This window comes from Variovorax sp. 05T418, assembly GCF_056396385.1.
Map to the genome: position 1 here is coordinate 444874 of NZ_JBFTLJ010000004.1, position 110133 is coordinate 555006.

Sequence of the window (110133 nt, forward strand, 5' to 3'; positions counted from 1 at the left end):
GGTCAAAAGCCCCACCGGCCGGTTCTGCCCGGTGGACGCGAGCACCGGCGCCGCAAAGCCCTCGAGCACCGCGACGATGGCCAGCAGCGGCGCGTTCTGCAGCACCGCGAGCACCGCGCTCAGCACGGCCACGCCAAACAGGAAGGCGAAGCCGGCGGTCGGCGGCAGCAGCTCGTGCAGCTTCATCGCTGCCAGCGTCGTCAGGTAGAACACGCCGATGCCGGCGCCCTGCAGGATCAGCGCGTAGCCGGTGCGCTTGCGGCGCAGCAGCCAGCCCAGCGCCAGCAGGCCCGCGCCCACCAGTGCCACCGCCGCATAGCGCAGCTCGACAGGCACCGTGACGCGCTCGGCCGTGTAGCGCAGCAGGAAGGCCAGCCCGAGGAACAGGATCAGCACGCCGAGCTTCACCAGCATGTTGCCGCCGAAGACCAGGTTGGCGATGGGCGCGGGCAGGCGGTCGCGCAGCGGGACCGGCGGTGGTGGGCGCCGCGGTGGTGCCGGCATGGCCGCGGGCGGCCTGGCAGGCGCGGGCGCAGCGGCTTCGGGCGGCGGCTGGATTGCTGCGGGCCGGATCTCCGGCAGCGGAACATGCGCCGCGGCAACACCTGCATCGGCCACTGCCGCGGGCCGCACGGCAAGCGGCACGGGGGGCGCGGCCTGGACCGCCGGATCGATGGGCGGCGCGAGCACCGCGCCGCCCGCACCCTGTGCCAGCCGCTGTTCGAGCAGGCTCACGCGCTGTTCGAGTTCGGTCACGCGCTGCTGCAGTGTCGACATGCTGCCTGCGGGTGGCGCGGCCGCGCCGCTGGAAGGCTGTGCGCTCTCAGCCTCGCTGCGCGCGGGTCCGGCGGCGGTTTTCTTGCCGATGATCTTCGGCAGCGCGAACGCGCCGACCACCGCCAGGATCAGCGCGGCCGGAACCGATTCGGCCAGGGCCCCGATGAAAAGACCGGCGATCATGCCAAGGAACCACATCCTCAACTCCCCCGTTTTTGGCGAGCATGGAGTGTACGGCGGTTGCCCGACTAAAAATCGCTCAAAAAGCCCGTGGTTACTGCAGCCTCAGCTATTTGTTTAATAGCAGCACGCGCTCACACCGGCGTGAGCTTGGCCACCGACAGCGCAAGCCACTTCACGCCGTGGCGCGCGAACTTGACCTGCGCGCGCGCGTCGTCGACGCTGCCTTCGAGCGACAGCACCGTGCCTTCGCCGAACTTGTTGTGGAACACCTGCATGCCCGAGCGCAGGCCGTGCGAGGGCGCGGCCTTCTGGGGCGGCACCGGCGGGCTCGCGAAGCTGTCCTTGTTGCCGCCGTAGCCGCCACCGCCGCTGTAACTGCCTCCACCGCCGCGCGTGCTCGCATAGCCGCCGCCATAGCCGAAGGCCGAGGGCGTGAAGGCCTGGTTCTTCGGCGTGAGCCACTTGAGCGCGCCTTCGGGCAGCTCCTCGAAGAAGCGGCTCTTCACGTTGTAGCGTGTCTGGCCGTGCAGCATGCGCGTCTGCGAATGGCTCAGGTACAGGCGCTTGCGTGCGCGCGTGATCGCCACGTACATCAGGCGGCGCTCTTCCTCGAGGCTCTCGAAGTCACTCATGGAGTTCTCGTGCGGGAACAGGCCCTCTTCCATGCCGGTGATGAACACGCAGTCGAACTCCAGCCCCTTGGCGGCGTGAACGGTCATGAGCTGCACCGCGTCCTGCCCGGCCTGCGCCTGGTTGTCGCCCGACTCGAGCGCCGCATGCGTGAGGAACGCAGCCAGCGGGCTCAGCGTTTCGCCGGTCTCGGCATCGGGCGCGAGCGGTTCGTCGATGACGGGCCGATTCGGGTCCAGGCCCTGGCTCGCGGGCGACTGGCGCAGCTCGTCGATGGGCAGCGCCACGGCATCGCGGCCGAAGCCTTCCTGCGTGACGAAGCTCTCGGCCGCGTTCACCAGTTCTTCCAGGTTCTCGATGCGGTCGGCGCCTTCGCGGTCGGCCTTGTAGTGTTCGACGAGGCCGCTGTGGTCGAGCACCAGCTCGATGATCTCGCGCAGGCTCGCGCCCTGCGTCTGCTCGCGCAGCACGTCGATCTTGGCCACGAAGGCCGTGAGGTTCGAGCCCGCCTTGCCGCCGACGGCATGCACCGCGTCGTGCAGCGAACGGCCCGCCGTGCGCGCCGCGTCCTGCAGTTGCTCGAGCGTGCGCGCGCCGATGCCGCGCGGCGGAAAGTTGACCACGCGCAGGAAGCTGGTGTCGTCGTCCTTGTTCTCGAGCAGGCGCAGGTAGGCCAGCGCGTGCTTGATTTCGGCGCGCTCGAAGAAGCGCAGGCCGCCGTACACGCGGTACGGCACCGAGGCGTTGAAGAGCGCCGTTTCGATCACCCGGCTCTGCGCATTGCTGCGGTAGAGCACGGCCATTTCCTTGCGGTCGAAGCCGTCGCGCACGAGCTGGCGCATTTCCTCGACCATCCACTGCGCCTCGGCCAGGTCGGTGGGCGATTCGTACACGCGCACCGGCTCGCCCGGGCCCTGGTCGGTGCGCAGGTTCTTGCCCAAGCGCTTCTTGTTGTGGCTGATGAGTTCGTTGGCCGAGTCGAGGATGTTGCTGTAGCTGCGGTAGTTCTGCTCCAGCTTGATCTGGTGGCGCACATCGAACTCGCGCACGAAGTCGGCCATGTTGCCCACGCGCGCGCCGCGAAAGGCGTAGATGCTCTGGTCGTCGTCGCCCACGGCAATCACGCTGTTGTTCTCGCCCGGCACGAACTGGCCTCCGGCCGCGGTGCTGCCCGACAGCATCTTGATCCATGCGTACTGCAGGCGGTTGGTGTCCTGGAACTCGTCGATCAGGATGTGGCGGAAACGCCGCTGGTAGTGCTCGCGCACCGGGTCGTTGTCGCGCAGCAGTTCGTAGCTGCGCAGCATGAGTTCGCCGAAGTCGACCACGCCTTCGCGCTGGCACTGCTCTTCGTAGAGCTGGTAGAGCTCTACTTTCTTGCGGTCGTCCTCGGTGCGGATCTCCACGTCCTTCGGGCGCAGGCCGTCTTCCTTGGCGCCGGCAATGAACCACTGGGTCTGCTTGGCCGGAAAGCGCTCGTCGTCGACGTTGAACTGCTTCATGAGCCGCTTGATGGCCGAGAGCTGGTCCTGCGTGTCGAGGATCTGGAAGGTGGACGGCAGGTTGGCCAGCTTCCAGTGCGCGCGCAAAAAGCGGTTGCACAGGCCGTGGAAGGTGCCGATCCACATGCCGCGCACGTTGACGGGCAGCATTGCCGTGAGCCGCGTCATCATTTCCTTGGCGGCCTTGTTGGTGAAGGTCACGGCCAGGATGCCGCCGGGGGAGACCTGGCCGGTCTGCAGCAGCCAGGCGATGCGGGTGGTCAGCACCCGCGTCTTGCCCGAACCGGCGCCGGCAAGGATCAGCGCATTGCCCGCAGGCAAGGTGACCGCGGCACGCTGCTCGGGGTTGAGGTTGGCGAGCAGGGGCGAATCGGCCGCTGGGGATGGGGGTGCGCCGGCAGTGGCGTCGTACGAGCCGAAAAGAGACATCCCGGCATTGTAGGAAGCCGGGGCGTCCCGACGCGGCGGCGGGGTTGCCCGCGCCCTTCTTTTACTTCACGAGTTTCAGCGTGCCCTTCATGATCGACGAATGGCCCGGGAAGGAGCAGAAGAAGGTGTAGCTGTCGGCCGCGCTCAGCTTGGCGACCGGAAAGCTCACGCTGTCGCTTTCGCCGCCGCCGACGACCTTGGTGTGCGCCACGACGCGCGCGTCGCCGGCCTTCACATAATCTTGCGGCAGGCCGGCAGCAACGCCATCGGCGGCGACCGCCTGCACGTCGGCCGTCTTGGCAAGCACCCAGTTGTGGCCCATGGCCTGCTTCGGCAGCTTGCCGGCGTGCTTGAGCTTGACGGTGAATTCCTTGCAGCTCTTGCTCACCTCGATGGCAGGCTTGTTGAACTGCATGGCGTCGTTGCCTTCGATCTCCACGCTGCAGTCGGCAGCGAAGGCGGAGGAAGCGGCGAGAGAAGCGAGCGCCAGAACGGCGGTGGCGGCGAGGCGGCGGCGAAGCATGGGAACGGTCTCCAGAAGAAGAAATGAACGGGGCGCAAGAGGTGCTGCGCCAGCGGCATTGTCGAGCGCGCCCGCCGCGCGGCACTGATCTGCGTCAAATGGTACTGCTGCGGGGCGCGCTTCGCCAATACGGCCCGGCCGGGCAGACCGGCTGGCGAATAAGGTCTATACGAAAGCGCGCAGGAAGGCGCGGCGCCACCTCCCTATAATCAATCACCGGGCCCAAGTTTCTTGTCGCCCGGTTTTTTTGTGCCTGCATGGCGCCAATGACCGGGCCGGGACCAAGCGCCCACGCCGCTCCGAAATCGTTCGGCGGCGCACCTTTCACAGGAAGCTTGGTTTCTCATGCAGATCTTCGATTACGACAACATCCTTTTGCTTCCGCGCAAGTGCCGCGTGGAAAGCCGCTCGGAGTGCGACGCCAGCGTGACGCTCGGCGCGCGCAGCTTCCGCCTGCCGGTGGTGCCGGCCAACATGAAGACGGTGGTGGACGAGCCGATCTGCCTGTGGCTCGCGCAGAACGGCTACTTCTACGTGATGCACCGCTTCGACCTGGACAACGTGAAGTTCGTCAAGCAGATGCACGCCAAGGGCGTGTTCGCCTCGATCTCGCTGGGCGTGAAGAAGCCCGACTACGACACCGTCGACCAGCTGGTGGCCGAGGGCCTCGTGCCCGAATACATCACGATCGACATCGCGCACGGCCATGCCGACAGCGTGAAGAACATGATCGGCTACCTCAAGCAGAAGCTGCCGGGCTCGTTCGTGATTGCCGGCAACATCGGCACGCCCGAAGCGGTGATCGACCTGGAAAACTGGGGCGCCGACGCCACCAAGGTCGGCATCGGCCCGGGCAAGGTCTGCATCACCAAGCTCAAGACCGGCTTCGGCACCGGCGGCTGGCAGCTCAGCGCGCTCAAGTGGTGTGCGCGCGTGGCAACCAAGCCGATCATCGCGGACGGCGGCATCCGCGACCACGGCGACATTGCCAAGAGCGTGCGCTTCGGCGCCTCGATGGTGATGATCGGCTCGCTCTTTGCGGGGCACGAGGAATCGCCGGGCCGCACCGTCGAGGTCGACGGCGCGCTCTTCAAGGAGTACTACGGCTCCGCCAGCGACTTCAACAAGGGCGAATACAAGCACGTCGAGGGCAAGCGCATCCTCGAGCCCATCAAGGGCAAGCTGGCCGACACGCTGATCGAGATGGAGCAGGACGTGCAAAGCTCCATCAGCTACGCGGGCGGCCGCGCGCTGATGGACATCCGCAAGGTCAACTACGTCACGCTCGGCGGCGACAACGCGGGCGAGCACCTGCTGATGTAGGCCCGGCCGGGTCAGGCCTCCAGCAGCTGCACCGCATCGCGATGCAGCCTGTGGGCCGGATCCGCCAGCGCGTCGACGATGCTGAAGTGGTTCAGCCCGGCAAGCGATTCGCACACGGGCACGGCGTTGCGGCCCCACGCCTGGCGTATCAACGCATTCTGGCGAATGAACTCTTCGCTCTCCTCGGCCCCCACCAGCGCATGGAGCTGGCCGCGCGCGGGGGCCGGCCAGAGCGCGGGGCTGGCGCGCCGCGCATCCGCATCGCCGAGCTTCAGGACGTTTTCGAGGAACGGCGTGCGCTGCAGCGGCCGAAGGTCGTGCAGGCCCGAGATCGACAGCGCATTGCGCACCAGCTGCGCCGGCAGGTCGGGCGCGACCGCCTTCCAGTCGCAGGCCAGCAGCGCCGCCGCCATATGGCCGCCGGCCGAGTGCCCGGCCACGGTGATGCGCGAGGGGTCGGCACCAAAGCTCGCGGCATGGCGCCAGGTCCACTCGAGCGCGCGCACCATCTGCATGAGGATGCCCGGCACGGTGACGGGTTCCTCCGCCGTTCCGGGGCACAGCGCGTAGTTGGGCATCACCACGCACACGCCGCGGTCGTTGAATGCGGGCGCAATGAACGAATGGTCGCGCTTGTCCATTCCGCGCCAGTAGCCGCCGTGAATGAACACCAGCACCGGCGCGCCGGGCACGGGTGCGGGAAAGATGTCGAGCGTCTCGTTCACGCCCGGGCCATAGGGCACGTCGATGCGGCCGGCCAGGGCTTCGCGCACGGCTTGCGAGTCGCGCCCCCAGCGGGCGAAGTACGCCGGGTGATCCTTCACGCGCGCAAGATTGTTGTACATGCCTTCCAGCCAGGCGGGTTCGTACGAGGCCATGCAGGTGGTGCTTTCCTTCTTTTTTCGAAGGGCGCATCTTGGCATGCGGGCCATGCGCTCCCGGGCCTGTTCTGGTTAAAATCCGGTTTGCGTTGGGGGGGTAGCTCAGCTGGGAGAGCGCCGCGTTCGCAATGCGGAGGTCGTGAGTTCGATCCTCATCCTCTCCACCATCCCATCAAAAGGGCTCGGATTTTTCCGAGCCTTTTTCTTTGCCCGGCCACCGGGCACTCCTCCGAGCGCCGATACATCTGCTGGCTGGCAGCCGCAATTTGCATCATTCGGTAACAAAAGTACACATTGCGGTCGGGGTTAAACAAAAAGTATTGCTTTCGACTACAAAAGTAGTAATGTGAAATCCTCGCAGTTATTAATTTTGGCGCAAAAGTGAACCAAGGTGTTACCTCGCAGAGCTTCCGTCCCAGAGGCATCGGTGCCCTGTCGTGGATGGCTGGCGAGGCATGAGCCGTTCTATGCACTCGAAACCGCGCCATGCAAGCCCACTCCATCGACCCGGATTCCGGGACCGACTCCAGCCTCAGTGCCGATGCGCTCATGGTGGCGCGGATGCGGCTGGTGCTGTCGGTGTCGGCGCTGCTGGCGGTTGCGGTTGATCTTCACGATGCGCCGCAGCGGGTCGTAGGCAACGCGGTCTGGCTCACCTTCTCCTGCTACGCGATCTACAGCCTTGGCGTGTACATCTGCACGCGCAAGGGCCAGCCCTACTTCCAGGGCAAGGCCATCCACTGGTTCGATGTGCTGTGGTTCACGCAGATCGTCTTCGCGAGCGGCGGCACGGGCAGCCTTTATTTTCTCTTCTACTTCTTTGCCATCCTCACGTCGTCCTTCCGGTGGGGATACGAGGAAGGCGCCCGGGTCACCATGGCCTCGGTCGCCTCGTTTGCCGTCTGCGGCCTGGGAGCGAGCCTCGCGGGCGACACGCCGCAGCTGCTGATGCGCACCACCTTCCTGCTGGCACTGGGCCACATGATCGGGCACTGGGGCGGATCGAAGGTCGAGCTGCGGCGGCGCCTTTCCCTGCTGAGCCAGGTGAGCCGGCTGTCGAACCCCCGGTTCGGCGTGGCCCGCACGATCGCCAGCACCATGGAGAAGACGCTGGCCTTCTACAAGGCAAGCCACTGCGTGCTCCTGACGCGCGACACGGCCACCGGCAGCTGGGTCATGCGCACGCTCAGGCAAAGCCACGCGGGCGAGGCGGTCGACGTCGAGACTATCGACCAAGCTTTCGAATTGCCGCTGATGACGCTGAACCCCGGCCACATCGTGCTGCGCAACCGCCTGCCCTGGCCGCTGAGCCGGCTGTGCGTGCAGGGGCATGCCTTCGACCTGCGTCTGCGCCGCTGGTACCCGCAGGACGAGCCGGGCCTGCGGCGCAGCGCCGCGGTTGCCGCCATGCTGGAGGCGCGCTCCTTCATCAGCGCACCGCTGCCGACGCGCCAGGGAGAAGGACGCATCTACGTCTCGTCCGGCGAGGGGCATTTCCGCAAATCGGATGCGCTGTTCCTCTCGCACATGATGAACCAGGTCTTTCCCGTGATCGAGACCATCGGGGTGCTCGACCGGATGGCCTCGGAGGCGGCCTCGAAGGAGCGCCTGAAGATCTCGCTGGACCTGCACGACACCGCGATCCAGCCCTACATCGGCCTGAAGCTGGGGCTGAGTGCGCTGCGCAAGAAGGCGGGCGCCGACAACCCGCTGGTCGAAGACCTGGACAAGCTCGCCAGCATGGCCGATGGCGTGGTGGCCGACCTGCGCCACTATGCAGGCATCGTCAAGCATGGCGGCGAAAGCCACTGCGAGTTCATTCTTCCGCACCTGCACCGCCAGGCCGCGCGCATCAAGACGCTCTACGGCATCGACATGGAGATCCTGGTCGATGGCGATGTCCACCTGGACGACCGGATGACGGCCGAAGTGCTGCAGCTGGTGCGCGAAGGACTGAACAACATCTGCAAGCACACCCATGCGCACCGCGGCTGCATCCGCATCGGCTGCGGGGACGGCAAGCTGCAGATCGGGATCGAAAACGAGTCCTGCGGCATGGACTTCTCGAACTTCCGCCCACGTTCCATCAGCGAACGCGCAGCCGCCCTCGGGGGGCATGCGCAGGTCGGCCAGGGCGCGGGCGGCGCCACGGCCGTACTGATCGAAATACCCATCTAGGAAGGCGAAGGTGTCAAGATGCAAGCCACAACAACACCCCCCATCGGCGTCATGCTCGTGGACGACCACCAGACCATGCTCTGGGGCCTGTCGAAGCTGATCGACGGCGAGCAGCCGCGCATGAAGGTCGTTGCCACGGCCAACTGCTTCGAGCAGGCGCTGGAGCGGACCGAGCACCTGGTGCCCGACGTGATCCTGCTCGACCTGGACCTGGGGGGCCGATGCTCCCTCGACATCCTTCCCAAGCTGCTGTCGAACGACGTCTCGCGCGCGCTCATCCTCACGGCCGAGCGCAAGCAGCAGACGCTGGACCTTGCCGTGCTGCGCGGCGCCAGGGGCGTGCTGTGCAAGGACGCTTCGGCCGAAGAGGTGATCGATGCGATCGCGCGCGTGCACAACGGCGAGCTGTGCATCGACGCGCAGGCCATGGGCCGCGTATTCTCCGAGCTGACCGCGCCGAAGAAGCCCGTGAAGGCGGACCCCGAAGCGGCCCGGATCGCGAGCCTCACGCAGAAGGAGCGGCAGATCATCCGCGCCGTGGTGGAAGGCAGCGGCGCCGCGAACAAGACGCTCGCCTCGCGGCTGTTCGTGACCGAGCACACCTTCCGCAATCACCTCACGTCGATCTACCAGAAGCTCGACGTAGCCAACCGGCTCGAGCTCTACATCTACGCCATCAAGCATCAGCTCGACGCCGCGCCCCATTGAGCGGGCGCGGGCGCCGGGCTCACAGCCCGCCGCTGAGCATCGGCCCGATGATGCGCACGATGCGGATGGCCGCCGGCGTGAGGATGACCGCCGAGATGCATGGAAAGATGCAAACCACCAGTGGCAGCAGCATCTTGGTCGGCACCTTGGCGGCCAGCTCTTCCGCGCGAACCTGGCGCTTGTGGCGCAGGTCTTCCGAGAACACGCGCAGCGATTCGCCGATGCTGGTGCCGAACCGATCGGCCTGGGTCAGCATGGTCGCAAAGGTTCCGATTTCCTCCACGCCGGTGCGCAGCGCAAGGTTGCGCAGCGACTTCTCGCGCGTGCTGCCCGCACGCATCTCGAGGTTGGTCCAGTGCAGCTCCTGCGCCAGGGCTTCGCTCTTGACGCGGATCTCCTCGGTGACCTTGACCAGCGCGGCATCGAGCCCAAGGCCCGCCTCGACGCAGACCAGCATCAGGTCGGCCGCATCGGGAAAGTTCTCGAAGATCTCGCGCTGGCGGCTCTTGATCATCATGCGCAGCACGATGTTGGGCAGGTAGCAGCCGAGCAGTGCCACTACCGCCAGCCACAGCAGGGTCGTGACGCCGTCGTCTGCGCCCGCTGCACGTACGGTCACGAATGCCAGGGCCGCAAAACCGAGCGGCAGCAGCGTCTTCAGGCCGAAGTAGAAAAGGCTCGCGTCCGGGTGGCGGACGCCCGCGTTGAGGAACTTCAAGCGCAGCGGCGAGGTCTCGCCTTCGCCGGTAGGCGAAGACAGCTGGGCGAAGGGCCCGACGATCTTGACGGCGGTCTCGATCCAGGCGGACTTGCCCGCAGGTGCCACCGCCCGCAGCCGCTGCTCGGTACGCGTGGGCAGCATCCAGACCGCGAATCCGCCGACGGCGAGCGAAACGGCCACGAACACGAGAATGGGGAACAGCATGGCATTTCTCCTTCAGACACGGATCTTCACGATCTTGCGCAGGATCACCGCGCCGATGACCATCAGGCCCAGCATGTACTTGACGGCCGTGATACCGATCGGATCGGTCCACAGCGGCGACATGAATTCCGGGTTGAAGGCATTCAGGAGCGCCACCAGCGCAAAGGGCATCAGGCCGAGGATCCAGGCCGACAGCCGCCCTTCCGCCGACAGCACCCGCACCCGCGCCAGCAGCTTGAGGCGGTCGCGGATGAGCCGGCTCAGGTTGCCCAGCACCTCGGTCAGATTACCGCCGGAGTCGCGCTGAATCAGCACCGACACCACGAAGTAGCGCAGGTCGGTGAGCGGCACGCGCTCGCTCATGTTCGTGAGCGCCTGCTGCAGCGAAACACCGAAGCCGACCTCATCGGCCACCATGCGGAACTCGCCCGCGATGGGCTCAGACATTTCGTCACCGATCATCTGCACGCTGCTCGCGAACGAATGGCCCGCGCGCAGCGCGCGCGTCACCAGGTCCAGCGCGTCCGGCAGCTGCCTTTCGAGGTGCGCGAGGCGGCGGCTACGCCGATGGTTCAGATAGAGCAGCGGCACCGCGGCGCCGGCTGCGCTCACCAGCAGAGCAATCCATGCGGGCTGGTTCGCGAGCGACGTCATCGCAAAGAAAAAAAGCATGCCGGACAACGCGCAAGCCAGCAGCACATGGGACACGGTCCATTCCAGACCGGCCTGAAGAATGAAGCGGTCCAGGCGGTGGGCCCGCGGAAGCTTCAAGAGAACGCGCTGCATCCACGGCGCCTCGCTGAGCACGCGGTCCTTCACGAGCCGCGCCTGCGCGATGCGGTCGGTGGCCGCCGACAGCGCCTGCAGCCGCTTGCCGATCTTCTGCACCCCGGGGCCCCTGTAGGAGCGCCACAGCATGTACAGGCCCTCGATCACCATCAGCACCGTCACGAAGACCAGCACCGACAGCGTAATGAGCGTGTCTCCAACCAGGTTCTGGAACATGGGGGCCTCCTATTCGTAGTGCTTGTCGGGATCGAACATGGTGTCGGGCAGCACCACCCCGAAGGAGTGCAGGCGCTCGACGAACTTCGGCCGCACGCCGGTGGCATGGAAGTAGCCGCGCACCCGGCCGTCGGGGCCCATGCCGGTCTGGCGGAACGCGAAGATCTCCTGCATCGTGACCACCTCGCCTTCCATGCCGGTGATCTCCTGGATGCTGGTGACCTTGCGCCGCCCGTCGACCATGCGCAGAACCTGGATCACCACCGTGATGGCCGACGCGATCTGCTGGCGCACCGAGTGGTGCGGCAGGTTCAGGTTGGCCATGCTGATCATGTTCTCCAGCCGCGCCAGCGCGTCGCGCGGGCTGTTGGCGTGGATGGTGGTCAGCGAGCCTTCATGGCCGGTGTTCATGGCCTGCAGCATGTCGACCGCCTCGGCACCGCGCACCTCGCCAATCACGATGCGGTCGGGCCGCATGCGCAACGCATTGCGCACCAGCGCGCGCTGCGTGATCTCGCCCTTGCCTTCGATGTTCATCGGCCGGGTTTCCATGCGGGCCACGTGCGGCTGCTGCAGTTGGAGCTCGGCCGCGTCCTCGATGGTGATGATGCGTTCGGTGGCGGGAATGAAGCCCGAGAGAATGTTCAGCAGCGTCGTCTTGCCGGCGCCGGTGCCGCCGGAGATCAGCATGTTGATCTTCGCGCTGGCCAGCCCTTCGAGCATCAGCCCCATCTGAGGCGTCAGCGTCTTCAGGTCGTTCACCAGGTTCTCCATCTTCAGCGGGATCTTCGCGAAGCGGCGAATCGACATCATCGGGCCGTCCAGCGCCACCGGCGCGACCACCGCGTTGACGCGCGATCCGTCCGGCAGCCGGGCATCGACCATGGGACTCGATTCGTCGATGCGCCGCCCCACCAGCGAGACGATCTTGTCGATGATGCGCAGCAGGTGCTTCTCGTCGGTGAAGCTCACGTCCGTCAGCTCCAGCCGGCCCCTGCGCTCCACGTAGACCTGGTCGTGCGAGTTGACCAGGATGTCCGACACCGTCGGGTCGGCCATCAGCAGCTCGATCGGGCCGAAGCCGAGCATCTCGTGCTGGATGTCGCGGATCAGCATGCGCCGCTCGATGTCGTTCAGCGCCTCGGGCTCTTCTTGCAGCAGCCGCGCGACCATGGTGGAAATCTCCTGGCGCAGCACCTCGGGCTTCAGCGTTTCGAGCACCGCCAAGTCGAACCGGTCCAGCAGCTTCAGGTGCATTCGCTCCTTCAGGAGCTTATAAGAGTCCGAAGCAAAGGATGAAAGTGCCCCGTCGGTCACAGGTGGCGCCGGCGCGCGCGCGACCGGCGCGGCTTCGATCGCATTGAGCTGTTCTCTGAATGACATGTGGACCTGCCTTGCTGTTGGAGGAAGAAGATGCGCGGGGGTGCAATGGAGCTGTCAGGCCCGGCGGAAGAGCCGGCCGATCAAGCCTGGCGCTTCCTTCTGGCGCGGACTGAGCGTGTGCGCGATTTCCACGAGCCGTTTGCAGAGCGCGCTGCCGCGCGACATCTCGGCCAGCGGCACGCCGCGGTTGATCGAGGCGTCCACGTCCTTGCCACCGTCGGGCACGCTGACCAGCGTGGCCCCGCCCAGCGACCGGCGCATGTCGGACAAGCCGATCTCCGTGCCGCCGGCGCTGCGGTTGACCAGCAGCTCGACCTTGCCGGACGGATAGCCGAGCGACTTGAACACCTGCATGAGGCGCGTCACATTGCGGATGTGCGGCAGGCTGGGCTGGAGCACCGGAAAGATCCGGTCCGCACGGTCCAGCACGCGGATGGCGAGCGGATCGATGCGCAGGCCCAGGTCGAACAGCACGAAGTCATACTGCGCCGCGGCCACCTGCAGGATGGCGTCGATGTGCTCGGCCTTGACCTCCAATGCGCGCGAGAGATCTTCGGGGGCTGCAAGGATGCTGAAGCCCGGCGCCACTTTTACCGTGCTTGCGGCCAGCAGCGAGGCATCGAGCCGGCCGATGTCGCGCGCCACGTCGGCCAGCGTGGAGGTGGGCCGCAGGTCGCTCACGTAAGACAGCGCATCGCCGAACTGCAGGTTCAGGTCGATCAGCAGCACCGATCGGCGCATCGAGAGCTGATGCCCGATGTTGGTTGCCAGAAAGGTGGCGCCGCTGCCGCCCTTGGACGGCATGAACGCGACCACCTGGCCCGCCTCGCGCGCCTGGGTGCCGGCCATCTTGAGCGCAATGCGCTCCACGGCCGCTTCCAGCGCTGCCGGCTCGGGCGGCGAAGGCAGCACCTCGCGCACGCCCGAACGCATGGCAAGAATCAGAAACTCGGGCGTCTGCATCGCGCACAGCAGCACCACCGCAAGCGCGGGATGGCGCATCGTGAGCTGCTCCACCATGGCCACCTCGTGGGGGTCGCAGCACATGCCGTCCACCAGCAGCAGCTCGGGCGACGATTGCTCGACCACCCACTGCATGCGGCTCTTGCCTCCTTCGAACACCGAGACCGCGTGGGAGCGAGCCTCCAGCACCTTGCGCATGTCCTGCAGATGAGCGGAATTGGGGGAAATGATGGAGATTTTCATGGTGATGTGACTCAGGTTGATTGGGTGCGGATCAGGAGCAGACGGCGCTGCTGTTCGGATCCTGTCCCATGATTTCGCGCGGCAGATAGGTGGAAAAACTCGGCATCGGGATCGCGGCATGCGTTCCGAATCCGATGGGCGAGATCCACTGGTAGTCGAGATTGAGGATGCGGACATTCACGCCGCTGCAATTGGCGGCGGTACAGGCCGTGCTGACGCTGCCTGCCGCGTCGTACCAATCGACGCTGACGTTGGCTGCCGTCAATTGAGGCAGGAACTTCTGCATCTTGGAAAGCACGACGGTGGCATCTCGGTCGCACACGACGGCCGCGCGAGCGCCCCAGCGCGTCGCTTCTGCAGCTGCATTCCACGTCCACAACATGCGCGCGAAATCCATGATGCCCAGCAGGAAGGTCAGGAAGAGCATCAGGACCAGCGCGAACTCCACCGTGGTCGCGCCGACCTGCTTTGTTCGATTCATGATTGACCTCGCATGGTGGCGCTGATATCCCCGAACGGGATGTCTCCGTTCACATCGCCGAAGGTGAGCCCGAACACCCCGGTGATGAGCGGGCGGAACTTGTATCCCGTGACCTTGATGGTCACGGTATTGATGGCCGGGGCGCTGCCCTTGAACTGCCAGGTTGGGGTGGGAACCTGAGAAGTGCTGAGGCCCAGGACCAATGGCGAGCCGGCGCCGGCCGGGTTGCCGAAGACCACCAGGTTTTTGGCGGTCGTGATCTTGGCAGGATCCGTGCTTGCGATCGATGGGTCCTGGGTGGACAGGTAGCGGGAGGCGTCGCGCAGCGATTTCGCGATGGTGTTGTACTGATACAGCGCCCGCCCGAATTCTGTCGTGATGAACGTCAGGATGAGCAGCAATGGAAGGATCAGGGCAAACTCGATCAACGCCACCCCGTTCTGCTTCTTCTTCATGACATCTCTCCTACTGTACGAGCGTAGGGACCTTGGGGCCGCTCGTACCGCCGGCCAGGCCCGCGGTGGCACAGGGACTGCCAGCTGACTCCGCATCGCCGATGAACTCGAGCCACATCTTCGAGTTCTTTCCGCTCGCGTTCTTCTCCAGCGGATGCAGCATCAGCATGCAGGCAAAGCCCTTGAGCGTGATCGATGGGCAATCGACCACGGCGGTCGTGACCACGCGTCGATTGGCGCCCTTGGTGTAGTCGGTGGAACTGAAATTTCCCTGGGTCTTGAGGTTCTTGGTATCGGGATTCTTGTTGTCCCCTTCGTATGGCGCGAATGCGTTGCGCTTGGCAGCAAATCCGTTCGGTCCGGAGTCGTCATACCTGCCTGGGTTGGTGGCGGCAACGCTGTCGGCATACCATGCATACCCGGTCTGATCGGGAATGGCAGTCGCTGCGCTGAGGCTGCCCTGATAGATGCCGAAGCGGGTATTCCAGGCCGCGACCGCGCCATTGGTCTTGCCCGCCTTGCCGACGTTCGTCGCCATGCCCGGAAGGCCGCATTGCCCGCTGCTCGTCAGGAGATCCTTGATCTCGCGTGCCCCGCCGCCGCTGCCGGAAAAATCCACCCAGCGAAACTGACCAGATTCCACATCGTCGTTGCTATTGGTCACGCCTTCGATCCATTCACCCCGCGCGAACCCCCAGCCGGGCGTGGCGGTTCTTTGGCAGACGCCAACGGGAACAAGGCAATTGGTCTGTGACGGCGCCCTCGTGGCAACCGCGACAGCGGCCACGCTCTTGGATGCCCCGTACGTGCTGTTTCCACTGAACGCGCTCAGGGCATGGAGGATCCAAGGCGCGATGCCCGACTTCGTGTGTAGGCACTTGGCGTACCTGGCATTCGCGATGGGCGTAAAAGTATGGCTGTAGGTGCCGATCAAAGAGTCGCTGAACACGACCTCGGTTTGGGCCAGCCCAGTCGCCTCGCCTTGAAAATTTATCTTGTTGAGATCGGCCGCGGTCTTGCCTGCGCTGGTGGCCCGCGTCAATGCATCGCCGGCGCCGTCGAGTTCCTGCGCGGCCGACAGGGCACAACTGTCCAGGGCGGTCTGCAACTCGGTTTTCACGATGAAGAGGCGGCCAAAGTCCAGCGCAATGCCCATGAATCCGAGGAGGAACAGCAGGACCAGCGCGACGGTGATGATCACCGCGCCGCTTTGGCGGTGGCCAGAAGGATGGACTTTCATGATCGACTTCCTGTGCAATGGTGTCGGCTCGGAAAACCCGGCGCTTCAGCCACAGTCCACGCCGCCGAGGCAGGCGCGGACGACATCAACGAGATCAGCGAGGCCGGCGTCCGTTACCAGCGGCCGCAGCGAGGTGATCAGCAGGATCGAGATCACCGCAATGACCAGCGCGTACTCCACCATTTGGGCGCCGCTTTCGTCCGCCAGAAATGACTTGAACATGATGAGTACCTCGCTTTTCGTTTTGATTGGCCTTTAGACGCGGAGGGCGGGGATTGGACGAGCCGTCCTCGCCCCGTCTTCGAACTGCTCACGGGCAGGTGGTTGTCGTGAGGCAATTGGTCACGTGGGTGAGGAAGGTCGTGAAGCTGCCGTTGTCGGTGAGCCCTCTCAGCGCGACAACCAGTGCGATCGAAACGACAGCGATGATCAGCGCGTACTCGATGACTTGAGCGCCGCTCTCGTCCTTCAGGAATAACTCGAACATGGTGGCTACCTCGTTTTCTGTGTTGAAAAGAACAGTGGGAGCAGAGGGAGCGGACAATGGCTTGTCCGCCCCACCCTCGAGCTGTTTACGGGCAGGTGGTTGTGGTGAGGCAATTGGTCACGTGGGTGATGAAGGTCGTGAAACCGCCGTTGTTGGCAGTAAGCCCCTTCAGTGCGACAACCAGCGCGATCGAGATGACCGCAATGATCAATGCGTACTCGATGACTTGGGCACCATCGTCGTCGCGCAGGAAGCTACGGGTGTATTGGCCAATGGCCTGAAGAACGTTGTTCATGAGTCTTTCCTTTCAAGGTTCAAATAAACGAATGGATTTCGTTGATCAATCAAACAGGTTGGGAAAATTGAGTAGTTGCAGTTCGTGGCGCTCTCCTTTCCGGACAGGGGTTGGTAATGCAAGCCGCGGTCACCTGGCGCCACCGCCAATCGCTCCGCCAATGTTGATGACATTCACCGCCGGCGGCGGCGCCTTGTAGGACTCGTGGTACTGCACCATCGACTCGCGCGACGCGCGGCCGTCCATGCCCACGACCGGGTTCCCGTCCTTGCCAGCATCGGGATTGATCGTCATCTTCCTTTTCGCGTCGCGCACCGCATCGCCAAAGCGCGCGTCGTAGTTGGGCGTGACGTGGGAGCAGCCGGTGGCCAGCAGCAGCGTCAGCGCGAGAGTGGTCGACTTGATGAACATGGTGGTGCTCCTCGCGGGTGTCATTGGGGTTGGCCGGCCGGTGCAACCGGTGCCGGGGTGGCGCTTTCGAGGCTGCCGTTCAGGTAGACCTCGGCGCGGCTGGGGACGACGTGGTTGTCGGTCGGCACGCGCGGCGCCTCGGCCAGCGGACGAACCAGGCGCGGCGTGATCACGAACATCAGCTCGGTCTGGTCGTTCTGGAACTCGGTGCTGCGGAACAGCGCCCCCATCACCGGCACTTCGCCCAGTCCGGGGTAGCGCTTGATGGATTCGGTGACGTTGCTCTTGATGAGCCCCGCGATGACGAAGCTCTGGCCGTCGTTGAGCTGCACGGTGGTGTCGGCGCGGCGCACCGTCAGCGAAGGCAGCACGGCGGTCACGCCGGTCACGGTGGTGAAGGGCGAGCCGGTCTGCGACAGGTCCGACACCTCCGAGATCATCTTGAGGTTGACGCGCCCGCCGTTGAGCACGGTCGGGGTGAACTTGACCCCGATGCCGAACTCCTTCTCTTCCAGCGTGATGTTGGTTCCCCCGCCGCCGGCGGCGCTCTGCGCGACCGGGATGAAGATCTTCCCGCCCGACAGGAAGCTTGCCTGCTGGCCGCTGATGGCCATGATGTTGGGCTCCGCCAGGATGCGCACCAGGCCGTCGTCCTTCTGGCCGTCGATGCCGACCGAGGTGCGGCCGATCCTGATCGCCTCGAGCAGGCCGCCGCCTCCGCTCAGGAAGCTGGAGATCAGCGAGTAGCTGTCGCGGCCGCCACCACCCGTGCGGCTCAGGCCCACGCGCGCGCCGAGCCGGTCCAGCAGCGTCTTGCTGACCTCTGCGATCTTCACTTCGAGCATCACCTGCTGCGGCGCCGTCACGCGCAGCAGGTTCACCACCTTCTTGCCGTCGGCGCCGTAGGCCATGGCCAGGCTCATCACGTCGTCGAGCTTGAGCGCATCGCTGATCTCGCCGGTGAGCACGATCGATTTCTCGGCGCTGCGCACGCGGATGTGGTTTTCTTCCGGCATCAGCTCGGCGAGCTTCGACTGCAACGCGCCCGGATCGATGGTGACGATCACGTCCTTGATGTAGCAGGTGCCATCGACGCTTTGCAGCACGACGTTCATCGAGCCCGCCTGGCGGCCGCGGAAGAACAGGTCGGTCGGGCTCAGCAGCGTGACGTCGACATCGGCGATGCCGTCGCCCGCGTTCGCCGCCGTGGCGGGGGCCGGTGCCGGCTGCCCTGCGGCTGCGGGTGCGGCGGCCGGCGCGCGGCTGGGCGGCTGGCCGCTGACCACGATGCGCGCAACGCGTGCCTTCAGCGGGATGACCACCGACTTGCCGAGCACGGCGTAGGTCGGCTGGTCGTCCGGGATGATCGCGGTGCAGCGCCGGGTGGCGGGCCCGGCCGGCGCTGCGGCCGGGGTTGCGGCAACGGCAGCAGCCGCCGCCGGGACCGCGTCCGCGGCCATCGCGGGTGCCGCCAGCGCCATGAGTGCCGCCAGCAGCCAGGCGGGTGAATAAGAAGAAGAAGAGAGATGTTGCACTTGGGTTCCTCCTGCGGGGTGATCAGAAGCAGTTGAGCGTGCGGGCTGCGTGCTGGATCACTTCCACGCACTCGGATTGCCGCTGCGCCATGGGGGCGGTGCGCGGCATGCGCGCGGGGGCCGGCCGCGCTGCCACGGTGGTGGAGATCGGCAGGATGTCCTTCTCGCCGAACAGCTGGCCCTTGGTGATGCCTGCGGTGGCAACCGTGGTCTTGTCCATCTGGTTGCGCAGCACCAGCGAGAGGGTTCCCACGCTGCGTGCCAGGTCGAGCTTTTCGGAGTCTTCGAGCGAAAGCTCCAGCGTCACGGCGCTGACCACCTTCGGCTTGGTGTCGTCGCGGTTGGCTTCCTGCGCCACTGCCAGCACCAGCACCTTCTCGAGCACGGTCTTGCTGATCTGGCGGCCCTCTTCGCCGCGGTTCTTGTCCTGCTGCGCGTTGACCATCACATCGACGTAGTTGCCCGGCAGCGCGAAGCCCGCCACGCCCACCACGTCGTTGACCCGCACGGTCATGGCACGCTTGCCGCTCGCAATGACCGCCGAGAGCCCGCCCTGGGTGCCGACCGGCGCGAGCTTGCCTTCCAGGATGGCCTCGCCGCGCAGCACGCCGACCTTGACCACGCGGTCCTCCAGCGACTTGGCGTCCTTGAACGAGCCGGCCGGCAGCGAGCCGCTCGGCCAGTCGACCAGCGACAGCATCTGCGGATTGACCCGGCTGCCCAGTTCGATGTCGACCGCGGCCACCACCACCTTGTTGGATGCGATTCCGCCCTGCCGGGAGACCCAGCCCGCTGCGTAGACCGCGGCCGCCAGGCCGGTCAGGAGGGCCAGCAGAAGCAGCCCGAGCGCCTTGATGTTTTTCATGCGAATCTCCGCCGTGGATGGATGGATGGAGGAAGGGACGGGCTAGACGAAGCCCAACTGATGCGCCAGGACCTGTACAACCGTCCCCACGCAAATACAGATGCCGTAAGGCAGCTTTCCGATGGATTGCCGCGTGTCGATCGTTCCGTTCGGCCGCACGCCCGCAATGCCCGAGACGACGATGCCCTGCGCCGCATCCTTGACGTTGGCCAGCATGTGGCCGAGCCGGCGCCGGTGGATGGCCACCGCCACGGCCGCGAAGCCGCCCGCGATGCAGGTGAAGAGAATGGCCTCCAGCGTCTGGTAGGGACCTATGAAGGCACCGACCATCGCCATCAGCTTGACGTCGCCCGCGCCCATGATCCCCAGCACATAGAACGGCAGCATGATCGCGAACCCGGTGCCCAGGCCGCCCAGGGCGTGCTGCAGGCCGGTCATCGGCGTGCGCGCCGCGAAGGCGCCGTAGATGATCGCGAAGGCCATGCCGCCGAAGGTCAGCCAGTTGGGAATGCGGTAGAAGCGCGCATCGCTGACTGCGGCCATCACCAGCAGCACGAAGAGCCCGCCCATGCGGAAGTCCGAGGCCAGCATGGCCAGCAGATCGAGGACGGCGTTGAATTCCTGCATGGTGCGAACCTCAGGCGCTGCGCCGCACGGCCAGCAGCAGGAGAAGGCACACAACCACCACCAGGGAGCCGATGAGCGCGAACTCCATGAACGACATGCCCGCGTCCTCGCGCAGCAGGGTCATGAAGCTTCGTGGCAGCAGGTTGAGCGTTTCCATGCGTGTTCCCCAGTGATGGTGTTGTCGACTGGCACCGCTTCGTTTTCCTTGCCGGGCCGAAGCGTCTTGCCGTGGAGTCACTGTAGAAATCGCGCCGCCTGCGCACATGAGCAGTGCGCCCCTTTTCCAGGGAGACAAGCGCCCCGCCCCCCGGGCCCGCACCCATGACAAACCGCCTGCCTGGGGGCGGCGGGCGGCGGAACGAAAAAAGGGCCCTGGCGTTGCCGCCAGGGCCCTTTTTGTTCGTCTTGTTTCAGCTCAGGTGTCGAGCGTCAGGTGCTGGCCGTGCAGCGCCGCGGCCGCGGGCGACGCAAGAAAGCCGATGGTCTGGGCCGCGACGGCGGTCGACACCCAGTCGGCGGGATTGGCGTCCGGCATGGCCTGCCGATTGGCCGGCGTGTCGAGCACGCTGGGCGCCACGCTGTTGATGGCCACGCCATGCGGGGCGGCCTCGGCGGCCGCGGCCTCGACCAGGCGCTGCAGCGCGCTTTTCGACGCGATATACGCCGCCATGGCCGGCAGGCCGCGCGCCGCCACCTTGGCCGTCACCGCCACGATGCGGCCGGCGCCGTGCTCGATCATCGAGGGCAGCACCGCCTGCGTCACCGCCACGAAGGACCAGGCATTGAGGTTCATCATGCGGTCCCAGCTTGCCCGCGAGAGCGCATGCGTGGCCTCGCCCATCTCGAAACCGCCGGCAATGTGGACCAGCGCGTCGATGCGGCCGAAGGCCTTGAGCGCCTGGCTCGCGAGCTCGGTCATGTCGGCCGCCGAGGTCACGTCGCCCGCCAGCAGCAGGTGCTGCGAATTGTCCAGGCCCGGAAAGACCTCGGCCAGGCGGTCCGCCCGGTGGTCGACCAGCGCCAGGCGCGCGCCCTGCTCGAGAAAATGCTGGACCACCGCACGGCCCAGCGCGCCCGCGGCTCCGGTGATCACAACATGGGACATGGTGGTGGTATCTGTCATGGAAGATCTCCTGATGGAAGGACCGCAGCCCCGTCGATGATGACGAATCCTAACGCCGCCGAACACAAAATCGTTGAGCCCCGGAATTTTTACGCTATACTTGCGGTCTTGCCAAAAAACGCAAAACGTTTTGTGCAAGGGCTCTTAGCTCAGTTGGTAGAGCAGCGGACTCTTAATCCGTAGGTCGAGTGTTCGAGTCACTCAGGGCCCACCAACCAACATCGCGGAAACGCTGAAAAGCCCGCTACCTCACCGGTAGCGGGCTTTTTTCATTGGCCTCCGCCTAGAGCACTACAGCGCGCCGTCCAGCCAGCCCTCGACAAGCCGCACCAGCACGTCCCGCCTTTCCCGCACCTCCGCCAGCAGGTACTGCCGCGCATGTTCCTGGGCCAGTTCGTTCGACAGAAACCAGGCCTCGCGCGCCGGGTTTCCGTGCGGGGGCGGCGCGCCCCATGCTGCGGCGCCGTTGCCTAGAAAGGCTTCCGTCACGGGCAGGCGCCCATCGGTGCGGCCCAGTTCCGACAGCGGGTTGCGCGGGCCGCCAAGTTCGATGCGGACGTGCACGATATCTTCTTCCACCGCGATGGACGCACCCATGCCGCCTTGCTGCTGCACCTGCCAGAGCTGGGCGGCGCTGGCATGGCGCACCCAGCTTTCCAATGCCCGCGCGAGGCTTTCGATGATGGCTTGCTTGTTGTCCATGCGGCACTCACTCCTTCGTGTTCGTATCGATGCCTTGCAGCACTGCTACCACTCGCCGACCTCGCGCACGCGCTGGTCGAGGTCGGGATATTCAAGGCTCCGGTCCGTTGGCGCAAGCGGAAGCGCCGGTGCACCCTGCCAGCCCCTCCCCATCGGCGACAACCCGGCGCGGCAGATCGAACAGCACTGCGAGGCGGAGCCGGGCTGGCTCGACAAGGAAGACCGTCCCTCCGAAGTGCCCGATGCGGCCGAAGAGCGCTTCATCGCGGCCGCGCGCGAGGCCTGGCGGCAGGCCAACGCCAAAGGAAAGAGGGAGCTCAGCGGCTGGCTCAAGCAGCGTGCGGCACGCGCGCCCGGCGAAGAGCCGCCGCCCTGACGCGCCTCAGGCGAGCGAGGGCGCGCCGCGCAGGATGGCCGTGCGCAGGTCCTGCGGAATTTCGACGGCGCGATGGCTCTCGAGCGAGGTGGTCACGAGCACCTGCTTCATCTGCATGCGCAGTTCGCCGCTGGCGGGGTCGAAGCAGCGCAGCACGAGCGTCATGGAGCGCGAGCCCAGCCGCTCCACCGCAAGGCCCAGCACGACTTGATCGCCCATGCGGCTCACGGCGCGGAAGTCGGCCTCGAGCCGCACCGTGGGCAGGCCGATGCGCCGCTCGGCGATGAGCGCGTGGTAGCCGATGCCGAGCCTTTCGCTCACCCAGTCTTCCACCAGGCCGTTGAGCATGACGAAGTACTGCGGATAGAAGACGATGCCCGCGGGGTCGCAATCGGAAAAGCGGATCATCCGCGCGCGCTGGAACTCGGCCTGCAGCGCTCCGGTTTCGCTTGTGCTCGTCGCCATCAGCCCTCCTCGCCCGCCGGCTCGCTGCGCATCACGTGCACGCGCAGCTGGCCGAGCTGGGCATGCATCTGCCTGACGGTCTTCATGTCGAGGCCCGAGAACATCTCGAGGATCCATTGCTCGTGTTCCTTGGCCATGGTCTCGAAGCTCGCGCGGCCCTTGGGCGTGAGGCTCACGATCCACGAGCGGCGGTCGTCGGGGCTGTGGGCGCGCGCCACCAGGCCGTCGCGCTCGAGTTCGTCGGTCAGGCCCGTGACGTTGCCGCCCGTCACCATCAGGTAGCGCGACAGCACGCGCATCTTCAGGCCCTCTTCATAGCGGTAGAGCTGGGCCATGTAGTCGAAGCGCGCCAGTGAGATGCCGAAGCGCTCGCGCAGCCGGCGCCGGATCTCGGCCTCGATCTGCGTGGTGCTGGCGAGCATGCGCAGCCACAGCCTGAGCATGGCGTGGTCTTCGCGGCCGGCGCGGGCCTCGTGGCCGAGCTCCTCGGCGTCGCTGAGCGCGGCATGCGAGGCGTCGTTGCGCATCACATCACCTCCCCGCCCGACACCGAGACCGACTGCCCGGTGACGGACGCGGCGCCCTCCCCGCAGAGCCAGCGCACCGCGTCGGCCACTTCGGCGGGCTGCACGATGCGCCGCTGCGGATTGGCGCTGGAGAACTCGGCCAGCGCATCGGCTTCGCTGCGGCCGGTCTTGCCCACCACGTTGGCAACGCTCGCGCGCAGGATGTCGGTGTCGGTGTAGCCGGGGCACACCGCGTTCACCGTGACGCCCTTGCGTGCCACCTCGAGCGCGAGCGAGCGCGTGAGCCCGACCACGCCATGCTTGGCCGCCGCATAGGCCGCGACGTAGGCATAGCCCTTCTGGCCCGCGGTGCTGGCGATGTTGACGATGCGGCCCCAGCCGGCTTCGAGCATGTCGGGCAGCGCGGCCTGCGTGCACAGGAACGTGCCGGTGAGGTTCACCGACAGCATGCGCTGCCAGAGCTCGGCCGAGGTCTTGAGAAAAGGCGCGCTCTCGGCCGCGCCTGCGTTGTTGACGAGGATGGCGAGCGGCCCGCGCTCGGCACGCGCCAGCGCGAAGGCCGACTGCACGGCCTGGGCGTCGGCCACGTCGGCCGCGGCAACGCCGTGGCCCTGGCCCGCGAGCGTCGCGGCCACGCGCCGGAGTGAATCGAGGTCGCGTCCCAGCAGCGTGAGCGTTGCGCCCTCGGCAGCCAGGGTGCGGGCGATCTCGGCGCCGATGCCGCGCGCGGCGCCGGTGACGAGGGCATGGCGGCCGGTCAGTGAATTTGCGTGCATACCTGAATTGTTTAGTCCTGAACTATTTTAGCGTGTGCGGCGCATCGCCTGTTCAGCGCATGAAACGGCCGCCGTTGAGGTCCAGCGTGGCGCCCGTCATGAAGGCCGCCGCGGGCGAAGCGAGGTAGACGACGGCAGCGGCCACCTCTTCGGCCTCGCCGAAACGGCCGAGCGGAATTTGCGCCTTCAGCGCCTGCTGCCGCGCCGGGTCCAGTGCATCGAGCGCGGGGCTGCGAACCGCTGCTGGTGCCAGTGCATTCACCGTGACGCCATGCGGTGCGAGTTCCTGCGCGAAGCTGCGCGTCAGTGCCAGCAGCGCGGCCTTGCTCGCCGCATAGTGCACGCCGGTCGCGGCACTGGGCTGCTGGCCCGCCAACGACGCCAGGTTGACGATGCGCCCGGACCCGCGCTCGCGCATGTGCCGCCCGGCAATGCGGCAGCCGAAGAAGCTGCCACGCAGGTTGACAGCCAGCACGTCGTCCCACTCGTCGGGCGTGATGTCCCAGGGCGAGGTGAACGGCGTGCGCGCGGCGTTGTTGACCAGCAGGTCGATGGCGCCGAAGCGGGCCACGGCCGCCTCGAAGCAGCGTACGAATGCCGGCTCGCTGCGCACGTCGAGTTCCATGGCGACGCAATCGGCGCCCGCGGCGCGCAGGCCCGCGGCCACGGATTCGGCGCTGCCTGCGTCGACATCGGCAAGCACCACGCGCGCACCCGATTCGGCCAACCCGCGCGCAATGGCGGCGCCCAGGCCCTGCCCCGCGCCGGTCACGAATGCGGCCTGGCCGGCAAGCGGTGGCGGCGTGGAACTCATGCCGCCCTGGCCGGGGGACGAGCGGCAGCGGGCCGCCCGTCCCAGGTCTGTTCGCTGACGCCGCGCTCGCGCAGCTTGAACTTCTGCACCTTGCCGTTCTCGGTGCGCGGCAGGTCGGCCAGCACGTCGATGTAGCGCGGCACCGCGAAGTACGGCAGCCGGCTCTCGCAGAAGCGCGCCAGTTCGGCCGGGTCGATGCGCTGGCCCTCGCGCGGCACCAGCGCGGCCATCACCTCGTCCTCGGCCAGTTCGGACTGCACCGGGTACACGGCGCAGGAGGCCACGCCGGGGTGGCTCAGCAGCACCTGCTCGACTTCGAAGGACGAGATGTTCTCGCCGCGCCTGCGTATCGCGTCCTTGATGCGGTCGACAAAGCGAAAGGCGCCATCAGCATCGCGCACCACGCGGTCGCCGGTATGGAACCAGAGGTTGCGCCAGGCCTCGACCGTCTTCTCGGGCATGTTGAAGTAGCCGCTCGCAAAGGCGTGGGGTTCGTCCGCGCGCAGCAGCAGTTCGCCGGGTTCGCCTGCGGGCAGCTCCACATCGCCCTCGTCGGCCACGCGCGCCTGAAAGCCGGGGCGCAGCCAGCCCATGACGCCGCCGCGCGGCGAATCCGGGGCGGTGGCAATCGCGAAGTTGGTCTCGGTCGAGCCATAGCCTTCGAGCAGCGCCACGCCGGTGCGCGCCCTGAAGGCCTGCCCGGCCGCCGAGGGCACGCCCGGCCCGAGCCCGATGCGCACGCGGTGTTCGCGCTCGGCTTCGCCTTCGGGCTGGGCCAGCAGGATCGGCACCATCGCGCCCAGCAGGTAGACCACGGTCGCCCCATTGGCGCGCATCGACGGCCAGAAGCCCGAGGCCGAGAAGCGCGATTCGAACACCACTTCGGCGCCGGTCAGCGCGGCCTGCGCGAAGGTGTTGAGCGCGTTGATGTGGAACATCGGCAGCGTGGTGCACAGCACGTCGTCGCGGCCGACGCCGAGCACTTCGGCGCTGTTCACGCCCCACCAGAAATACTGCGCATGCGGACAGACCACGCCCTTGGCCGGGCCGGTGGTGCCGGAGGTGTAGAGGATGGCGAGCGGATCGCCAGGCTGCACCGCGGCCGGTGCGATGGCCTGTGCGCCTTGCGGGTAGCTGGAGGCGCGAACGCCCGCAGGCGGCGTCCATGAAGCAGGCGCCTCGCCGACGATCCAGAGCTCACGCAGCGCCGTGCGCCCCAGGTCGGCCGTCGCCAGCCGCTCGAGAAAGCCCGCCTCGACCACCAGCAGCTTCGCCTCGCTGTTGGCAAGGAAGTATTCGATCTGCGGACCCATCGACGCAGTGTTGACCGGCACCACCGAGGCGCCGAGCCAGCCGGCACCCAGAAAGGTCTCGAGAAACTCGATGCGGTTGCCGCACATCACCGCAATGCGGTCGCCGCGCGCCACGCCGGCCGCGGCCAGCGCGCCGGCACGCACCGCAGCCGCCTCGGCCGCGTCGCCATGCGTCCACTGCCGGCCCGCGATCCGCAGCAACGGGCGCCCGGCGAAGCGTTCCGACTGCCGCTGCAGCATCGCGGGCAGCGTGCGCTGGTCCGGCGGCAGCGCGCGCACTTCACTCGTCATCGTGCGTGCCTCCGCCGAGGTAGGTGGCCTGCACACGCGGATCGCTCGCGAGTTCGCCCGATGCGCCCGACAGCGCGATCTCGCCGGTTTCCAGCACGTAGCCGTGGTCCGAGGTCTCGAGCGCGGCGCGCGCGTTCTGCTCCACCAGCAGGATCGAGACGCCGTCCTCGCGCAGCTTGCGAACGATCGAGAGAATGTCGCGCACGATCAGCGGCGCGAGCCCGAGGCTGGGCTCGTCGAGCATCAGCAGGCGCGGCGCGGACATCAGGGCGCGGCCCACCGCGAGCATCTGCCGCTCGCCGCCCGAGAGCGTGTCGGCGCGCTGCGCGCGGCGCTCGGCCAGGCGCGGAAAGCGGTCGTACACCGACTGCAGCCGCTTCTTCATGGCGTCGCCGCGCAGCCTCTTGGCATAGGCGCCGAGCTGCAGGTTGTCGAGCACGGTGAGTTCGCCAAACAGCTCGCGCTTCTCGGGCACCAGGCACAGGCCGCGCTCCACGCGCGCCTCCACGTCGAGGCCCCGCAGGTCTTCGCCCTCGAAGCGAAGCGTGCCCTTGCAGGGCAGCAGCCCCATGGCGGCCGCGAGCAGCGTGGTCTTGCCCGCGCCGTTGGGCCCGATCACCGAGATGATCTGGCCCGGCTGCAGGTCGAGCGACACGCCGCGCACTGCCTCCACCTGCCCGTACGACACATGCAGGTCGCCGATCTCCAGCATCGCGGTCATTTCGTCACCCCCAGGCTTGTCACTTCGTGTACTTCGCGCACCCCCTGAAGGGGGCCCGCGCCTTCGGGCGGCCGTGCGGCGCTCATACCACGCTCCCCAGGTAAGCCGCCTGCACGCGCTCGTCGGCGCGCACCGCCGACGGCACGCCCTCCACGAGCTTGGAGCCGAAGTTCATCACCACCAGACGGTCCACCAGTTTCATCACGAAGTCCATGTCGTGCTCGACGATCAAGATGGTCACGCCCTCCTCGCGCAGCTTGCGCAGCAGGTCGCCGAGCGCCATCTTTTCCTTGCGGCGCAGGCCCGCCGCGGGCTCGTCGAGCACCAGCAGCACCGGGTCGGCGGCCAGCGCGCGCGCAATCTCCAGGATGCGCTGCGTGCCCAGCGGCAGGCTGCCCGCGAGCTCGTGCGCGCGGTCGCCCAGGCCGATGCGGTCGAGCTGGCGCTGCGCCTCCTGCAGGATCTGCATCTCTTCCTTGCGGTCCAGCCGCAGGCCCGCCTTCAGGATGCCCGAGCGCGTGCGCGAATGCGCGCCCAGCGCCACGTTGTCCAAGAGGCTCATGTGCGGCCTGAGCTTCACGTGCTGGAAGGTGCGCGCCAGCCCCAGCCGCGCCACCTGCCGCTGCGGCATGCCGGCGATGTCGTGGTCGAGAAAGCGCACCTGGCCCGCGCTCATCGGCAGCGTGCAGGTCAGCAGGTTGAACATGGTCGACTTGCCCGCGCCGTTGGGCCCGATCAGGCCGACGATCTCTCCCGCGTTCACTTCGAAGCTCACGTCGTTGACCGCCACCAGCCCGCCGAAGCGCTTGACCGCGCCGTTCACCGACAGCACCTGCGTGCCGCGCGCGGGCAGCTGCCGGTGCGGCAGCGGATCGACCGCAGGCGCTTCGTGGCGCGAGGCAGCCTGCGTGCCGGCACGGCGGCGCGTCCAGCGCCGCAGCAGGCCCATGAGCCCACCGCGCGCAAAGTGCAGCAGCAGGATGAAGAGCGTCGCGAAGGCCACAGCCTCCAGCTGGCCCGCGCGCTGCGTGAGCATCGGCAGCACGTCCTGCAGGCCGTTCTTCAGCACCAGCACGAGCGCGGCGCCCACCAGCGCGCCCGCCAGCTGCCCGAGCCCGCCGGCCACCGCCATCAGCAGGTATTCGATGCTGGCGCGCACGTCGAAGGGCGACGGGCTCACGAAGCGGTTCATGTGCGCATAGAGCCAGCCCGCCAGCCCCGCGAACAGCGCGGCCGTGACAAACAGCGTGAGCCGCACGCGGTAGGCGTCGGCGCCCACGCTCGCGAGCAGCGTGGCACCGCCGCGCAGGCCCCGAATCGCGCGCCCCGGCCGCGACTGCAGCAGGTTGTGGCTGAACAGGCAAGCCAGCCCGACCACCACCCAGATCAGGTAGTACATCGAACGCGGATCGGCCAGCGACCAGCCCGCGATCTGCAGCGCCGGAATGTTCGACAGGCCCGTGTGGCGCCCGAGCGCATCGACGTTGCCGAACAGCATCGCGATCGACAGGCCCCAGGCGATGGTGCTGAGCGGCAGGAAGTGCCCGCCCAGCCGCAGCGTGAGCATGCCGATGGCCAGCGCCGAGAGGCCCGTGAGCAGCAGCGCGAACAAGAGGCCGATCCATGGCGACAGGCCCTGCGCGGTGGTGAGCCAGGCCGTGGCGTAGGCCGCGATGCCCACGAAGGCCGCCTGCCCGAACGAGGTCGCACCGCCCACGCCGGTGAGCAGCACCAGCCCGAGCGCCACCAGCGCACCGATGCCGATGTCGTTGAGCAGCGAGACCGTGAAGCTGCCCGCCACCGTCGGCACCAGCGCCAGCACGGCGACCACCGCCGCGATCCATGCCATGCGTTTGGAATTCGCGTTCATTGGTCCACCTCGTCTTCTTCCTCTTCGGCATGGGCCGCCATGAACGACCTGAGCATCAATACCGGGATCAGCAGGCTGAACACGATCACGTCCTTCAGCGCCCCGCTCCAGAACGAGGCAAAGCTTTCCACCACGCCCACGGCGAGCGCGCCCACGGCCGTCATCGGGTAGCTCACGAGCCCGCCGATGATCGCGGCCACGAAGGCCTTCAGGCCAATGATGAAGCCCGAGTCGTAGTACATGGTGGTCACCGGCGCGATCAACACGCCGATGAGCCCGGCCAGCAGGGAGGCGCAGCCATAGGCCAGCAGCGCCGTGCGCACCGGCCGGATGCCGACCAGCCGCGCGCCCACGCGGTTGACGGCCGTGGCGCGCAGCGCCTTGCCGGCCACCGTGCGCTCGAACACCAGGAAGAAGAGGCCGCTCAGCACGATGGCCGCCCCCACCATCAGCACCACCTGGCCGCTGACCGTGAAGCCGTTGCCGAGCGTGAACACCGCGCTGGTGAGCGGCGTGGTGCGCGAGCCTTCAGGGCCGAAGAACAGGAGCCCCAGGCCCGACAGCAGGAAGTGCAGCGCCAGCGAGACGATCAGCAGCACCAGCACCGAGGCATCCGCGATCGGCTGGAACACCACCCGCGCGAGCAGCGGCGCAATGGGCACCACCAGCAGCACCGCCACCGCAATGTGCACCGCCACCGGCACGCCGGGCCGCGCCGCCAGCCAGGCCAGCACACACGGAATCGCGGGCAGCACGCCCCACATCAGCACCGCCTTGGGAATGCGCGCGGCCTCGCCGCGCCGCAGCAGGCTGCCGATTTCCGTTGCCAGCGCAAGCGCCGCAAGCACGGCGACCATGCCGATGGTCGGCGGCACGCGGCCGGTTTCGAAGGCCGCGAGCGACAGCGCCGCGAAGGCCGCGATGTCGCCGAACGGCACGAACACCACCCGCGTGACGGAAAAGATCAGCACCAGCCCCAGCCCGGCCAGCAGATAGACGGCACCGTTGGCCAGGCCATCGGTGACGAGAATCAGCGCCACGTCCCATGTCATGGAAAAGCCCCTCGCAATATCGTTGTTGTTGTTGGAATGAAATGGTTCAAGGTGCGAGCTTCCATTGGCCGTTGTCGAGCTTGACGATCACACGCGCGCGTTCGTCCACGCCGTAGAGGCTGCCGGGCTTGAAGCTGTAGACGCCGTGCGTGCCCACCACTTCCCTGGTGCTGAAGATGGCGTCGCGCAGCGCGACGCGGAACTCTGCCGTGCCCGGCTCCGCCTTCTTCATGGCGCGCGAAGCGGCATCGGCAAACACCAGCCAGCCGTCGAAGGAATAGGCCGAGAAGGCATCGCTGGTGGGCGCGTTGTTGACCTTCTGGAACACGGCGCGGAAATCGGTTGCGATCTTCTTGGTCGGGTGGCTGTCGGGCAACTGCTCGGCCACGATCACCGGGCCGGTGGGCATCAGTGCGTTCTGCCCCGCGGCACCGACCACGCGCACGAAGTCGGGGTTGATCAGCCCGTGCTGTCCGTACACGCCACCCTTGTAGCCGCGCTCCTGCAGCGCAAGAAAGGGCAGCGCGCCCGGCGTGCCGGCGCCGCCGGTCATCACCGCGTCGGGCCTGAGCGCCACGATCTTCAGCACCTGTCCGGTCACCGAGGCATCGGCGCGCGCATAGCGCTCGTTGCTCACCACCTTGATTCCGGCCTCGGGTGCGGCCTTCATCAGCGCGTTGTAGACCAGGTCGCCCCAGGCATCGGTGAAGCCGATGTAGCCCACGGTCTTGACGTTGTTGCGCTTCATGCGCTCGACCACCGCGTCGATCATCAGCTGCGTGGGCTGCGCCACCGTCATGACCCAGGGGTTCTCGGCCGCATCGAGCAGGATGGGCGTGAGGCCGATCATCGGCACCTTGGCCTCCTTGCCGACCTGCGCCATGGCAATGGCGGCCGGCACGCCCGAGGTGCCCATCAGCACGTCGACCTTGTCCTCCTCGATCAGCTTGCGGGCATTGCGCCCGGCCGTGGTGGGGTCGGAGCCGTCGTCCAGCACGATGAGCTGCACCTTGCGGCCGTTGACTTCCGGCTTGTAGGCCAGCGCGGCCTGCATGCCCTTGGCATAGGGCACGCCCAGCGAGGAGTTGGGCCCCGACAGCGACACGCTCAGGCCGACCTTGAGGTCGGCCGCCAGCACGCTCGCAACACCACAGGCGGTCAGCGCCGCGGCGAGGGCACCGCGCGTCAAGGTCAACATCAGGCTCTTCATGTCGTAGCTCCGGTGAGATGGATGGAGGAAAGGAACGGAAAACTCAGATGAACAGCTGGATCGCCGGCAAGGCGCGCGCGGCGTTGAGCAGGTCGATGCGCTTCTCGCGGATGGCCCAGCCGGTGGGCGTGCGCACGAGGTGGTGGCGGGCGGTGCCGGTCAGCAGGATCTGCGATTCGCCGCGCGCTTCGACGTAGAGGAAAGGCGTGCGCAGGCGGACCGCGCCGCTCGCTTCTTCCTCGATGCGCGAAGGCTGCAGCACATGCTGGCTGTGGCTCGCGGGATGCTGCGAATGGGCACGCGGGTTCTTCAGGCGATCGACGCGCAGCTGCAGCAGCAGCCGGTCTTCGTAGGCAAGGGAGTTGTGCGAGAACGGATCGGCCTGCGCGGCACCCAGCAGCGGTATCCAGTAGTGGCCGTCCTCGGTGAAGAGCGCCAGCCAGTCGTCGAAGCGCCGCTCGTCGAGCAAGGCGGCCTCATGGGCCACGAAATCGCGCGGATCGTCGTTCATGCCGCGGCCTCCATGCCCGCCACCATCGACTTCGCCCAGGCGCGGAACTGGTTGCGCATGAGCAGCTCGTTCGTGCCGTTGGTGGTGAGGGTCGATTGCGCGAGTTCAGCCGCGTCGTAGTTGCGGTGCAGGCTCACCCATTCGTTGCCGCCCGCGCGCAGGCCCTGCTGGATGCTCTCGAACAGGTGCACGTCGTCATGCGCGACCACCGACATCGGCGAGAACACGAGCCGGTTGTAGCTCATCGCGCGTTCGAACAGCAGTTCGGGCGCGCCTGCCGCGCGGAAACTCCAGGCTTCAATGAGCGTGCGGTCCGCGGCCAGCGGGCGGATCACGCGGATGGCCTGCGGCGAGCCCTTGACCGACAGGCTCGGATAGAAGACCGAGTTCTGCGGCGAGCGCTGCAGGATCTCGGCCGCGCGCTCCTCGCCATGCGCGGCGCGCATCGCAGCCTCGTACTCCGGCAGCTGCGCGTAGTTGGAGTGGATGCTGAAGTTCACGCCGAGCACGCTGTGGCCATTGGCGAACACCCGCCCGCCCATCTTGTCGAAGAATTCGTAACCCGATCCGAAAGGCAGGATCTGTTCCATTGCCATCGGCTTGGGATCGGTGGGCGCATGGCCTTCCCACAGCGCCTCGGCCGCCTTGGTGGCCGACTCGTGCGTCGACATCGGGTGCACCGTGTCGTTGATGTTCTCGAGGTACATCTTCCAGTTGCAGTGGACGATGTTGCGCAGCACGCCGCCGCCCACCGTGAGCCGGCCCTCGGGCGAGCGGTCGACCATGTTGTCGATGGCGCCGAGCACCTCGCCGAAGTAGTCTTCGAACGAGGGGCCGCTTTCCGCGAGCCGCACGAAGACGAAGTCGCGGTAGACCTTCACGTGCTTCACCACCGAGAGCCCCCGGCCCGACTCGCAGGCCTTGAGCTGCGTGCCCTCGTAGCCGTTCTTCAGCGGCACACCGAGTGGTGCGCCGTCGAGCTTGTAGGTCCAGGCGTGGTAGGGGCAGCGAAAGAAGCGGCCGGTGTTGCCGCATTCGTCGGTCACGAGCTGCGTGCCCTTGTGGGCGCAGCGGTTGTACATGACGTGCACCGCGCCGTCGGGCTGGCGCACCATGAGCAGCGGCCGGCCCGCAATGTCCTGCGCCACGAAGTCGCCCGGCTCCGGCACCTGGCTCGCGTGACCGAGATAGACCCAGGTGTTCGCGAACAGGTGCTCCTGTTCGAGCGCGAAGATCTCCTCGCTCAGGTACAGGTCGCGGTGCACGCGGTCGTTCTGCACGAGCGCGGCGATGTGGTCCGGATGATGGCGGTAGCTGGTCATCGGCGGGCGCTCAGGCTTCTTTCAGGGGACCAGCTTCCACTGGCCCTTGTTCATCTGCACGATCACCACGCCGCGCTGGTCGGAGCCATAGCGGTCGTCGGGCTTGAAGGTGTAGATGCCGTGCGTGCCCACCAGCTCGCGGGTGGCCACGATGGCGTCGCGCAGTGCGCTGCGGTACTGCGGCGTGCCCGGTTCGCCCTTGGTGCGCGAGGCGGCATCGGCCAGCAGCAGGTAGGCGTCGTACGTGTACGACGAGAAGGCGTCGGTCGGCACCGCGCCGTTGACCTTCTGGTAGGCGCTGCGAAAATCCATCGACACCTTCTTGATCGGGTTGCTGTCGGGCAACTGGTCGGCCACCAGCACGGGGCCGCTGGGCACCTGCAGGCCTTCGATGGAAGCGCCGCCCACGCGCACGAAGTCGGCGTTGATGAGGCCGTGCGTGCCGTAGATCTTTCCCTTGTAGCCGCGCTCGGCGAGCGCGAGGTAGGGCAGCGCCCCGGGCGTGCCCGAGTTGCCGGCAAACACCGCATCGGGCCGCTGCGCGACGATCTTGAGCACCTGCCCGGCCACCGACGAATCGCTGCGCGCATAGCGCTCGTTCGCCACCACCTTGATGCCGGCCTTCTCGGCGCTCCTCACGAGCGAGTCGTAGGCCAGGTCGCCCAGTGCGTCGGAAAAACCGATGAAGGCCACTGTCTTCACGCCAGACTTCTGCATGCGCTCGACCACGCCCGCGACCATGAGCTGGAACGGCTGCGACACGGTCACGGTCCATGCGCCTTCGGGGCCGGGGATGGTGACGGGCGTGGGCGAGATCAGCGGCGTGTTGAGCTCGCGCGCCACCGACGCAATGGCCATCGCGCCCGGCACGCCCGAGGTGCCGATCAGCACGTCGACCTTGTCTTCCACCACGAGCTTGCGCGCATTGCGCCCGGCGGTGGTGGGGTCGGAGGCATCATCGAGCACGATCAGCTGGACCTTGCGGCCGCCGATTTCGGGATGCTCGGCAATGGCGGCCCGAATGCCCTTCTCGTACGGTACGCCCAGTGCAGCGACCGGGCCCGAGAGCGAGCTGATGAAACCGATCTTCAGGTCGGCCGCCATGGCTTGCGCGGCCGCGAGTGCTGCTGCGGTGAGTGCCAGGATTCGGGTCAGGTTCTGTTTCATTGTTGGTGCTCCAAGATTGTTTTGCGCTTCTGTTCAGGGCGTGTGCCCAGGCCACCGGGTACTCCCCTCCGCGAATGTCCCCCGCCTTCGGCTCCTCCTTTATTTCGCTGCGGGGAGCACCCGATGCCCTGCGCACGAGGACACGCTCTGGGTGCACAGCTGATCAACGACCGCTCCGCATAACGCTCCCGTCGATGGGGTGCCTTGCGCAGCGAAATCAAGGAGGAGGCCGAAGGCCGGGGGACATTCGCGGAGCAAGGTACCCCGTCGGCGGGAGCGCGCCCTGAACAGCAGCGCACTTCAAACACACCGCGACGAACAAAAAAGCAAGCCGTCATATCAAGGAACCAGCTTCCACTGCCCCTTCTCCAGCTTCACGACAACACGCGACCGTTCATCAGAGCCATAGCGGTCCGTCGGCTTGAAGTTGTAGACCGAGTGTGTCCCCACCAGCTCCTTGGTGCTCACGATGGCGTCCCGCAGCGCCAGGCGGAACTGCGGCGTGCCGGGCTCGGCCTTGGTGGCGAGCGCGCGCTGGGCCGCATCGAGGTACAGCAGCCAGGCATCGAAGGTGTAGGCCGAGAAGGCATCGGTCGGCGGTGCGCCGTTGGCCTTCTGGTAGGCCGCGCGGAAATCCATCGACACCTTGCGGATCGGGTTTTCGCTCGGCAGCTGCTCGGCCACGATCACCGGGCCGGTGGGCGCCAGCAGGCCTTCGACCGAAGCACCGCCCACGCGCACGAAGTCCGGGTTGATGAGCGCGTGCATGCCGTAGATCTGGCCCTTGTAGCCGCGCTCCGCGAGCGCCAGGTAGGGCAGCGCGCCGGGCGTGCCCGAGGTGCCGGTGATCACCGCGTCGGGCCGCAATGCGACGATCTTGAGCACCTGGCCGGTCACCGACGAATCGGCGCGCGCATAGCGCTCGTTCGAGACGATCTTGATGCCCGCGGGTTCCGCGCTCTTTTGCAGCGCGTCGTACACCAGGTCGCCCCAGGCGTCGGAAAAGCCGATGTAGCCGACCGTCTTCACGCCCGACTTCTTCATGCGCTCGACCACCGCGCTCACCATCAGCGGCGCGGGCTGCGGCAGCGTGACCATCCATGCGCCCTCCTCGCCCGGCAGGTTGGCGTTGGCGATCGAGATCAGCGGCGTCTTCGTCTCGCGAGCCACGCCGGCAATGGCCAGCGCGCCGGGCGAACCGGCCGTGCCGATGATCACGTCGACCTTGTCCTCGTCGATCATCTTGCGGGCATTGCGTGCGGCCGTGGACGGGTCGGACGCATCGTCGAGCTGAACCAGTTGGATCTTGCGGCCGCCGACGTCGGCCTTGTAGGCGATGGCGGCCTTCATGCCCTTCTCGTAGGGGATGCCGAGCGACGACACCGGCCCCGACAGCGACGTGATGAAGCCGACCTTGAGATCGGCCGCCCACGCGCCCGCGGTGCTCAACGCGCCAAAGGCCGCGGCAATGCCCGCGACGGCACGGAATCGGTTCAGGACTTTCATGGCGATGCTCCAGAGGTGATGTTTTTGAACGGAACGGATGAACGCGGTAATGACTAGAGAGCAAGGCTGCCGACGCTGGTGCCGCCGCAGACGTAGAGCACCTGGCCCGTGATGAAGCTGCTGTCGGGGTCGGCAAAGAACCGCACGGCGCGTGCCACGTCGGCCGATTCGCCAAGGCGCTTGACGGGCACGGAGGCGGCGAGTGCGCGCTCCTTCTCGCTGCCGGCCTCGACCACGTCGTAGAACATGTCGGTGCGGATCGGGCCCGGCGCCACCACGTTCACGGTGATGCCGTCCGCGGCAAGTTCGAGCGCCCAGGTGCGCGCCATGCCCAGCATGCCGGCCTTGGTCGCGGAGTAGCTGGTGCGCGTGGCCAGGCCGAGCGCGGCGCGCGACGACAGCAGCACCACGCGGCCGAAGCGCTGCGCGCGCATCGCGGGCAATGCGCCCTGCACCAGCTGGATCGCGGAGGCCAGGTGCAGGTCGACCAGCGCATCGAGATCGCCGAGCTTCACGTCGGGCAGCAAGGCTGCGCGGATCACGCCGGCGTTGTGGACGATGGTGGTGGGAGCGAAACGCTCGACCAGTTCGCGCACGGCTTCGCCGGTGGCGGCGCGGTCGGCCAGGTCGACTTCGAGGCTGTGCAGCTTCGGGTGATCGATCTCGGCCTTGCGGCGTGCGAGCGAGATCACTTCGTAGCCCTGCGCGAGCAGGTCTTCGCAGATGGCCTTGCCAATGCCGGCGCTGCCGCCGGTGACTGCAGCTACCTTATTCATGCGCGCTCTCCCCGTGTTGCTCCCTCTCCCGCTTGCGGGAGAGGGTTGGGGTGAGGGTGACTTTCCCCCACGCGGGAGAAGGAGCCAAAGCCGGAACCGTGGCTCATGATGGCGCCCCCACCAGCGCCAGCACCCGCAGCGGGCTGCCACTGCCCTTCTCGATCTTGAGCGGCGGGCAGATCAGCACCGCACCCGAGGGCGGCAGCAGGTCGAGGTTGCTCAGGCACTGCAGCCCGTAGCGGCCTGCCCCGTGCATGTAGTAGTGGCACGGATACGGCGGGCGCAGGTGGTAGCCCTGCCCGGCATCGGTGCCGATGGCTTCCGAGCCGAAGCCCAGCACGTCGCGCTGCTCGACCAAAAAGCGCACGGCCTCGGTGCTCGGGCCGGGCGTGTGCTGGCCGGTCTCGTCGAAGTTCTGATACGCCTCGGGGTCGCTGCGCTTGGACCAGTCGGTGCGCATCAGCACCCACGCACCCTTCGGGATGCGGCCGTGCGCCGCTTCGTAGCGCTCGATGTCGGCCACGCTCAGCAGGTAGTCGTCGTTGCTCTGCACGTCGGCCGAGCAATCGATCACGCAGGCCGGCGCCACGAAGTTCTGCACCGGAATCGTGTCGACCGAGTTGTTCGGCAGGTCGCGGCCCGAGATCCAGTGGATCGGCGCATCGAAGTGCGTGCCCGTGTGCTCGCCGCAAGAGAAGTTGTTCCAGTACCAGCCCGGGCCGCGCTCGTCGTACTTCGACACTTCCTCGATGCGGAAGGGCCAGCACTGGCCCATCTCGGGCGGCAAGGCGATCTGCGGAAACTCGGGCGTGAGCGTCTGCGTGAGGTCGATCACGCGGATGCGGCCGCTCGCCATCGCGGTCACGAGGCCGCCGAGGATTTCGGCGGCGGACATCAGTTCGGTTGTCGTGGTCATTCGTGTGGCTCCTGTTCTCAGCCGCCTGCGGCCAGTTCCCGCTCGAGCACCTTGGGGTTGTCGCGCCAGCGCTCCAGCCACTCCTGCGCCACGTCGCCCGGATAGACGTCCTCGACGCCATCGCGCAGCGCCTTGACGATGGCATTGGCCAGCGCGGTGGGCGCGAGCTTCGGCGGCGGCGTGTGCTGGTTCCACTCGTCGTCGATGGGGCCGGGAAACACATTGATCACGCGGATGCCGGCGGGCCGCATCTCGGCGCGCAGGCACTGCGTAAGCGAATGCGCGGCCGCCTTCGATGCGCTGAAGGTGCCGTGCGGCGGGAAGTTGCTGAGCGCGTAGATCGACAGCAGGTTGACCCAGGCCGTGGCGCCCGTCGCGCCGTCGGCCGAGCGGCCCTTGAGCGCGGGGCCGAACTCCTGCGCGAGGCGCAGCAGGCCGAAGTAGTTGATGTCCATCTCGGCCTTGGCCACGTCGGTGCCGCGGCGCGCGCCGATGCCGAAGGTGCGGTGCACCTCGGCGTTGTTGATCACGATGTCGACCTTGCCGCCGATGGAGCCCGCAAGCTCGGTCACCTGCCGGCCGTTGGTCAGGTCCAGCGGCACCAGCGTGACCTGAGGCAGCGCCGAGATGTCGTCCAGCCCCTCGCCCATCTTCTTCCACGGCTCGGCATGGCCGACCCAGACGATGTCGGCGCCGGCCTTCACCAGCGCGCGCACGATGGCCTGGCCCACCTCGGTCTTGCCGTCGGTCACCAGCACCTTGCGGAACTTGGGGTCGCTGGTCATTTCACGCAGCATCTTGTCGTCGGCCATGTGGGGACTCCCTTCAAACGGAAAACCAATGAGAACGGCCTGGCCGGCGCGGTCGAGACGGGCGCCCACGCGCACTCTTTGCGGCGCATCGCCGACCTCGCCATGCAGGTGGACCATGAGCGTCGGGCCGGCATCCAGGTGCACCAGGCCCAGCCGCCAGGGCAGCCGCTCGCGGAAGAACAGGTCGTTGCTGTGGTGCAGCGTGGTGCTGCCGAGCAGTTCGCCCTCGCCGCTCTGTGCGCGCCAGCGCAGAGCAGCCGAGAGGCACTTGTGGCAGACCTCGCGCGGCGGGTACTGCACCGTGCCGCATCGGTCGCAGGTCTGCAGCTCGAAGCGGCCTTCGGCAGCGGCCGCCGTGAGGCCGAGCGCCACGCGGCCGCGCGCGCCGGGCGGCAGGTTCATCTGCCGGGTGCGCAGCACCGGGTTCTTGCGCGGAGGGCGCATCAGGGGCATGGTCATGCGGGTCTCCCGAGAATGACGGCGCCCGTACACAGGCAGCGGTCGTAGGTCACCATGCCGAAGCCGGCGACGAGGCCCAGCTGCGCGTCGGGCACCGCCCGAGGGCCAGCCTGGCCGGTCAACTGGCGGATCGCCTCGACCATGCCAAGAAAGCCGCCCGCCGCACCGGCCTGCCCGCCCGAGAGCTGCCCGCCGCTCGTGTTGTTCGGAAAGCTGCCGTCGAAGGTCATCGTGTTGGCCTGCACGAAGGCCGCGCCCTCGCCCTTCTCGCAGAAGCCCAGGTCCTCGAACTGCATCATCACGATCACGGGGTAGTCGTCGTAGGTCTGCACGAAGTCGAGCGCCGCGGGCTGCACGCCAGCCTGCGCGTAGAGGTCATCGCGGTCCATGCGCCAGCCGCCCTGCACCATCACCGGATCGTCGGCATAGGCGTTGTGGCGCTCGATGGCGCCGCGGATCACCACATGCGCCAGGCCCAGGTCGCGTGCACGCTCCTCGCTCATCACGAGGAAGGCGTCGGCGCCCGCGCAGGGCATCACGCAGTCGAACAGGTGGATCGGGTCGGAGATGGGCCGCGCGGCCATGTATTCGTCGAGCGTGAGCGGCTTCTTGAACATCGCGTTCGGATTGCCGAGCGCATTGGTGCGCTGGTCCACGCAGATGCGGCCGAAGTCTTCGCGCCGAGCGCCGTAGGTTCGCATGTAGTTGGCCGTGATGAACGCGAAGATCGAGTTGGGCCCGCCCGAACCGTAGGGATAGCTCGCATCGCGCGCAAAGTTGCTGAAGCTGCCCAGCGTCTGGCGGAAGGAGTCGACATGGTTGGTGTCGGCCCCCACGCAGGCCACGATGTCGGCATCGCCCGCCTGCACGGCGCGCGCCGCGCGGCGCAGGCACATCACGCCCGAGGCACCGCCCGTGGGCACATGGTCGAGCCAGCGCGGCGAAAGGCCCAGGTGCTGCGTGACGCCCACGGCCGTGTCGGGCGCGAGCGAGAAGCTGCTGAGGCACAGGCCGTCGATCTGTTCCTTGGCCACGCCGCTGGCTTCGACCAGCGCCTCGATGGCCTGCCCGATGAACCAGTGCGCCGTGCGCGTGGAGTAGCGCACATAGGGCACGGTGATGGGCACGGCCACCGCGACGCCTTCGTAGGAGAGCCGTCGTTTCGTCATGCCTGCCTCTTCTTCATGGAGCGCGTGTCGATGCAATGGCCCTGGCCCGGCAGCGACTGCGCCATCTCGCGCAGCTGGCCGCGCTGGATCTTCTGCGACGGCGTGAGCGGCAATGCGTCGACGAAGGCGACATAGCCCGGCGCCTTGTAGTAGGCCAGCTGCGCGAGCGCATGCTGCACGATGCTCGCGGCAAGTTGCTCACGTTGCGCGGCATCGGCGTCTTCGCGCATCACGATGCAGGCCAGCACCTCGTCGCCGCGCACCGCATCGGGCGTGGCCGCCACGGCCGAGGCCTTCACGGCAGGATGCTGGTTGAGCACGCTCTCCACTTCGACGGCGGAGATGTTCTCGCCGCTGCGGCGGATCACGTTCTTCTTGCGGTCGACGAAGAAGAAATTGCCTTCGGCATCGCGACGCACGAGGTCGCCGGTGTGGAACCAGCCATCGGCCCAGGCTTCGCGCGTGGCTTCGTCGTCCTTCAGGTAGCCGGAGAAAAAGTAGCGCTTCGGGTCATCGCCGGCCGAGCGCACCAGCAACTCGCCTGGTGCATCGACGCCGGCTTCATTGCCGTCTTCGCCCACCAGGCGGATCTCGACGAAGTCTTCCTGCCGCCCGAAGCAGCTCGTGCCCACCAGGCGCGGCTCGCGGTTGGCCATGATGCAGGCGGCCGCGCCGGTCTCGGTCATGGCCCAGGCCTCGACCAGCGGAAAGCCAAAGCGCTCTTCGAAAGGCGCATGGTTCTTGCGGTCGACGCCGGCACCGAAGCCCCAGCGGATCGCATGGTCGCGGTCGGCCGCCGATGCGGGCGCGGAGAGCAGCATCGCGGGCATCACGCCCAGGTAGTGAACGATGGTCGCGCCGCTTTCGCGCGCGCTCGCGAGCCAGGTCTTCGGATGGAAGCGGTCGAGCTGCACCAGGCAGCCGCCCGCGACCAGCACCACCATGGTGGAGAAGGCCATCGCATTCATGTGATTGAGCGGCAGCGGCGTGATGACGCGCTCGGTGTCGCGCCGGATGCTGCAGACGCCGTCGAGCGACGCATACCACTCGCCGGCGCGCAGGAAGTAGGCGTTGCTCAGGATGCAGCCCTTGGGACGGCCGGTGGTGCCGGAGGTGTAGAGCAGGCCGCATTCGGTATCGATGCCGACCGGCTCATGCGCCCGCGGTGCGGCCGTCTTCGCGCTCGGCACCGCGTCGTCGGGGCCCATGGTCTCGAAGGCCACGCCGGCCTGTGCAGCCGCTGCGCGCAGGTCGTTCGCGCGCCCCGGCAGCGTCACGGCCAGGCTGATCTCGCTGTGGCCGATCAGGTAGACCAGTTCGGCCGAACGCATCTCCGCGTTGATCGGCACCACGCTCGCGCCCAAGGCATTGAGCGCGAACCAATGGAAGAGGAATGCGGGCCGGTTCTCCAGCAACAGCCCGACGCGATGGCCGTGCCCGTAGCCGGCCTTTGCGTAGGCCGCGCGCAGTCGCTCGACCTCGGCCACGGCCTCGCCCCAGCGAATGGCGCCGGCCGTGATGCCGTAGGCCGCAGCGGTCACCGATTCGGTGAACAAAAACTCAGCCTCCGGCGTGCGCTCGGCAGTCGCCGCGAAAACTTGATGGACGGTGACGTGTTGCATCGCGTCCCTAGATGAAAAGCTGCACGGCCGGCAGCGCCGCGTCGCAGTTGAGCAGGTTCACGCGCTTGAGCGTCATGCGCAGCGCGCCGTCCTGCACGGTGAGGTGGTGGAAGAAGGTGCCGACATAGAACTGCAACTCGTCGCCCTGCGATTCGGTGTAGTGGAATCCGGTGCGCACCACGAAGCGGTTGCCCTCGGCGTCGAGCTGCTCGACCACGGGCACCTGCAGCAGGTGGTGGCAGCGGCTCGGCGGCTGCTGCGAAAACGCGCGCGGGCTCTTGAGCCGCTCGATGCGCAGTTCGCGCAGCAGCTTGTCCTCGTAGAGGTGCGAGGTGTGGTTGAGGCCGTCTTCCTGGTCGGGCACCAGCGGCACCCAATAGAAGGCATCGTCGGTGAAGAGCGCATTCCACTCCTCGTAGCGGCGGGTGTCGAGCAGGTGCGCTTCGTTCACGACGAAGTCGATCAGGTCCTGGCGGGTGACTTCGGTGCCGGCCATCACATCGTCTCCGTCATGCGCTGCACCCATGCGCGGTACTGGTTGCGCATCGGCAGCTCGTTGGTGCCGCCGGTGGTGATCTCCCCGCCCTTCAGCTCGGCCGGGTCGTAGTTGCGATGCAGGCTCACCCACTCGTTGCCGCTTGCGTGCAGGCCGGCCTGCATGCCGCGGTAGGCCTGCAGGTCGTCGTGCCCCACCACCGAGAACGGCGAGTTGATGAGCCGGTTGTACATGGTGGTGCGCTGCAGCAGCTCGGGCGGCGCGCCCTTGAGGCGGAAGGTCCAGCTCTCGATCAGCGTCCTGTCGGCCGAGATCGGCTTGACCACGCGGATCGCCTGGATCGCGCCCTTGATCGTGAGATTCGGGTAGTACACCGTGTTGTGCCGCGCCATGCCTAGGATCTGGGCGGTCTTTTCCTCGCCGTAGCGCGCCTTCATGGCGTCGTCGTAGGCCGGGATCGCCTTGTACTTGCTGTGGATGCTGAAGTGCACGCCCGTGAAGCTGTGGCCGTTGTCGTAGGTGCGGATGCCCATGTCCTCAAAGAACTTGTAGTCGGACATGAAGGGCGCGAACTGCTCCACCGCCATGGGCTTGGGTTCGTCTTCGGGCTTGTCGGCCCACATGCGCTTGGCGGTGCCGGCCGACGACTCGTGCGCCACCATCGGGTGCATGGTGTCGTTGAGGTTCTCGACGAACATCTTCCAGTTGCACTGGTGCATGAAGCGCAGGCAGCCGCCCGCAATCTCCAGTTCACCCTCGGGCGAGCGGTCGGCCATGTTGTCGATGGAACTCAGCGACTCGCCGAAGTAGTCGTCGAAGCCAGGCCCCGCATCGCTGATCTTCACGAAGATGAAGCCACGGTGGCTGCGCACATGCTTCAGCGTCGTCAGGCCCTTGGCCGATTCGCACGCGTGCAGCGCGGTGTTCTCGTAGCCGGTCTTGAGTGGAATGGCCAGCAGCGAACCGTCGGTCTTGAAGGTCCAGGCGTGGTACGGGCAGCGGAAGAACTTGCCGGTGTTGCCGCAAGGCCCGTTCACCAGCCGCGAGCCCTTGTGGGCGCAGCGGTTCATCATCGCGCGCACGCTGCCATCAGAGTGGCGCACGACGATCAGCGGGCGGCCGGCGATCTCGTTGCTGATCCAGTCGCCGGGCTTCGGCAGCTGGCTCTCGTGGCCGACGTAGTTCCAGGTGTTGGCGAAGAAGTGTTCCTGCTCCAGCTCGAACAGCTCCTGGCTGGTGTACAGGTCGCGGTGCACGCGGTCGTTCTGGACCAGCGCGCGGATCGCATCGGGGTTGTCTCGGTACGAGGTCATGGTTCTCGTGGCTCCTTCAGATATCGAGCACCAGGCGCGCACCCTTGGCGCGCGAGATGCAGATCTGCATCACGTTGCCCTCCGCCTTCTCGCGCGCGGTCAGCACGTAGTCGCGGTGGTCGATCTCGCCTTCGAGCACGGGCACGGTGCACACGCCGCATTCGCCGCGCTTGCAGTCGAACATCGGGTCGCAGCCGTGCTCGATCAGGCAGTCGAGGATGCTCTGGCCGGCCGGCACGGTGAAACATTGGCCCGATTGGGCAAGCTCCACCTCGAAGGGCTGGTCGCCTTCTTCCGCGACCGGCTCGGTGAAGAGCTCGAAGTGCACGCGGTCGTGTTCCCAGCCGCGGGCCTGGGTGCGGGCCAGCACGGCGTCGAGCATGACCTTGGGGCCGCAGACGTAAAGGCGGTCGCCGGCGGGCACGCCGTCGAGCAGCGCATCGATGTCGAGCGGCGCGCCGGCTTCGGCGTCGGCATGCACGCGCAGGTCATCGCCAAGCAGCGCCTGCAGCTCGGGCAGGAAGGCCATCAGCTCGCGGCTGCGGCCGGCATAGTGCATGCGCACCGGGGCACCCTCGGCGCGGCGGCGTGCGGCCATGGTGGCAAGCGGCGTGACGCCGATGCCACCCGCCACCAGCACCGAGCCGCCGGGGCCGGTGTGCAGCGGAAAGTCGTTCTTCGGCGCCTCGATGGCGAGCGTGTCGCCCTCGGTCAGCCCTTCGTGCATGAAGCGCGAGCCGCCGCGGCCCTCGGCCTCCTTGCGCACGGCAATCACGTATTCGGTCGGCGCATTGGTGGCGTTGCGCGCCGTCGCAAAGTTGATCAGCGAATAGTGGCGCCAGTCGGTCTTGCCGTCCGGCAGCGAGACCTGCACGCGGATGTGCGCACCGGCCGCAAAGCCGGGCAGCGCGCGGCCGTCTTCGGCGCAGAGGCGCAGCATGCGGATCAGCGGATTGAGCTGGCGCGCTTCGGCAACGCGAAGCTGGAGCGTGGCGGTGGGAGCGGTCATCGTGCGTCCGTTGTCTCTTCAGGCCAATGCGTGCTGCGCCAGCGCAGCCTGCAGCTTGTGGCCGTGTTCGTCGGCGAGCGCCGCATCGCGCAGCTCGCGCAGCGTGGCCGGGGCCAGCGCCGCACCGGCGCGCTCGACCGCGCGCATCACGGCGTCGTAGTTGCGGATGCCGCGCTCGTGCGTGTCGCTGTAGCCCTTGACCAGGCGCTGGCACTGCGCGAGCTCGACGGCCAGTTCAGGGTTGCGCTGCGCGGTGGCGGCGATGCGCTGCAGCCATTCCTCGATGCGGCGGTTTTCCTCCGCATAGCGCATCGTCGAACGACGCCAGCGCTTCATGGCGGCCACCGTGCGCAGCATCAGGTAGCCGTGCAGCGAGCTGGTCTGGATCACGCGGCCGTGCTGCGTCAAGCGCTCGACGATCCTCTTCGGCAGCGTGGAATTCATGAGCCAGCGGCCAATGCCGCCCGGCAGCGTCTCGCAGATTTCCTGCAGGCGCGGATGCATGTACTCGTTGATGGCAAGCACCTGGCCGGGCTGCACGCGGGCTTCGCCGCGCACGCGCTCGAAGCGGGTGGCCCGGGTCTTGAGCGCGGCCACGCGGGCCGTGTCTTCGTACGACATCCAGAGTGCCAGATGGCGCGCGGTCTCGCGCAGCAGCCGCTGGTCGCCATCGCTCGGCAGTGCCGCCACGGCGGCCATGCGGTCGAGATACAGGCTGGCATAGGCCGTGTCCTGGTAGTCGATCAGGCGGCGCACGCCTTCGAGCAGCAGGCCGTGCGCCGCAGCAGGAAGTTCGCGCTGCACACGCTCGACCAATGCGCGCACGGCCGGATGGCGCGGCTGCGGCGTTGGCATGGCAGCTGCGGCTTCGGGCGGCGCCTCGCCGTCGTCGCCGCCCTGCGCACGCGCAAATGCTGCACCAAAGGCCTTGAGGCTGGGCTTCACGCCGACGCCGCCTCGCTCGATGGTGGCCTCGAACTGCGCGCGGCTGAACGGCAGAACGCCCGAGCCCGCCAGCGCGCCGAACAGCACGGCGCTGATCACGCTGCCTGCGGCTTCGGCCGCCTGCGCCATGTCGAAGCGGATGAAGCGCTTGGCGGCCCGCGCGGTGTGCGCGAGCAGCTGCGCGCTGTCGACACGGCCGTCGCCGAGCGCGCTCTTCTCGGCAATGGAGAACACGCGGTGCGTGGATGCGATCAGCGTGGTGCGGTCGCTGGTGACGAGCCCGCGCTGCACCGCGCGCCCCGCCTCCATGAGCTCCGAGGCCAGCACCACGTCAACGTCGCCCGGCAGCGGCATCAGCGCGAGCACGGGGCGGCCGCCATCCGCCTCGGCCTGCGCATTGGGATACAGCTCGACGTAGTAGATGGTGGCGCCGGTGCGCTGCGCCACGCCGGGCACCGAGGTGGTCTGCGCGACGTAGCCATTGGCCTCGCCCATGTCGACGATCCAGTCGGCCAGTACGCCGCCGCCCTCCCCGCCCATGGCAAGGATGGCGATCTTGATCGGTTGCGCCTTGTTCGTCATCGCTTCAGAAGGCATAGGTTTCGCGGCGGCGCGCTTCGCCGCGCTGCAGCCAGCCGATGATGGCGGCGCGCAGGCGCTCGCGCAGCAGGTCCCAGCGGCTCGGGTTGCTCACGATCTGCGCCTTGTAGAAGGAGGGGCACAGCACCGCCGCATGCGAGACCTCACCGCACACGCCGCAGCCCACGCAGCTGTCGAGCACGGTGGCCACCGGATCGGTGCGCAGCGGATCGGGGTTGGGCTTGATCGAGAGCGAGGGGCAGCCCGACAGGCGGATGCACGAGTGGTCGCCGGTGCAGGTATCGGAATCGACGCCGAACTTCTCGCGCACCATGCGCTTGCCGTCGGCGATGGCCTTGCGCACCAGCGGCTTCTCGCGGCGCTGCTTGTTGAGCATGCATTCCGACTGCGCGATCAGCACCTTGGGGCCCTTCTTCGACGTGGTGAGCGCTTCTTTCAGCGCGTCGCGCATGCCGGCGACGTCATAGGTGCGGCGCAGCGTCTTCACCCATTCCACGCCCACCCCGCGCACCGCGCGCTCGATCTCGTGGCCGGTGCTGCGCGTCTTGTTGACGGCATTCGACGAGAGGATGTCCTGCCCGCCCGTGGCCGAGGTGTAGTTGTTGTCGACGACGATGGTGAGGTTGTCGCTCTTGTTGAACACCGCGTTGGCCACGCCGCTGGTCAGGCCGTTGTGCCAGAAGCCGCCGTCGCCCATCATCGCGATCGCGCGCTTGCCTGCCGGCGCATTGAGCGCCGCCGCGCCGGCACCGCCCAGGCCGTAGCCCATGGTGGTGTTGCCGATGTTGAAGGGCGGCAGGATCGAGAACAGGTGGCAGCCGATGTCGGCGCTCACGTGGTGCGGACCCAGCTCGCGCTCGACCAGCTTCATCGCGCTGAAGATCGGCCGCTCGGGGCAGCCGGTGCAAAAGCCCGGCGGGCGCGCATGCACGACCTCGGCGAGCGCCGTGGACGGCTGCGCCGGCTCCGGCGCGGCATCGACGCCGATGGCCGCCACTTCCTTGAGCGGAATCACCTTGCGCACCGGCGCAGGCACCGGCAGCGGCGCGAGGCGCCCGTAGCGCTCGCAGAAGCTGCGCGCGCCCTTCAGCAGTTCGGATGCGGTGTACTCGCCGGCCACGGGCAGCATGTCCTTGCCATGCAGCGCGGTGGCCGAGCCGGCCTGCCGCAGGATGGTCGCGAGGTTCTGTTCGACGAAGTTGGGCTGGCCCTCCTCCACGATCAGCACCGCGCGCTTGCCTTCGCAGAAGCGGATCACCTCGCTCTCGATGACCGGGTAGGCCACGTTCATCACATAGAGCGGCACCTGCGTGTTGCCGTACACGTCGGCCAGGCCGAGCCGCTCGAGCGCGCGCAGCAGCGTGTTGTAGCTGCCGCCCTGCACGATGATGCCGATGTCGTCGGCGTCTTCGGAGAAGAACTCGTTGAGCTGGCGCTCCTCGATGAAGCGCACGGCCGCGGGCCAGCGGTCCCGCACCTTCTCCTGCTCGTGCACGAAGCTCGCGGGCGGCAGCACGATGCGGCCGACGTCGCGCTGCGGATTTTCGAGCGCATCCTTCAGCGTGAACTTCGCGCGCTTGTTGTCGCCGGCAATGAAGTGGCCATGCACATGGCAGGCACGGATGCGCAGCTGCAGCATCACGGGCGTATTGCTGGCCTCCGAAAGATCGAAGCCCTGCTTCACCGCATCGACGATGCTCGGCAGGTTGGGCCGCGGATCGAGCAGCCAGATCTGCGACTTCATCGCGAAGGCATGGCTGCGCTCCTGCATGATCGAGGAGCCCTCGCCGTAGTCCTCGCCCACGATGATCAGCGCGCCGCCGGTCACGCCGCCCGAAGCCAGGTTGGCCAGCGCGTCCGAGGCCACGTTGGTACCCACGGTAGCCTTGAAGGTCACCGCGCCGCGCAATGGGTAGTTGACGGAAGCGGCCAGCGTGGCGGCCGCGGTGGCTTCGCTCGCGCTGTTCTCGAAGCGGATGCCCTGCTCGGCGAGGATGTCCTGCGCATCGGCCAGCACATCCATCAGGTGCGAGATGGGTGCCCCCTGGTAGCCCGCCACATAGGAAACTCCCGATTCGAGCAAAGCCTTGGTGACCGCCAGAATGCCTTCACCGCGAAACACATCTCCGCCAGAAAGCCGCAGCTTCTTGACTTCTTCGACGAACGAACGCTCAGCCATGTCGGTCCTTGTTCTCTCTCGTGGGACGGTGCGTGCAAGCTGCCGCACCGTGCTTTCTATAATGTTGACAAATGAATGTATCCACAATCATGAATTACCCTAGACATGCAAGCAGCGTGCCCGCGGCTGGTTCGAGGCGCTTGGCCGTGAGGTGCCTCCATGGCCGAGCAACCTCCTGAAACACATCGCTTCGTCGACGACTACCTGCCGGCGCTGCTGGCGCAGGCCAGCCAGCTGATTTCCTCGGAGTTCCACGAGGTGGCGCGGCAGCACGGCTTCTCGGTGTCGGAGTGGCGCGTGATGGCCTCGCTCGCGGGCAGCGAGCCGATCAGCATCGGCCAGCTCGCGCAGGTGACGGTGACCAAGCAGCCGACCGTCACGCGGCTGCTCGACCGCATGGAGGCACGCGGACAGGTCGAGCGACTGCCCCACGAGAGTGATCGCCGCATCACGCTGGTGCGCATCACGCGCAAGGGCCTGAAGGCGGTGGAGCACCTGATGGAGCTCGCGCGCGAGCATGAGCGGCGCGTGCTCGAACCCTTCGGCCTGCGGCGCGCCGAGGAACTGAAGCAGACGCTGCGGCAGATGATCGACCTGCACGTGCATGTGCCGGTCGAGGAGCCGGAAGAAGACTGAAGCGCCCCGCCCCTTGCGTACGGGGGGCGGCTAAGGCACCAGCACCGCGCGGCCGCGATGGCCGCGCTGGCCGCGCTGCGCAATCCATTCGAGCGCGACGGCGGCATCGGCCAGCGCGAAGCTGCGCACCTCCAGATGCAGGCGGCCGTCGGCCAGCCGCGCGAGCAGTTCGGGCGCCGCGGCGCGGCCGGCGGCCTCGCGCCGGAACATGTTGAGCGGCAGCAGCGCCACATCGCGCTGCAGGAAGTGCGCGATGTCCAGCTGCAGCGTCGGGCCCGCGGTGTAGCCGATGAGCACGGCGCGCCCGCCGGGCCGCACGGCCGGCAAGGCCGCCGAAAGAACGCCGCCGCCGACCGTGTCGATCAACAGGTCCGCACTCGCAGGCGGCGGGGCCGCGGCGTCCGGATCGACCGCGCGCACGGTGCAGCCAAGCTCGCGCGCCAGCTGCACGGCGAGCGAGCCCACGGCGCCGCTCGCACCCGTGACCAGCACCTGCTCGCCGGCCTGCAGCTTCGCGACTTCATGCAGCGCCACCCATGCCGACGTGGTGGGCGAGAAGAACGCGGCACCCACCGCCATCGGGAGCGCGTCGGGCAGCAGGCCCAGCGCTTCGTCGGGTGCATCGATCTGCTCGCACCAGGTGCCGTCGAACAGCGTGCCCAGGCCGCTGCCGCGCAGCCACACGCGCGCTCCGGCGGCAAAGCGCCCGCTGGCAATAACGATGCCCGCGGCCTCCACGCCTGGTGTGTAGGGCAGCGGCGGATGGCGCAGGAAGCTGCCGCGCCACACGGTGCGGTCGATGTGGCCGACGGTGGCGGCCTGCATGCGAACGGTGGTGCGGCCGGGCCTTGGCACCGGGCCGGGCAGGTCTTCGAGCACCGGCACCGCGTCGAAGCCGTGGATGCGGATGGCTTTCATGGGGGCAGCGCCGAAAGAAAGCCGAGCACCGCCTGCGCGAAGGCCTCGGGCATCTGGTCGGGCAAGGGGACCATGCCGCCTTCGATGTCGACGATGCGGGCCTGCGGCAGGTGGTGCAGCAGCTCCTCTGCATGCGGCGCAGCAAAGGGATCGGCGGTGGCGCGGATGATCAGCGCGGGCTGCGTCACGCGGTCGATGCGCTCTTCCATGCGGTAGGACGCGACGGCCCGATGGCCCTCCTCCACGCGATGGCCGACCTTCAATGCATCGCGCACGAAAGCCTCGAGCAGATCGGGCCGCCCTTCGGGATAGAAGCCCTGGCGCCGCTGCCAGAGTGCCGCCAGGTGGCTGCCGTCTTCACTGGGCGCCACTTCGTCGATGGGCGGCCGCTCGGCCCTTGCGATGCGAAAGGCTTCGCCGGTGTATGGCGTGGACGACAGCACGAGGCTGCGTACACGGCCCGGAAACGCGGCCGCCAGTTCGACCGCAATGACGCCGCCCGTGTGATGCCCGACCACGTCGGCCTGCGCAATGCCCAGTGCGTCGAGCAGTTCGCCCGCCACGCGCGCCCACTGCGCGATGCTCGCGGGCACGCCGCCGTCCGCCGAATCGCCGAAACCCGCGGTGTCCATGGCAACGGCGCGATAGCGCGCGCCGATCAGCGGCAGCACCTCGCGGTATTCGGCCCAGCTGCGCGGCGACTGGTGCAGCAGCAGCACGGCCGGTGCACTCGCATCGCCGCACGCCGCGTAGTGCACCTGCCCCACGGACAGGTCGGCAAAGGCGCGGCGGATCGTCATGAGAGCGTCTCGCCGGCCGGCGCGCGCCAGAGGCCCGCATGCTTCAACTCGCCGAACGTGCGCGACAGCACGTCGCGCCGGTAGGTGGCGATGTCGCGGCCCTGGTAGTCGTAGAAGCCGCTGCCGCTCTTGAGGCCCAGCCGCCCTTCCTCCACCATGCGATCGACGATGGCCGGCGCGGTGTAGCGCCCCTTGTCGATCGAGGCCGACATCTCGCGGCTCGCGTGGTGCAGGATGTCGCAGCCGCCGAAGTCGATGAACTCGACCACGCCGAGCGCGGCAAAGCGCAGCCCGAGGCCGTAGCGCGTGGCCTTGTCGATCTCCTCGGCGGTGGCGGCGCCCTCCTCGATCATGCGGGCCGCCTCGTTCATCACCAGCGCCTGCAGGCGCGGCACGATGTAGCCCGGCGATGCGCCGCAGACCACGGGCAGCTTGCCGATGGCCTCCATCAGCGCCTTGGTGCGCGCAAGCACGGCGGCATCGGTGCCGGGATGGCAGCTGAGCTCCACCACGGGAATCACATAGGCCGGGTTGAGCCAGTGCATGTTCAGGAAGCGCCCGGGCAGCCGCACCAGCGCCGCGAGCTGCGTCACGAGGATGCTGCTGGTGGTGGACGTGAGGATGGCGTCGTCCCTGCAATGGCGGTTGAGCTGCTCGAAGGCCTCGCGCTTGGCCTCCATGGTTTCGGGCACGCCCTCGAACACCAGCTCGGCGGCGGCCAGCGCTTGCGGCGCATCGGCGGCGCTCACGAAATTCACCCGGCCGGCAATCGGCTGGACCTGCGCCGCGTCGATCACGCCGAGCTGCGCCAGGCCTGCAAGGCTGGCTTCGATCTCGGCCTTCGCTTCGGCCTGCAGCCGCTGCCAGGCCTCGTCGCTGCGCTGGCGCAGGTCGACCAGCGAGATGCGGTGGCCGGCATACGCGAACGCGATCGCGATGCCGCGCCCCATGCGGCCCGCGCCAACGGCCGCGAAGCGGGGCAGCGACGCGCGTTCATTCGCCATCGTGCAGCCTCTCTTCGAGCTGCGCCGCGCTCAGGTCGGCCAGGCCCAGGCTCTCGAAAGTGCGCGGGCCGCGCCGCAGGTCGCGGCCGAGAAAGCCGCCGACGATCGCCAGCAGGCCGTGCGCGATGGGCGCGTCCACCCCCGCATGGCGTGCGGCCGAGGCCAGGAAGGCGAGGCCGAGTTCGGTGTCCTCGGTGATGTAGCGGTGCGTGTGCAGGTCGATGTTCTCGCGCCAGTCGCCCGACTTGACGAGCTGCTTGTGCGCGTCGCCGTACATCCACTGGTCGTTGTTGTAGTGGTCGGCCAGCGGATAGTGCGGCGCGCGCTGCCCGAAGGCTTCGCGCACGGCCATGCGCTCCTGGTCGAGCCGGTCGGTCACGTCGCGCACGGCCCGCTGCGTGCCTTCGTTGTGGATGTCCCAGCGCTCGAAGTGCTGCAGCGGCGCGGCGTTCATCACCATCAGCGGCGGGTGGATGACCGGGCCGGCGTTCATGAGCGCGCCCGAAAGCGCATTGCCGCAGCCATGCACGGCCGGGTAGGCGCGGCGGATCAGCTCGATGGCCTCGGCCTCCTTGCGCGCCGGGTAGACGCCGGTCGGCAGGCGGATGGCGCGGATCGTGACGTTCACCTCGCGCTCGCCATGCTTGCGCGCGAGGTACGGCAAGGTGCCGGTTTCGGCCCAGGCCACGTCGGCGCGGCTGCCGGCCTCTTTCACCGTCCTGGCCATCACATAGCTGCCGAAGGTGCCCGGCGGCAGGAAGACGACCTGGCCGTCGGCCAGGTGCGGCGCCATGGCCAGCGCGATGTCGTGCTGGGCGATGGCGGGCGTGGGAATGACGATGAGCTCGGCGCCCCGGAGCGCCGCGGCGATGTCGGCGGTGGCCAGTGCCAGCGGCACCTCCCGCGCGCCATCGGCGTCCTTCAGCGTGATGGCGCCGGCCTGCACCACCGGCTCCAGCGCAGCTGCATCGCGGCGCCACAGGCGCACCTCATGGCCGGCTTCGGACAGGTCCGCGGCGGCCGCATAGGCGCCGTGGCCACCACCAAGAATCGCAATTTTCATGTTCGGACTTTGAAAGGCAGACGTCGATGAACCGGCAGCCGCGGCACGGACCGGGGGAAGCAATGCCTTATTACATTACTTTTCATCGATTCATATGTCAATCAAGTTTCGCGCCTGTGGCCCCCGCGGAAACCCGCAATGAAAAAGCCCGCGCTTCTTGCGAAGCGCGGGCTTTCTTTTGGGGCGAGCGGCCGGCTGGCCGCTCTGCAACGGATCAGCGCGTGGGCTTGAACGCACGCTTTTGTGCGTCGCGCGGCACGAACACCTTGCCCGGGCCGCCGTGGCCTGCGCCATTGCCGCGCGGTGCAAAACCTTCGCGCGGAGCGAAGCCTTCACGGGGCGCGAAGCCGCCGTCGCCGCGGCCACCGCCGTGGTGGCCCTGGCCGTGGCCGCCGCGCGGGGCGCTGTCGCCCCAGCCCGGCTTGCGGCCGTAGCCGGCGCCGCCGCCATTGCCGCCATCGTCACGGCCGCCGCCGAAGCCGGCGTTGTTGCCGCCCTGGAAGCCGCGCGGGCCCTGGCCCTGCGCCGGACCACGGGCATTGCGGTCGTTGAAGCCGCTGGCGCCGGCATAGCCGCCGCCGTTGTTGCCGCGGTAGCCACCGCCGCCGCCATTGCCGAACTTGCGGTCGCGCGACTGGTTGTCGCCACGGCCGCCGCGGTACTCGCCCATGGGCGGGCGCGATTGCGGCATGCGCTGCTGCGGCTCGAGGCCGGCCACCACTTCGGCCTTGAACTGCTGGCGGCTGTATTGCTCGATGTCCATGATCTTGCGGCGATCGCGGAACTCGGCAAAGGTGATGGCCAGGCCGTCGCGGCCGGCACGGCCGGTGCGGCCGATGCGGTGGGTGTAGTCCTCGGCCTTCATCGGCAGGCCGAAGTTGAAGACGTGGGTGATGGTGGGCACGTCGATGCCGCGCGCGGCCACGTCGGTGGCCACCAGGATCTGCACCTGGCCCTGGCGCAGCGCCATCAGGCGGCGGTTGCGCAGGCCCTGGCTCAGGGCGCCGTGCAGCGCCACGGCGCTGAAGCCGTCCTGCTGCAGGTCGTTGGCGAGGCCATCGCACTCGACCTGCGTGCTCGCGAACACGATCGCCTGGTTGATGCTGGTGTCGCGCAGCCAGTGGTCGAGCAGCTTGCGCTTGTGCTGGCTGTTGTCGGCCCAGTACAGCGACTGCTTGATGTTGGCGTGCTTCTCTTGCGGGCTGTCGATGGTGATGCGCTGCGGCTCGCGCATGACGCGCTGGGCCAGCTGCTGGATACGCGGCGCGAAGGTGGCGCTGAACATCATGGTCTGCTGGCGCTCGATGGTGAGCTGGTTGACTTCGGCCAGGTCGTCGGCAAAGCCGAGGTCGAGCATGCGGTCGGCTTCGTCGACCACCAGGAACTTGACCTGGTCGAGCTTGATCTGCATCGAGCGCTGCAGGTCGAGCAGGCGGCCGGGCGTGGCCACCACGAGGTCGGCGTTCTGCAGCTTGGCGATCTGCAGCTGGTAGGGCATGCCGCCCACCACGTTGGCCACGCGCAGGCCGCGGCAGTGGCGAACCAGCTCGATGGCGTCGTGCGCGACCTGCTGCGCGAGTTCGCGCGTCGGGCACAGGATCAGGGCGCCGGGCGTGGCGGCCTTGAAATGGCGGGCGTTGGTCGGGTCCTTGCGCTTGGGCTTCTTCGGCACGGCTTCGCCGCGCGCGGCGGCTTCGGCGGCCAGGCGCTGGAATTCGGCCTTGGCTTGCGCTTCGGCCTCGGCCTGGCGCTTGAGCAGGGTGTGCAGCACGGGCAGCAGGAAGGCGGCGGTCTTGCCCGAGCCGGTCTGGCTCGAGACCATCAGGTCGACAAAACGGGCCTTGCCGTCCTGGCCGGCTTCGCCGCCCATGGCGAGCGGAATCACCTTGTCCTGCACGGTGGTGGGCTGGGTGAAGCCCAGGTCGGCCACGGCGGCGATCAGTTCGGGTGCGAGGCCGAGCTTGATGAAGCCGTTGGGCACGCGGGCTTCTTCGGCCGCGGCCGCTTCGGGCGCTGCGGCGTCGAGCGCCTCGAGGATCGGCGCTTCGGACACGGTGTCCGGGGCGGCGATGAATTCGTTGTTGTTGGTGGATTGCACAGGCGCGAACTCGCCCTGCGCTTCAAAAGCGTCGGTCATGTGAATATCAATCTCAAACGCGAGCGCTGCCGTAGGCGGCGCCCCGTTGGTGGTTAAAAACATCAACCATCCAACGACATTCAACTTCTGGCTTTCGCCGGAGGCTGCGGCCCTTTTTGATCAGCGGATGCGATCGGGCGCGGTGTGCAAGATAGGGAGATGCAAGAGACGCTGACCGGAAAATCCTCCAGATCAGCGAAGCCATCGATTATGGCACGACTCGGGGTTTTTACCTAATCCGTCAATTTGAGAAAGGTTTCCCTGTAATGCGCGAGCTCCTCGATGGACTCGTGCACGTCGGCCAGCGCAGTGTGCGCCTGCTGCTTCTTGAAGGCGCTGTAGGCGGCGGGCTTCCAGCGCTTGGCCAGCTCCTTCAGGGTGCTGACATCGAGGTTGCGGTAGTGGAAGTACGCCTCCAGCTTGGGCATGAACTTGACCAGGAAGCGCCGGTCCTGCCCGATGGTGTTGCCGCACATGGGCGAACCGCTCCTGGGAACATAGCGGGCCACGAATTCCAGCAGTTGCTGCTCGGCCGCGGCTTCGTCCAGCGTCGAGGCCTTCACCTTGTCGATCAGGCCGCTGCGCCCGTGCGTGCCCTTGTTCCAGGCGTCCATGGCGTCGAGCACCGCGTCGCTCTGGTGGATGACCAGCACGGGGCCGTCGATGCGGGGCGTGAGGTCGGGGCCGGTGACGACCACGGCAATCTCGAGCAGGCGCTCCTTCTCGGGGTCGAGGCCGCTCATTTCGCAGTCGAGCCAGACCAGGTTCTGGTCGCTTTTCTTGAGGACAGGGAGGGTTGCGACGGTCGTGGGGTCAAGGGATTCGGGCATGGCAGGATTGTCGTCGAAGGCCTGCGCCGGCCGGACCCGAGGGCTAAACTCGCCCGTCATGTCCTATTCGCTCATCTTCACCACTGCCTTCGCCGTTGCACTGGTCGCGGGCCTGCTCGTGAAGTTCTGGCTCGCCTCGCGGCAGGTGCGCCACGTGGCGCGGCACCGCGGCGCGGTGCCGGCGGCTTTCGAACACACCATCAGCCTTGCCGCCCACCAGAAGGCGGCCGACTACACCATTGCCAAGGCGCGCTTCGGCCTCGTCGAAATGGCCTGGAGCACCGCGCTGCTGCTGGGCTGGACGCTGCTGGGCGGGCTCGACGCGCTCAACCGGCTGCTGCTGGCCTGGCTCGGCGGCGGCATGGTGCAGCAGCTGGCGCTGCTGGCGGCCTTTGCGGCCATCGGCGGCCTGCTCGAGCTGCCCTTCACGCTCTGGCAGACCTTCAGGCTCGAGGAGCGCTTCGGCTTCAACAAGATGACGTTCGGCCTCTGGCTGCGCGACACCGTCGTCTCCACGCTGATCGGCGCGGCCATCGGGCTGCCGATCGCGGCGCTGATCCTGTGGATCATGGGCGCGGCCGGCACCACGTGGTGGCTCTGGGCCTGGGCGGTATGGATGAGCTACAGCCTGCTGCTGATGGTCGTCCACCCGATGTTCATCGCACCGCTCTACAACAAGTTCAAGCCACTCGACGATCCCACCGTCAAAGAACGCGTCACTGCGCTGATGGCGCGCTGCGGCTTTCGTGCCAAGGGCCTGTTCGTCATGGACGGCAGTCGTCGCAGCGCACATGCCAACGCCTATTTCACGGGCTTTGGTGCAAGCAAGCGGGTGGTGTTCTACGACACATTGCTGCGCCAACTGAACGCGGCCGAAATGGAGGCCGTGCTCGCGCACGAGCTCGGCCACTTCAAGCACCGCCACATCGTGAAGCGGCTCGTCGCGATGTTCGCGCTGAGCCTGGCGGGCTTCGCACTGCTGGGCTGGGTGTCGACCCAGGCCTGGTTCTACACGGGGCTCGGCGTGCAGCCCAACATGGCGGCAACGGCGCCCAACGATGCACTCGCGCTGCTGCTCTTCATGCTCGCGGTGCCGGTGTTCGGCTTCTTTGTCGCGCCGCTGCCCGCACGCCTGTCCCGCAAGCACGAGTTCGAGGCCGATGCCTATGCGGTGGCGCAAACCAGCGGCGCCGACCTGTCGGCCGCCCTGCTCAAGCTCTACCAGGACAACGCGTCGACCCTCACGCCCGACCCGGTGTTCGTCAAGTTCTACTATTCCCACCCCCCGGCCTCCGAGCGCCTTGCGCGCATGACGGCGGCCTGAAGAAGACATTTGCCGGAAAGCCCAGACCATGAGCAGCATGTTCAAGCCCAAAGACTGGAAAAACATTCCCCGCAAGGCACTGAGCGCCACCGAAATCGTCTCCGGCCTCGCCAAGCTCGATGGCTGGAAGCTCGACGGCGACGGTGCCCATGTGGCCATCGAGAAGACCTTCAGCTTTGCCAACTACTTCGAGACCATCGCATTCGTGAATGCGCTGGCTTTCATCGCCCACACGCAAGACCATCATCCGGACCTGTCGGTGCACTACAACCGCTGCGTGGTGCGCTTCAACACGCACGACGTGGGCGGGCTCTCGGGCACCGACTTCGAATGCGCGCGCCAGGCGAATGCGCTGGTCGCCAGCCCGGCACCGTGATGAGGAAACCCGCCGTTGGCTAAGCCGGGCCGCACTCCCGCCAAGGGGGCCGGCACCTCCGCGCGCATTCTTCACGACGGCCTGGTCATCGCGAGCCACGGCCGCCATTGCCTGGTCGAAACGCCTGCGGGCGAGCGCCTGATCTGCCATCCGCGCGGCAAGAAGAGCCAGGCCGTGGTCGGCGACCGCGTGCGTTGGCAGGCCAGCGAAGACGAAGGCACCATCGAGGAAGTCGTGCCGCGGCGCAATCTTTTCTACCGCCAGGACGAGATCCGCACCAAGTCGTTCGCGGCTAATCTCGACCACGTGCTGATCCTGATCGCGGCCGAGCCGGAGTTCTCGGAGCATCAACTGGCGCGTGCACTCATTGCCGCCGAAGCCGAACGCATCACGCCGATCATCGCGCTCAACAAGAGCGATCTGGCCGAGCCCTTCGAGCGCGCATGGAACAAGCTCGCGCCCTACCGCCGCATGCACCATGGCGTGCTGCCGCTCTCGCTCAAGGCGTCGGGCGAAGCCGACTACGCATCGCTCATGAAGCTGCTGGCTGGCAAGAGCACGCTGGTGCTGGGCCCCTCGGGCGCCGGCAAGAGCACGCTGATCAACCTGCTGGTGCCCGGTGCCACCGCATTGACCGGCGAGATCTCGCAGGCGCTGAATTCGGGCAAGCACACCACCACCAGCACCACCTGGTACTGGGTGGACGAGGCGCGCACCACCAGCCTGATCGATTCGCCGGGCTTCCAGGAATTCGGCCTGAACCACATCGCGCCGATGCAGCTCGCGGGCCTGATGCCAGACATTGCCGCGCATGCGAACGACTGCAAGTTCTACAACTGCACCCATCTGCACGAGCCGGGCTGCGGCGTGATCGCGAACGTGGACGCGCCCGGCAAGCCGGGGCCGATCAGCGCCACGCGCTACAGGATCTACGGCGAACTCTTCGCCGAGCTCAGCCAGTCGCGCTACTGAACGCCCAGGATCGACTCGAGCGCCTGCACCAGCGCCCCGCACTGCTCGCGCGTGCCGATGCTGATGCGCAGGTACTGCGCGATGCGCGGCTGCCTGAAATGCCGCACCAGCACCGCGCGCTCGCGCAGCAGCGCCGCCAGCTCGGCTGCGTCGCGCTCCGGATGGCGCGCGAACACGAAGTTGGCCTGCGAGGGCAGCACTTCGAAGCCCAGGTCTTCGAGCTGCAGGCTGAGCCCTTCGCGGGTGTCGACGACCTTGTCGCGCGTGGTCTGGAACCAGGCCTCGTCTTCGAGCGCTGCCACCGCGCCGGCCGTGGCAAGCCGGTCGAGCGGATAGGAATTGAAGCTGTCCTTGACGCGCACCAGCGCGTCGACCAGATGCGCCTGCCCGCAGGCAAAACCCACCCGCAGGCCGGCCAGCGAACGCGACTTGGACAAGGTCTGCACCACCAGCAGGTTCGGATATTTGCCGATGAGCGGCAGCGCGCTTTCGCCGCCGAAATCGACATACGCCTCATCGACCAGCACCACGCGCCCAGGGCAGGCCACGAGCAGCTGCTCGATGCGCGCGAGCGGCAGCCCGATGCCCGTGGGCGCATTCGGGTTGGCGATCACCAGGCCCGCGCAGCCGCTGCGGACGCGGGCCGCCATGGCGTCGACGTCGATGCGCAGGCCTTCGTCGACCGGCAGCAGTTCGCAGCCGATGCCGTAGAGCTGTGCATAGACCCGGTAGAAGCTGTAGCTCACATCGGGCATCAGCAGCGACTCGGCCTGCTGGAAGAAGGCGAAGAAGGCATGCGCCAGCACCTCGTCCGAGCCGTTGCCCGCAAAGACCTCGCCGGCCTGCAGGCCGTGGCGCCTCGCCACCGCTTCGCGCAGCGCGAGCGAGGCGGGGTCCGGATAGCGCTCCAGGCCGTTTGCCGCGGCCTGCTGGATGGCGTCGATGGCGAGCGGTGACGGCGGATACGGGTTCTCGTTGGTGTTGAGCTTGACGAGGTTGGCGATGCGCGGCTGCTCGCCGGGCACGTAGGGTTCGAGCGCGGCGATGCGCGGGCTCCAGAAGGGCGGTGCGGGGGTGGTCATGATTTTCTGCCGCTCAGCCGAGCAGGCGGGCCAGCGTGAGCAGGGCCAGCAGCACCATCCACATCACCACCGAGCGCCACACCAGGCCCACCACGCTGCGCAGGTGGCCGGGCTCGGGCTCGCGGCCCGGCGTGCTGCCGCTGTCGAGCCGGCGGCCATCGGCCATCGAATCGCCGGCCTGCGCGCGCGGGAGCGGATCGGTGACGGGAATCGGGCTCAGCGCGCCGCCGCCCAGGCGCACGTTGACCGCGCCCGAGGTCGCCGCGAGGATCACGCCGTCGTTCTCGCTCGGAAAGCGCCGGGCGTCATTGCGCCAGCAGTCGATCGCCTCTTCGAAGCTGCCGACGACCGCAAAGCCCAGTGCGGTGATGCGCGCGGGCAGCCAGTCGATCGCGTGCCAGGCGCTCTCCGCGGCCCGCTGCACCGAGACGCTCGAGGGCTGCATCGCCGCACCATTCTTGTGGTGCCAGTAGCGCGAGACGAACTCGCTCATGCGGTAGAACACCGCGCCGGCCGGCCCCAGGCCCAGGGCGGCGAGCACCGAGAACCAGGCCAGCACGCCGAACACGTGGCGGTGCGCCGCGATCACCGAATGCTCGATCACGTGGCGGACGATTTCGCTGCGCGGCAGTTCGGCCGCGTCCACGCCCTGCCAGTGCGCCAGCAGCGAGCGCGCGAGCGGCTCGTCGCCTTCGTCGAGCGCGTCGCGGATGTCCGTGAAGTGGTGGCTGAACTGCCGGAAGCCGAGCGTGACGTAGAGCACCGCAACGCTCCAGAGCACCGCGAACGGCAGCCCCAGCGTGAACACCAGCAGCAGGTGGATGCCCAGCGTCATCAGCGTGGGCATGAGCACTGCAAGGCCCCATGCAACCCATCCGTGGTGCGGCTTGCCGGCGTCGAAATTGCGGCTGGTCCAGCGCGTCCAGGCCAGCACGCCGCCGTACACCGGGTTGTGGGAGGCGAGCGGCCTCACCTGCTCGATCAGCAACGCACACAGGATGGCAAAGAAGCTCATCCTTCGATGATAGCGAGGGCGCCTGCACAGGCGCGGCGCGGGCCGAGATCAGGCGCTGAGGAAGCGATAGAGATTGCGCAGCATGCCCGCAGTGGCACCCCAGACGAAGCGCTCTTCGCTGCCGTCCTGGTAGGGCATCGAATACCACTCGCGGCGGGTGCCGTCGGGCGCGGGCACCGTGTGGCGGCGGTGGTTGGCCGGGTCCATGAGCCAGGCCAGCGGCACCTCGAAGGCCAGCGCCACTTCGTAGGGATTGATGGTGAGTTCGAACCCCGGCTTCACCAGCGCGACCACCGGCGTCACGATGAACGAGGTGACGGTGGTGTAGGTCGGAAGGCTTCCAAGCACTTCGATGTACTGGGCCGAGAGCCCCACTTCTTCCCAGGCCTCGCGCAGTGCGGCCGCCGCGATGTTGGCGTCCTCGGGGTCGACGCGCCCGCCCGGGAACGCCACCTGCCCCGAGTGGTTGGACAGGTGCGCCGTGCGCTCGGTCAGCAGCACGGTGGCGCCTTGCGGGCGCTGCACGATGGGCACCAGCACGGCCGCCTGCGCCGGGGCGCGGTCGGTCAGGCGCGGCTCGCGCCGCAATTCGGGCGTCCATTCGGGCGGCGTGGCAAATCGCCTGCGCAGGGCCTCGGTGGTCAATTGCGCGGGCGCCACCGCGGGCAGGCCGTCGGGGCCGCCGACCACAGGCGCCTCGCGCGGATCGAACGGCAGCAGCGTGGGCGGCACCACGGCGTTGACGGGTTCGACGGGCGCGAGTTGCATGGGGGCGGTGGAGTGGGTCAAGTGAGAGAGTTTCAGTGAAGGAGTAGAGCGTAAAAAAGCCGCGCTGTCTGGCCGCGCCTTCTTTTTGCAAGAAGCGTGCACGGCGCACAACGCAAAAAGCCGCCAGAGCGGCGGCTTTTTGCACGGCAGGAAGGCGGCTTACTTGGCGGCCGACGCTGCTTGCGACTTGCCCGGCAGCTTTTCCTTGATGCGTGCCGAACGGCCGCTGCGCTCGCGCAGGTAGTACAGCTTGGCGCGGCGGACATCGCCGCGGCGCTTGACTTCGATGCCGGCGATCAGCGGGCTGTAGGTCTGGAACGTACGCTCCACGCCTTCGCCGCTGGAGATCTTGCGCACCGTGAAGCCGCTGTTGAGGCCGCGATTGCGCTTGGCGATCACGACGCCTTCGTAGGCCTGCACGCGCTTGCGGGTGCCTTCGACGACGCTCACGCTGACGATGACCGTGTCACCGGGCATGAAATCGGGGATCTTCTTGCCGAGGCGGGCGATTTCTTCCTGCTCGAGGGTTTCGATGAGGTTCATGATTTCCTGATATTCGATCGTGCTCGCGCTACACAAAAGGCGCCTTCGGTTTCAAGCCAGGCGCGGCCGGGCAGAGGATCGGGGAACCGAAGATTATAGCTTTTTTTTCAGGACCGCCTCATCGGCCTTGCTCAGGCGGCCGGCGGCGCGTGCGCCGGCAATCAGGTCGGGCCGCCGGGCGGCCGTGATGGCCAAGCGCTGGTCGCGGCGCCAGCGCTCGATCTGCACGTGGTGCCCCGACAGCAGCGGCGCCGGCACGCCCTGCCCGTTCCATTGCTCCGGCCGGGTGTAGTGCGGGCAATCGAGCAGGCCGTCGAGCGAGGGATTGAAGCTGTCCTGCACATGGCTGGCCTCGTCGCCCAGCACGCCGGGCTGCAGCCGCGCCACGGCATCGAGCAGCGCCATGGCCGCGATCTCGCCGCCCGAGAGAACGAAGTCGCCGAGGCTGACCTGGTGCGTCACGCGCGTGTCGATGAAGCGCTGGTCGATGCCTTCGTAGCGCCCGCAGACCAGCACCGCGCCCTCGCTGGCCGACCAGCGCTCGACCGCTTCGTGGCGCAAAGTCTCGCCAATGGGCGAGAACAGCACGACCGGCGCCTGCGAGCCGCGCGCGGCCAGCGCCGCGTCGAGGCAGGCCGACAGCGGCTCGGCCATCATCACCATGCCGGGGCCGCCGCCAAAGGGCCGGTCGTCCACGCGCTTGTAGTTGCCCTGCGCGAAGTCGCGCGGGTTCCAGAGCACCACCTCGACCTGCTTCGACTCGTAGGCGCGGCGCGTCACGCCGCTGGCCATGAAGGGCGCAAACAGTTCGGGAAAGAGCGTGAGGACGTCGAAGCGCATGCGCGCGAGCCCGCAATCAGAAATCGGGCTGCCAGTCGACCGTGATGAGGCGGCCGGCGAGGTCGACCTTGTCGACGAAGACCGAGACGAAGGGCACCATGCGTTCGATGGCCTTGCCGTCTTCCTCGGCCGCGAGCACCAGCGTGGTCTGCGGGCCGGTGGCGAGCAGCTCGCGCACCGTGCCGAGCGCCACGCCTTCGCGGTTGACCACCGGAAGGCCGATCAGGTCGACCCAGTAGTACTCGTCGTCGCCGGCCGTGGGAAAGCTCGAGCGCGGCACGAACACGCGCGCGCCGCGAAGCGCCTCGGCCGCGTTGCGGTCAGGCACGTCCTCGGAGGAGGCGACGATGCAGTCGGAATGCTCCTTGGCTTCGCGGATCGCGAGCCGGAAAGCTGCGGTTGCCGAGGCTCCGGGAGCCTGCAGGAACCAGCGCTTGGAAGAAAAAAGCGCCTCGGGCTGGGCGCTGTGGGGCAGGACCTTGAACCAGCCCTTGATGCCCCATGCATCGGCGATGCGTCCTACCTCGATCGCATCCGCCGGCAATTCGGCGGCTTCGAGTGCGGGCAGCATCGGCGTGCCGGGCAGCTTAGGCTGCCGCCTTGGGGGCTGCGGCTGCGGCTTGCTTGATCAGGCGCAGGACCGTGGGCGAAGCTTGTGCGCCAACGCTCTTCCAGTAGGCCAGGCGGTCCTGGGCAATACGGATGCTTTCTTCGTTTTCCTTTGCGGTCGGGTTGTAGAAACCCAGGCGCTCGATGAAACGGCCATCGCGGCGAACGCGCTTGTCCGACACGACGATGTTGAAGAACGGACGGCCTTTGGAGCCGCCGCGGGAAAGTCGAATGACGACCATGATTTATCCTTGGGTGGTGCAGCAAGCCCGTTTTTTGACAAGAGGCCCGCTCACAGTGTTCTTTCAACGTCGAGACACGCGACATGGCCACCCGGCCAGCGACACGCTGAAAAGCCTGCGATTATAGCCCGACCTGCGTTTTCTCCGAATTTCCGCGCCCGCCGCGTTCCGTTTGCCACCTGCATGACCCTCACCATCCGCCCCAGCCGCGACCAAGACATCGCGGCCATCACGGCCATCTACGCCCACCACGTGCTGACCGGCACCGGCACCTTCGAGACCGAAGCTCCCTCTGCCGCCGACATGGCCGCGCGGCGCGCCGACGTGCTCGGCAAGAACCTGCCCTACCTCGTGGCCGAAGAAGATGGCGAAGTGTTGGGTTTTGCCTACTGCAACTGGTTCAAGCCGCGCCCGGCCTACCGCTTTTCGGCCGAAGACTCGATCTACATGTCCGAAGCCGCACGCGGCAAGGGCCTGGGCGCCCAACTGCTGGCCGCCCTCTCGCAGGCCGCCGAAGCGGTGGGCGTGCGCAAGCTGATCGCCGTCATTGGCGATTCGGCCAATGCCGGCTCGGTCGGCGTGCACCGCAGCCAGGGCTTCACGCACGTGGGCGTGCTCAAGGACTGCGGCTGGAAGTTCGGCCAATGGCGCGACGTGGTCCTGATGGAAAAGGTGCTCGGCGAAGGCAGCACCACCCAACCCGAATGAAAAACAAGACCATTGCCGCCTGGCTCTCCTTCCTGGGCGGCCCGCTGGGCCTGCACCGCTTCTACCTGCGCGGCATCGGCGACTGGCTCGGCTGGCTGCTGCCCATTCCCACGGCGCTCGGCCTGTACGGCATCGAGCGCGCGCGCATGTACGGCCTGGACGACGGCTGGAGCTGGGTGCTGATTCCGCTCCTGGGCTTCACCATCGCGGGATGCGCGCTGACGGCCATCGTCTACGGCCTCATGACGCCCGAGAAGTGGAATGCCCGGTTCAACGGCAGCGCGCCTTCGGACGCTGCGCCGGGCCGCACCAACTGGGCCACTATCGGCGCCGTGGTGCTGGCGCTTTTGTTCGGCACCACGGTGCTGATGGCCAGCATCGTGTTCAGCTTCCAGCGCTACTTCGAGCACCAGGTCGAGGAAGGCCGGAAGATCTCGCAGTAGCCGTTGCGCGCGCCCGAAGGCTGCGCGGCCTCAGAAGATCTGCAGGCTGAGCCAGTAGGCGATGGCGGCCACGAAAGCCGACGCCGGGATCGTGAAGATCCAGGCCCAGACGATGTTGCCCGCCACGCCCCAGCGCACGGCGCTCGCGCGCTGCGCGGAGCCCACGCCGACAATGGCACCGGTGATGGTGTGGGTGGTCGACACCGGAATGCCCAGCGCGGTGGCCAGGAACAGCGTGAGCGCGCCGCCGGTCTCCGCGCAGAAGCCGCCCACGGGCTTGAGCTTGGTGAGAAGAGTTCATAGTCCGGAATGTGCCCCGTGGTCACCGGCGACTCCCCCACCGTTCCAATGGTGAAAGCTTCACGATTCTTCGGCATGGGACGACTTCCATGGCGACACGGCAATTTCGGTCAGCAAGCTTCCAATATGAGACGAAGTTTCTCTACGAGATGCAGGCGGACGCAGCATGGGTACCTTTCATGGTGAAAGGCACACGGTCCGCCGACAACGTCATGTTGACAACCGCTTCGGCTGAATCAATCTGAGAACGTGGCGTACCGGTCGATGCATCCGGCGCACATCCACTCGCCGTCATCGTAGATGCCACCGGTCATGTCGGTTCGTCGATAGCAATAGCCGCACTCGGCCACGATGCCCTCATGGAAGCAGTCGTCTGACCGCGACCGATCCTCGAATCCTGGCTGCTGAGAGGGGAGAAGTTTTTGGTCTGGCGGACTGGCAAACGATCCGCAGTTGGTACACCACTTGCCACCATAGTGATCGATCGTGCTCGACTTTCTGCACCGTCCGCAAACGACAAGGTCCGCGATCGTCGCCGGAATCATCGGCAGAAGTTCGTCCAAGCTATTCACCCGTTGACACCGGAGACCGTTCTTATTGAGGTGAGCAAGGAGAGGATCGAACCCTTTGTCCTTGGACAATACATAGCATTCCGTATCAGGGGCAGTTTCGAAGGTTCGCCCCAACTGAAAGGCGATATGAAAATCCAGCGCGTTCTTGCCGGATCCTTCAACTTTGTGGAAGTCGGCGCGCACGAACCTATGTGCCGTTGATTTCTTCGTAGCAGCCCTCGGCGGGTTCTGCTTGGCTCCGACGTAGATGATTGCCCGGAAGCTCTCGTCGAGCAGCGACAGATCCACCTTGTGGACGTTCTCAAGGTCGACAAGCAAGAGCGACTTTTTCATAGCAGGACGAGCCCCCCTTCAGCGCTGAGAATTCAGGTGTCTGGCCGTGATTTGATGAGAGATCTCAGCGGATGTTTGACAGGATCTCTCGCTCGAGAACACCTGTTGGCTGGCAAGTTGTCGCGTCGCCTGAGTTGTTCCCAGCGGGGAAACTTGCCGCAGTGTTGGTGTTGAAGCTCACGCTGTCGGTGCGACTTTGCGACCGGTCTTGCACATCTCGGACCGTGAGGTCTCGCTTGACTACATACCGTGTGTTTGCGGAGACGCGGGTCTGATCTGGACCGACTTCTTCGAAGATAAGATTAACTCGACCTTCAAGGTTCATCTGCCGATTCAGGAAAAACAAATTTGATGTCATCATCTCATATGACATCTGTTGCCTAGCGGCGGAAAAATCGTAGGTCCGCTCGCCCCGAGCGTTCTTGACGTATGACACGATTCGGCCACAGTCGATGTACTTCTCTGGGTCACCGGTGTAACTTATGTTGATGAGTCCGGAAGACTTGTCCAAATTGTTGATAACAAAGAACTCCTTACCAAGCTGAGGGACTGCAGCATCCCACACCACGTGGCGCGGCTTGTTTACCATCTTGCTGTTCTCGGCCTTGGCGAGCGTTGCGGGCCGGATGTAATCGACCTTACCCGCGCACCCGGCAAGTGCAACGGCCAGCGACATGAGAGCGGCAAATCGGTTCATAGCTTTTTTCATCCAATTAGTAGCCCCAATGTAACCGAATGTCACGCGTGAGTCTGTGAACTAATACATAGAAAGCCGCTTCTCTCAAAGCTCCTGATCTAGCCTTGGGAAGCGAAGGAAACTGCGGGGGTGACGGATCGGCTCGTGACTGGGCCGACTCTCGGTGATGGTCGTCGGTCAGAACGCGGTGGTCATGTCGATAAATACAGCCAGGAGGCGATACGACATGAATGAGAACACCACACCTTGGAACCGACTGCGAGAACTACTGGACTCGATGTTCGGCTTCGCCCAACGAAGAAGATCGATCGTCAAGCAAGGCTTCGACAACGCCAAACAGGAGCATGTCGTCCTGATCGAATACAGAGCGCATGTGAAGCCACCGGGAGCGATGGGGAGCGATGGCGACCGATCAGAAGTCATCGAAGCCGACCCAACGCATGCCGATGGAATCGATTCGTGAGCTGTATGCGCAGCAGCACCGAGACCATCGGGCATAGACGGATGCCACCGTGCCTACGATCTGCCAAACCGGCAACGAGGGCAACGGATGTGATCGATGTACGGGAAGGGCATGAAGCCCTTAGAACCCGTCTTCACGGCCCCCAAATCGCTCCGCAGCACCCTACCTCCAGACCAGCACCGCTTCTCTGACGAGCACGGTTCGGTCCCCGCAATGGATGCCATGCAACTAAACCACGGACCGTGGCACATCAAGTCTGAGCATTTGCCGCCTCGGCCGATGCGCGCTCCAATCTTTCGACAGGTTGGAGCTTCTTGGCATCAGCCTCCAATTTGGCGACCTCTGCCTCCAGTTTACGCAGTTGCAATTCAACCATCGCATCATCCCGCTTCTGGATCACTTGATGCCACTTGTTGGCACCGTACCAACTCAGCGAAAGACCAAAAACCAGAATTGCGGCTATCGGCACTAGGGTGAAGTCCTCATTCGACTTGGTCACCTCGATCAATCGCTTGTGCATGGCGAGAAGATCGTTTTCTGCCTTCGTTCGGTCCTCCTTCGCCTCTAGCGAGATCATCACCTCAATGTGCTTGACCTTCCGATCCAGCGACGAGCTGTAGGAAGTGACGAATGCAAAAATCGCAGAGACGATCAAGACAAGCCCGAACAGGCAGGCGAACTTGTAGATGTTGTCGGTCGGGATGGGAAGCGAGGGTTGCATGGGTGAATGAAGAAGTTGATCCCTCTATTCAACCTCATGAGGAGCAGTTGCGCGGATTCAGTTCACCGGTACGCCGAGTCGAATACGAAGGATGTGACCCAAAGAAGCACCCGCGACATTGGCCAGTGTCGAAAAGTCATAACCCTTTAACCGCTCGGGTGATGGCACTCCGCCTGTGTGGGTGTACTGAGATCGAAGCGTGTACATGGCCCTGACTTTCGCGTCGCAGTCAGCGGCATCAGTGAAAAGTGATGGAAGAGGACGCGGCGCAACACCGGGAGCGCAATGCTCGCGGATCAATCTTTGTACAGCGGCAGTGATCGACTCTTTGCCCGCCATGTCCAACGCCGCACAAAGAGCATTCTGAGTATCAAGGTCAGCAGAATATCCACACTCCGTCCGAATCGATTGCTTGAGCTGACGCGCCGCCTTGCGCACCTTCTCACTGGCTTCAGCGGGCGACGCGAGTGCTTCCAAGTGCATGACCAATAGCAAGAATCGCCATACGTGTTGTGTCGAACGACTTGCATGTGCGTGTGCAGCAACTGCCGCAAAGGTCCTGTCGTCGAGGTTCTCCGACTCATGGGTGTCATTCAGCTCGTCCCTCACTCCCTGAACGACGGCGGAAAGATCGCCGCTAAGCACAGGCATATTGAGCCTGATTGCTCCGTCGATGGCAACGCATTCATGCTCGGGATATATCCACGCACCGTCGCTCCCAATCATTCTCACCGGACCACGAGCACCATCCGGCCAACCGCGTTCGATGCACCGACGGTCGTCCTCCATGAAGCGTACGTCGGAGACCTGAGCTTCGCGCGCAGCAACAGGGATTTGGATCGCAACCCGGCGCTCCAAGCTAATACGAGCAAGGATGTGGCGGAGTTTTCTGAATTTCCCATGCGCAGCTTCAACGTCTGGAAGACCTTGCAACTGCACAAGAAGCCCTTCGTTCTCGACCGACAACTTGCAGCGCCGTCCGTCAACTTCGATGTCCTCCGAGCTACCCGAGGGCATGGAAAACTGCGGCGCGAACGGGCAGCTCACTCGCAGCGAGTACTCAATGGGTGGAGTGGCTCTGGAATACGGGATCACGGCAGCTCATTGACAGTTGAGACAAGTCAACGAGCATATTGCATCGGTTCCTACACGACTGCGGCATCGATCTCGCAGTAGCTAAAGCGGGCAGCGCAGCCTGCGCTGCCCGCTCCAACCTCAGAAAATCTGCAGGCTGATCCAGTAGGCGATGGCGGCCACGAAGGCCGACGCCGGGATCGTGAAGATCCAGGCCCAGACGATGTTGCCCGCCACGCCCCAGCGCACGGCGCTCGCGCGCTGCGCGGAACCCACGCCGACGATGGCGCCGGTGATGGTGTGGGTGGTCGACACCGGAATGCCCAGCGCGGTGGCCAGGAACAGCGTGAGCGCGCCGCCCGTTTCCGCGCAGAAGCCGCCCACGGGCTTGAGCTTGGTGATCTTCTGGCCCATGGTCTTCACGATGCGCCAGCCGCCGAACATGGTGCCCAGCGCAATCGCGGCGTAGCAGCTCACGATGGTCCAGGTCGGCGGGCTCGCATCGGTGGCCGAGGCGTAGCCGGTGGCGATCAGCAGCATCCAGATGATGCCGATGGTCTTCTGCGCGTCGTTGCCGCCGTGGCCCAGGCTGTAGGCCCCGGCGGACACCAGCTGCAGCCGCCGGAACCAGCGGTCGATGCGCGAGGGCGTGGCGCGCCGGAAGCCCCAGGCCACCAGCACCATCATCATCGAGCCCAGCACGAAGCCGAGGAACGGCGAAACGAAGATGAAGGCCACGGTCTTCCAGATGCCCGACGCCACCAGGCCGCCGGTGCCGGTCTTGGCGATCACGGCGCCCACGATGCCGCCGATCAGCGCGTGCGACGAGCTGCTCGGAATGCCGTAGTACCAGGTCACGAGGTTCCAGCTGATGGCGCCCACGAGCGCGCCGAAGACCACGTGCACATCGACCACGCCCGGCTGGGCGATGCCCTTGCCGACCGTTGCCGCCACGCTCAGGTGGAAGATGAAGATCGCGACCAGGTTGAAGAAGGCCGCGAACAGCACGGCGTGGCCCGGCTTGAGCACGCCGGTCGACACCACGGTGGCGATCGAGTTCGCCGCATCGTGGAAGCCGTTCATGAAGTCGAACAGGATCGCCAGCGCGACCAGCACCATCACCACCCAGAGGGCGACCTGAACCGTTGCCATCGATGGTTACCGCTCAGGAATTCTCGAGGACGATGCCCTCGATGACGTTGGCCACGTCCTCGCACTTGTCGGTGATCGTCTCGAGCAATTCGTAGATTGCCTTGAGCTTGATCACCTCGCGCACGTCGGGCTCCTCGCGGAACAGCTTGCTCATGGCGCTGCGCATCACGCGGTCGGCGTCCGATTCGAGGCGGTCGATTTCCTCGCAGGTCTTGAGCGTGGCCTCGGCCACCGCCGGGTCGGCGATCTTGCCGAGGAACTTGACGGCGTCCTTCAGGCGGTCGCAGCACTTCACGCTCAGCGCCGTGAGGCGCACGATCTCGTCGGTCATGTGGCGCACGTCGTACAGCGCCATGGTCTCGGCCGAGTCCTGGATCAGGTCGGCCACGTCGTCCATGGTGTTGATGAGCTTGTGGATCTGCTCGCGGTCGATCGGCGTGATGAAGGTCTTGTGGATCAGCCGGTTGACGTCATGCGTGACGCGGTCGGCCGCACGCTCGGCATTGTCGACGTCGCGGTTGTACTGCTCGCGCAGGTGCACGTCGCTGTAATTGGCCACGAGTTGCTCGAACGCCCGCGCCGCTTCGACGATGCGCTCGGCGTGCTGGTTGAACATCTCGAAAAAATTCCCCTCGCGGGGCAGCAGCTTGCCGAACATGGCGCTCTCCTGGGTTCGCGGCTGCCACAAATGCGTGACAACGTCATGAAAAACCGCGCAAGTGTAATGGGCGGCGCAAAGCCGGCCGGCCAACGGGGTTCACCGCCCCCGGCCGCTCAGTCGCGAATCCGCTCGATGACCTGCGAGGAAACGCGGGCAAGCGCCGCGCGCGGCACCTTGTCGGGCGCGATCTCGGCGAGCGGCTTCAGCACGAAGGCGCGGTCGCGCATGCGCGGGTGCGGCAAGGCCAGCGCGGGCGTGTCCTTGATCGCGTTGCCGTGCATCAGCAGGTCGAGGTCGAGCGTGCGCGGCGCATTGGGAAAGGGCCGCTCGCGGCCGGCCTGCTCCTCCAGCAGGTGCAGCTCGGCCAGGAAGGCCTCGGCCGTGAGCCCGGTCCGCACGGCCACCACGGCGTTGATGAAATCGGGCCCGGCCGCATCGACCGGCGCGCTGCGGTAGAGCGACGAGCGCGCCGTCACCACGGTGCGCTCGATGGTGCCGATGGCGTCCATGGCCGCCGTCACGGCGGCCCGGGCGTCGCCGAGGTTGGCGCCGATGGCGACGAAGGCCTGCACGGTCGGATAGTCCTCGCGCGTGCGGCGAGGGGGCGCACCGGCAGACCCGGCCTTGCCCGCGGGCCGGCCGGGCGCGCGTCGCGCGGGTGCCGGTCCGCTGCTCTTCGGCTTCGGCGAAGGGCCGCCACGCGATGGCGGCCGGCCCTGGCCGCCGCTCTTGCCGTCCTTCGGCCGGTTCGGCGCGCTCATTCGGCTGCGGCGCTCCCGCCGCCCTCGCCGCCGCCATCACCACCACCGCCGGTGCGCGGCTTGCGGCGGCGCCGGCGCTTGCGCGGCGCGGCCGGCTCGCCATCGGGCGGCACGGCGCCGGCCTCGACCTCGACTTCCTCGGCCTCGTCGCCCTGACGGGTGTCGGCATCGGGCTGGCGCTGGCGCGGCGCCGGTTCGCCGCGGGAGGGCTTGGGCGCGACCGGGTCGCGCGTTCGCACGCGCTGGCGGGTCTTCTGCTCGTCGCGCACCTGCTCCAGCAGGTCTTGCTGGCGCACGTCGTCGGCGGTGCTGAACTCCTGCCACCACTCGGCGATGGCCTCGCTGACCTCGCCCACGTCGGCGCGCAGCCGCATGAAGTCGAAGGCGGCGCGAAACCGCGCCTGGTCGACCAGGCTGTAGGGCGTGGAGCCGGTGCGCTTGTCGAAGCGCGGCTGCATCATCCAGATCTCGCGCATGTCGGCGGCGAGCTTGCCGCGGCCCGACACATCGCCGATGCGGGCGTTGAACACATCGTCGATCGCGTCCTGCAGCGCCGGGAACGGCGGCTGCGGGCGCTGGCCGTGCCGGCCCTCGACGCGCTGCGCCCAGCCGTCGCGCACGTCGGCCCACAGCACGCAGGCCAGAAGGAAGCTCGGCGCCACGGGCTTGCCTTCGCCGACGCGGCGGTCGGTGTCCTGCAGCGCCGCCTTCACGAAGGGCTGGTCGGCCCGCTCCACCACCACGTCGAGCAGCGGATAGATGCCCTTGGCGAGGCCCAGCTTGCGCAGCTGCTCGACGGTGGCAATGGCGTGGCCGGTCTGCAGCAGCTTGAGCATTTCGTCGAACAGGCGGCTTTGCGGCACGTCGGCCAGCAGCTTGCTCGACTCGACCAGCGGCGCGGCCGTCTTGGCTTCCATCTTGAAGCCGAGCGCCGCGAGCTTGGCCGAGAAGCGGATGGCGCGGATGATGCGCACCGGGTCTTCGCGGTAGCGCGTGGCCGGGTCGCCGATCATGCGCAGCGTGAGCTTCTGGGCGTCGCGGATGCCGTTGTGGTAGTCGACCACGACCTGGTTGGCGGGGTCGTAGTACATGGCGTTCACGGTGAAGTCGCGGCGCGCCGCGTCTTCCTCCTGCGGGCCCCAGACGTTGTCGCGCAGCACGCGGCCGCTGGCGTCCACCGCATGCTTCATGCTCGCGAGCTCGCCCTTGCTGGTGCGCTCGTTGCCGGCCACCTGCTCGGCGGCGGCATTGTCCATGTAGGCGCGGAAGGTCGAGACCTCGATCACCTCGTGCTCGCGGCCGCGGCCGTACACCACGTGCACGATGCGAAAGCGCCGCCCGATGATGAAGGCGCGCCGAAAGAGCGACTTGACCTGCTCGGGCGTGGCGTTGGTGGCCACGTCGAAGTCCTTGGGGCGCAGCCCCAGCAGCAGGTCGCGCACCGCGCCGCCCACCACGTAGGCCTCGTAGCCGGCCTGCTGGAGCGTGGTGACGACGTTCCTGGCACGTTCGTCGACCAGGGCTGGATCGATCTTGTGAACCTCTGCCGGCACCTCCTGGCGCTTGCCGAAGCGGCTCTTGCCCTGTGCGCCGCCGGCCGATTTGCCGAGCAGCTTGTCGATGAATTTCTTGATCATTGTTGGTTGAGGCTCTTCTCTATTCGTTTTCGAGCATGGATCGGATCAGCGGGATCGTGATCGCGCGCTGTGTCTGAAGGGCATAGCCGTCGAGCTGCGTGAGCAGCTCCATCAGGCTGCCCAGGTCGCGGCTGAAGCGGTGCAGCATGTAGTCGAGCACCTCGTCCGACAGCATGACGCCGCGCGTGTCGGCGGCCTGGCGCAGCACCGCGCGGCGTTCGCTTTCGCTCAGCACCTGCAGGTGGAACACATGGCCCCAGCCCAGCCGGGTGCGAAGGTCCTCGCGCAGCGGCAGGTCGGCCGGCGGCAGCGCGCCCGCGGCCACCACGCCGCGCTGCAGCGTCTGCGCGTTGACGAACCAGTTGAAGGCCGCGTGCTGCTGCACGGCGGTGTAGAGGTGCACGTCGTCGAGCAGCACGGCACCCCAGCGCTCGTCGAATTCGGGCGGCTCCAGCACGCCGGCATGCAGCCAGCCCACGCTCGCGCCCTGCTCGCGCAGCGCCACACGCACCGATTCGAGCAGATGGGTCTTGCCGCTGCCGCCTTCGCCCCAAAGATAGGTGGGCACGGGAGAGTGGGACACGGCGCTGCCGGCGCCGCCCACCCACAGTTGCAGGTGCCGCAGCGCCGCCTCGTTCGGGCCGGCAAAAAAAGCGTCGAAGCTGGGGCCCGTCGCAATGCCGATATCGAGCGCGAGCTGTTTCATCCCGGGAAGGTTCATGGAGGGGGCCCGGAGGGCCCTTAAAATCGTGAGGAATTCTATCGGCCCGGCCGCTTCGGTCGCCGGCGCCTCCACCTTCCCGCCCTTCTCGACACCGTCCGACCATGACTTCCCCTACGCCCACCCCGCTCAGCTACAAGGATGCAGGTGTCGATATCGATGCCGGCGACGCACTGGTCGACCGCATCAAGCCGCTCGCCAAGAAGACCCTGCGCGAAGGCGTGCTGGCCGGCATCGGCGGCTTCGGCGCGCTGTTCGAGGTGCCCAAGCGCTACAAGGAGCCGGTGCTGGTGAGCGGCACCGACGGCGTGGGCACCAAGCTCAAGCTGGCCTTCGAATGGAACATGCACGACACGGTCGGCATCGACCTGGTGGCCATGAGCGTCAACGACGTGCTGGTGCAGGGCGCCGAACCGCTCTTCTTCCTTGACTATTTCGCCTGCGGCAAGCTCGAGGTGGACACGGCCGCGGCCGTGATCGGCGGCATCGCCCGCGGCTGCGAGATTTCCGGCTGCGCGCTGATCGGCGGCGAAACCGCCGAGATGCCCGGCATGTACCCGGCCGGCGAGTACGACCTGGCGGGCTTTGCGGTCGGCGCGGTCGAAAAGTCGAAGATCCTCACGGGCCAGAACGTGAAGCCCGGCGACGTGGTGCTGGGCCTGGCCTCGGCCGGCGTGCATTCCAACGGCTTCAGCCTGGTGCGCAAGGTGATCGAACGCGCCGGGGCCGACCTGCCCGCCACGCTCGACGGCAAGCCGTTCCGCGAAGCCGTGATGGAACCGACCCACCTCTACGTGAAGCCGGTGCTCGAGGCGCTGGCCAAGCACCCGATCAAGGCACTGGCCCACATCACGGGCGGCGGCCTGCTCGAGAACATTCCGCGCGTGCTGCCCGAAGGCACGGCCGCCCACCTCAGGAAGGGCAGCTGGCCGCAGACCGAGCTCTTCGCCTGGCTGCAGAAGGTGGCCGGCATCGACGACATCGAGATGAACCGCACCTTCAACAACGGCATCGGCATGGTGGTGGTGATCGACGCGGCCGAAGCCGCCGCCTGCGCCGCCACGCTGCGCACGGCCGGCGAATCGGTGTTCGAGATCGGCACCATCGCCGAGCGCGGCGCGGGCGCCGCCGTCGTGGTTGGCTGATTTCCTCGTTCCGAGGCTCGCCAGCGCAGCACCCGGACCCTGATGGCCAAACCCTCCCTCGCCACTTTCGAAACCAAGCCCCAGCCCGCCTCGCGCAACGTGGTGCTGGCCAGCTACCTGCTGATGCCGGCCGCGCTGCTGCTGGTGATGTGGCAGCACCTGCTGCCTGGCCTGCTGTGCGTGTGCATCGGCTTCCTGGCCACCCGCTGGTTCACGCGGCTGATCGTCGGCGGCCTGGCGCGCCTGAAGCTGCCGTTCGAACGCGCCGACGTGCCGGCCCGGGTGCTGGCCGTCACGCTGGTGCTGCTGGCGCCCATCGCGCTGATCTCCCTGGGCCTGTCGCAGGCGCGCGAGTACATCCTCGACGCGCCCGACCAGTACCGCGAGCTGCTCGACTACACGGCGCGCACGGTGCTCGAACTGCGGCTCAAGCTGCCACCCGAAATTGCGGTCTACCTGCCCGAAGGCGCGGCCGAGGTGCAGCGCGTGGTGGCCAACTACCTGCGCGCCCAGGCCGGTTCGCTGGCGCTGGCCGGACGGGCATGGCTCGGCGGCCTGCTGTTTGCCTACGTGGGACTCATCGTGGGCGGATTGGCCGCCATCGCGCCATCGCCGCTGCAGCGCCGGCCGCTCGCCGCGCAGCTGCACCGGCGCATCGCGATCTTCGGCGAGGCTTTCGGCCAGATCGTGGCCGCGCAGTTCTGGATCGCGGCCTTCAACACGCTGCTGACCGCCATCTTCCTGCTGTTCCTGATGCCGCTCTGGGGCCCTCACCTGCCCTACACGCCGGCCCTGATCACGCTGACCTTCGTGGCGGGCCTGGTGCCCATCGTCGGCAACCTGGTCTGCAATTCGGTGATCACGCTGGTGGCGCTGTCGGTGTCGCCCGTGACGGCGCTGGCCTGCCTGGCGTTCCTGATCATCATCCACAAGGCCGAATACGTGATCAACGCCAAGGTGGTCGGCAGCCGCACGCAGATGCGGGTGTGGGAGCTGCTGGCGGTGATGTTCGTGGCCGAGGCGGTGTTCGGCCCGGCCGGGCTGGTGGCGGCACCGCTTTTCTACGCCTACCTCAAGAAAGAGCTGCAGGCGGCCGGCCTTGTTTAGCCCTGATGTCCTGATTTGATCGGTTCTGGTCCGCTTCGGCGCGGACCATGCACTGGCGGCGCAGAAGAATAGGCGGCATCATCCACTTCGCCTTTTCGAGCCCACGCCATGAAATCCTGTCTGATTGTGATCGACGCGCAGGAATCGTTTCGCCACCGCGCGTACTGGTCCGAACGCGTCGCGCAGCCCTATTTCGCTGCCCAGAACGCGCTGATCGAGGGCTGCCTGGCCGCCGGCCTTCCGATCGTGCGCGTCTTCCACGTCGACGGTCCCGCCGTTGCAAGCCATCCTTTCGCGGTCGAGTCGGGCTTCGTGCGGCCGATCGAAGGCCTGGCGGCTTTCGAGGCGGCGGCCACCTTCACCAAGCACCGCCACAGCGCGCTGGTCAACAGCGGGCTCGACATCTGGCTCACGCAGCAGGGCATCGGCCGGCTGATCGTGAGCGGCATCCGCACCGAGCAATGCTGCGAAACCACCGCGCGCCACGCCTCGGACCTGGGCTGGGAGGTCGACTACGTGACCGAGGCCACGCTGACCTTCGACATGCCGCAGCCCGACGGCCAATCGCTTGCCGCGGCCGACATCAAGGCGCGCACGGCGGCCGTGCTGGACGGCCGGTTCGCCACCGTCTGCAGCGTGGCGCAGGCGCTCGAGCGCGCCAGCGCCCATCTCACGGAAAGCTTGGCCGCATGAGCCTTCGCGTACTGATCCTCGCCTACGACGGCGTCGAAGCCCTCGACTTCGCGGGGCCGTTCGAAGTGTTCACCACCGCGAGCCGCGTGAGCCAGCGCATGAATCCCGGCGCGCCGGCGCCTTTCGAGGTTGCCTCGGTGGCGCTGGGCGCCAACGAGCCGGTGCAGGCGCGCGCCGGCCTGCGCCTGCTGGCCGACCACGACCTGGCCGCGAATCCAATGGCCGACCTGCTGGTGGTGCCCGGCGGCGTGGTCGATGCCCCGATGGCAAGCCCCGCCACGCTGCGCTGGATCGCCGATTGCGCGGCCGGCGCGCAGCTGGTCGCCTCGGTCTGCACCGGCGTCTTCCTGCTCGCCAAAAGCGGCGTGGCCGTGCGCGAAGCCGTCACCACCCATTGGGAAGACATCGCGGACTTGCGCGGGCAGTTCCCCTTGCTCGACGTGCGCGAAAACGAGCGCTGGGTCGACAGCGGCCGCATCGTCAGCTCCGCGGGCATCAGCGCGGGCATCGACATGAGCCTGTACCTGGTCGAACGCCTGGCCGGCCGCCCGCTGGCCGAGCGCACCGCGCGCCAGATGGACTACGCATGGATCTCCAGCAGCAGCAGCAAAAGCCCATCCGTGTAGTGTTCGTGCTGCTGCCGGGCAGCCTGGTGCTCGACTGGGCCGGCCCGGCCGAGGCGCTGCGCATCGCGAACCAGCGGCTGCGTGCGGCGGGCCAGCCCGAGCGCTTCGAGATCGAATTCGCCAGCCCGCGGCCCACGTCGATCGGGTCGGTCGGCGTGGCACTCGCCAACCTCTCGCCCTTGCCGGCGCAATGGCATGGCCCGGCCTGGGTGGTGCTGGTCGGGCTGCCCGGAGACACCATCCCGATCGACAACGCCGAGACGCAGGAGCTGCTGCACTGGCTGCGCGGCCAGCGCTTCGAACGCAACCGGCTCGAACTGGTCACGGTCTGCGCCGGCGCACTGCTGGCCGCGCACGCCGGCGCGCTTTCGGGCCGCCGTGCGACCACGCACCACCATCACCTGGACGAATTGCGCACGGCGGAGCCGCGCTGCGAGGTGGTCGCCAACCGCGTGTTCGTGATCGATCCGCCGGTGTACAGCAGCGCGGGCGTCACCACCGGCATCGACCTGGTGCTGCACCGCATTGCCGACCTGTGCGGCGAAGCGCTGGCCGCCCAGGTGGCGCAGACGATGGTGGTGGCGCAGCGGCGCGGCCCGCACGATCCGGAGCTGTCGCCCTTCCTGGCCTACCGCAACCACCTGCATGCCGCGCTGCATCGCGTGCAGGACGCCGTCAGCGAGCAGCCGCAGGCCGACTGGAGCGTGCCGCGGATGGCCGAAGTGGCCCATACCTCGGCGCGGCACCTGACGCGGCTGTTCGTCGAGCACGCGGGCGTGGCGCCGCTGGCCTACCTGCGCCGGCTGCGGCTGGCGGCCGCGCAGCTGGCGCTGGCCTCGGGCGCGAGCGTGACGCGGGCGGCGGAAATCTCGGGCTTCGGCTCTGACACGCAGCTGCGGCGCGCCTGGCACCAGTTCGGATTGCCTGGCTCGCCCTCGGCTTCGGCATCGAAGGCGTAGCAGCTCTGCCGGCTCCGCAAGGAATTTCAGCCCTGCACCGCCGCGCAGGCCCGCGCACGCGCCAGCAGCAGGGTCCGCTCGCGCGTGTTGCGCGTGAGCGAGGCGGCGCGGTCGAATTCTTTTTGCGCCTCGGCGCGGCGGCCGAGCTTCAAGAGCAGGTCGCCGCGCACCGCCGGCAGCAGGTGGTAGGCCTGCAAGGCCGGCTCGCCCACGAGCGCATCCACCACCTCGAGCCCTGCGGCCGGCCCGAAAGCCATCGACAGCGCCACCGCGCGGTTCAATTCGACGATGGGCGACGGCGACAGCTCGGCCAGCGCGTCGTAGAGCGCGGCGATGCGCGGCCAATCGGTTTCTTCGGCCGTGCGCGCACGGCCATGGCAGGCGGCAATGGCCGCCTGCAGCGCATACGGGCCGAAGGCACCGCCGAGCGCCTCGGCACGCGCCAGTGCCGCCAGGCCGCGGCGGATCAGCATGTGGTCCCAGCGTGCGCGGTTCTGCTCGAGCAGCAGCACCGGCTCGCCCGAGGCGCCCACGCGCGCGGCCGTGCGCGAGGCCTGGATTTCCATCAGCGCCACCAGGCCATGCACTTCCGAGGCATCGGGCATGAGCTCGGCCACGATGCGGCCCAGGCGCATGGCTTCCTCGCACAGCGCGGGACGCATCCAGTCGTCGCCGGCGGTGGCCGAATAGCCTTCGTTGAAGATCAGGTAGAGCACCTCGAGCACCGAGGCGAGCCGCGCCTGGAGCTCATGTCGGCGCGGCACCTCGAAGGGCACGCGCGCTTCGAGCAGCGTGCGCTTGGCGCGCACGATGCGCTGCGCCACGGTGGCTTCGGGCACGAGAAAGGCGCGCGCAATTTCGTCGGTGCCGAGGCCGCCCATCAGGCGCAGCGTGAGCGCCACGCGCGCCTCGGTCGAAAGCACCGGGTGGCAGGCGGTGAAGACCAGCCGCAGCAGGTCGTCGCCGATGTCGTCGTCGATGGCCGCATCGACGGCTTCGGCGAAATCGGCCTGGGCGATCTCGTGCTGCGCATCGAGCTCGCGGCCGATCTCGGGCGCCCTGTGCTCGGCCAGCTGCCGATGCCGCAGCCGGTCGAGCGCGCGGCGCTTGGCCACGGCCGTGAGCCAGGCGGCGGGGTTGTCGGGCAGGCCTTTTTCGGGCCATTGCTCGAGGGCCGACACCAGCGCGTCCTGCGCCAGTTCCTCGGCCAGGCCCACGTCGCGCACCATGCGCGCGACGGTGGCGATGATCTTCGCGGATTCGATGCGCCACACCGCCTCGATGCTGCGGTGGACGGCGGCCTCGCCACCTCCGCCGCCGCGGCCCTCGGAAGCACCCATGGCTCAGGTCTTCTTGACCGCCTGCATCGACGCGAATTCGGAGGTCAGCGCCTGCACGTCGGGCGGGAAGTCGGCAATTTCCTGGATCTGGCGGACCTCGATGACCTCGTTCTCGCTGCCGGGGCAGCGCTTGGCCCATTCGATGGCGTCGGCGCGCGAGGGCACGTCGATGATCCAGTAGCCGCCGAGCACTTCCTTGGCTTCGGCAAAGGGGCCGTCGACCACCTTGGGCTTGCGGCCCGGAAAGCTCACGCGCGCGCCCATCGAGGGCGGATGCAGGCCGTCGCAGCTGATCAGCACGCCGGCCTTCTGCATCGACTCGTTGTAGGCCATCATGGCCGCCACCGCATCGACGTCGTCGGGAATGGTGCCGGGCGCGGCGCTCTCGTAGCCGTGGGGAATCATCAGCAGCATGAATCGCATGGCGGTCTCCTTCGGTGCGGTGTTGCCGTTCAGCGGCCGGCCTTGGCCCGGGCCTCGGATTCGGCGCGCAGGCGCTCTTCCTGCGCCAGCAGCTCGGGCGTCATCGAGTCGGCGAAATCGGAGGCTTCGAACACCTGGCGGATCTCGATCTCGCCCTCCTGGAACGGGCTGCGCTTGATCCACTCGATGGCTTCCTCCTTCGACTTGACCTGCAGCAGCCAGAAGCCCGCGAGCAGCTCCTTCGTTTCGGCGAAAGGACCGTCGATCACGGTGCGCTTGAGGCCTTCGCAGCGCACGCGCGCGCCCCTGGATGACGGGTGCAGCCCTTCGCCCGCGAGCAGCACGCCGGCCTTGACCAGCTCCTCGTTGAACTTGCCCATGGCGGTGAGCACTTCGGTGCTCGGCATCACGCCGGCTTCGGAATCCTTGTTGGCCTTGACCAGAACCATGAATCGCATGTCGTTTCTCCTGAAGGTTGATGAAATCGGGAGGCACTGGAACCGCGCGCTCCTGTTCACACGTCGCACGAGCACAAGCCCGATCGACACGCCTGCCTCGATCTATTTGTAATTTTATGTATCGGAGCTTCAGGGCAGGTAGCCGCAGAAGCGCAGCACATGCCCGTCGGGCTCGCGGATGGCGAATTCGCGCAGGCCCCAGGGCTGCGAGACGGGAGGCTCGATCACCGTGACGCCGCGCTTCGCATAGGCGGCATGCAGGCCGTCGATGTCCTTGCCCACGTGGATCACGATCTCGCCGCGCCAGGGCGGCACCCCGCGGGTGTTGCACTGCCACAGCCGCAGGTAGACCGGGTCGCCGTAGCTGCGGTCGCCCTTCTTGACCCGTGCATAGCTCGGCGGCTCGCCGGCGATGAAGTCGATCTCGAAGCCCAGCACGTCGCGGAACCAGCGCGCGGCGCGCGCGGCGTCGGACACCGGCAGCACGGGCTGCACGCCGTGGAATTCATGCAAGGTGCCGAGATCGGGGGCGTCGGCCACGCCGGTGCCGGCGGCCATCAGTCGGATTCGCGCCGCAGCGCCGCCACGCGCTCTGCAATGACGTCGACGTCGAGCGCGTCTTCCGCATGCGCGAGGTAGGTTTCCAGATCGCGCACGGCGGCTGCGGTGTTGCCCTGCTCGGCATGCGCGATGCCGCGGTCGCGGTACTCGCCCCAGGCATTGGGCAGCAGCGCGATCAGGCGGTCCTGCACGGCGATGGCGCGCTGCCAGTCTTCCTGCGCGCGGTGCACTTCCTTCAGGTTGCGCAGCATGCGCCCGATGATCTCGCGCGAGCTGGCGGGCTGCAGGTACAGGCCCAGCGGCACGTCGAAATCGCCGACCAGCCCGTTGCTGCGCTTGTAGGGCTCGAGCCGCTCGCCGAGTTCTTCGCGCGAGAGCGACTTGCCGGTGAAGGGGTCGATCACCACCTGCCCCTTCGGCAGCGTGACCTTGAGCATGAAGTGGCCCGGAAAGCCGATGCCGCGCGCCTGCAGGCCCAGCCCCTGTGCGAGTTCCATCCACAGCACCGCGAGCGAAATGGGAATGCCGCGGCGCGTGCGCAGCACGGCGTTCAGGTAGCTGTTGTCGGGGTCGTAGTAGTCGTTGACGTTGCCGCCGAAGTTCAGGTCGTTGAAGAAGAACTGGTTGAGCGCGCGCAGCCGCGCGAGCGGTGCGGCATCGGCCGGCAGCCGGCGCTTCAGGCGCGCGAGCAGCTGGTCGACGTCGCCCAGCACCTGCTGCACGTCGAGGTCGGGGTATTCGTCCTGCGCGAGGCTGGCGGCAGCCTCCAGCAGCGGAAAGTGCTCGTCGCTCTGCACCAGCGATTCGAAATACGCCAGGGCCGTGGGAACCTGAAAGCTGAACGTCATGTGTCTTTGTAGAGGAGCATTCGGGGAGCGTCAAGGCGGTGTTTTCAGCTTGCGCAAGCCGAAAAACCGCCTGTTGCGTAAAGCCGCGCCAGGCGCCCTCTTACCGGCGCATGAAACTGCGAAGCCGCACGCCCAGCGCCGTGAGCACCGCAAAATACAGCAGCGCCGCGCCGGCGATCAGCGCGGCCAGCAGGCCGATGCGCAGCAAGCGCTGCTCGCGCAGGCCGATCCAGTCGAAGTGGCGCGAACCCCAGGCGAGCAGGGCCGCCAGCACCAGCATGCCCGCCAGCACCTGCAGCGCGAACTTGCCCCAGCCGGGTTCGGGCTTGTAGCTGCCGCGGCGGATCAGGCCGGCCAGCAGCCAGATCGCATTGACCAGCGCGCCGATGGCAATGGTCAGCGTGAGTGCCGCATGCTGCAGCACCGGCACCAGGAAGACATTGAGGACCTGGGTCAGCACCAGCACGCCCACGGCGATCAGCATGGGCGTGCGCGTGTCCTGCCTGGCGTAGTAGCCGGGCGCGAGCACCTTGATGGCCACCAGGCCGATCAGCCCGACGCCGTAGCCCATCAGCGCCACGGTGGTGCGCTGCACGTCCTCGCCCTGGTAGGCGCCGTTGTGGAACAGCACGGCCACCAGCGGCTTCGCAAAGAGCAGCAGCGCGACGGCGCACGGCGCCGACAGCAGCACCACCAGCCGCAGGCCCAGGTCGAGCAGCGACGAGTAGCGCGCGTCGTCCTTGGCCGCGCGGGCGCCGGCCAGCTGCGGCATCAGCACCACGCCCAGCGCCACGCCGAGCATCGCGGTCGGGAATTCCATCAGGCGGTCGGCATTGCCGATCCAGGTCACGCTGCCGACCGCAAGGTGCGAGGCGATCTGCGTATTGATGAGCAGCGAGATCTGCGCCACGCTCACGCCCAGCAGGGCGGGCAGCATCAGCTTCAGCACCTGGCGCGTGGCAGGATCGCGCCAGGCGTCGCCCAGCGCCTTGAAACCCGTGCCGATGCGCGGCATGAGGCCCAGCGCGCGCAGCGCCGGAATCTGGATGGCCAGCTGCAGCACGCCGCCGACCAGCACGCCCACGCACTGGGCATAGATCGGCTCGATGCCGTAGCGGCGGAACAGCGGCGCCCCGACCACGATCGCCAGGATCAGCGCAATGTTGAGCAGCACCGGCGAGGCGGCCGGCACGGCGAACTTGCGCCAGGTGTTCAGGATGCCGCCCGCCAGCGCCACGAGCGACATGAAGCCGATGTAGGGAAACATCCAGCGCGTCATGACCACGGCCGCGTCGAAGCCCGCCAGCCCGCTGGCCATGGCCCACACCAGCAGCGGCGCGCCAGCCACGCCGGCCACGCAAACCACCACCAGCGCCCAGGTCAGCAGCGTGGCGACGTGGTCGATCAGCGCCTTGGCGCCCTCCTGGCCGGCTTCGGTCTTGCGCGCCGCGAGCACCGGCACGAAGGCCTGGCTGAAGGCGCCTTCGCCGAAAACCCGCCGGAACAGGTTGGGAATGCGAAAGGCGACGTTGAATGCGTCGGTCAGTGCGCTGACGCCGAACACCGAGGCAAAAAGCACGTCGCGCACGAGGCCCGTGATCCGCGAAGCGAGCGTCAGCAGGGATACGGTGGAAGCGGATTTGAACAGGGACACGGGGCGAGTGTAGGGCCCGCCAAGCCCCGATTCGGCGAAAAAGGCAACCCGGCCTATAATGGAGGGCTTTGCTGCATCATCCTCAGACACCTAAGGAACCAAACCATGGCATCCGCCAAGCCCAAGAAAAAGAACCCGCGCCTCGCCTCCGGCCGTAAGCGCGTCCGCCAGGACACCAAGCTCAACGCTGCGAACACCTCGCTGCGCTCCAAATACCGCACCGCCGTGAAGAATGTCGAAAAGGCCGTCCTGGCCGGCGACAAGACCAAGGCAAGCGAACTCTTCGCGAAGGCCCAGAGCATCGTCGACACCGTCGCCGACAAGGGCATCTTCCACAAGAACAAGGCTGCTCGCGACAAGAGCCGCCTGTCGGCGAAGGTCAAGGCCCTCGCCCTCGCGCCTGAAAAGGCCGCCGCCTGACACCTGTCAGGCAAGCCCGGACCGGAATCCTCCGGTCCGCCGTTTGATCGGGGTGCGCTGCAGCAAAGTGTAAAAAACCGCCTTCGGGCGGTTTTTTCATGTCCGATCGCTTCCTTCCTGCCGGAGGAAGCCGCCCGCTCAGGCCTTGGGCGGCGCGTCCGGCACGTCGGGCACCAGGCAGGCCTCGGCCACCTGCAGGTCGTTGTCGCGCGCGAAGTTCACGCAGAAGTCCCAGGCCATGGGCTCGGCATCGCGCAGTGCGCGGTTCACCACCACGCACTTGACCCCGTTGATGGTGGTCGGAATGCACCAGGGCGAATAGCTCAGGTGGCTGCCCGGATAGGCGCCGCCGGGGCGGAAGGAGCACATCACGCCGGCCAGCCGCTCGGCCCAGTCGCTGGGGCGGAAAGTCCGGCCATCGTGGGTGATGCCCTGGATGAAGATTTCTTTGGCAGTGGGGGAAATCATCGTTGAATGAGGCGCCCGCAGCAGGTGCTGCGGTGCAACAAGCGATTCTATCCGGGCGCCTTTCGCCTCCCGGGAAGCGGGCATTGCTGTAATGCGGAATCCTCAACGAAGCCGTCAAAGCGCACGCCTAGAATCCGCGGTTCCTATCTGGAGAACCGAATGAGCGCTACCGCCCAGCCCACCTCGCCCCACGTCATGAACACCTACGGTCGCCTGCCGATCGCGCTGTCGCACGGCCAGGGCTGCCGAGTCTGGGACACCGCGGGCAAGGCCTACCTCGACGGCCTCGGCGGCATTGCCGTGAATACGCTGGGCCACAACCACCCCGAGCTGGTGCCCGCGCTGCAGGACCAGATCAGCAAGCTGATCCACAGCTCCAACTACTACCACGTGCCCGGCCAGGAACAGCTGGCCGCCAAGCTGACCGAGCTGTCGGGCCTGACCAACGCCTTCTTCTGCTGCACCGGCCTGGAAGCCAACGAGGCGGCCCTGAAGCTCGCGCGCAAGTTCGGCCACGACAAGGGCATCGAGCGGCCCGAGATCGTGGTGTACGAAGCCGCTTTCCACGGCCGCAGCATCGCCACGCTGTCGGCCACCGGCAACCCGAAGGTGCAGGCCGGCTTCGGCCCGCTGGTCGAGGGCTTCATCCGCGTGCCGCTGAACGACATCGAGGCCCTGAAGAAAGCCACCGAAGGCAACCCCAACGTGGTCGCCGTGTTCTTCGAGACCATCCAGGGCGAAGGCGGCATCAACCCGATGCGCTGGGAGTACCTCAAGCAGGTGCGCGCCCTGTGCGACCAGCGCGACTGGCTCATGATGATCGACGAAGTGCAATGCGGCATGGGCCGCACCGGCAAGTGGTTCGCGCACCAGTGGGCCGGCATCAAGCCCGACGTGATGCCGCTGGCCAAGGGCCTGGGCTCGGGCGTGCCGATCGGCGCCGTGGTGGCCGGCCCCAAGGCCGCCCACATCTTCGGCCCCGGCAACCATGGCACCACCTTCGGCGGCAATCCGCTTGCGATGCGCGCCGGCATCGAGACCATCCGCATCATGGAAGAGCACAAGCTGCTCGAGAACGCCGCCACCGTGGGCGAGCACCTGAAGGCCGCGCTCGAACGCGAGATCGGCGGCCTGGCCGGCGTGAGGGAAATCCGCGGCCAGGGCCTGATGCTGGGCATCGAGCTCGACCGGCCCTGCGGCGTCATCCTGAACCGCGCCTGCGACGCCGGCCTGCTGCTGAGCGTGACGGCCGACAAGGTGATCCGCCTGGTGCCGCCGCTCATCCTGAGCATTGCCGAGGCCGACGAGATCGTCGCGATCCTCGCGCCCATCGTCAAAACATTCCTGTCGGAGCCCGCAGCGCAATGACGACCGCCACCACGCCCAACGCCATCCGCCACTACCTGCAGTTCTCGGACTTCACGGCCGACGAATACGCCTATCTTTTCGATCGCATGGCGATCATCAAGAAGAAGTTCAAGACCTACGAAAAGCACCAGCCCCTGACCGACCGCACGCTGGCCATGATCTTCGAGAAGGCCAGCACGCGCACCCGCGTGAGCTTCGAGGCGGGCATGTACCAGCTCGGCGGCAGCGTGGTGCACCTGACCACCGGCGACAGCCAGCTCGGCCGCGCCGAGCCCATCGAGGACAGCGCCAAGGTCATCAGCCGCATGGTCGACCTGGTGATGATCCGCACCTACGAGCAGACCAAGATCGACACCTTCGCCGCGCACTCGCGCGTACCTGTCATCAACGGCCTGACCAACGAATTCCACCCCTGCCAGATCCTCGCGGACATCTTCACCTACATCGAGCACCGCGGCTCCATCCAGGGCAAGACGGTGGCCTGGGTCGGCGACGGCAACAACATGGCCAACACCTGGCTGCAGGCCAGCGAGATCCTCGGCTTCAAGGTGCACGTGAGCACGCCCAGCGGCTACGAGGTCGACCAGTCGGTGGCGGGCCTGCGCTCGGCCGACAGCTACCAGGTCTTCAAGGACCCGATGGAAGCCTGCCGCGGCGCCGACCTGGTGACCACCGACGTCTGGACCAGCATGGGCTACGAGTCCGAGAACGAGGCGCGCCGCAAGGCCTTTGCCGACTGGTGCGTCGACGAGGACATGATGCGCATCGCCCAGCCCGACTCGCTCTTCATGCACTGCCTGCCGGCTCACCGCGGCGAGGAGGTGCAGGCCGAGGTCATCGACGGTCCGCAGTCGGTGGTGTGGGACGAGGCCGAGAACCGGCTCCATGCGCAGAAGGCGCTGATGGAGTTTCTGCTGCTGGGGCGGCTCTGAGCTCCTGACCGAAGGCGCAGCCGCGTGTCCCATTGCCAGCAATGTGGCGCCTGCTGCGCCAGCTACCGCGTCGACTTCAGCATCCATGAACTCGACGACAACGGCGGCAAGGTGCCCTCCGGCCTTGCGGTCGATGTGAACGGCGCCCTCTGCCGCATGCGCGGCACCGACCACACGCCGCCGCGCTGCGCCGCGCTCACCGGCAAGATCGGCCAGGCCGTGGCCTGCGGCATCTACGAATGGCGCCCCAACCCCTGCCATGAGCTGCAGGCCGGCAGCGGCGCCTGCGAGCGGGCCCGCGCGCGCCATGGGCTGCCGGGGCTGCCTTCCTGAGCCGGTCGATCATCTCGTCACGCCGTGTGTTGGAAATAACCGACACCACGACCCCCCGCCCGGCGCTAACTTTGCGCCATGCGTTCCCTGCAACCCCAACTCCGCCTCTGGGACATCTCGCCCCCCGTGCATGAAGGCGCGCCGGTGTTCCCCGGCGACACGCCCTACCAGCAGCGCTGGGCCGCGACCATTTCGCCCGACTGCCCGGTCAACGTCAGCGAGATCAAGCTTTCACCGCATGTCGGCGCGCATGCCGACGCGCCGCTGCACTACGACGCCGAAGGCCGGGCCATCGGCCTCGTCGACCTTGCGCCCTTCCTCGGCCCGTGCCGGGTGATCCACGCCATTGCCAAGGGGCCGCTGATCGAGTGGGAGCACATCGCGCATGCCGTCACGAGCCAGATGCCGCAGCGCGTGCTCGTGCGCACCTATGCCGCGATGCCCGTCGAGCATTGGGACCCGCAGCTCGCGGCCTATGCGCCCGCCACCGTCGAGCGGCTCGCGGCCATGGGCGTGAAGCTCATCGGCATCGACACCGCGAGCATCGACCCGGCCGACAGCAAGACGCTGGAAAGCCACCAACGCATCCGCCGCCTCGACCTGCGCGTGCTCGAGAACCTCGTGCTCGACGACGTGCCTGAAGGCGACTACGAACTCATCGCGCTGCCGCTCAAGCTGGTCAGCGCCGATGCCTCCCCGGTTCGCGCCGTGCTGCGCGAATTTCCCCGCTGAAAACCTCCACCATGACAACCCTCGAAGACTGCCGCGCGCTCGACGCGCAAGACCCGCTGCGCGCCCTGCGCGACCAATTCATCATTCCCGAGGGCGTGCTCTACCTCGACGGCAACTCGCTCGGCGTGCTGCCAAAGGCCGCGCCCGCACGCATCGCCGAGGTGGTGGCCAAGGAATGGGGCGAAGGCCTGATCCGCTCGTGGAACACCGCGAGCTGGTTCGACCTGCCACAGCGCCTGGGCGACAAGGTGGCACGGCTGATCGGCGCCGCGCCCGGCGAAGTGGTGTGCACCGACAGCACCTCGGTCAATCTCTACAAGGTGCTGTTCGCGGCGCTCTCGCAGCAGAAGGACAGGGGGCGCAAGCTGGTGGTCAGCGAGCGCAGCAACTTCCCGACCGACCTCTACATTGCCGAGTCGCTGTGCCGCGAGCGCGGCTTCACGCTCAAGCTGATCGAGGCGGGCGAGCTGCAAGGCCCGGATTCGGTGCTGACCGATGAAGTGGCCGTGCTGATGCTCACGCACGTGAACTACCGCACCGGCGCCATGCACGACATGAAGGCCGTCACCGCCGCCGCGCATGCCGCCGGCGCGCTCACGGTGTGGGACCTGGCGCACAGCGCGGGCGCCGTGCCCGTGGCGCTCAATGAAAGCAATGCCGACTACGCGATCGGCTGCGGCTACAAGTACCTGAACGGCGGCCCCGGCGCGCCGGCCTTCGCCTGGGTGCACACGCGGCACGCGGGCAAGTTCGAGCAGCCGCTGTCGGGCTGGTGGGGCCATGCCGCGCCCTTCGAGTTCACGCCGCACTATCGCCCCGCGCCGGGCGTGGGCCGCTATCTCTGCGGCACGCAGCCGGTCATCGCGCTGGCGGGGCTGGAGTGCGGCCTGGACACCGTGCTCGCGGCCGAATCCTTCAACGGCGCGAATGGCGCCATGGCCGCGCTGCGCGCCAAGTCGCTCGCGCTCACCGATCTCTTCATCCAGCTGGTCGAAGAACGCTGCGCCGGACAAGGCCTCTCGCTCGTCACGCCGCGCGAGCATGCGCGCCGCGGCTCGCAGGTGTGCCTGAGCCGCGACGAAGGCGCCTACGCCATCGTGCAGGCGCTGATCGCGCGCGGCGTGATCGGCGACTACCGCGCCGGCGATTCGCAGATGCCCGACATCCTCCGCTTCGGCTTCACGCCGCTGTACCTCGGCTTCGAGGACGTGTGGAACTCGGTCGAGCACCTGGTGCAGGTGCTCGAGACGGGCGAGTGGCGGCGCGCCGAATTCAACCGCAAGAACGCAGTGACATGAGCACCGACCAGAACCCCGAGAAGATCGTCCACGAGGAAATGGCGCAGCTGGATTTCAGCGCGTCGATGAGCTATGGCGACTACCTGCACCTGGACGAGATCCTCAACGCGCAGCATCCGCTGTCGCCCGCGCACGACGAGATGCTGTTCATCGTGCAGCACCAGACCAGCGAGCTCTGGATGAAGCTGATGCTGCACGAACTGCGCGCCGCCACCAGCTGCATCGCCGAAGAGAAGCTGGCCGACGCCTTCAAGATGCTCGCGCGGGTGAGCCGCATCATGGAGCAGCTGGTGAGCGCATGGACGGTGCTCTCGACCATGACGCCGCCCGAGTACACGGCGATGCGGCCCTACCTTGCCAACTCCAGCGGCTTCCAGAGCGCGCAGTACCGCTGCATCGAGTTTGCGCTCGGCAACAAGAACGCCGCCATGCTCAAGCCGCATGCGCACCGGCCCGATCTGCTCGCGCAGGTGGATGCGGCCTATCGCTCGCCATCGCTCTACGACGAGTCGCTGAAGCTGCTCGCACGGCACGGCCTGCCGGTGCCCGCCGATCACCTGGAGCGCGACTGGACCCAGCCTTATGCAGCCAGCGACGGCGTGGAAGCGGCCTGGCTCACGGTGTACCGCAACCCGCACGACCATTGGGACCTGTACCAGCTCGGCGAAAAGCTCACCGACCTCGAAGACGCCTTCCGCCTCTGGCGCTTTCGCCACGTGACCACAGTGGAGCGCGTGATCGGCTTCAAGCGCGGCACGGGCGGAACCGGCGGCGTGAGCTACCTGCGCAAGATGCTCGACGTGGTGCTGTTCCCCGAAATCTGGAAGCTGCGCACCGATCTGTGAGCTATCGCTTGCCCCGCTTGCCCCATCCGCCCGAAGCGCTACATTCGTTGGCAACAACAACGGAGGCACTGCCATGAACGATGTCCAGTTCTCGCTCGAAGAGCTTGCGACCTTGCGCGAGCATGGCGTGGTCCTGTTCGCAGACCGCGTGATCTTCGAGGCCCAGCCGCCCATGCCGGCGCAGCGGATCGCCGCCATCGAGGCGCTGTGCGCCGGCCCGCTTCCCGAGGCGCTGGCTGCGCTGTGGCGGCAGACGGCGGGCGGCCGGCTCGACTACGACCTGTCGCTGCCGATGAGCGGCAATGTGGAATCCATCAGCTGGTCGGAACTGTTCTGGGACGGCAGCGACGGCTACCGCGACCTGCAGGGCTGGATCGAACATGAGCAAGAGCTGGCCGAAGAAGCCGCCAAGGAAGAAGGCCGCGCCTGGAGCGGCAAGCTCACGCACCTGCCCTTCGGCGGCTTCGAATACCTCGACCGCGTCTATGCGGTGGTCGAGCCCGGCCCCGAGCACGGCCGCATCGTCGCATGGAAGCACGGGCTGCCGCCCGCCTGGACGCATGCGCTGCACGAAGACAGCGTGAGCGCCATCGCGCCCGACCTGCGCGGCGCCTTCGCGGCCCTGCACCTGGACGAGGATCCGCTGGCGCCCACGGGCGACTATTTCTCGGGCCAGGACCTGTTGCAGTACCTCGACGACCGGCACCAGGACCATGGGCTGGACCTCGACCTGATGGACAAGCTGGTGGCCTTCTATTGCCGCGCCGTGGTCGACTGGCGCACGCCGCTGGCGGACGGCACGCTGCGCCGGCTGCCGGCCATTGCGCGTGCCGCGCTGCACCACGCCATCGGCACCGACGACGCGGATCTGGTGGCCCAACTCGCGGCCGCCGGCGTGAGCTTCGACGGCCCGCAGCAGGGCAGCGCGCTGGCCACCGACGTGGCCATTGGCCAGGGCGCCTTCGCCGCGGCCATGGCGCTGGTGCGCGCGGGCGCGCCGGTGGCGCGCGATGCGCTGGGCCATGTCGACGGCCAGATCTCGCCCGAGCTCACGGGCGCGCTGCTTGCCAACGGGGCGGAGCCCAGCGTGGCGGCCATCGTCAAATGCGCGGCCTGTGGTGCGCCCGCCAGCGCGCACCTGGTCGCCGATGCATGTGCAGAGGCCGGCATCGACGTGCCGCCCGCCTTCGTGGTCGAACGCGATGCGACGCTGGCCGAACTCGAAGCCACGCTGCTCGAGGTCCGGGAAGGCACGCATGGCCACTACCTGGGTGCCGAGGGCCTGGCCGAACGCATCGAGCACCTGCAGACCTTCAGGCTCTGAGGGTGCGCGGCGCGGCTGCACTCAGCCGCCGTACAGCCAGGGCTGGTCCAGCAGCCGTGCGCCCAGCGCGCGCATTGCCAGGTCGCGGCCGATGCGCACCGCACCGGCTGCATGGAAGATCTGGCCGTTGCGCCGGGCCTTGGCCTGCACGAGCGCGTTGCGCTGCCAGCGCGCCTCGGCATAGCGCGCGAAGGCGGCCGGCACGTCGGCCGCACTGCCTTGGCCCAGCGCCTCGGCCAGCGCCACCGAATCCTCGATGGCCATGCCGGCGCCCTGCGCCAGGTAGGGGACCATCGGATGCGCGGCATCGCCCACCAGCGCCACGCGCTCGTGGGCCATCTCGGCCGCAGAGGCCAGCGGCGGCCGGTCGCTGAGCGTCCAGGCGCGCCAGCCGGGCATGGCTTCGAGCAAGGCCTGCAAGGCGCGCCCACTCCGGCCCGTGGCCTTTTGCAGTGCGGCGAGGCTGCTGGCCTGGTCCCAGTCGCGCGCATCGCCGGCCGGCGCCGACTCCGCGATCACCACCACGTTGAGCCAGGCGCCACCGCGCACCGGGTACGCCACCGCATGCAGCTGCGGGCCAAGCCACACGTCGATCCGGCCGCGGCGCAGGACCTGCGGCAGCGCGGCCTGCTCGGCCATCGCGCGCCAGGCCGTGTGGCCGGTGGCGCGCGGCGGCTCGGCTGCGGACGGCACGTCGAGGCGTTGCCGCGCCAAGCTCCAGAGCCCGTCGGCGCCAATCAGCGCCTCGCCTTCCCAGGCCCGCGCGCCGCTGCTCGAGATGCACACGAGATCGTCGCTGGTCTCGACCTGCGCAATGCGCGCGTCGGTCACCAGGGTGCCCCTGCCGCGGGCGCGCACCGCTTCGAGCAGCAGCGCATGCAGATCGGCGCGGTGCACGCAGAGATAAGGAGCGCCGTAGCGCTCGCGCATCGCATCGCCCAGCGGCAGGCGGGCCAGTTCGGCGCCGCTGCCCGCGCTCTGCACCACGAGGGCATCGGGCCGCGCGGCGATGGCCTCCAGGCCTTGGGCCAGGCCCAGCAGCGCGAGGCGCCGCGTGACGTTGGGCCCCATCTGGATGCCGGCGCCGATCTCGGCGAACGCGGGCGCCTGCTCGAAGACATCGGCGCGGTGGCCGCCGCGGGACAGTGCCAGCGCAGCAGAAAGCCCCCCGATGCCGCCCCCGACGACGAGGATGTGCGTGGGCATCGGCCTCAGCGGCTGTGCGTGGACAGCGGGCCCTGGCCGGCTTTGTCGGATTCGGGTGGGTTGGCGGGCGTCTTGGGTCCGCAGCTGCCGCAGCTGTCGCAGGAGCCGCAGCCCGAGCTCTTGGCAAGCGAGGCCGCCAGCTGATCGGCGCGCTGCTGGTCGACCAGTCCGGCGCGGTGCGTGCCGGCCGCGAGCTTGTGCGCGGCACTGCGCCGCCAGCCCGCGGGCATCCAGCGCCAGACCGCATAGAACGCGGCGGCCGCGACGATCAATCCGACGATCAATTGCTGTGTCATGTCCGTTTACTCCAACGCGCGTTCGAGACTAACCCAGAAACATCGCTCAAGCCTTGCGGCAGGTCATCCCGCGCCCAGCGCCAGCGCCACGTGGTAGGTGATGAAGCACGCCAGGTAGGCCAGTGCGAACAGGTAGCCGGCCATGATCCAGACGTACTTCCATGATCCGGTTTCGCGCTTGACCGCCGCGAGCGTGGAAATGCACTGCGGCGCAAACACATACCAGACCAGCAGCGACAGCGCCGTTGCGAGCGACCAGCTGCCTGCGATCAGCGGCTCGAGCTGGCCGGCCACGTCGTCGCCGCTGGCCGAGAGCGCATACACCGTGCCGAGCGCGCCCACCGCCACTTCGCGCGCCGCCATGCCCGGCACCAGCGCGATGGAGATCTGCCAGTTGAAGCCGATGGGCGCAAAGATGTGCTCCAGGCCGCGGCCGATCATGCCCGCCAGGCTGTACTGGATGGCCGGGCCCGTGGCGCCTTCGGGCGGCGACGGAAAGGTCGACAGGAACCACAGCAGGATCGTGAGCGTGAGAATGATCGTGCCCACGCGCTGGATGAAGATCCACGCCCGCTCGTAGAGCCCGAGCGCCAGGTTGCGCAGGTTGGGCCAGCGGTAGGCCGGCAGCTCCATCATCAGCGGCGAGTGCTGCTTGCTGTCGCGGAAGCGCTTCATCACCCAGGCCACCGCCATGGCCGACACGATGCCGAAGACATACAGCGCGAACAGCACCACGCCCTGCAGGTTGAAGACGCCGCCCACGGTGCGCGCCGGAATGAAGGCCGCGATCAGCAGCGCATAGACCGGCAGGCGCGCCGAACAGGTCATGAGCGGCGCGATCATGATGGTGGTGATGCGGTCGCGCCAGTTGCTGATGGTGCGCGTGGCCATCACGCCGGGAATGGCGCAGGCAAAGCTCGACAGCAGCGGAATGAAGGAGCGGCCCGACAGGCCCACGGTGCCCATCACGCGGTCCAGCAGGAAGGCCGCGCGCGGCAGGTAGCCCGAGTCTTCCAGCGCCAGGATGAAAAGGAACAGGATCAGGATCTGCGGCAGGAACACGATCACGCCGCCCACGCCGGCAATCACGCCGTCCACCAGCAGGCTCTGCAGCATGCCTTCGGGCATGTGGGCCTTCAGCAGGTTGCCCAGGCCTTCGGTGCCGGCCTTGATGGCGTCCATGGGCACGTTGGCCCAGCTGAACACGGCCTGGAACATCAGGAACATCGTGACCGCGAGCACCAGCAGGCCCCACACCGGGTGCATCACCACGCGGTCGATGCGGTCGCTGGCGGCCAGGCTGCCGACCGGCTCATGCACGGCCAGGCCGAGGATGCGGCGCACTTCGCGCTGCGTGGCCAGCACGTCGTCCAGCCCCGGCGGCTGCCAGGGCAGCGGCGCCGCGGCGGCCACCGGCGCATCGAGGGCTTCGAGCAGGCCCTGCGCGCCGCCCGACTGCACGCCCACGGTCTCGATGACCGGCACGCCCAGTTCGCGCGACAGCACGGCCGTGTCGACCGCAATGCCCTGCTTCCTGGCCATGTCGGTCATGTTGAGCGCCACCACCATCGGCAGACCCAGGCGCTTGGCCTCGAGCACGAGCCGCAGGTTGAGCCGCAGGTTGGTGGCGTCGGTCACGCACACCAGCAGGTCGGGCAGGGGCTCGCTGCTCTTGCCGGTAACCACGTCGCGCGTCACGGCCTCGTCCACGCTGAGCGCGTTGAGGCTGTAGGCGCCCGGCAGGTCGAGCACGAACACGCGCCGGCCCGACGCGGTGCGCAGCGACCCTTCCTTGCGCTCGACCGTCACGCCGGCATAGTTGGCCACCTTCTGGCGGCTGCCGGTGAGCAGGTTGAACAGCGCCGTCTTGCCGCAGTTCGGATTGCCCAACAGCGCGATGCGCGCGGGCTGCGCCGTGGCCGCAAGGCGCCCCGGTCCCTGGATGACGGCCTCAACCATGGCTTGCGCCCTCCGCCAGGCCCGGCGCCACGTGGATCAATGCGGCCTCATGGCGCCGCAATGCGAAGGTGGTGTGGCCCAGCCGCACCGCCAGCGGCTCGCGCCCCGGCAGGCCGCGGGCGACGATGCGCACGGCCTCGCCCGGCACGAAGCCGATCTCGGTCAGGCGCAGCACGAGCTCGCGGTCGTCCGCGCCCTCGGGCCGCGCCACGTCGAGCACGGTGGCCCACTGGTTGTCGGGAAGCTGGTCGAGCCGCAGGCCGGAAGATGCCGGCGCGGCCCCGAAATGGTTGGTTTGCACGGTAAGAAAGTGCGCCGGATTCCAGGCGCGCCAATGGAGCAAAAGCTAGATGCTATCAATTCTCAATCGCAGAAACCTGACCAAGGCCCTTTGACCTCGCGGGCCGGGTTCTTTTTTTGGGGTTTGCGGCCGCCCCGGGGCGCATTCAGCCCAGTTCGAGGATGCGCGCCGACACGGCATCGCCATCGACAATGAGCTCGGCCACCGCAATTGGCAATTTGAATCGACGCGGCCCGGCGCTGCCCGGATTGACGTAGAGCACGCCGGCGCGCTCCTCGATCTTCGGCTTGTGGGAGTGGCCGGAGACCACCACGCGGACGCCGGCGGGGGCGGCGGCGAGCTGCGACAGGTCGCGCACCGCATGCACGATCACGCCGCCCACCTGCAGCAAGGCCGTTTCCGGAATGCGGCCGGCCCACGGCTCGCGGTCGTTGTTGCCCCGCACCACGGTCAGCGGCGCGATGGCGGCAAGCGCCTCGAGGATGCCCGCATCGCCGATGTCCCCGCCATGCACGATGAAGTCGCTGCCCTGCAGCGCCGCCACGGCCTCCGGGCGCAGCAGGCCGTGGGTGTCGGAGATGAGGCCGACGCGGGTCAAGCCGCGAGCAGCTGCCTGAGCACGAAGGGCAGGATGCCGCCGTGCTTGTAGTAGTCGACCTCGATCGGCGTGTCGATGCGCAGGCGCACCGTCACCTCCTGGTGGCTGCCGTCGGCGCGGTGCACCACGAGCTTCACGTCCATCTGCGGCTTGAGCTCGCCGCCGATCACCACGTCGATCTGCTCGTCACCCGTGAGGCCCAGCGTCTGCCATGAATCGGCGCCGCGGAACTGCAGCGGCAGCACGCCCATGCCGACGAGGTTGGCGCGGTGGATGCGCTCGAAGCTGCGCGCCACCACGGCCTTGATGCCCAAGAGCTGCGTGCCCTTGGCGGCCCAGTCGCGCGAGGAGCCGGTGCCGTATTCCTCGCCGCCGAAGACCACCGTCGGCACGCCCTGCTCCATGTACTTCATGGCGGCGTCATAGATGAACATCTTCTGGTTGCCCGGCTGGAACAGCGTGACGCCGCCCTCTTCCTGCGTGCCGTTGACGTCCGGCGGAATCATCAGGTTCTTGATGCGCACGTTGGCGAAGGTGCCGCGCATCATCACGTCGTGGTTGCCGCGCCGCGAGCCGTAGCTGTTGAAGTCGGCCTTGGCCACGCCGTGCGCCTTGAGCCAGATGCCCGCGGGCGAGCTCTCCTTGATCGAGCCGGCCGGCGAGATATGGTCGGTGGTGATCGAGTCGCCGAACAGCGCCATGATCCGCGCGCCCTTGAAGCCCGCGTCCGAGGCGTGCGGCTCCATCTTGAAGCCCTCGAAGAACGGCGGCTCGGCGATGTAGGTGGAAGAAGGCCAGTCGTACACCTGCCCCGCCGTGCCCTTGATGCTGCTCCAGAACTTGCCGGGGTCGGTCTTGACCTTGTCGTAGTTCTCGCGGAACGACTTGGCGTTCATCGCGTAGCGCAGGTTCTGGTCGATTTCCTTCGGGCTCGGCCAGATGTCGCCCAGGTACACGTCCTTGCCGTTCTTGCCCTTGCCCACGGGCTCGGTCATCAGGTCGACCATCACGTTGCCCGCGATCGCGAAGGCCACCACCAGCGGCGGAGAGGCCAGGAAGTTGGCCTTCAGGTTCGGATGGATGCGCGCCTCGAAATTGCGGTTGCCCGAGAGCACGGCCGCGCCGACCAGGTCGTTCTTGACGATGGCGTCGTTGATCTCGGGCGTGAGGTCGCCCGCGTTGCCGATGCAGGTGGTGCAGCCGTAGCCCGCCAGGTAGAAGCCCAGCTTCTCGAGGTACGGCAGGAGGCCCGCCTTCTCGAGGTATTCGGTGACGATGCGCGAACCGGGCGCAAGCGAGGTCTTGACGTGCGGCTTGACCGTGAGGCCCGCCTCCACCGCCTTCTTGGCCAAGAGGCCGGCCGCGAGCATCACGCTCGGGTTGGAGGTGTTGGTGCACGAGGTGATGGCCGCGATCAGCACGTCGCCGTTGCCGATGCTCACGCCGCCCTTGGGCGCCGGAGGCGCCGTGGCGCTCACATGGGCCGCTGCCTTGGTCGAGCGGTTGTCCACCATCTCGACCATGTCGCGCGGCGCGCCCGGCGGCGGCGGCGCGGCCTCCTCGTCGCCGCCCTGGCCGTTCACGGCGAGCGGATAGCGCAGCTTGAGCCGCTCGGCCGGCTGGTTGAAGCCGTTGGCGTCGTTGGGCTTGCTGAAGAGCTCGGCGAACTTGGTCGACAGGTGGCCCAGGTCGATGCGGTCCTGCGGCCGCTTCGGACCCGCCAGGCTCGGCGACACGGTGCCCAGGTCGAGCTTGACGATCTTGGTGTAGTCGATGTCGCCGGGCGCCGGCATGCCGAACAGGCCCTGCGCCTTGTAGTAGGCCTCGAAGCGCTCGACCTCCTCCCTGGTGCGGCCGGTGCCCTCGAAGTAGGCCACGGTCATTTCGTCGACCGGGAAGAAGCCCATGGTGGCGCCGTACTCGGGCGCCATGTTGCCGATGGTGGCGCGGTCGGGCACCGCGATGGACGCGGCGCCGGGGCCGAAGAATTCGACGAACTTGCCCACCACTTTTTCGGCCCGCAGGATGGCGGTGACGTACAACACCAGGTCGGTGGCCGTGACGCCTTCGCGCAGCTTGCCGGTGAGCTCGAAGCCCACCACGTCGGGCGTCAGCATGTACACCGGCTGGCCCAGCATGGCGGCCTCGGCCTCGATGCCGCCCACGCCCCAGCCGACCACGCCCACGCCGTTGATCATGGTGGTGTGGCTGTCGGTGCCCACCAGCGAGTCGGGGTAGTACACCGGCACCTCGGCGTTGTCATTCGAGCTCTTGTAGACGCCGCGCGCAAAGTATTCGAGGTTGACCTGGTGCACGATGCCGAAGCCCGGCGGCACCACGCCGAAGGTGTCGAAGGCCTGCATGCCCCACTTCATGAACTGGTAGCGCTCGTTGTTGCGCTGGAACTCGAGCTTCATGTTGAGGTCGAGCGCCTTGGGCGTGCCGTAGTAGTCGACCATCACCGAGTGGTCGACCACCAGGTCGACCGGCACCAGCGGCTCGATGGTCTTGGGCGACTTGCCGAGCTTGGCGGCCACGCTGCGCATGGCGGCCAGGTCGGCCAGCAGCGGCACGCCGGTGAAGTCCTGCAGCACCACGCGGGTGACGACGAACGGGATCTCGTCGATGCGGTCCGCATTGGGCGCCCAGCGGGCCAGCTCCTCGACATGCTTGGCCGAGACCTTCTTGCCGTCGCAGTTGCGCAGCACCGACTCGAGCACGATGCGGATCGACACCGGCAGCCGCTCGACGCTGGGATATTGCCTGGCCAGCTCCTTCAGCGACCAGTACTTGCCGGACTTGCCCGATGCGGTCTTGAAGGTCTTGAGGGTGGACGCAAAGGGGTGCGCCGGTGCTTTGGCCATTGAGGAACTCCTGATTGTTCGTGGAAGCTCTTCAAGGATAGCGGGGAACGATGTCAGCTGCTGTAGTCTGTATTCCAACCCGGTCCTCTGGCCCGCGGCGTTCCTCATCGCGAAAAATGCCGGGTGAAGGGGCGTTGCCGGCATCCCGCGCACTCAGGCCAAGGCCATGTCCGCGCCGCCGCGGGTGCGGCGCAGGCCGGTCCATTGCAGCTCGGCCAGCACCACCACGCACAGTGCCTGCGCCAGCACCCAGGCCGTGCCCAGCGCGGTCACCGCGAACGCGCCGCTCACCAGCAGCGCGATGCAGGCCACGGCCCAGCCGAAGTTGCCGGCCACCACAAGGCCGATCAGCGTGCGCGGCGGCGTGCGGCGGCTGGCCATCAAGGCCGCGGCGGCGGCATAGGCCAGCAGGAAGACACCGGTTCCCATGAGCAGCGGCGCCGGCAGGCCGGTCAGCCTGGCAAGCGCGCCGGTGAATACGACCTGCAGCGCACCGGTCGCGGCGCAGGACGCGGCGTCGGCCCACATCACGTTGGGCAGGAAGCGGGGGGATGCAAAGACGGACATGCGGATCTCCTTCGGGTGGTACGCCGCAAGCCAGTCCTGCCGCGTTGGAGCCAATGATTCCGTCCGGCCTGCGTCGCGTCGATGACCTCGGAGGTCATGGCGCGGCATCGGCGCCGCGCCAGAATGCGGGCCATGACCACCACCCGCACCCACTCCACCGCCGCCGGCCAGCCCGGCGCGCGCGATCCGTTCGGCGCCCACCTGCGGCACTGGCGCACCCGCCGGCGGCTCAGCCAGCTCGACCTGGCCCAGGAAGCCGAGGTCTCGACCCGCCACCTGAGCTATGTGGAGACGGGCCGCGCCGCGCCCAGCCGCGAGATGGTGCTGCGCCTGGCCGAGCGGCTCGACGTGCCGCTGCGCGAGCGCAATGCGCTGCTGGTGGCCGCGGGCTTCGCGCCGATGTACCGTCAGCGCTCGCTCGACGACCCGGCCATGGCCTCGGCCCGGCGCGCGGTGGACCTGGTGCTCAAGGGCCATGAGCCGTTCCCCGCCCTGGCCGTCGACCGGCACTGGAACCTGGTGGCGCACAACGCGCTGGTGCCGATGCTGATGGCCGGCGCCGCCCCCGAGCTGGTGAAGGCGCCCATCAACGTGCTTCGCCTGAGCCTGCATCCGGGCGGCCTGGCTTCGCGCATCGCCAATCTCGCGCAGTGGCGCGCCCATCTGCTCGAACGGTTGCAGCAGCAGATTGCCGCCACCGGCGACACCGTGCTGCAGGCCCTGCACGACGAGCTCGAAGCCTATCCCACGCCACAGGTGAGCCACGACACACCCGCGGCCGACACGGAGCTTTCGGGCGTCGTGGTGCCCTTTCAGCTGGCCACGCCGAACGGCGTGCTGAGCTTCATCAGCACCACCACCATCTTCGGCACGCCGGTGGACGTCACTTTGCAGGAACTGGCGGTGGAGTCCTTCTTTCCGGCCGATGCGCAGACGGCCGCGGCGCTGGCTGCGCTGGCGGCGGCGCAGCCGGCCGGCTGAGTGCCGCGCGCGCCTGCTGCTGCACGGGGCCTTCGAAGTCGTCGACCTGGATCACCTTGTCGGCGGCCTTGAGGTAGGCCAGCGCCAGTCCCGGATCGGGCGCCGAGCCTGCGGCTTCCTCGAACGAGCGGGTGCGCCGCAGCGCCTTGTCGAGCATGGCCGCGGTGTCGCCGCCGAGCTGCTCGCCCAGTTCCATCGCATGCATCAGGTCGCGCAGGCCGCCGGCCGCGGGTTCGCTGAGGTCCGGCGCCAGCCGCTGGACGATGCGCGGATCGGTGCGCAGCAACTCGGCCAGCGCCATCAGCTGCACGTCGCGCAGCGGCGCCAGGTGCGCGGTACGGCGCAGCACCAGCGCGCCGATCACGCGCCGGCCGGCAGTCGGCAGGTTGGCGTAGAGATCGCGCAGGATCTTCCCCGCCTCGTCCAGCTGCAGCCGGATCGCGGCCTGCGCAAAGGGCAGCAATTCCGGCGCCGCGTCGACCCGATAGCGCCACACGCTCGCGCTGGCCAGGTACAGGTGCGCGAGCACGTCGCCCAGCCGCGCCGACAGCAGCTCCATGCGCTTGAGCCGGCCGCCGAGCAGGCCCATGGCCAGGTCGGCGGTGAGCGCGTACTTGGCACTCATGCGCGCGATCAGCCGTGCCTCGCGCGCCAGCGCCTCGGGCGGTTTGCCCACTACCGGCGCGCCGAACAGGCTGTGCCACAGATTGGCAGCCACATGCCTGCCGTGCGCGACGAGCGCCCGTCCCAGCGCCTTCTCGTCGCGCGCCTGCACGGCCGCCATTTCGGCCAGCACATGCGGATGGCAGCGGATCGCGCCCTGGCCGAACACGATGAGCGCGCGCGTCAGGATGTTGGCGCCCTCCACCGTGATCGCGATCGGCGCCTGCCGGTACGACACGCCCAGCAGGTTCGACGGCCCGGCGATGATGCCCTTGCCGCCCAGGATGTCCATGCCGTGGTTCACGGCGCGCCGCCCGGCCTCGGTGAGCTGCACCTTGAGGATCGCGCTGGCCACGCTCGGCCGCTCGCCCTTGTCCAGCGCGGCCGCGGTGAAGCGCCGCGCCGCATCGCTCGCATAGAGCTCGGCCGACATCTGCGCGACCAGGCCCGCAACCGCATGGAACTTGCCGATCGGCAGGCCGAACTGCTCGCGGATCTGCCCATAGCCGTTGCTCACGTAGAGCGCCGTCTGCTGCATGGCCGAGCCGAGCGCGGGCAGCGAGATGGCGCGGCCCGCGGCCAGGCACTCCATCAGCATGCGCCAGCCCTGGCCCACTTGCTTTTCGCCGCCGATCACCCAGTCCACCGGCACGAACACCTGGCGGCCATGGATCGGGCCGTTCATGAAGGCGCTGTCCATCGGGCGGTGGCGCCGGCCGATCTCCATGCCTTCGTGCGGCACCGGAATCAGCGCGCAGGTGATGCCGAGTTCGCGCTCGCCCTCGGGCCTGCTCTCGTCCACCGCATGGAAGGCCAGCCCCACGACGGTGGCGACGGGCGCGAGCGTGATGTAGCGCTTGTCGAAGTCGACCAGGAAGCCGCGCGTGCGCCGGCCGCCGAATTCGCGCTCGACCATGACGCCGCGGTCCGGAATGGCGGCCGCGTCGGAGCCCGCATAGGGCGAGGTCAGCCCGAAGCATGGAAGCTCGCGGCCATCGGCCAGGCGCGGCAGGTAGCGCACCTTCTGCGCGTCGGTGCCATAGCGCAGCAGCAGCTCCGCGGGCCCGAGCGAGTTGGGCACCATCACCGTCACGGCGGCGGCGATGTTGACGGTGGCGATGCGCGCCACCACCGTGGCATGCGCGTAGTGGCCAAAGCCAAGGCCGCCGTACTCCTCGGGAATGATCATGCCGAAGAAGCGCTTGTTGCGCAGGTAGCGCCACACCTCGGGCGGCAGGTCGCGCGCCTGGTCGATGGCGTGGTCGTCGAGCATGCGGCACAGCTCGCGCACCTCGCGATCGATGAAGGATTGCTCGCGCTCGCTGAGCCGGTTGGGGCCCATGGCCGAGAGCAGGTCGAAGTCGGGACGCCCCGCGAAAAGCAGGCCTTCGAAGCCGACGGTGCCGGCCTCGAGCGCGGCGCGTTCGGTGTCGCCGAGCGGCGGCAGCGCCTTGGAAAACGGCTGCATGGCCCATCGGCCGATCAGAGAGGCCAGAGGCATGGCGTGTCTCCTTGTTCTCCGCGGCAAGCGGCGAAGAAAGGCCATTCTTGTCAGAGAGGCCGGCTTTCCCGGCCGGCCAAGGGCGCCCCTGCGTGTCGGAGATTGCCGGGCAGCCGGATAAAAGTGCCACCCCCAGACGCAAGAAAGCCCCGCCGAAGCGGGGCTCCCATCCAATGCGCGAAAGCGCCCGAGGATCAGGCCGCGACTGCGGCGCCGGCCTCGGTCTTGTAGTCGTCGATCTTGTCGAAGTTCAGGTACTGGTAGATCTGCGCGCTCGATGCGTCGAGCACGCCCGTGGCGGCCATGTACTCCTCGCGCGTCGGGATGCGGCCCAGGCGCGAGCAGATCGCGGCCAGCTCGGCCGAGCCCAGGTACACGTTGGTGTTCTTGCCCAGTCGGTTCGGGAAGTTGCGGGTGCTGGTCGACATCACCGTGGCGCCTTCGCGCACCTGCGCTTGGTTGCCCATGCACAGCGAGCAGCCCGGCATCTCGGTGCGTGCACCGGCATTGCCGAACACGCCGTAGTGGCCTTCCTCGGTGAGCTGGTGCGCATCCATCTTGGTGGGCGGTGCAATCCACAGCTTGACCGGGATGTCGCGCTTGCCTTCGAGCAGCTTGGAAGCCGCACGGAAGTGGCCGATGTTGGTCATGCACGAGCCGATGAACACTTCGTCGATCTGGGCGCCGGCCACGTCGCTCAGCGTCTTCACGTCGTCGGGGTCGTTCGGGCAGGCCACGATCGGCTCGTGGATGTCGGCCAGGTCGATCTCGATGACGGCGGCGTAGTCGGCGTCGGCATCGCCCTTGAGCAGTTGCGGGTCCGCCAGCCAGGCTTCCTGCGCGGCGATGCGGCGCGCCAGCGTGCGGGCGTCGGCATAGCCTTCGGCGATCATCCACTTCATCAGCGTGATGTTGCTGTTGATGTACTCGATGATCGGTTCCTTGTTCAGGTGCACCGTGCAGCCGGCGGCCGAGCGCTCGGCCGAGGCGTCGCTCAGCTCGAAGGCTTGCTCCACCTTCAGGTCCGGCAGGCCCTCGATCTCGAGGATGCGGCCCGAGAAGATGTTCTTCTTGCCTTGTTTGGCCACGGTCAGCAGGCCCGACTTGATGGCATACAGCGGAATCGCGTTGACCAGGTCGCGCAGCGTGACGCCGGGCTGCATCTTGCCCTTGAAGCGCACGAGCACCGATTCGGGCATGTCCAGCGGCATCACGCCGGTGGCGGCCGCGAAGGCCACGAGGCCGGAGCCCGCGGGAAAGCTGATGCCGATCGGGAAGCGGGTGTGGCTGTCGCCGCCGGTGCCGACGGTGTCGGGCGTGAGCAGGCGGTTGAGCCAGGAGTGGATCACGCCGTCGCCCGGGCGCAGCGAGACGCCGCCGCGGTTGGCCATGAAATCGGGCAGTTCATGGTGCATCTTGACGTCGACCTTCTTCGGGTAGGCCGCCGTGTGGCAGAACGACTGCATGACGAGGTCGGCCGAGAAGCCCAGGCAGGCCAGGTCTTTCAGCTCGTCGCGCGTCATCGGGCCGGTGGTGTCCTGCGAGCCGACCGAAGTCATCTTGGGTTCGCAGTAGGTGCCGGGGCGCACGCCCTGGCCTTCGGGCAGGCCGCAGGCGCGGCCGACCATCTTCTGCGCGAGCGAGTAGCCCTTCTTGGTGTCGACCGGGCTGGTCGGCAGGCGGAACAGCGTGGAGACGGGCAGGCCCAGTGCTTCGCGCGCCTTGGCCGTGAGGCCGCGGCCGATGATCAGCGGAATGCGGCCGCCGGCACGCACTTCGTCGAACAGCACGTCGCTCTTGACCTTGAACTCGGCAATCACCTTGCCATCCTTGAGGGCCTTGCCTTCGTAGGGACGCAGCTCGACCACGTCGCCCATGTTCATCTGGCTCACGTCGAGCTCGATCGGCAGCGCGCCCGAGTCTTCCATGGTGTTGTAGAAGATCGGCGCGATCTTGCCGCCGAGGCAGACGCCGCCGAAGCGCTTGTTGGGCACGAAGGGAATGTCTTCGCCGGTGAACCACAGCACCGAGTTGGTGGCGCTCTTGCGCGACGAACCCGTGCCGACCACGTCGCCGGCATAGGCCACGAGGTGGCCGCGCGCGCGCAGGTCCTCGATGAACTTCACCGGGCCGCGCTTGCCGTCTTCTTCAGGGACGATGCCGGGGCGGGCGTTCTTGTGCATCGCCAGCGCGTGCATCGGAATGTCGGGACGCGTGGTGGCGTCGGGTGCGGGAGAGAGGTCGTCGGTGTTGATTTCACCGGCCACCTTGAAGATGCTGACCGTGATGCTTTGCGGCACTTCGGGACGGCTGGTGAACCATTCGGCATCGGCCCAGCTTTGCAGCACGCCCTTGGCGTGGGCGTTGCCCTTGTCGGCCTTTTCCTTGACGTCGTGGAACTGGTCGAACATCAGCAGGGTCTTCTTCAGGCCCTCGGCCGCCACGGCGCCGACTTCGGCGTCGTCGAGCAGGTCGATCATCGGGCTGATGTTGTAGCCGCCGAGCATGGTGCCGAGCAGTTCGGTGGCACGCGCACGCGAGATGAACGCGTTCTTCTCGGTGCCGTGGGCCACGGCCGCCAGGTAGCTCGCCTTGACCTTGGCCGCGTCGTCGACGCCGGCGGGCACGCGATGGGTGAGCAGATCGAGCAGGAAGGCACCGTCCTTGGCATTCGCGCTCTTGAGGAGCTCGATGGCTTCGGCGGTTTGCTTCGCGCTCAATGGCAGCGGCGGAATACCGAGCGCGGCGCGTTCGGCAACATGGTCAACGTAGGCTTGCAACATCTTCTTTTCTCCGGAAACTGGCTGGCTGACGGGCGTGCGGTACGGCAAGCAAGAGCCGCGCCGCACCCCGTGTGGGACTCTCTTACTTCTTGGCCGCGTCGGCGCCTTCGAACAGGCTCTTGGGCGGGTTCTTCTTCATTTCTTCGGCAAACGCGACCTGCTCGGCGGTCTGGCATTCGTCGGCAATGCGCAGGCCCGCCTTCTGGTTCATCAGCATCGACTTGTTGCCCAGCTGCAGCCACATGGCACCGGCACGGGGGTCTTCGAGGCGGATGGCACCGGTGCGGCTTTCGACCGGGTGCATGCGGTACTTCACGCCCTTGGTCGACACGTTGAAGAAGCCGGGCTTCTTCTCGTCGGCGTCCACGGTCACGTCGGCGCCGAGTTCGCACTGGGCCTTGCCGAGCGAAACGCGCTTGGCGACGGCCAGGTCGGCCTCGGTCAGCACGATGTTGGTTTCGTCGGCAATGGGCGTGACTTCCTCGACGGCCTTGGCGGCCTTGCGGGTGACCTGCTTCTTGGCGGGCGCCTTCTTGGCTTCGGACTTGGCGGCCGGCTTGGCGGGGGTGGTCTGCGCCGTGGCGGCGAACGGAAGCGCCAGGGCCATAGCGGCGATCAGGGCAATTTTCTTCATGGGTGTGTTTCCTTGAGGCTGGATTCGGAAGTTTCAGGAGGCCGCGAGTGCAAACCAGGTTTTGGCTTCTGGCGGCAGCGCGCGCCCTGTTGCGTGGGCACGCGTCAGCACTTGCCAGAAATGGCGATAGCTCGCGCGGTCGTGCAATGTGCCATCAATTTGTGTCGGAGCCCAATTTGCGAGGGCCGCATTTGTAATGATTTTTGTGGCAATTTGAATCTGCGCCTCATCGGGCGCAAATGCCTCCAGGATGGGCCGGATCTGGTTCGGATGGATGCTCCACATGCGCGTGTAGCCGAATTCGGCGGCCGCCTTGCGGGCTGCCAGGCGCATGGCGGCGGTGTCGTTGAACTCGGTGACCACGCAGTGCGAAGGCACCTTGCCGTAGGCATGCGCGGCGGATGCGATGGCCAGCTTGGCGCGCACCACCAGCGGATGCGTGAACTGCCCGGCCGCGCCCATGCCATCGGCGGGGATCGCGCCCGCATGGGCGGAAACGAAGTCCATCAGGCCGAAGCTCAGCGATTGCACGCGCGGATGCGCCGCGATCTCGAACGCGTTGTGCACGGCCAGCGGCGATTCGATCAGCACATGCAGCGGCAGCGCATCGGCATCGGCCGCCTCGAGCGCCGCCACCGCCTGCGCGACGTCGGCCACGGACTCCACCTTGGGCACCATCAGGTGGCTGAGGCGGTGGCCGGCGCGGCCGGCGATGGTGATCACGTCGCCGGCGAAGGCGGGATGGTCCACGGGGTGAACACGCACGCCCACGCGCATGCCGGGCTTGGCGGCCAATGCCAGTTCGGTCACGAGCGCGGCATGCTCCGCCTCGCCGCCCACGGGAGCGCCGTCCTCGCAGTCGAGCGTGACGTCGAACACGCAGGCGCCGAATTCATCGGCCATCTCGGACTGCAGCGCGAGGCTCTTCTTCATGCGCGCTTCGACACCGCTGTAGTGGTCGCACACCGGCAGGCTCACGGCCCCGGCCTGCGCGCCGAGCAGCACTTCAGCGGGATGGACGGCTTTCGTCATGCTTTTTTCTGCGCCACGATGAACATGCGCGGGAACGCCAGCAATCGCTTGCCGTCAGTGCGGGCGGGATAGGCCAGTTCCACGCGGCGCTCGTATTCGGCCAGGTAGCTCGCCTGCAGGTCGGCCGGCAGGCGGTCGACGAAGGGCTTGAGCCCCGTGCCGCGCACCCATTCGACGATGGCCGCGGCATCGGCCATCGGGTGCTGGTAGATGGTGTGCCACACATCGACCCTGGCCGCGGCAGGCGCGAGCAGGTCGTAGTAGCCGCCGAGCGGCAGCAGCAAGGTGCGCAGCCGGTCGGCATTGCCGATGGGCTCGGCCCAGGGCGCCTCCGCGGCCACGGCGCGCATCAGGCGGTGCGTGGGCTCCTCGCGGTTGTCCGGCATCTGGATGGCGAGCACGCCACCGGGGGCCAGCGCAGCGAACAGGCGCGGGATCAGCCGCTCGTGATCGGGCACCCACTGCAGGGCTGCGTTGGCGTAAATGAGATTGGGCGCTTCGTCTTGCGGCGCCCAGGTCGCGATGTCGCTCAACTCGAAGCGTGCCTGCGGCAGGCGCTCGCGCGCGCTCGCCAGCATGGCTTCGGAGTTGTCGGTTCCGACGACCTTCGCCGCCGGGAACCGGTTGGCCAGCAGTTCGGTGGAATTGCCCGGGCCGCAGCCGAGGTCGACCACGCGGGCCGCCTCCGGCAACGGCACCCGCGCCAGGAGTTCCTGTGCGGGGCGGGTGCGCTCGTCCTCGTAGCGACGGTAGAGCGCGGGGTTCCAGTCGAGCATGCCGGCGGCCTGGCTCAGATCAGGTGGGCAACGCCAGCCTGTTCGCCTTGCAGTTCTTCGAGCGTCTTGTTGATGCGTTCCTGGCTGAAGGCGTCGATTTCCAGGCCTTCGACCAGCTTGTACTCGCCGTTCTCGCAGGTGACCGGGAAGCCGAACATCGTGTCCTTCGGAATGCCGTACTGGCCGTCCGACGGGATGCCCATGGTGACCCACTTGCCGTTGGTGCCCAGGGCCCAGTCGCGCATGTGGTCGATGGCGGCGTTGGCGGCCGAGGCAGCCGACGACAGGCCGCGGGCCTCGATGATGGCGGCGCCGCGCTTGCCAACGGTCGGCAGGAAGGTGTTGGCGTTCCATTCCTGGTCGTTGATCATCTTGGCGACGCTTTCGCCCTTGATGGTGGCAAAGCGGTAGTCGGCGTACATCGTGGGCGAGTGGTTGCCCCAGACGACGAGCTTCTCGATGTCGGCCACGGCCTTGCCAGTCTTGGCGGCGATCTGGCTGGCGGCGCGGTTGTGGTCCAGGCGCAGCATGGCGGTGAAGTTCTTGCGCGGCAGGTCGGGTGCGCTCTTCATCGCGATGTAGGCGTTGGTGTTGGCGGGGTTGCCGACCACCAGCACCTTGACGTTGCGGCTGGCCACGGCGTTGAGCGCCTTGCCCTGCGCCGTGAAGATGGCGCCGTTGACGGCCAGCAGCTCGGCACGTTCCATGCCCGGGCCGCGCGGACGCGAACCCACCAAAAGGGCGTAGTCGGCATCCTTGAAGGCGGTCATCGGGTCGCCATGGGCTTCCATGCCGGCCAGGAGCGGGAAGGCGCAGTCGTCGAGCTCCATCATCACGCCCTTGAGCGCCTTCTGGGCCTTCTCGTCGGGGATCTCGAGCAGTTGCAGGATGACCGGCTGGTCCTTGCCGAGCATTTCGCCGGACGCGATACGGAACAACAGGGCGTAACCGATTTGGCCGGCGGCACCGGTGACGGCAACGCGGACGGGTTTTTTGCTCATGGGAAGACTCCAGAAGGTGGTGAAACGGTATCGGCGGGCGCGCGTGGCGCCGATGGTCCTGCAGGGCGGGAATCCTTCCCGCGGCGCAGGCCGGCCCGCATTTTAAGCCGATTCAGCAGGCCTCGTCTTATGTCTTATATAAGATATGCTCCGGGGTTCCGCCACGGCGCACCCACCGCTGCCATGAATGCCCCCACCGTCCTCGAAGATTCTGCGACGCCTTCCTTCAGTCCGCTCTACCAGCAGATCAAGACGCTGATCCTGCAGAGCCTGCAGGCCGGCGAGTGGAAGCCGGGCGAGCCCATTCCCAGCGAGATGGACCTGGCGGTGCGCTTTCGCGTGAGCCAGGGCACGGTGCGCAAGGCCATCGACGAACTCTCGGCCGAAAACCTCGTGGTGCGGCGCCAGGGCAAGGGCACCTTCGTCGCCACGCACGCCGAGCAGCATGTGCAGTACCGCTTCCTCAAGCTGGTGCCCGATGTCGGCACGCCAAGCACCGAGGGTCCGGCCGAGCGCACCATCGTCGACTGCCGCCGCCAGCGCGCCTCGGCCGACGTGGCGCGCGCCCTGGGCCTGCGCACGGGCGACGCGGTGCTGCAGGTGCGACGCGTGCTCGCCTACGGCGGCGTCCCGACCATCCTCGAAGACCTCTGGCTCCCCGGCGCGCCGTTCAAGGGCCTCACGGCCGAGCGGCTGCGCGCCTGGCCGGGCCCGATGTACGCCATGTTCGAAACCGAATTCGGCGTGCGCATGGTGCGCGCCGAAGAAAAGATCCGCGCCGTGCTGCCCGATGCCGAGCAGGCCGCGCTGCTCGACGTGCCGCTGCAGATGCCGCTGCTCAGCGTGGAGCGCCTGGCCCACACCTACCACGACACGCCGATGGAACTGCGCCGCGGCCTCTACCGCACCGACACGCACCACTACCGCAACCAGCTCGGCTGAGCGCGCATCCAGATGGCATCACGACCCCACCGCATGGCAGCGCCGAAGATTCGCGCACAACACGCCGCGAACTCCCTAGCATCCGACTGCAGCGCTGCGCCGACGCGGGCACCTCCGCCACGCAATGGTGCATTGCAATAGAATTTTGCGTTGTTTGCATTCCGCAGAAGAAACAAAAGCGTTCGCTCTCAGAACAAGCCACCAAGCCACGAAAGCCTCCCCCCAATGACAGAGCTTGCAACTCCTCCCCGGCCGCCGCGCCGCGAATTCCGAAACATCAACGCCTTCACCGATCTCACGACCTACCGGCTGCCGCCGGCCGGCATCGTGTCGATCCTGCACCGCGTGAGCGGCGTGCTCATGTTCCTGCTGCTGCCGTTCATCATCTGGATGTTCGACACCTCGCTTTCGTCCGACTACTCCTTCGCCAGGTTCAAGGCCGCGTTCAACAGCGGCCTTGGTTTCGTTCCGGGCTGGTTCATCAAGCTGGTGGCTCTCGCGCTGATCTGGGCCTACCTGCACCACTTCATCGCCGGCCTGCGCCATCTCTGGATGGACGTGAGCCACGCCGCCGTCACCAAGGAGTTCGGCCAGACCTCCGCCGTGGTCACGCTGGCCCTGAGCATCCTGCTCACCCTGGTGCTCGGCGCCAAGTTGTTCGGCCTGTACTGAGAAGGAGCCAACCATGTCTGTGAACTACGGCTCCAAGCGCATCGTCGTCGGCGCGCACTACGGTTTGCGCGACTGGCTCAGCCAGCGCATCACGGGCGGCCTGATGGCGCTCTTCACGATCATCCTGCTCGCGCAGCTGATCTTCACGCGCGGCCCCATCGGCTACGACCTGTGGGCCGGCATCTTCGCCGCGCAGTGGATGAAGGTGCTGACCTTCTGCGTGATCGCCTCCCTGCTCTACCACGTGTGGGTCGGCATGCGCGACGTGTGGATGGACTACGTCCAGCCCGTCGGCATTCGCCTCGCCCTGCAAATTTTCACCATCGTCTG

At 67.5% G+C, this 110133-nt stretch carries 114 protein-coding genes, 2 tRNA genes and 1 pseudogene (2 of these 117 cut by a window edge); 30 read left to right on the top strand and 87 right to left on the bottom strand.

The genetic code is table 11. The features are described from left to right. From AC1DMS_RS10610 to azu, 3 genes are all read right to left on the bottom strand, one after another. Positions 1-960 carry the 5' end (the start) of a DUF2339 domain-containing protein gene (locus AC1DMS_RS10610; RefSeq protein WP_478180975.1) on the bottom strand. The gene continues 2739 nt to the left of window position 1, outside the view, so 960 of the gene's 3699 nt are visible here — the first part of the coding sequence; it begins with the start codon at positions 958-960; its stop codon lies off the left edge, out of view. Between the two features lie 131 nt (positions 961-1091). Then, positions 1092-3521 (bottom strand): UvrD-helicase domain-containing protein, encoded by a 2430-nt coding sequence (locus AC1DMS_RS10615; protein WP_478180976.1) that lies wholly within the window; start codon positions 3519-3521, stop codon positions 1092-1094. Between the two features lie 61 nt (positions 3522-3582). Beyond that, positions 3583-4044, bottom strand: coding sequence for an azurin (gene azu, locus AC1DMS_RS10620; protein WP_436299792.1), 462 nt, complete (start codon positions 4042-4044; stop codon positions 3583-3585). A 345-nt stretch (positions 4045-4389) separates the two neighbouring features. On the opposite strand from azu, the gene AC1DMS_RS10625 reads away from it, so the two are divergent. Further along, positions 4390-5367, top strand: a complete 978-nt coding sequence (locus tag AC1DMS_RS10625; RefSeq protein WP_012746677.1) for a GMP reductase — start codon at positions 4390-4392, stop codon at positions 5365-5367. Positions 5368-5378: 11 nt separating this feature from the next. On the opposite strand, the gene AC1DMS_RS10630 is transcribed toward AC1DMS_RS10625, so the two are convergent. Next, positions 5379-6245, bottom strand: coding sequence for an alpha/beta hydrolase (locus AC1DMS_RS10630; RefSeq protein ID WP_478180977.1), 867 nt, complete (start codon positions 6243-6245; stop codon positions 5379-5381). A gap of 94 nt (positions 6246-6339) precedes the next feature. Here AC1DMS_RS10630 and AC1DMS_RS10635 point away from each other — a divergent pair. The 3 genes from AC1DMS_RS10635 to AC1DMS_RS10645 all read left to right on the top strand — a co-directional run bounded on the left by AC1DMS_RS10635 (position 6340) and on the right by AC1DMS_RS10645 (position 9134). Continuing rightward, a tRNA-Ala gene (locus AC1DMS_RS10635) sits at positions 6340-6415 on the top strand. A gap of 319 nt (positions 6416-6734) precedes the next feature. Next, complete coding sequence (locus AC1DMS_RS10640) at positions 6735-8426, top strand: sensor histidine kinase (protein ID WP_478180978.1); 1692 nt, start codon at positions 6735-6737, stop codon at positions 8424-8426. Between the two features lie 18 nt (positions 8427-8444). After that, a complete protein-coding gene (locus AC1DMS_RS10645; RefSeq protein WP_012746674.1) occupies positions 8445-9134 on the top strand; it encodes a response regulator in 690 nt (229 codons plus the stop codon). 19 nt (positions 9135-9153) lie between these two features. On the opposite strand, the gene AC1DMS_RS10650 is transcribed toward AC1DMS_RS10645, so the two are convergent. The 16 genes from AC1DMS_RS10650 to AC1DMS_RS10725 all read right to left on the bottom strand — a co-directional run bounded on the left by AC1DMS_RS10650 (position 9154) and on the right by AC1DMS_RS10725 (position 21172). Then, the gene (locus tag AC1DMS_RS10650) at positions 9154-10059 is read right to left on the bottom strand and encodes a type II secretion system F family protein (RefSeq protein ID WP_012746673.1); all 906 of its coding nucleotides are present in this window, start codon (positions 10057-10059) and stop codon (positions 9154-9156) included. Positions 10060-10071: 12 nt separating this feature from the next. Further along, a complete protein-coding gene (locus AC1DMS_RS10655; RefSeq protein WP_012746672.1) occupies positions 10072-11064 on the bottom strand; it encodes a type II secretion system F family protein in 993 nt (330 codons plus the stop codon). A 9-nt stretch (positions 11065-11073) separates the two neighbouring features. After that, positions 11074-12447, bottom strand: coding sequence for a TadA family conjugal transfer-associated ATPase (locus tag AC1DMS_RS10660; RefSeq protein WP_012746671.1), 1374 nt, complete (start codon positions 12445-12447; stop codon positions 11074-11076). A gap of 54 nt (positions 12448-12501) precedes the next feature. Continuing rightward, positions 12502-13653, bottom strand: a complete 1152-nt coding sequence (locus AC1DMS_RS10665; RefSeq protein WP_012746670.1) for a CpaE/TadZ family protein — start codon at positions 13651-13653, stop codon at positions 12502-12504. A 31-nt stretch (positions 13654-13684) separates the two neighbouring features. Beyond that, positions 13685-14134 carry a TadE family protein gene (locus AC1DMS_RS10670; RefSeq protein ID WP_012746669.1) on the bottom strand — a complete coding sequence of 150 codons (450 nt, stop codon included), beginning with the start codon at positions 14132-14134 and terminating at the stop codon, positions 13685-13687. Next, positions 14131-14589 (bottom strand): TadE family protein, encoded by a 459-nt coding sequence (locus tag AC1DMS_RS10675; protein ID WP_012746668.1) that lies wholly within the window; start codon positions 14587-14589, stop codon positions 14131-14133. Before AC1DMS_RS10675 ends, AC1DMS_RS10670 begins: the two co-directional genes overlap by 4 nt. 10 nt (positions 14590-14599) lie before the next feature. Further along, complete coding sequence (locus AC1DMS_RS10680; RefSeq protein WP_012746667.1) at positions 14600-15829, bottom strand: pilus assembly protein TadG-related protein; 1230 nt, start codon at positions 15827-15829, stop codon at positions 14600-14602. 45 nt (positions 15830-15874) lie between these two features. Continuing rightward, positions 15875-16051 carry a Flp family type IVb pilin gene (locus AC1DMS_RS10685; RefSeq protein WP_012746666.1) on the bottom strand — a complete coding sequence of 59 codons (177 nt, stop codon included), beginning with the start codon at positions 16049-16051 and terminating at the stop codon, positions 15875-15877. Between the two features lie 88 nt (positions 16052-16139). Next, positions 16140-16316, bottom strand: coding sequence for a Flp family type IVb pilin (locus AC1DMS_RS10690; protein ID WP_012746665.1), 177 nt, complete (start codon positions 16314-16316; stop codon positions 16140-16142). Between the two features lie 85 nt (positions 16317-16401). After that, positions 16402-16611: a Flp family type IVb pilin gene (locus AC1DMS_RS10695; RefSeq protein WP_012746664.1), complete on the bottom strand. Its 210-nt coding sequence runs from the start codon at positions 16609-16611 to the stop codon at positions 16402-16404. Between the two features lie 129 nt (positions 16612-16740). Continuing rightward, positions 16741-17022, bottom strand: a complete 282-nt coding sequence (locus AC1DMS_RS10700) for a hypothetical protein (protein WP_478180979.1) — start codon at positions 17020-17022, stop codon at positions 16741-16743. A 20-nt stretch (positions 17023-17042) separates the two neighbouring features. Then, complete coding sequence (locus AC1DMS_RS10705; protein WP_012746662.1) at positions 17043-18557, bottom strand: type II and III secretion system protein family protein; 1515 nt, start codon at positions 18555-18557, stop codon at positions 17043-17045. 22 nt (positions 18558-18579) lie between these two features. Then, positions 18580-19422, bottom strand: a complete 843-nt coding sequence (cpaB, locus tag AC1DMS_RS10710; protein ID WP_012746661.1) for a Flp pilus assembly protein CpaB — start codon at positions 19420-19422, stop codon at positions 18580-18582. Positions 19423-19464: 42 nt separating this feature from the next. Then, the gene (locus AC1DMS_RS10715; RefSeq protein ID WP_012746660.1) at positions 19465-20049 is read right to left on the bottom strand and encodes an A24 family peptidase; all 585 of its coding nucleotides are present in this window, start codon (positions 20047-20049) and stop codon (positions 19465-19467) included. A 10-nt stretch (positions 20050-20059) separates the two neighbouring features. After that, positions 20060-20206, bottom strand: a complete 147-nt coding sequence (locus AC1DMS_RS10720) for a hypothetical protein (protein WP_012746659.1) — start codon at positions 20204-20206, stop codon at positions 20060-20062. Between the two features lie 258 nt (positions 20207-20464). Continuing rightward, entirely contained in the window at positions 20465-21172 is a 708-nt protein-coding gene (locus AC1DMS_RS10725; RefSeq protein ID WP_012746658.1) for an SDR family NAD(P)-dependent oxidoreductase, read from the bottom strand. Positions 21173-21310: 138 nt separating this feature from the next. Between AC1DMS_RS10725 and AC1DMS_RS10730 the strand changes: the two genes are divergently transcribed. Beyond that, positions 21311-21386, top strand: a tRNA-Lys gene (locus AC1DMS_RS10730). Positions 21387-21463: 77 nt separating this feature from the next. Here AC1DMS_RS10730 and AC1DMS_RS10735 read toward each other — a convergent pair. Further along, positions 21464-21874 carry a hypothetical protein gene (locus tag AC1DMS_RS10735; RefSeq protein ID WP_278881523.1) on the bottom strand — a complete coding sequence of 137 codons (411 nt, stop codon included), beginning with the start codon at positions 21872-21874 and terminating at the stop codon, positions 21464-21466. A gap of 34 nt (positions 21875-21908) precedes the next feature. Between AC1DMS_RS10735 and AC1DMS_RS10740 the strand changes: the two genes are divergently transcribed. Beyond that, positions 21909-22250, top strand: coding sequence for a hypothetical protein (locus AC1DMS_RS10740; RefSeq protein WP_436301463.1), 342 nt, complete (start codon positions 21909-21911; stop codon positions 22248-22250). Between the two features lie 6 nt (positions 22251-22256). Here the strand turns inward: AC1DMS_RS10740 and AC1DMS_RS10745 are convergent, their stop codons facing one another. The 23 genes from AC1DMS_RS10745 to AC1DMS_RS10855 form a co-directional block, all read right to left on the bottom strand. Further along, complete coding sequence (locus AC1DMS_RS10745) at positions 22257-22715, bottom strand: acyl-CoA thioesterase (protein WP_436299785.1); 459 nt, start codon at positions 22713-22715, stop codon at positions 22257-22259. Then, positions 22715-23242 (bottom strand): MarR family winged helix-turn-helix transcriptional regulator, encoded by a 528-nt coding sequence (locus tag AC1DMS_RS10750; protein ID WP_012746654.1) that lies wholly within the window; start codon positions 23240-23242, stop codon positions 22715-22717. Before AC1DMS_RS10750 ends, AC1DMS_RS10745 begins: the two co-directional genes overlap by 1 nt. Then, the gene (locus tag AC1DMS_RS10755) at positions 23242-24018 is read right to left on the bottom strand and encodes an SDR family NAD(P)-dependent oxidoreductase (protein ID WP_012746653.1); all 777 of its coding nucleotides are present in this window, start codon (positions 24016-24018) and stop codon (positions 23242-23244) included. Before AC1DMS_RS10755 ends, AC1DMS_RS10750 begins: the two co-directional genes overlap by 1 nt. Positions 24019-24070: 52 nt before the next feature. After that, positions 24071-24832, bottom strand: coding sequence for an SDR family NAD(P)-dependent oxidoreductase (locus tag AC1DMS_RS10760; RefSeq protein ID WP_436299784.1), 762 nt, complete (start codon positions 24830-24832; stop codon positions 24071-24073). Beyond that, complete coding sequence (locus AC1DMS_RS10765; protein ID WP_478180980.1) at positions 24829-26436, bottom strand: ATP-dependent acyl-CoA ligase; 1608 nt, start codon at positions 26434-26436, stop codon at positions 24829-24831. The genes AC1DMS_RS10760 and AC1DMS_RS10765 overlap by 4 nt, the downstream gene beginning before the upstream one ends. Next, positions 26426-27157, bottom strand: a complete 732-nt coding sequence (locus AC1DMS_RS10770; RefSeq protein ID WP_436299782.1) for an ABC transporter ATP-binding protein — start codon at positions 27155-27157, stop codon at positions 26426-26428. Before AC1DMS_RS10770 ends, AC1DMS_RS10765 begins: the two co-directional genes overlap by 11 nt. Before the next feature lie 82 nt (positions 27158-27239). Further along, positions 27240-29027 carry a branched-chain amino acid ABC transporter ATP-binding protein/permease gene (locus AC1DMS_RS10775; RefSeq protein WP_436299781.1) on the bottom strand — a complete coding sequence of 596 codons (1788 nt, stop codon included), beginning with the start codon at positions 29025-29027 and terminating at the stop codon, positions 27240-27242. Next, the gene (locus AC1DMS_RS10780) at positions 29024-30079 is read right to left on the bottom strand and encodes a branched-chain amino acid ABC transporter permease (RefSeq protein ID WP_436299780.1); all 1056 of its coding nucleotides are present in this window, start codon (positions 30077-30079) and stop codon (positions 29024-29026) included. The genes AC1DMS_RS10775 and AC1DMS_RS10780 overlap by 4 nt, the downstream gene beginning before the upstream one ends. 46 nt (positions 30080-30125) lie before the next feature. Beyond that, complete coding sequence (locus AC1DMS_RS10785; RefSeq protein ID WP_478180981.1) at positions 30126-31289, bottom strand: ABC transporter substrate-binding protein; 1164 nt, start codon at positions 31287-31289, stop codon at positions 30126-30128. Positions 31290-31332: 43 nt separating this feature from the next. Beyond that, positions 31333-31800, bottom strand: coding sequence for an aromatic-ring-hydroxylating dioxygenase subunit beta (locus AC1DMS_RS10790; RefSeq protein ID WP_012746646.1), 468 nt, complete (start codon positions 31798-31800; stop codon positions 31333-31335). Further along, positions 31797-33122, bottom strand: coding sequence for an aromatic ring-hydroxylating dioxygenase subunit alpha (locus tag AC1DMS_RS10795; RefSeq protein ID WP_478180982.1), 1326 nt, complete (start codon positions 33120-33122; stop codon positions 31797-31799). The genes AC1DMS_RS10790 and AC1DMS_RS10795 overlap by 4 nt, the downstream gene beginning before the upstream one ends. Positions 33123-33143: 21 nt before the next feature. Further along, positions 33144-34289 (bottom strand): ABC transporter substrate-binding protein, encoded by a 1146-nt coding sequence (locus AC1DMS_RS10800; RefSeq protein ID WP_478180983.1) that lies wholly within the window; start codon positions 34287-34289, stop codon positions 33144-33146. Between the two features lie 339 nt (positions 34290-34628). Further along, positions 34629-35795 carry an ABC transporter substrate-binding protein gene (locus tag AC1DMS_RS10805; RefSeq protein ID WP_436299777.1) on the bottom strand — a complete coding sequence of 389 codons (1167 nt, stop codon included), beginning with the start codon at positions 35793-35795 and terminating at the stop codon, positions 34629-34631. Between the two features lie 53 nt (positions 35796-35848). Continuing rightward, complete coding sequence (locus AC1DMS_RS10810; protein ID WP_478180984.1) at positions 35849-36571, bottom strand: SDR family NAD(P)-dependent oxidoreductase; 723 nt, start codon at positions 36569-36571, stop codon at positions 35849-35851. 103 nt (positions 36572-36674) lie between these two features. Next, on the bottom strand, positions 36675-37487 hold the full coding sequence (locus tag AC1DMS_RS10815) for a cyclase family protein (RefSeq protein WP_478180985.1): 813 nt from the start codon (positions 37485-37487) through the stop codon (positions 36675-36677). Between the two features lie 17 nt (positions 37488-37504). Beyond that, a complete protein-coding gene (locus AC1DMS_RS10820) occupies positions 37505-38758 on the bottom strand; it encodes an SDR family NAD(P)-dependent oxidoreductase (protein WP_418146878.1) in 1254 nt (417 codons plus the stop codon). After that, on the bottom strand, positions 38755-39927 hold the full coding sequence (locus AC1DMS_RS10825) for a thiolase family protein (protein WP_412510531.1): 1173 nt from the start codon (positions 39925-39927) through the stop codon (positions 38755-38757). Before AC1DMS_RS10825 ends, AC1DMS_RS10820 begins: the two co-directional genes overlap by 4 nt. Further along, positions 39924-41549: an AMP-binding protein gene (locus tag AC1DMS_RS10830; protein WP_478180986.1), complete on the bottom strand. Its 1626-nt coding sequence runs from the start codon at positions 41547-41549 to the stop codon at positions 39924-39926. The genes AC1DMS_RS10825 and AC1DMS_RS10830 overlap by 4 nt, the downstream gene beginning before the upstream one ends. 7 nt (positions 41550-41556) lie before the next feature. Continuing rightward, on the bottom strand, positions 41557-42045 hold the full coding sequence (locus AC1DMS_RS10835) for an aromatic-ring-hydroxylating dioxygenase subunit beta (RefSeq protein WP_478180987.1): 489 nt from the start codon (positions 42043-42045) through the stop codon (positions 41557-41559). Beyond that, positions 42045-43358: an aromatic ring-hydroxylating dioxygenase subunit alpha gene (locus AC1DMS_RS10840; RefSeq protein WP_478180988.1), complete on the bottom strand. Its 1314-nt coding sequence runs from the start codon at positions 43356-43358 to the stop codon at positions 42045-42047. Before AC1DMS_RS10840 ends, AC1DMS_RS10835 begins: the two co-directional genes overlap by 1 nt. 16 nt (positions 43359-43374) lie before the next feature. Beyond that, entirely contained in the window at positions 43375-44367 is a 993-nt protein-coding gene (locus AC1DMS_RS10845) for a PDR/VanB family oxidoreductase (protein ID WP_478180989.1), read from the bottom strand. Between the two features lie 18 nt (positions 44368-44385). Beyond that, a complete protein-coding gene (locus AC1DMS_RS10850; protein ID WP_478180990.1) occupies positions 44386-45894 on the bottom strand; it encodes an indolepyruvate oxidoreductase subunit beta family protein in 1509 nt (502 codons plus the stop codon). A gap of 4 nt (positions 45895-45898) precedes the next feature. Further along, entirely contained in the window at positions 45899-48091 is a 2193-nt protein-coding gene (locus AC1DMS_RS10855; RefSeq protein WP_478180991.1) for a thiamine pyrophosphate-dependent enzyme, read from the bottom strand. Between the two features lie 159 nt (positions 48092-48250). On the opposite strand from AC1DMS_RS10855, the gene AC1DMS_RS10860 reads away from it, so the two are divergent. Continuing rightward, a complete protein-coding gene (locus AC1DMS_RS10860) occupies positions 48251-48727 on the top strand; it encodes a MarR family winged helix-turn-helix transcriptional regulator (RefSeq protein ID WP_012746632.1) in 477 nt (158 codons plus the stop codon). A gap of 30 nt (positions 48728-48757) precedes the next feature. On the opposite strand, the gene AC1DMS_RS10865 is transcribed toward AC1DMS_RS10860, so the two are convergent. The 6 genes from AC1DMS_RS10865 to orn form a co-directional block, all read right to left on the bottom strand. Continuing rightward, complete coding sequence (locus AC1DMS_RS10865) at positions 48758-49645, bottom strand: quinone oxidoreductase family protein (RefSeq protein ID WP_478180992.1); 888 nt, start codon at positions 49643-49645, stop codon at positions 48758-48760. Then, entirely contained in the window at positions 49642-50445 is an 804-nt protein-coding gene (locus AC1DMS_RS10870; protein WP_478180993.1) for an alpha/beta fold hydrolase, read from the bottom strand. Before AC1DMS_RS10870 ends, AC1DMS_RS10865 begins: the two co-directional genes overlap by 4 nt. Further along, positions 50442-51449 (bottom strand): 3-hydroxybutyryl-CoA dehydrogenase, encoded by a 1008-nt coding sequence (locus tag AC1DMS_RS10875; RefSeq protein WP_307596161.1) that lies wholly within the window; start codon positions 51447-51449, stop codon positions 50442-50444. The genes AC1DMS_RS10870 and AC1DMS_RS10875 overlap by 4 nt, the downstream gene beginning before the upstream one ends. Then, positions 51439-52512: an NAD/NADP octopine/nopaline dehydrogenase family protein gene (locus AC1DMS_RS10880; RefSeq protein ID WP_307596163.1), complete on the bottom strand. Its 1074-nt coding sequence runs from the start codon at positions 52510-52512 to the stop codon at positions 51439-51441. Before AC1DMS_RS10880 ends, AC1DMS_RS10875 begins: the two co-directional genes overlap by 11 nt. A 214-nt stretch (positions 52513-52726) precedes the next feature. Beyond that, complete coding sequence (locus AC1DMS_RS10885; RefSeq protein WP_041945457.1) at positions 52727-54649, bottom strand: DEAD/DEAH box helicase; 1923 nt, start codon at positions 54647-54649, stop codon at positions 52727-52729. Between the two features lie 233 nt (positions 54650-54882). Then, positions 54883-55479 carry an oligoribonuclease gene (gene orn, locus AC1DMS_RS10890; protein WP_124957108.1) on the bottom strand — a complete coding sequence of 199 codons (597 nt, stop codon included), beginning with the start codon at positions 55477-55479 and terminating at the stop codon, positions 54883-54885. Between the two features lie 58 nt (positions 55480-55537). On the opposite strand from orn, the gene AC1DMS_RS10895 reads away from it, so the two are divergent. Genes AC1DMS_RS10895 through rsgA form a run of 3 tightly spaced genes read left to right on the top strand, consistent with a single transcriptional unit; the run spans position 55538 to position 58151 of the window. Continuing rightward, on the top strand, positions 55538-56803 hold the full coding sequence (locus AC1DMS_RS10895; protein WP_436301457.1) for a M48 family metallopeptidase: 1266 nt from the start codon (positions 55538-55540) through the stop codon (positions 56801-56803). Positions 56804-56831: 28 nt separating this feature from the next. Continuing rightward, a complete protein-coding gene (locus AC1DMS_RS10900) occupies positions 56832-57179 on the top strand; it encodes a 4a-hydroxytetrahydrobiopterin dehydratase (protein WP_278880755.1) in 348 nt (115 codons plus the stop codon). Positions 57180-57194: 15 nt separating this feature from the next. Next, positions 57195-58151, top strand: coding sequence for a ribosome small subunit-dependent GTPase A (rsgA, locus tag AC1DMS_RS10905; RefSeq protein ID WP_436301456.1), 957 nt, complete (start codon positions 57195-57197; stop codon positions 58149-58151). Here the strand turns inward: rsgA and hisC are convergent. From hisC to rpsP, 7 genes are all read right to left on the bottom strand, one after another. Beyond that, the gene (gene hisC, locus AC1DMS_RS10910; RefSeq protein WP_436301455.1) at positions 58145-59233 is read right to left on the bottom strand and encodes a histidinol-phosphate transaminase; all 1089 of its coding nucleotides are present in this window, start codon (positions 59231-59233) and stop codon (positions 58145-58147) included. The two genes, rsgA and hisC, sit on opposite strands and share 7 nt — an antisense overlap. Positions 59234-59246: 13 nt before the next feature. Further along, positions 59247-60248: a CobD/CbiB family protein gene (locus tag AC1DMS_RS10915; protein WP_478180994.1), complete on the bottom strand. Its 1002-nt coding sequence runs from the start codon at positions 60246-60248 to the stop codon at positions 59247-59249. A gap of 48 nt (positions 60249-60296) precedes the next feature. Continuing rightward, positions 60297-61016: a CoA pyrophosphatase gene (locus AC1DMS_RS10920; RefSeq protein WP_436301454.1), complete on the bottom strand. Its 720-nt coding sequence runs from the start codon at positions 61014-61016 to the stop codon at positions 60297-60299. Between the two features lie 159 nt (positions 61017-61175). Beyond that, positions 61176-61559 (bottom strand): 50S ribosomal protein L19, encoded by a 384-nt coding sequence (rplS, locus tag AC1DMS_RS10925; RefSeq protein WP_018903298.1) that lies wholly within the window; start codon positions 61557-61559, stop codon positions 61176-61178. Between the two features lie 93 nt (positions 61560-61652). Beyond that, positions 61653-62399: a tRNA (guanosine(37)-N1)-methyltransferase TrmD gene (gene trmD / locus AC1DMS_RS10930; protein WP_049809421.1), complete on the bottom strand. Its 747-nt coding sequence runs from the start codon at positions 62397-62399 to the stop codon at positions 61653-61655. A gap of 16 nt (positions 62400-62415) precedes the next feature. Beyond that, positions 62416-62970 carry a ribosome maturation factor RimM gene (rimM, locus tag AC1DMS_RS10935; protein WP_012746617.1) on the bottom strand — a complete coding sequence of 185 codons (555 nt, stop codon included), beginning with the start codon at positions 62968-62970 and terminating at the stop codon, positions 62416-62418. Between the two features lie 16 nt (positions 62971-62986). Beyond that, positions 62987-63250, bottom strand: coding sequence for a 30S ribosomal protein S16 (gene rpsP / locus AC1DMS_RS10940; RefSeq protein ID WP_007831311.1), 264 nt, complete (start codon positions 63248-63250; stop codon positions 62987-62989). Between the two features lie 183 nt (positions 63251-63433). On the opposite strand from rpsP, the gene AC1DMS_RS10945 reads away from it, so the two are divergent. Both AC1DMS_RS10945 and AC1DMS_RS10950 read left to right on the top strand, forming a co-directional pair. Continuing rightward, the gene (locus AC1DMS_RS10945; RefSeq protein WP_012746616.1) at positions 63434-63958 is read left to right on the top strand and encodes a GNAT family N-acetyltransferase; all 525 of its coding nucleotides are present in this window, start codon (positions 63434-63436) and stop codon (positions 63956-63958) included. Next, positions 63955-64401 (top strand): NINE protein, encoded by a 447-nt coding sequence (locus AC1DMS_RS10950; RefSeq protein ID WP_436287390.1) that lies wholly within the window; start codon positions 63955-63957, stop codon positions 64399-64401. The genes AC1DMS_RS10945 and AC1DMS_RS10950 overlap by 4 nt, the downstream gene beginning before the upstream one ends. Before the next feature lie 30 nt (positions 64402-64431). Here AC1DMS_RS10950 and AC1DMS_RS10955 read toward each other — a convergent pair. The 3 genes and pseudogenes from AC1DMS_RS10955 to AC1DMS_RS10965 form a co-directional block, all read right to left on the bottom strand. Continuing rightward, positions 64432-64692: pseudogene (locus AC1DMS_RS10955) on the bottom strand (inorganic phosphate transporter); the annotation flags it as partial. A gap of 245 nt (positions 64693-64937) precedes the next feature. Beyond that, positions 64938-65606, bottom strand: a complete 669-nt coding sequence (locus tag AC1DMS_RS10960; protein WP_436287389.1) for a PIN domain-containing protein — start codon at positions 65604-65606, stop codon at positions 64938-64940. 64 nt (positions 65607-65670) lie between these two features. Continuing rightward, complete coding sequence (locus AC1DMS_RS10965; RefSeq protein WP_478180995.1) at positions 65671-66348, bottom strand: hypothetical protein; 678 nt, start codon at positions 66346-66348, stop codon at positions 65671-65673. A gap of 181 nt (positions 66349-66529) precedes the next feature. On the opposite strand from AC1DMS_RS10965, the gene AC1DMS_RS10970 reads away from it, so the two are divergent. Further along, the gene (locus AC1DMS_RS10970) at positions 66530-66766 is read left to right on the top strand and encodes a hypothetical protein (RefSeq protein WP_436287387.1); all 237 of its coding nucleotides are present in this window, start codon (positions 66530-66532) and stop codon (positions 66764-66766) included. Between the two features lie 250 nt (positions 66767-67016). Here AC1DMS_RS10970 and AC1DMS_RS10975 read toward each other — a convergent pair whose 3' ends face one another. From AC1DMS_RS10975 to hda, 7 genes are all read right to left on the bottom strand, one after another. Continuing rightward, positions 67017-67487 carry a hypothetical protein gene (locus AC1DMS_RS10975; RefSeq protein ID WP_436287386.1) on the bottom strand — a complete coding sequence of 157 codons (471 nt, stop codon included), beginning with the start codon at positions 67485-67487 and terminating at the stop codon, positions 67017-67019. A gap of 57 nt (positions 67488-67544) precedes the next feature. Further along, complete coding sequence (locus tag AC1DMS_RS10980; protein ID WP_436287385.1) at positions 67545-68582, bottom strand: hypothetical protein; 1038 nt, start codon at positions 68580-68582, stop codon at positions 67545-67547. A gap of 120 nt (positions 68583-68702) precedes the next feature. Further along, positions 68703-69713 carry an inorganic phosphate transporter gene (locus AC1DMS_RS10985; protein WP_012746614.1) on the bottom strand — a complete coding sequence of 337 codons (1011 nt, stop codon included), beginning with the start codon at positions 69711-69713 and terminating at the stop codon, positions 68703-68705. A gap of 13 nt (positions 69714-69726) precedes the next feature. Further along, positions 69727-70371 (bottom strand): DUF47 domain-containing protein, encoded by a 645-nt coding sequence (locus tag AC1DMS_RS10990; RefSeq protein WP_012746613.1) that lies wholly within the window; start codon positions 70369-70371, stop codon positions 69727-69729. 116 nt (positions 70372-70487) lie between these two features. After that, a complete protein-coding gene (gene folK, locus AC1DMS_RS10995; protein WP_478180996.1) occupies positions 70488-71135 on the bottom strand; it encodes a 2-amino-4-hydroxy-6-hydroxymethyldihydropteridine diphosphokinase in 648 nt (215 codons plus the stop codon). Next, positions 71132-72772 (bottom strand): polynucleotide adenylyltransferase PcnB, encoded by a 1641-nt coding sequence (pcnB, locus tag AC1DMS_RS11000; protein WP_478180997.1) that lies wholly within the window; start codon positions 72770-72772, stop codon positions 71132-71134. Before pcnB ends, folK begins: the two co-directional genes overlap by 4 nt. Before the next feature lie 19 nt (positions 72773-72791). Then, on the bottom strand, positions 72792-73478 hold the full coding sequence (hda, locus tag AC1DMS_RS11005; RefSeq protein WP_478181065.1) for a DnaA regulatory inactivator Hda: 687 nt from the start codon (positions 73476-73478) through the stop codon (positions 72792-72794). Between the two features lie 119 nt (positions 73479-73597). Between hda and purM the strand changes: the two genes are divergently transcribed. The 5 genes from purM (at position 73598) to AC1DMS_RS11030 (ending at position 78023) form a co-directional block, all read left to right on the top strand. Further along, positions 73598-74638 (top strand): phosphoribosylformylglycinamidine cyclo-ligase, encoded by a 1041-nt coding sequence (purM, locus tag AC1DMS_RS11010; protein WP_436042944.1) that lies wholly within the window; start codon positions 73598-73600, stop codon positions 74636-74638. Between the two features lie 42 nt (positions 74639-74680). Next, the gene (locus AC1DMS_RS11015; RefSeq protein ID WP_012746608.1) at positions 74681-75745 is read left to right on the top strand and encodes an AI-2E family transporter; all 1065 of its coding nucleotides are present in this window, start codon (positions 74681-74683) and stop codon (positions 75743-75745) included. Positions 75746-75853: 108 nt separating this feature from the next. Continuing rightward, complete coding sequence (locus AC1DMS_RS11020) at positions 75854-76438, top strand: cysteine hydrolase family protein (protein ID WP_478180998.1); 585 nt, start codon at positions 75854-75856, stop codon at positions 76436-76438. After that, positions 76435-77064, top strand: a complete 630-nt coding sequence (locus tag AC1DMS_RS11025) for a DJ-1/PfpI family protein (protein WP_478180999.1) — start codon at positions 76435-76437, stop codon at positions 77062-77064. Before AC1DMS_RS11020 ends, AC1DMS_RS11025 begins: the two co-directional genes overlap by 4 nt. Further along, on the top strand, positions 77025-78023 hold the full coding sequence (locus tag AC1DMS_RS11030) for a GlxA family transcriptional regulator (RefSeq protein ID WP_478181000.1): 999 nt from the start codon (positions 77025-77027) through the stop codon (positions 78021-78023). Before AC1DMS_RS11025 ends, AC1DMS_RS11030 begins: the two co-directional genes overlap by 40 nt. Positions 78024-78049: 26 nt before the next feature. Here the strand turns inward: AC1DMS_RS11030 and AC1DMS_RS11035 are convergent, their stop codons facing one another. The 6 genes from AC1DMS_RS11035 to murJ all read right to left on the bottom strand — a co-directional run bounded on the left by AC1DMS_RS11035 (position 78050) and on the right by murJ (position 83307). Beyond that, entirely contained in the window at positions 78050-79363 is a 1314-nt protein-coding gene (locus tag AC1DMS_RS11035; protein ID WP_478181001.1) for an RNA polymerase sigma factor, read from the bottom strand. Between the two features lie 3 nt (positions 79364-79366). Continuing rightward, the gene (locus AC1DMS_RS11040; RefSeq protein ID WP_278875733.1) at positions 79367-79786 is read right to left on the bottom strand and encodes a YciI family protein; all 420 of its coding nucleotides are present in this window, start codon (positions 79784-79786) and stop codon (positions 79367-79369) included. Between the two features lie 29 nt (positions 79787-79815). Beyond that, positions 79816-80244 carry a YciI family protein gene (locus AC1DMS_RS11045; protein WP_012746602.1) on the bottom strand — a complete coding sequence of 143 codons (429 nt, stop codon included), beginning with the start codon at positions 80242-80244 and terminating at the stop codon, positions 79816-79818. Positions 80245-80373: 129 nt separating this feature from the next. Beyond that, positions 80374-80802 carry a bleomycin resistance protein gene (locus AC1DMS_RS11050; RefSeq protein ID WP_012746601.1) on the bottom strand — a complete coding sequence of 143 codons (429 nt, stop codon included), beginning with the start codon at positions 80800-80802 and terminating at the stop codon, positions 80374-80376. Beyond that, a complete protein-coding gene (locus AC1DMS_RS11055) occupies positions 80802-81653 on the bottom strand; it encodes a SirB1 family protein (protein ID WP_012746600.1) in 852 nt (283 codons plus the stop codon). Before AC1DMS_RS11055 ends, AC1DMS_RS11050 begins: the two co-directional genes overlap by 1 nt. Before the next feature lie 100 nt (positions 81654-81753). Continuing rightward, entirely contained in the window at positions 81754-83307 is a 1554-nt protein-coding gene (gene murJ, locus AC1DMS_RS11060; RefSeq protein ID WP_478181002.1) for a murein biosynthesis integral membrane protein MurJ, read from the bottom strand. 105 nt (positions 83308-83412) lie between these two features. On the opposite strand from murJ, the gene rpsT reads away from it, so the two are divergent. Continuing rightward, a complete protein-coding gene (gene rpsT / locus AC1DMS_RS11065) occupies positions 83413-83727 on the top strand; it encodes a 30S ribosomal protein S20 (protein WP_007831346.1) in 315 nt (104 codons plus the stop codon). Between the two features lie 138 nt (positions 83728-83865). On the opposite strand, the gene AC1DMS_RS11070 is transcribed toward rpsT, so the two are convergent. Next, positions 83866-84195 carry a DUF3579 domain-containing protein gene (locus AC1DMS_RS11070; RefSeq protein WP_018903283.1) on the bottom strand — a complete coding sequence of 110 codons (330 nt, stop codon included), beginning with the start codon at positions 84193-84195 and terminating at the stop codon, positions 83866-83868. 159 nt (positions 84196-84354) lie between these two features. Between AC1DMS_RS11070 and AC1DMS_RS11075 the strand changes: the two genes are divergently transcribed. The 7 genes from AC1DMS_RS11075 to AC1DMS_RS11105 all read left to right on the top strand — a co-directional run bounded on the left by AC1DMS_RS11075 (position 84355) and on the right by AC1DMS_RS11105 (position 91027). Further along, positions 84355-85563: an aspartate aminotransferase family protein gene (locus AC1DMS_RS11075; protein WP_062362707.1), complete on the top strand. Its 1209-nt coding sequence runs from the start codon at positions 84355-84357 to the stop codon at positions 85561-85563. Further along, positions 85560-86495, top strand: coding sequence for an ornithine carbamoyltransferase (gene argF / locus AC1DMS_RS11080; protein WP_012746596.1), 936 nt, complete (start codon positions 85560-85562; stop codon positions 86493-86495). Before AC1DMS_RS11075 ends, argF begins: the two co-directional genes overlap by 4 nt. 24 nt (positions 86496-86519) lie before the next feature. After that, entirely contained in the window at positions 86520-86828 is a 309-nt protein-coding gene (locus AC1DMS_RS11085) for a YkgJ family cysteine cluster protein (protein ID WP_278881147.1), read from the top strand. A 78-nt stretch (positions 86829-86906) separates the two neighbouring features. Beyond that, positions 86907-87560, top strand: a complete 654-nt coding sequence (gene kynB, locus AC1DMS_RS11090; protein WP_062362710.1) for an arylformamidase — start codon at positions 86907-86909, stop codon at positions 87558-87560. Between the two features lie 11 nt (positions 87561-87571). Continuing rightward, positions 87572-88858, top strand: a complete 1287-nt coding sequence (gene kynU / locus AC1DMS_RS11095) for a kynureninase (RefSeq protein WP_062362713.1) — start codon at positions 87572-87574, stop codon at positions 88856-88858. Beyond that, positions 88855-89703 carry a tryptophan 2,3-dioxygenase gene (gene kynA, locus AC1DMS_RS11100; protein ID WP_436287372.1) on the top strand — a complete coding sequence of 283 codons (849 nt, stop codon included), beginning with the start codon at positions 88855-88857 and terminating at the stop codon, positions 89701-89703. The genes kynU and kynA overlap by 4 nt, the downstream gene beginning before the upstream one ends. 73 nt (positions 89704-89776) lie before the next feature. Further along, positions 89777-91027 (top strand): carbohydrate kinase family protein, encoded by a 1251-nt coding sequence (locus tag AC1DMS_RS11105; protein ID WP_062362720.1) that lies wholly within the window; start codon positions 89777-89779, stop codon positions 91025-91027. 21 nt (positions 91028-91048) lie between these two features. Here the strand turns inward: AC1DMS_RS11105 and AC1DMS_RS11110 are convergent, their stop codons facing one another. The 7 genes from AC1DMS_RS11110 to AC1DMS_RS11140 form a co-directional block, all read right to left on the bottom strand. Continuing rightward, a complete protein-coding gene (locus tag AC1DMS_RS11110; RefSeq protein WP_062362723.1) occupies positions 91049-92233 on the bottom strand; it encodes an FAD-dependent monooxygenase in 1185 nt (394 codons plus the stop codon). 5 nt (positions 92234-92238) lie between these two features. Then, the gene (locus AC1DMS_RS11115; protein ID WP_018903275.1) at positions 92239-92529 is read right to left on the bottom strand and encodes a DUF6587 family protein; all 291 of its coding nucleotides are present in this window, start codon (positions 92527-92529) and stop codon (positions 92239-92241) included. Between the two features lie 63 nt (positions 92530-92592). Further along, a complete protein-coding gene (gene feoB, locus AC1DMS_RS11120) occupies positions 92593-94488 on the bottom strand; it encodes a ferrous iron transporter B (protein ID WP_062362726.1) in 1896 nt (631 codons plus the stop codon). After that, the gene (locus tag AC1DMS_RS11125) at positions 94481-94789 is read right to left on the bottom strand and encodes a FeoA family protein (protein ID WP_026283843.1); all 309 of its coding nucleotides are present in this window, start codon (positions 94787-94789) and stop codon (positions 94481-94483) included. Before AC1DMS_RS11125 ends, feoB begins: the two co-directional genes overlap by 8 nt. 145 nt (positions 94790-94934) lie before the next feature. Further along, positions 94935-95387 carry a metallophosphoesterase family protein gene (locus AC1DMS_RS11130; protein ID WP_478181003.1) on the bottom strand — a complete coding sequence of 151 codons (453 nt, stop codon included), beginning with the start codon at positions 95385-95387 and terminating at the stop codon, positions 94935-94937. Next, a complete protein-coding gene (gene acnA, locus AC1DMS_RS11135) occupies positions 95384-98251 on the bottom strand; it encodes an aconitate hydratase (RefSeq protein ID WP_436299751.1) in 2868 nt (955 codons plus the stop codon). Before acnA ends, AC1DMS_RS11130 begins: the two co-directional genes overlap by 4 nt. 153 nt (positions 98252-98404) lie before the next feature. Then, positions 98405-98818: a hypothetical protein gene (locus AC1DMS_RS11140; RefSeq protein WP_018903270.1), complete on the bottom strand. Its 414-nt coding sequence runs from the start codon at positions 98816-98818 to the stop codon at positions 98405-98407. A 132-nt stretch (positions 98819-98950) separates the two neighbouring features. Here AC1DMS_RS11140 and AC1DMS_RS11145 point away from each other — a divergent pair, with 132 nt between their 5' ends. Then, a complete protein-coding gene (locus AC1DMS_RS11145; protein ID WP_026283842.1) occupies positions 98951-99799 on the top strand; it encodes a helix-turn-helix domain-containing protein in 849 nt (282 codons plus the stop codon). On the opposite strand, the gene AC1DMS_RS11150 is transcribed toward AC1DMS_RS11145, so the two are convergent. From AC1DMS_RS11150 to AC1DMS_RS11175, 6 genes are all read right to left on the bottom strand, one after another. Then, positions 99702-101963 (bottom strand): acyl-CoA dehydrogenase, encoded by a 2262-nt coding sequence (locus AC1DMS_RS11150; protein WP_436299750.1) that lies wholly within the window; start codon positions 101961-101963, stop codon positions 99702-99704. The two genes, AC1DMS_RS11145 and AC1DMS_RS11150, sit on opposite strands and share 98 nt — an antisense overlap. Before the next feature lie 194 nt (positions 101964-102157). Then, positions 102158-104746, bottom strand: coding sequence for a bifunctional aconitate hydratase 2/2-methylisocitrate dehydratase (locus AC1DMS_RS11155; RefSeq protein WP_018903267.1), 2589 nt, complete (start codon positions 104744-104746; stop codon positions 102158-102160). 82 nt (positions 104747-104828) lie between these two features. Next, entirely contained in the window at positions 104829-105380 is a 552-nt protein-coding gene (locus tag AC1DMS_RS11160; RefSeq protein WP_012746580.1) for a hypothetical protein, read from the bottom strand. A 33-nt stretch (positions 105381-105413) separates the two neighbouring features. After that, the gene (locus AC1DMS_RS11165) at positions 105414-106412 is read right to left on the bottom strand and encodes an HpcH/HpaI aldolase/citrate lyase family protein (protein ID WP_018903266.1); all 999 of its coding nucleotides are present in this window, start codon (positions 106410-106412) and stop codon (positions 105414-105416) included. After that, positions 106409-107188: a trans-aconitate 2-methyltransferase gene (gene tam / locus AC1DMS_RS11170; RefSeq protein WP_436299749.1), complete on the bottom strand. Its 780-nt coding sequence runs from the start codon at positions 107186-107188 to the stop codon at positions 106409-106411. Before tam ends, AC1DMS_RS11165 begins: the two co-directional genes overlap by 4 nt. Positions 107189-107202: 14 nt before the next feature. Beyond that, positions 107203-108189, bottom strand: coding sequence for a malate dehydrogenase (locus AC1DMS_RS11175; protein ID WP_012746577.1), 987 nt, complete (start codon positions 108187-108189; stop codon positions 107203-107205). Between the two features lie 183 nt (positions 108190-108372). Here AC1DMS_RS11175 and AC1DMS_RS11180 point away from each other — a divergent pair, with 183 nt between their 5' ends. The 3 genes from AC1DMS_RS11180 to sdhD all read left to right on the top strand — a co-directional run. Beyond that, entirely contained in the window at positions 108373-109131 is a 759-nt protein-coding gene (locus AC1DMS_RS11180) for a GntR family transcriptional regulator (RefSeq protein ID WP_080515726.1), read from the top strand. A 225-nt stretch (positions 109132-109356) separates the two neighbouring features. Next, positions 109357-109803, top strand: a complete 447-nt coding sequence (gene sdhC, locus AC1DMS_RS11185) for a succinate dehydrogenase, cytochrome b556 subunit (RefSeq protein ID WP_278877689.1) — start codon at positions 109357-109359, stop codon at positions 109801-109803. Positions 109804-109816: 13 nt separating this feature from the next. Then, positions 109817-110133, top strand: the 5' portion of a protein-coding gene (sdhD, locus tag AC1DMS_RS11190; RefSeq protein ID WP_012746574.1) for a succinate dehydrogenase, hydrophobic membrane anchor protein. Its footprint extends 49 nt past the window's final position; the window shows 317 of its 366 coding nt (coding positions 1-317); its start codon is at positions 109817-109819; the stop codon falls past the right edge of the window.

Coding starts and splice junctions, on each gene's coding strand:
- AC1DMS_RS10615 (WP_478180976.1), bottom strand. CDS start 3,521: ATGTCTCTTTTCGGCTCGTACGACGCCACTGCCGGCGCACCCCCATCC.
- azu (WP_436299792.1), bottom strand. CDS start 4,044: ATGCTTCGCCGCCGCCTCGCCGCCACCGCCGTTCTGGCGCTCGCTTCT.
- AC1DMS_RS10625 (WP_012746677.1), top strand. CDS start 4,390: ATGCAGATCTTCGATTACGACAACATCCTTTTGCTTCCGCGCAAGTGC.
- AC1DMS_RS10630 (WP_478180977.1), bottom strand. CDS start 6,245: ATGGCCTCGTACGAACCCGCCTGGCTGGAAGGCATGTACAACAATCTT.
- AC1DMS_RS10640 (WP_478180978.1), top strand. CDS start 6,735: ATGCAAGCCCACTCCATCGACCCGGATTCCGGGACCGACTCCAGCCTC.
- AC1DMS_RS10645 (WP_012746674.1), top strand. CDS start 8,445: ATGCAAGCCACAACAACACCCCCCATCGGCGTCATGCTCGTGGACGAC.
- AC1DMS_RS10650 (WP_012746673.1), bottom strand. CDS start 10,059: ATGCTGTTCCCCATTCTCGTGTTCGTGGCCGTTTCGCTCGCCGTCGGC.
- AC1DMS_RS10655 (WP_012746672.1), bottom strand. CDS start 11,064: ATGTTCCAGAACCTGGTTGGAGACACGCTCATTACGCTGTCGGTGCTG.
- AC1DMS_RS10660 (WP_012746671.1), bottom strand. CDS start 12,447: ATGTCATTCAGAGAACAGCTCAATGCGATCGAAGCCGCGCCGGTCGCG.
- AC1DMS_RS10665 (WP_012746670.1), bottom strand. CDS start 13,653: ATGAAAATCTCCATCATTTCCCCCAATTCCGCTCATCTGCAGGACATG.
- AC1DMS_RS10670 (WP_012746669.1), bottom strand. CDS start 14,134: ATGAATCGAACAAAGCAGGTCGGCGCGACCACGGTGGAGTTCGCGCTG.
- AC1DMS_RS10675 (WP_012746668.1), bottom strand. CDS start 14,589: ATGAAGAAGAAGCAGAACGGGGTGGCGTTGATCGAGTTTGCCCTGATC.
- AC1DMS_RS10680 (WP_012746667.1), bottom strand. CDS start 15,829: ATGAAAGTCCATCCTTCTGGCCACCGCCAAAGCGGCGCGGTGATCATC.
- AC1DMS_RS10685 (WP_012746666.1), bottom strand. CDS start 16,051: ATGTTCAAGTCATTTCTGGCGGACGAAAGCGGCGCCCAAATGGTGGAG.
- AC1DMS_RS10690 (WP_012746665.1), bottom strand. CDS start 16,316: ATGTTCGAGTTATTCCTGAAGGACGAGAGCGGCGCTCAAGTCATCGAG.
- AC1DMS_RS10695 (WP_012746664.1), bottom strand. CDS start 16,611: ATGAACAACGTTCTTCAGGCCATTGGCCAATACACCCGTAGCTTCCTG.
- AC1DMS_RS10700 (WP_478180979.1), bottom strand. CDS start 17,022: ATGTTCATCAAGTCGACCACTCTCGCGCTGACGCTGCTGCTGGCCACC.
- cpaB (WP_012746661.1), bottom strand. CDS start 19,422: ATGAAAAACATCAAGGCGCTCGGGCTGCTTCTGCTGGCCCTCCTGACC.
- AC1DMS_RS10715 (WP_012746660.1), bottom strand. CDS start 20,049: ATGCAGGAATTCAACGCCGTCCTCGATCTGCTGGCCATGCTGGCCTCG.
- AC1DMS_RS10720 (WP_012746659.1), bottom strand. CDS start 20,206: ATGGAAACGCTCAACCTGCTGCCACGAAGCTTCATGACCCTGCTGCGC.
- AC1DMS_RS10725 (WP_012746658.1), bottom strand. CDS start 21,172: ATGACAGATACCACCACCATGTCCCATGTTGTGATCACCGGAGCCGCG.
- AC1DMS_RS10735 (WP_278881523.1), bottom strand. CDS start 21,874: ATGGACAACAAGCAAGCCATCATCGAAAGCCTCGCGCGGGCATTGGAA.
- AC1DMS_RS10745 (WP_436299785.1), bottom strand. CDS start 22,715: ATGGCGACGAGCACAAGCGAAACCGGAGCGCTGCAGGCCGAGTTCCAG.
- AC1DMS_RS10750 (WP_012746654.1), bottom strand. CDS start 23,242: ATGCGCAACGACGCCTCGCATGCCGCGCTCAGCGACGCCGAGGAGCTC.
- AC1DMS_RS10755 (WP_012746653.1), bottom strand. CDS start 24,018: ATGCACGCAAATTCACTGACCGGCCGCCATGCCCTCGTCACCGGCGCC.
- AC1DMS_RS10760 (WP_436299784.1), bottom strand. CDS start 24,832: ATGAGTTCCACGCCGCCACCGCTTGCCGGCCAGGCCGCATTCGTGACC.
- AC1DMS_RS10765 (WP_478180980.1), bottom strand. CDS start 26,436: ATGACGAGTGAAGTGCGCGCGCTGCCGCCGGACCAGCGCACGCTGCCC.
- AC1DMS_RS10770 (WP_436299782.1), bottom strand. CDS start 27,157: ATGACCGCGATGCTGGAGATCGGCGACCTGCATGTGTCGTACGGGCAG.
- AC1DMS_RS10775 (WP_436299781.1), bottom strand. CDS start 29,027: ATGAACGCGAATTCCAAACGCATGGCATGGATCGCGGCGGTGGTCGCC.
- AC1DMS_RS10780 (WP_436299780.1), bottom strand. CDS start 30,079: ATGACATGGGACGTGGCGCTGATTCTCGTCACCGATGGCCTGGCCAAC.
- AC1DMS_RS10785 (WP_478180981.1), bottom strand. CDS start 31,289: ATGAAGAGCCTGATGTTGACCTTGACGCGCGGTGCCCTCGCCGCGGCG.
- AC1DMS_RS10790 (WP_012746646.1), bottom strand. CDS start 31,800: ATGAACGACGATCCGCGCGATTTCGTGGCCCATGAGGCCGCCTTGCTC.
- AC1DMS_RS10795 (WP_478180982.1), bottom strand. CDS start 33,122: ATGACCAGCTACCGCCATCATCCGGACCACATCGCCGCGCTCGTGCAG.
- AC1DMS_RS10800 (WP_478180983.1), bottom strand. CDS start 34,289: ATGAAACAGAACCTGACCCGAATCCTGGCACTCACCGCAGCAGCACTC.
- AC1DMS_RS10805 (WP_436299777.1), bottom strand. CDS start 35,795: ATGAAAGTCCTGAACCGATTCCGTGCCGTCGCGGGCATTGCCGCGGCC.
- AC1DMS_RS10810 (WP_478180984.1), bottom strand. CDS start 36,571: ATGAATAAGGTAGCTGCAGTCACCGGCGGCAGCGCCGGCATTGGCAAG.
- AC1DMS_RS10815 (WP_478180985.1), bottom strand. CDS start 37,487: ATGACCACGACAACCGAACTGATGTCCGCCGCCGAAATCCTCGGCGGC.
- AC1DMS_RS10820 (WP_418146878.1), bottom strand. CDS start 38,758: ATGACCATGCCCCTGATGCGCCCTCCGCGCAAGAACCCGGTGCTGCGC.
- AC1DMS_RS10825 (WP_412510531.1), bottom strand. CDS start 39,927: ATGACGAAACGACGGCTCTCCTACGAAGGCGTCGCGGTGGCCGTGCCC.
- AC1DMS_RS10830 (WP_478180986.1), bottom strand. CDS start 41,549: ATGCAACACGTCACCGTCCATCAAGTTTTCGCGGCGACTGCCGAGCGC.
- AC1DMS_RS10835 (WP_478180987.1), bottom strand. CDS start 42,045: ATGGCCGGCACCGAAGTCACCCGCCAGGACCTGATCGACTTCGTCGTG.
- AC1DMS_RS10840 (WP_478180988.1), bottom strand. CDS start 43,358: ATGACCTCGTACCGAGACAACCCCGATGCGATCCGCGCGCTGGTCCAG.
- AC1DMS_RS10845 (WP_478180989.1), bottom strand. CDS start 44,367: ATGACCGCTCCCACCGCCACGCTCCAGCTTCGCGTTGCCGAAGCGCGC.
- AC1DMS_RS10850 (WP_478180990.1), bottom strand. CDS start 45,894: ATGACGAACAAGGCGCAACCGATCAAGATCGCCATCCTTGCCATGGGC.
- AC1DMS_RS10855 (WP_478180991.1), bottom strand. CDS start 48,091: ATGGCTGAGCGTTCGTTCGTCGAAGAAGTCAAGAAGCTGCGGCTTTCT.
- AC1DMS_RS10860 (WP_012746632.1), top strand. CDS start 48,251: ATGGCCGAGCAACCTCCTGAAACACATCGCTTCGTCGACGACTACCTG.
- AC1DMS_RS10865 (WP_478180992.1), bottom strand. CDS start 49,645: ATGAAAGCCATCCGCATCCACGGCTTCGACGCGGTGCCGGTGCTCGAA.
- AC1DMS_RS10870 (WP_478180993.1), bottom strand. CDS start 50,445: ATGACGATCCGCCGCGCCTTTGCCGACCTGTCCGTGGGGCAGGTGCAC.
- AC1DMS_RS10875 (WP_307596161.1), bottom strand. CDS start 51,449: ATGGCGAATGAACGCGCGTCGCTGCCCCGCTTCGCGGCCGTTGGCGCG.
- AC1DMS_RS10880 (WP_307596163.1), bottom strand. CDS start 52,512: ATGAAAATTGCGATTCTTGGTGGTGGCCACGGCGCCTATGCGGCCGCC.
- AC1DMS_RS10885 (WP_041945457.1), bottom strand. CDS start 54,649: ATGACCGACGCTTTTGAAGCGCAGGGCGAGTTCGCGCCTGTGCAATCC.
- orn (WP_124957108.1), bottom strand. CDS start 55,479: ATGCCCGAATCCCTTGACCCCACGACCGTCGCAACCCTCCCTGTCCTC.
- AC1DMS_RS10895 (WP_436301457.1), top strand. CDS start 55,538: ATGTCCTATTCGCTCATCTTCACCACTGCCTTCGCCGTTGCACTGGTC.
- AC1DMS_RS10900 (WP_278880755.1), top strand. CDS start 56,832: ATGAGCAGCATGTTCAAGCCCAAAGACTGGAAAAACATTCCCCGCAAG.
- hisC (WP_436301455.1), bottom strand. CDS start 59,233: ATGACCACCCCCGCACCGCCCTTCTGGAGCCCGCGCATCGCCGCGCTC.
- AC1DMS_RS10915 (WP_478180994.1), bottom strand. CDS start 60,248: ATGAGCTTCTTTGCCATCCTGTGTGCGTTGCTGATCGAGCAGGTGAGG.
- AC1DMS_RS10920 (WP_436301454.1), bottom strand. CDS start 61,016: ATGCAACTCGCGCCCGTCGAACCCGTCAACGCCGTGGTGCCGCCCACG.
- rplS (WP_018903298.1), bottom strand. CDS start 61,559: ATGAACCTCATCGAAACCCTCGAGCAGGAAGAAATCGCCCGCCTCGGC.
- trmD (WP_049809421.1), bottom strand. CDS start 62,399: ATGCGCTTCGACGTCCTCACGCTCTTTCCCGAACTGTTTGCGCCCTTC.
- rimM (WP_012746617.1), bottom strand. CDS start 62,970: ATGCTGCCCGCACTCGAAGCCGCCGAATTGCCGGCGGATGCGATCGAG.
- rpsP (WP_007831311.1), bottom strand. CDS start 63,250: ATGGTCGTCATTCGACTTTCCCGCGGCGGCTCCAAAGGCCGTCCGTTC.
- AC1DMS_RS10945 (WP_012746616.1), top strand. CDS start 63,434: ATGACCCTCACCATCCGCCCCAGCCGCGACCAAGACATCGCGGCCATC.
- AC1DMS_RS10950 (WP_436287390.1), top strand. CDS start 63,955: ATGAAAAACAAGACCATTGCCGCCTGGCTCTCCTTCCTGGGCGGCCCG.
- AC1DMS_RS10960 (WP_436287389.1), bottom strand. CDS start 65,606: ATGAAAAAGTCGCTCTTGCTTGTCGACCTTGAGAACGTCCACAAGGTG.
- AC1DMS_RS10970 (WP_436287387.1), top strand. CDS start 66,530: ATGAATGAGAACACCACACCTTGGAACCGACTGCGAGAACTACTGGAC.
- AC1DMS_RS10975 (WP_436287386.1), bottom strand. CDS start 67,487: ATGCAACCCTCGCTTCCCATCCCGACCGACAACATCTACAAGTTCGCC.
- AC1DMS_RS10985 (WP_012746614.1), bottom strand. CDS start 69,713: ATGGCAACGGTTCAGGTCGCCCTCTGGGTGGTGATGGTGCTGGTCGCG.
- AC1DMS_RS10990 (WP_012746613.1), bottom strand. CDS start 70,371: ATGTTCGGCAAGCTGCTGCCCCGCGAGGGGAATTTTTTCGAGATGTTC.
- folK (WP_478180996.1), bottom strand. CDS start 71,135: ATGAGCGCGCCGAACCGGCCGAAGGACGGCAAGAGCGGCGGCCAGGGC.
- pcnB (WP_478180997.1), bottom strand. CDS start 72,772: ATGATCAAGAAATTCATCGACAAGCTGCTCGGCAAATCGGCCGGCGGC.
- hda (WP_478181065.1), bottom strand. CDS start 73,478: ATGAAACAGCTCGCGCTCGATATCGGCATTGCGACGGGCCCCAGCTTC.
- purM (WP_436042944.1), top strand. CDS start 73,598: ATGACTTCCCCTACGCCCACCCCGCTCAGCTACAAGGATGCAGGTGTC.
- AC1DMS_RS11015 (WP_012746608.1), top strand. CDS start 74,681: ATGGCCAAACCCTCCCTCGCCACTTTCGAAACCAAGCCCCAGCCCGCC.
- AC1DMS_RS11020 (WP_478180998.1), top strand. CDS start 75,854: ATGAAATCCTGTCTGATTGTGATCGACGCGCAGGAATCGTTTCGCCAC.
- AC1DMS_RS11025 (WP_478180999.1), top strand. CDS start 76,435: ATGAGCCTTCGCGTACTGATCCTCGCCTACGACGGCGTCGAAGCCCTC.
- AC1DMS_RS11030 (WP_478181000.1), top strand. CDS start 77,025: ATGGATCTCCAGCAGCAGCAGCAAAAGCCCATCCGTGTAGTGTTCGTG.
- AC1DMS_RS11035 (WP_478181001.1), bottom strand. CDS start 79,363: ATGGGTGCTTCCGAGGGCCGCGGCGGCGGAGGTGGCGAGGCCGCCGTC.
- AC1DMS_RS11040 (WP_278875733.1), bottom strand. CDS start 79,786: ATGCGATTCATGCTGCTGATGATTCCCCACGGCTACGAGAGCGCCGCG.
- AC1DMS_RS11045 (WP_012746602.1), bottom strand. CDS start 80,244: ATGCGATTCATGGTTCTGGTCAAGGCCAACAAGGATTCCGAAGCCGGC.
- AC1DMS_RS11050 (WP_012746601.1), bottom strand. CDS start 80,802: ATGGCCGCCGGCACCGGCGTGGCCGACGCCCCCGATCTCGGCACCTTG.
- AC1DMS_RS11055 (WP_012746600.1), bottom strand. CDS start 81,653: ATGACGTTCAGCTTTCAGGTTCCCACGGCCCTGGCGTATTTCGAATCG.
- rpsT (WP_007831346.1), top strand. CDS start 83,413: ATGGCATCCGCCAAGCCCAAGAAAAAGAACCCGCGCCTCGCCTCCGGC.
- AC1DMS_RS11070 (WP_018903283.1), bottom strand. CDS start 84,195: ATGATTTCCCCCACTGCCAAAGAAATCTTCATCCAGGGCATCACCCAC.
- AC1DMS_RS11075 (WP_062362707.1), top strand. CDS start 84,355: ATGAGCGCTACCGCCCAGCCCACCTCGCCCCACGTCATGAACACCTAC.
- argF (WP_012746596.1), top strand. CDS start 85,560: ATGACGACCGCCACCACGCCCAACGCCATCCGCCACTACCTGCAGTTC.
- kynB (WP_062362710.1), top strand. CDS start 86,907: ATGCGTTCCCTGCAACCCCAACTCCGCCTCTGGGACATCTCGCCCCCC.
- kynU (WP_062362713.1), top strand. CDS start 87,572: ATGACAACCCTCGAAGACTGCCGCGCGCTCGACGCGCAAGACCCGCTG.
- kynA (WP_436287372.1), top strand. CDS start 88,855: ATGAGCACCGACCAGAACCCCGAGAAGATCGTCCACGAGGAAATGGCG.
- AC1DMS_RS11105 (WP_062362720.1), top strand. CDS start 89,777: ATGAACGATGTCCAGTTCTCGCTCGAAGAGCTTGCGACCTTGCGCGAG.
- AC1DMS_RS11110 (WP_062362723.1), bottom strand. CDS start 92,233: ATGCCCACGCACATCCTCGTCGTCGGGGGCGGCATCGGGGGGCTTTCT.
- AC1DMS_RS11115 (WP_018903275.1), bottom strand. CDS start 92,529: ATGACACAGCAATTGATCGTCGGATTGATCGTCGCGGCCGCCGCGTTC.
- feoB (WP_062362726.1), bottom strand. CDS start 94,488: ATGGTTGAGGCCGTCATCCAGGGACCGGGGCGCCTTGCGGCCACGGCG.
- acnA (WP_436299751.1), bottom strand. CDS start 98,251: ATGGCCAAAGCACCGGCGCACCCCTTTGCGTCCACCCTCAAGACCTTC.
- AC1DMS_RS11140 (WP_018903270.1), bottom strand. CDS start 98,818: ATGTCCGTCTTTGCATCCCCCCGCTTCCTGCCCAACGTGATGTGGGCC.
- AC1DMS_RS11145 (WP_026283842.1), top strand. CDS start 98,951: ATGACCACCACCCGCACCCACTCCACCGCCGCCGGCCAGCCCGGCGCG.
- AC1DMS_RS11150 (WP_436299750.1), bottom strand. CDS start 101,963: ATGCCTCTGGCCTCTCTGATCGGCCGATGGGCCATGCAGCCGTTTTCC.
- AC1DMS_RS11155 (WP_018903267.1), bottom strand. CDS start 104,746: ATGTTGCAAGCCTACGTTGACCATGTTGCCGAACGCGCCGCGCTCGGT.
- AC1DMS_RS11160 (WP_012746580.1), bottom strand. CDS start 105,380: ATGAAGAAAATTGCCCTGATCGCCGCTATGGCCCTGGCGCTTCCGTTC.
- AC1DMS_RS11165 (WP_018903266.1), bottom strand. CDS start 106,412: ATGACGAAAGCCGTCCATCCCGCTGAAGTGCTGCTCGGCGCGCAGGCC.
- tam (WP_436299749.1), bottom strand. CDS start 107,188: ATGCTCGACTGGAACCCCGCGCTCTACCGTCGCTACGAGGACGAGCGC.
- AC1DMS_RS11175 (WP_012746577.1), bottom strand. CDS start 108,189: ATGAGCAAAAAACCCGTCCGCGTTGCCGTCACCGGTGCCGCCGGCCAA.
- AC1DMS_RS11180 (WP_080515726.1), top strand. CDS start 108,373: ATGAATGCCCCCACCGTCCTCGAAGATTCTGCGACGCCTTCCTTCAGT.
- sdhC (WP_278877689.1), top strand. CDS start 109,357: ATGACAGAGCTTGCAACTCCTCCCCGGCCGCCGCGCCGCGAATTCCGA.